Here is a 111,665-nt window from a genome sequence, read left to right as displayed (position 1 = left end):
CCACTGTGCGGATCCGGGCAGAGTCGTGCGAGCCGAGCAGCTGCCACGAGTGCACGTACGACCGCCAGGAGACAAGCGACCGATAGGCGTCCATGGTGGACAGCACCGCTGCGGCATCCCGCCGTTGGACCCCGCCCGGGGTGCCGAGGAAGTTCGGCACCTGGTCGTCGCCGTGCCGCAGCCAGGACCAGACCGGGTCGGTGAAGCCCACGTAGTTCATCGTGCCGTGCCAGCCGTCACGGTCGAGGTCGCCGGTGTGGTCGTGGCCGTGCTCGGCGAGCACCAGCCCGTCGGCCCGGGTTTCGGCCACGACCTCGCGCAGCAGCCGGGCCACCTCGTGGGTGTAGGCGTCCGCACCCCGACGGCCCGTCATGTTCGCCACGTCCACCCGCCAGCCGTCCAGCGCGTACGGGGGTCGCAGCCAGCGGCGCAGCGGCGCGTCGTCGGCGGTAGCGAAGCGGCGGCGCAGCTCGGCGCTGCCCCAGTTCAGCTTCGGCAGCGACTTCACGCCGTTCCACGACTCGTAGTCGCCGGTGATCTCGTCGAAGTAGTACAGCCCTCGCTCGGGCGCGTACACGTCGGAGGCGGCGGCGGTGAACCACTCGTGCGCGTCGCCGGTGTGGTTGCTTGTGACGTCGCCGAGCAGCCGCCAGCCCCGGGCGCGTACCGCCTCGGCGAGTCGGGCAAGCGCGGCGTCCCCGCCGAGCAGCGGGTCGACCCGGTCGAAGCTGGCCGCGTCGTAACGGTGGTTGGAGCGGGCCGGGAAGAACGGGGTGAGGTAGACGGTGTTCACCCCGAGCCGGTCCAGATGGTCCAGCCGCTCGGTGATGCCGTCCAGGTCGCCGCCGTAGAGCTGGCGCGGCGTCTCGGGGCCACGCCCGATCACCGGGGTGTCCCAGTCGCACGGGATCGCCCAGTCCGGCAGCGGGCGGGCGTCGGCCGCCGACGAGCGGGCGAACCTGTCGGGGAAGATCTGGTAGATCACCGCGTCACGCGTCCAGGCCGGCGGTGGAGCGTGGGTGACCAGCTTGAAGTCGGCATTGTCGGGCACGTCGTGGTCGACCTGGCCGGCGGCGTTGAGCCAGCGGTAGCCACGGGTGCCGGTGAGCATGAACCGGTAGTTGCTGACCGGGCTGCGCACCTCGACGTCGGCCCGCCACCAGATGTCCCCGCCGCTGCGGCGGTCGACGACGGCCTCGACGAAGCGTGGCTCGCCGTCCGGGGTGGTGCGGACGTGCACGGCCCGCACGTCCGCGCCGGCGGGGACCCGGACGAAGACCGGGACGCTGCGCCCGAGGGCGGGCTCCTGGTCGGGGACGTAGGTGGCGGAGCCGTCGTGGTGCGGTAGCGGGGCGGTCACGGGCCTCATCCCTTGACCGCCCCGGCGGTCAGACCGGAGACGATGTAGCGCTGGAGGAGCTGGAAGACAAGCACTGTGGGGATCGCGGTGAGCAGCGTGCCGGCCGCGAAGATGCCGAAGTTGTTGTTGCGCTCGTTGCCCTGCAACATGCCGTACATGCCGACCGCCAGGGTCTTCGAGTCGGTGCTGGTGAGGAACACGTTCGCCATCAGGAACTCGTTGATGGTGCCGATGAACGCCAGCAGCCCCGTCACCGCCAGGATCGGCGCCACCAGGGGAAACATGATCCGGAAGAACACCTGGGCGTGCGAGGCGCCGTCCACGGTGGCCGATTCGTCCAGCTCCCGGGGCAGGGTGTCGAAGAAGCCCTTCATGAGCCAGGTGTTCACGCCGAGTGCGCCACCCATGTAGAGCAGCAGCAGCCCCCACGGGGTGTTGAAGCCGATCGCCGGCCACAGGTCGGTGATCGTCCCGAAGATCAGATAGATCGCCACGATCGCCAGGAACTGCGGGAACATCTGGATCAGCAGCAGCGAGAGCAGCCCCACCCGCCGGCCGCGGAACCGCATCCGGGAGAAGGCGTACGCGGCGAGCGCCGAGAGGAACACCGACGCGAACGAGGCCACTCCGGCGATCAGCAGCGAGTTGAGGAACCACCGCTCGAAGGCGGTCCGCTCGAACAGCCCTGTGAAGTTGCCGAGCGACACCCCGTCGGTGGGCACCAGCTCGGTGGTGGAGAGCGTGCCCAGCGGGTTGAGCGCCGCCGAGAGCACGAACACGATCGGGAAGAGGCTGAACAGCACGCCGAGCACGGCGACCAGGTGCCGCCAGCCGACGTCGGCGAACCAGCGGTTGCGCCGCCGGCCCGCCACGTTCCGGTTGGTCACGGGTGGACGACCGGCCGTGTCGCCGGTACGCGCGGTGAGGGTGGTCACGAGTACACCTCCTCCTGCTTGCGGGTCCGCCGGAAGCTGACTGTCGAGACCACTGCGACGATGGCGAAGATGAACAGGGAGATCGCGGCGGCGAAGCCGAACTCCGCGCCCTGCCCGCCGAAGGCCAGCCGATAGGTGTACGTGATCAGCAGGTCGGTGGCGCCGTTCGTCGGGTTGTCGGCCGGGAAGGGCGCACCCTCGGTGGTCAGGTAGATCGCGTTGAAGTTGTTGAAGTTGTACGCGAACGACGAGATCAGCAGCGGGGAGAGCGCGACGAGCAGCAGCGGCAGGGTGACCGCACGGAACGACTGCCAGGGCGACGCCCCGTCGACCGAGGTGGCCTCGGTCAGCTCAGGAGGAATGGCCTGCAACGCCCCGGTGGCGACAAGGAACATGTACGGATATCCGAGCCAGAGCTGCACGAGGATGACCGCGAAGCGGGCCGTCCACGAGTGACCGAACCAGTCGACGTCCAGCCCGAAGAGGTTGTTGATCAGCCCGAAGTCGGCGTTGAACATGTCCCGCCAGGCCAGCAGCATCGCGAACGACGGCATGGCGTACGGCAGGACCAGCAGCACCCGGTAGAGGTTGGTTCCGCGCATCCGGGGCGAGTGCAGCACGAGCGCGATGAACATGCCGAGCAGGAACGTCCCGCCCGTGGAGCCGATGGCGAAGGCGAAGTTCCAGACCAGGGTGCTCAGGAACGGGCCGGAGATGTCCCTGTCGGTGAGCACCCGGGTGAAGTTGCTCAGCCCGACGTTCACTTTCCAGCCCTGTGCCAGTCGCTCGCCGTCGGCGGCGACGAAGGCGCCCACCTCTTCGTCGGAGGTGAAGCTCTGCCCGGTCACGGTGTCCCGGATGCAGTCGCACCCGGAGTCATACGCCCGCACCGCCTTGCCCTCGTAGGCGCGGGACAGGCCGCTGGAGCGCAGCGCGCCACCGGCCGTCGGCACGACCAGGTCGGTGATCTCCTCGCTGCGGGCGCTGGCCTGACCGACGTTGAGCACTGTGTAGCCGTCGGCTGCGGTGACCTTGCCGCCCGCGCTGACTGTGACGTCGGCGGCGTCGAGTCGGCGCAGCCCTCCGGCGTCGCCTGCGGAGACCTCGCCGGTGGTGGGGTCGGTGACCAGGAAGACCAGGGGGGCCGTCGCCGGGTCGCCGGTGGTGGCGATCGACAGGGCGTACTCGGTGGAGCCGGGAACCTGGGTGACCGAGGACGTCTGGATCGCGACGATCGCCTCGTCCTTGCTGCCCCGGTGCCCGTCACCGAAGTTGGTGAAGGCGGTGCTCGCCGTGTAGAGCACCGGGACGACCTGGAAGGCGATCAGGAACAGGGTGCCCGGGACCAGGTACTTGGCCGGGATGTGCCGGCGGGTGAGGTACAGGTAGAACAGCCCGGCGGTGCTCGCCGCCAGCAGGGCCAGGCCCGCCCACATCGCACCGTCGATGAGGGGGAATGCCGCCCAGACCGCGATACCGGCGGTCAGGCCGAGCAGGAGCACCTTGCCGACGAGGCCGGTCAGGGTGATCGGCGCGTGGTCACGCGCGGCGCGGGAGCGCGAGGGCCGGGGGCCGACGGGCTCCCGGCCCGGGGCCTGCGAGGCAGGCTCCGGGCCGGACAGCGGCGTACTCATTACTTGATCTGGCCGGAGATGGTCTTGCCGGCGGCGGTGATGGTGCTTGTCGGGTCGGCACCGCCGATGACAGCGGCCTGGGCCTTGCCGAACGGGTCCCAGATCGCGGCCATCGCCGGGATGGCGGGCAGCACCTGACCGTTCTTGCCGGCCTCCTGGAACTTGGCCAGGTCCGGGTCACTGCCCTTGACCTGGTCCAGGGCTGCGGTCAGCGCCGGCGGGCGGGCCTCGGCGTTGTAGAGCGCGACGGCCAGCTCCGGGGTGGTCGTGTAGTTGGCCACGAACTCCTGGGCCAGTGCCTTGTTCTTGCCCTTGGCGGCGACGTAGAACGCCTGCACACCCACGAACGGCTGGGCCTCCTTGGCACCGGCGAAGCCGGGGATGGCGGAGATGTCGTAGGAGATGTTCGCCTTCTTGACGTCGGCCACCGCCCACGGGCCGGAGACCAGGTACGCGCACTTCTTACCGGTGAAGGTGGCGATCGAGTTGGTGTCCGAGATGGAGCGCTTGAGCACACCCTCGCCCTTCTCGCCCAGCGCACCGATCTTCTTGAACGCCTCGATCGACTCGGGCTTGCCCACGCCCAGGTCCTTCGGGTCGTAGTCGCCGTTCGCGCCGGTGCCGAAGAGGTAGCCGCCGGCAGAGGTGTAGAGCGGGTAGATGTGGTACGCGTCGCCGTTCTGGCCGACCTGGAGGCAGAGGATCTCGGTGGCCTTCTTCGACGCCTTGAGCTTCTTGCCGGTGGCGACCAGATCCTCGATGGTCTTCGGCGCCTCGGGGGCCAACTCGGTGTTGCGGATCAGCGCCAGGTTCTCCTGCGCGTACGGCACGCCGTAGAGCTGACCGTTGAAGGTGACGGCCTTGATGGCGGTTTCGTTGAACGCGCTCTTCTGCTCGGCGGCGAGCTGCACGGGGTCGATGGCGCCGTTCTGCACCAGGTTGCCGATCCAGTCGTGCGCGCCGACGACCACGTCGGGGCCGCTGCCCTGCTGGGAGGCGGTGACGAAGTTGGTCTGCAGGTCCTTGCTGACGGCCTGGACCTCGACGCTCACGCCGTTCTCCTGGCCGAACTTCTCGGCGAACGGCTTGAGTACGGCGGTCCGCTTGTCGTCCGCCCAGATCACAAGCTTGCCGCCGGCGGCCTTGGGGGATTCCTTCGCGGCCGGCTCGTCGCTGTCGCCGCCGCACCCGGAGGCGGCGAGCGCCAGGGTGAAGAGGGCGACCACACCCGCGGTACGGATGCGCATCGGTACTCCTGTTCGTCATGGCGGTCCGCCGGGGGAAGGACGGCTCCACCGATGGGAATCTCTGGAAGTTCTTGCCACCGGCGCGTGAATACTGCGCCGCTGCTCTCGGATGTTGCGGGGACGTTAGCAAGAGGTTGCAGATTATGGAAGCACTTGCAGAGACCCCCGCAAGAACTTGCCGGTGGGCTAAAGTGCCGCCATGCGCGCTCGACTGTCCGACATCGCCCAGCAGGCCGAAGTCAGCGAGGCCACGGTGTCGCGGGTGCTCAACGACCGCCCCGGGGTTGCCCCGGAGACCCGGCAGGCCGTCCTCACCGCCCTCGACGTGCTCGGTTACGAGCGCCCGGCTCGGCTGCGCAAGCGCAGCGCCGGGCTCGTCGGCCTTGTGGTGCCGGAGCTGGACAACCCGATCTTCCCCGCGTTCGCCCAGGTCATCGAGTCGACCCTGGCGCAGAGCGGGTTCACACCCGTGCTCTGCACGCAGACCGCGGGCGGCGTCACCGAGGACGAGTACGTGGAGATGCTGCTGGACCGGCAGGTCTCCGGGATCGTGTTCGTCTCCGGCCTACACGCCGACACCGCCGCCAACCACGACCGCTACCGGGCGCTCATCGCCCGGCCGCTGCCCGTCGTGATGATCAACGGCTATGTGCCAGGCATCGGCGCGCCCTTTGTCTCCTGCGACGACAGGGAGGCCGCCGAACTGGCCGTGGCCCACCTCGTCGCGCTCGGGCACCGGCGGATCGGCCTGATCACCGGCCCGGACCGATTCGTGCCGGTGCAGCGCAAGGTGGCGAGCTGGCGGGCGGCGATGACCCGGCTGGCCGGCGTCGCCGAGACCGACCTGGGCCCGCTTGCCGAGCTGTCGCTGTTCGGTGTGGAGGGTGGCGAGGCAGCAGCCGGCCGCCTGCTGGACCGGGGCGTCACCGGCGTGGTCTGCGGCTCCGACCTGATGGCGCTCGGCGCGATCCGAGCGGCCCGGCAGCGCGGCATGACAGTCCCCGAGGACCTCTCGGTGGTCGGCTACGACGACTCACCGCTGATGGCCTTCACCGACCCGCCGCTGACCACTATGCGTCAGCCGGTCGCCGCGATGGCGGTGGCCGCGGTCCGGGCACTGGTCGACGAGATCAACGGGCACGGCGCCCCGCACTCGGAATACCTGTTCCGCCCCGAGCTTGTGGTGCGCGGCTCCACAGCTGTCGCGCCGGCTGCCGCACGACTCTCTTACGCAAGATCTGCTTGACTCTTGCAGCAGCGGCCCGGCATATTGCTCTGATGATCAGCACCGCCTCCCTGCCCCACACCGACGACGACTGGTGGCGCTCCGCGGTCGTCTACCAGGTCTACGTGCGCAGCTTCGCCGACAGCGACGGCGACGGAGTCGGTGACCTCCAGGGCATCCGGCAGCGCCTGCCGTACCTGCGCGACCTCGGCGTGGACGCGCTCTGGTTGACCCCCTTCTACACCTCGCCAATGGTCGACGGCGGGTACGACGTCGCCGACTACCGGGACGTCGACCCGATGTTCGGCACTCTCGCCGACTTCGACGCGATGATCACCGACGCGCACACCCTCGGCCTACGCATCATCGTCGACCTGGTGCCCAACCACACCTCAAGCGCACACCGCTGGTTCACCGCCGCCCTCGCCGCCGGCCCCGACTCGCCCGAACGGGCCCGCTACCTCTTCGCCGACGGCCGGGGCACGCACGGCGAGTTGCCACCGAACGACTGGGAGAGCATCTTCGGTGGCCCGGCCTGGACCCGAATCGGCGACGGCCAGTGGTACCTGCACCTGTTCGACCCGGCCCAGCCGGACCTGAACTGGCGCCACCCGGAGGTCCGCTCCGAATTCGAGGACGTGCTGCGGTTCTGGCTGGACCGGGGCGTGGACGGCTTCCGGATCGACGTGGCGCACGGAATGATCAAGGCCGAAGGGCTGCCGGACGTCGGCTTCAGCACGATGACGACCGGCCAACGCCAGGTCGAACTGCTCGGCAAGGGCCGGCTGCCCTACTTCGACCAGGACGGGGTCCACGAGATCTACCGCGCGTGGCGGCCCATCCTGGACAGCTATCCCGGTGGTCGGATGGCTGTTGCCGAAGCGTGGGCCGAAACCCCCGAGCGACTGGCCCGCTACATCGGCCCGGACGAGCTGCACCAGGCCTTCAGCTTCGACTTCCTCGACGCCACCTGGTCGGCCGACTCGTTCCGCAAGGTGATCGACACCGCGCTCGCCGAGGCGACGGTGGTCGGCGCGCCCACCACCTGGGTGCTGTCCAACCACGACAAGCAGCGCCACGTCACCCGCTACGGCGACGGTGTCGAAGGGCTGCGCCGGGCCCGCGCCGCAAGCCTGCTGATGCTCGCCCTACCCGGCTGCGCCTACCTCTACCAGGGCGAGGAGTTGGGCCTGCCCGAGGTCCTCGACCTCCCCGACGAGCTGCGCCAGGACCCTGCGTTCCTGCGCACCGGCGAGAGCCGCGACGGCTGCCGCGTCCCCATCCCGTGGAGCGGCGAGCTGACCGCGTACGGCTTCGGGCCGGCCGGCAGCGAGGCGAGCTGGCTGCCCGCACCGACGACCTGGCGTGCCCTGGCGGTCACCGCGCAGGCCGGCGTGGCCGGCTCGACGCTGGAGCTGTACCGGGCCGCGCTGCGGATCCGCCGTGAGCACCCGGCGCTTGCCGCCGACGCCGGCGGCGTCACCTGGCTGGAGAGTGGGCCGGGCGTGCTTGCCTTCTCCCGCACCGCCGGCGACACCGTGCTGACCTGCGTGGTCAACTTCAGTGGGGTGCCCGTGGCAGTCGACGGGTACGGCGAGCCCATCGTCGCGAGCGCGCCGCTCACCGATCACCTGCTGCCTGTCGACGCGTCCGCCTGGTTGGAACGGCGCTGAGCGGGTAACCGATCTGGACCTGGTCGTCCGCTGTGCCCCGCGCCGGCGGGCGACTGGGGTACCGGCCCCTTGTGGTGGGGGGTGAGGTGCACCGGCGCCACGCGGATTCGTCCGCGTGGCGCCGGTGTCCGTCTGTCGGCGGTGTGCCTTGTCCCCCGAGTGGGTACCGTTCGGGACACCGTCGCGACGGAGGTCACCCCATGGTTTTACGGATGGCGCAGTACACGATCGATGTCGAGGATCTGGACGTCATGGTCGCGTTCTGGTCGGCGGCACTCGGCTACGAGGTCTTACAGGGCGACGACGGCAGCGCCAAGCTCCGGCCGCCGGGGCAGCCGACCGCCGCGGCACCCACCATCTGGTTGCAGGGCTCGGGCACCGTCAAGCAGGGCAAGAACCGCGTCCACCTCGACCTGGCCGCGGACACCGACCCGCAGGCCGAGGTACGTCGGCTGGTGGCCCTCGGTGCCCGGCACGTCGACGTCGGCCAGACGGGGGACGAGGGGTTCACCGTGCTCGCCGACCCCGAGGGCAACGAGTTCTGCGTGCTGCACAGCGCACCGACTCGCTGACGGCGCGACATCGGCGCGACCCGCCGCAACGGCCAGCCCTGAGAAGGTCACTTCGCGGTGAGCAGCGCCGCGATCCGGGTGAAGCCGGCGCGCACCTCGGCCGCGTCCGGCGGCTCGGCGGGCTCGCCGTGGCCCGCCTCGTCGGCGTCGGCGTCCAACTCCTCGTCGATCACGTCCTCGAAGTCGCCGTACAGATCGGCTCCCTCGACCTGACTGGCCTCGTCCGCGGCGGCGACCTGCGCGGCGGCGATCTCGCTGCGGATCTCGTCGGGCGACAGCGCCGGCAGCAGCGGCTCCACCACCGCCATCAACTGCTCGTCGGCCACCACCGCCTCGGCCAGCGCCAACGCGTGCGGTCGCTCGTACGGCCCGCAGACCACCGGCTCCCACTCGTCGAGGTCACCGAGCGGACCGAAGGTGATGATCCACGGCAGGCCGAGCAGCGGCGAGTCGGACGGCAGGTCAAGTGTCATGAGTGCGCCCACTGGCTCATCATGGCCGCTCCCAGCCGGAAGATGGGCGTCATTCGCGTTAACGTACGCCGACGTGGCTCACCGGCGGCTCAGTTGGCCACGCCGGGCGATCACCGCAGGTGACGTACCCGTCGCCGGCGCGTCCCGTCCCGCTCAGTCGTGGCGGATGGCGTCGAGGGCGGCGCGGACCAGGGCGACGGCACGATCCGGGGAGACGCCCAGCCGCCGCGACTCGGCGGCGTACTCGGCGGCAGCCCGGTGCAGCCGGTCCACCGCGTCGTCCCGGCCCGGGGCGACGAAGGTGCCGTTGCGCCCCCGCGTCTCCAGCAGCCCGGCCGCCTCCAGTTCCCGGTACGCGCGGGCCACCGTGTTCGCCGCCAGCCGCAGGTCGGTGGCGAGCTGCCGGACGGTCGGCAGTCGGCTGCCCACCGGGAGCCGGCCGTCGCCGATCAGCTCGGCGAGTTGCCCGCGCACCTGCTCGTACGGGGGCACCGGGGAGTCCTGGTCGACCGAGATCAACACCTGCGCACCTTCCACGCCGTCAGCCCCCACCGCCCGGCGTACCGGGATCGGTGTCGTCTTCGAGATTCGTCACCCGCGGCCCCTCCGCCAGATCCACCACCCGCCCCTTCCCACTGGTCGCGAGGAGCGCCGCCCCGAACAGCACCAGTTGGTTGAGCAGGTAGAGGTAGAGCAGCAGCCCGACCGCGCCGGCCACCACCGTGTACGCCGGGTTCCGCTCGGTGCGTACGACGTAATAGCGCCCCACGGTGTTGAGCAGCGTGATGCCGATCGCGACAAGCACCACCACCGGGCGCAGTCGGGACCGGCTCATCCGCAGCCGGGGCACGGCGACAAGCAGAGCGGTGGCGAGCACCGCGTTGAAAAGCACGCTGAGGACCGCGCTGATCGTGGTCAGGCCGACCGAGCCGGTGCTGCGCAGCAGGAAGCGCAGCAGTGACTCCAGCGCGTCCACCGCCGCCACCGAGACACCGAGCAGCACGAAAACGCCGATCATCACGCCGAGGTCGACCAACCGCCTGACCACCAGATTGCCCGGCTGCTGGTTGAGCGCGTACATCAGCCGCTGCGAGGAGCGGATCGACTCCACCCAGCCGATCCCGGTGAACACCAGGATGATCAGGCCGACCACGCCGACAGTGCCGCTGGAGTTGGCGATCTGCTCCGAGTCCAGGAACGGCAGATTCTCCTTCAGGAACCCTGCCGCCGCCTCGCTGACCTCGTCGTTGTCCTCCAGGATCGCGCCGAAGATGGAGTACGCGACAAGCGCGAGAGCGAAGACCGCGAAGAAGCCGTAGTAGGCGATCGCCGCCGCCAGTCGCCCGGCCAGCACCTCGCCGTAGAGCGTCCCGGCACGCCACAGGTGGTCGAAGTGCCGCGACCGGCGGCGTGCGGCAGTCACCCCGCGGTCGATGCCCGCCTCGATCGCCCCGATCACGTTCACGCGGTCATCCTCGCCGATCTCCCACAGCCGTCACGGCAACGACTCCGAATGCTCGCCACTCGGCGCGTCGCCGACGGTCAGTTGCCGAGGCGGAAGTCCCGGCGGGGCTGCCACCGGGCCTGCCCGCTGTGCGAGAAGAGGGTGAACGCCTCGACCTGGAACATCGCGGAGAAGTCGGCCAGATCCTCGTACACCTTGTCCAGTGCCTCCGGCGACACGTCCTGCGCCACAGTGACGTGCGGATGGTAGGGGAAGCGCAACTCGCGATGCACCCCCGGCGCGGCGGCGATTTCCCCGGCCAGCAGTTCGCACTCGCTGATCCCGGCGGCGACCGCGACGAACACCACCTGGGTCACCGGCCGGAACGTGCCGGTGCCCCGCAGGTGCAGCGCGAACGGCGGATGCGCGGCGGCGACCGCGCCGAGGTGGCGCTCGACGGCCGGCAGGACGGCGGTCGGGATCTCGGTCGGACCGAGCAGCGTCACGTGCGCGGGCACCGCGAGGGCGTCACCCGCAGCTATCCGCCGCTGGGTGAGCTGGGCCCCCCAGGGCTCCGGGATGTCCACAGCGATGCCGATCTGGATGGTGTCGCCGGATGGCGTCACCCCGCCACTGCGATCCACGCTCCGTGCCGCTTCTTCGGCCACCGACCCGACCACCTGTCCCGCGGCGCTATTCGCCGCGCACCGGCGGGAAGAACCCGACCCGCTCGTACGCGGACCGCAGCGTCGCCCCGGCCACCGCCCGGGCCTTCTCCGCGCCGGCGGCGAGCAGCTTGTCCAGCTGCGCCGGGTCGTCGAGGTAGGTGCGGGTGCGTTCCTGGATCGGGCGGACGAAGTCCGCCACAACCTCGGCCAGGTCCTTCTTCAGGTCGCCGTAGCCACGGCCGGCGTACGCGGCGACCAACTCGTCGATGCTGCGTCCGCTGAGCGCCGAGTGGATGGTCAGCAGGTTGGACACGCCCGGCTTGGTCTCGGCGTCGAAGACGATCTCACGGCCGGTGTCGGTCACCGCCGAGCGGATCTTCTTGGCGGACCGGGCTGGGTCCTCCAGCAGGTCGATGATGCCGGCCGGCGAGGACGACGACTTGGACATCTTCGCGGTCGGGTCCTGTAGGTCGGTGATCTTCGCGGTGTCCTTCACGATGTGCGGGGCGGGGACTGTGAACGTCGCGCCGAACAACGAGTTGAACCGCTGGGCCAGGTCCCGGGAGAGCTCCAGGTGCTGCCGCTGGTCCTCACCGACCGGCACCGCGTTGGCCTGGTAGAGCAGGATGTCGGCGGCCTGCAGGACCGGATAGGTGAACAGCCCGACGCTTGCCCGCTCGTTTCCCTGCTTCTGGGACTTGTCCTTGAACTGGGTCATCCGGCTGGCCTCACCGAAGCCGGTGATGCAACCCAGCACCCAGGCCAACTGCGGGTGCTCGGGCACCTGCGACTGCACGAAAAGGGTGCTGCGTTCCGGGTCGAGACCGACCGCGAAGAGCTGCGCGGCCGCCACCCTTGTCCGCTGGCGCAGCACCGCCGGATCGTGGCCCGCGGTGATGGCGTGCAGGTCCACGACGCAGTAGAACGCGTCGTGTGTCTCCTGTAGGGCCACCCAGTGCCGCACGGCGCCGAGGTAGTTGCCGAGGTGGAACGAGTCGGCCGTCGGCTGGATGCCGGAGAAGACGCGCGGGCGGGCGGGAACGTCGGACATGGCGACAATTCTGTCAGCAAGCAACCGGGTCCGTCATGACGGGCCGGCGGGTCGGCCGCGGCCCGCCGGTGTCGGGGCGCTGACCTCGCCCGGCTCCCCCGCCCCGAAACGTCGTGTCGGTGCGGCTGCGGGTCCACCCGACCGCCCGCCGCCGCTCTCCCGGGGCTGCCCCGTTCCACCCTCACGTGCCGGACTGGCGGCGGCATCTCGGCGCTGTTCCGGCGTCCGTACGGCCGACACCGCGAGCCGGGCCACCCGACGTCCCTCCAGGGCCAGTACGCGCAGCAGCCAGCCGCCGGGCGGGTCCGCCGGATCGGGCAGGCCGTCGCCGGCCGGCTCGGCGGGCACCGGCACCTCGTCCCCGGTCAGCGGCAGGCGGCCCAGCGCTGCCATCACGTACCCGCCGACCGTCTCGTACGGCCCGACGGGCAGCGCCACTCCGGTCCGCTCGGCGAAGTCGGCGAGGTTGAGCCGGCCGTCCACCACCGCCGGAAGGCCTGCGTGCACCGGGTCCGGCGCGGCGTCGTACTCGTCGTGGATCTCCCCGACGAGTTCCTCGATCAGGTCCTCCAGGGTGACGATCCCGGCGGTGCCGCCGTACTCGTCGATCACCACCGCGAGGTGCTGGCCCTCCCGGCGCATCTCGGTGAGGGCGGCCAGGACGCGTTTGCTGCCGGGCAGCCGCTTGACCTCGCGGGTCAACTCGCCGACGGTGACGCAGGGGTCGATGTCCGGACGCAGCAGCACGTCGCGCAGGTGCACGAAACCGACCACGTCGTCGTGGGTGCCGTCGGTGACCGGGTAACGGGTGTGCGTCTCGGCGCGGACCAGCCGGGCCGCCTCGGCGATGGTCAGCCGGGCCGGCAGGAAGACCACCTCGGTGCGGGGCATCATCACCTTGCGGACCAGGCTGGCAGCGGCCACCAGGACCTCGTCGATGATCCGCCGCTCGTCCGGGTCGAGCACCGTGTTCGCCGCGACCAGGTCGCGAAACTCGGCCTCGGAGATGCGCTCCCGGCCGGCCGCCGGGCCGGCGCCGAGCAGGTCGGTGACAAGGCGGCTGGCACCGTCGGCGGCGCGGACCAGCACGCGGGCGACGGCCCGGGCGAGCGGGCCGGGGTCATGGCGGGGCCGCCCTCGTACGCGTCGCCGGAGCCCGGTACGGGCCGCTTCCCGCATGACAGAGATGGTAGACACCGTTGGCCCGCCGCACCGGGGATCGCGTGAAGCCGCCATGTTCGGTGCTGTTTGAACGTGAGAGATTATGATGGAATGGGCTGACGGTGAGGTCGGTGGAGGCACCGACCGCAGCCGTAGGGTGATCACCGAGGGCACGTCCCGGCGGGCCAGGCAGGAGGCAACGACGTGAAACTGCTCGTCACCGGGGGCGCCGGCTTCATCGGCAGCGTGGTGACCCGCATGCTGCTCGACGCCGGCCACCAGGTCGTCGTCCTGGACGACCTGCGCACCGGCCACCGCGAGGCACTCGCCCCGGACGCCACCCACGTCCAAGCGTCCATCCACGACGCCGCCCAGGTCGTCACCCCCGACGCCGGGTTCGACGGGGTGCTGCACTTCGCCGCCCTGATCGCCGCCGGCGAGTCGATGGTCAAGCCGGAGCTGTACTGGCAGAACAACACAGTCGGCACGTTGGCCCTGATCGACGCCGTCCGGGCCGCCCGCGTACCCCGGATGGTCTTCTCCTCCACCGCCGCCGTCTACGGCAACCCCACCGAGCTCCCCATCCCGGAGACCGCGGTCAAGGCGCCCACCAACACGTACGGGGCCACCAAGCTCGCCGTCGACATGGCGCTCACCTCCGAGGCCATCGCGCACGGGCTGGCCGCCGTCTCGCTGCGCTACTTCAACGTCGCCGGCGCACACCTCACCGAAGCTGTCGCGCTCGGCGAGCGGCACGACCCGGAGACGCACCTGATCCCCATCGCGCTGGAGGTCGCCGCCGGCCGGCGGGACAAGCTCCAACTCTTCGGCGACGACTACCCCACCGCGGACGGCACCTGCGTCCGCGACTACATCCACGTCGCCGACCTGGCCCGCGCCCACCTGCTCGCGCTTGACGCCGCAGTCAGCGGCCAGCACCGGATCTACAACCTGGGCAACGGCAACGGCTTCACCAACCGGCAGGTCGTCGACGTGGTCCGCGAGGTCACCGGCCACCATGTGCCGGTCGAGGTGGCGCCGCGCCGCGAGGGCGACCCCGCCGAGTTGGTCGCCTCCTCGGCGCTGGCCAGCGAGGAGCTGGGCTGGGTGCCGCAGAAGCCGACCCTGCACGACATGGTCGGCGACGCCTGGGCCTTCTACCGCACGCACATCCTGGAGCAGCAACAGTGACCCACCTCAACGGGGACGTCGCCGAGCGGGCGGCCGCAGGCTTCACCGACAAGTACGGCGGCCGGGCCACCGGCCGCTGGGCGGCACCTGGTCGGGTCAATCTGATCGGCGAGCACACCGACTACAACGACGGTTTCGTGCTGCCCTTCGCGCTGCCGCTGCGTACCGTCGTCGCCGCCGACCGGCAGGACGGCGACAACTGGACGGTCTGGTCCGAGCTCTCCGGCGAGACCATCACCTTCGGCGCTGACGACGTGGCCGAGCCGGGCCGGGTCACCGGCTGGGGCGCGTACGTCGCGGGGGTGGTGTGGGCGCTGCGCGAGGCCGGTCATCAGGTGCCGGGCGCCCGGCTGGCCATCGCCTCCGACGTGCCGCTGGGTTCGGGGCTCTCCTCCTCGGCCGCGCTGGAGTCGGCGGTGCTCGCGGCTCTGCTCGACCTCGGTGGGCTGGAGTTGCCCGCCGAACGGCGGCCCCGGCTGGCGCAGCGGGCGGAGAACGTCTACGTCGGCGCGCCGACCGGGATCATGGACCAGTCCGCGGTGATCCGCTGCCGGGCCGGGCACGCGCTCTTCCTCGACTGCCGTGACGAGTCCGTCGAGCACATCCCGTTCGACCTGGACGCCGCCGGGCTGGCCGTGCTGGTCATCGACAGCCGGGCGCCGCACCGGCACGCCGACGGCGAATACGCCGCCCGCCGCCAGTCCTGCGAGGCGGCGGCCGAGGCGCTCGGCGTCCCCGCGCTGCGCGACGTGGCCGTCGACCAACTCGACGCCGCGCTGACCCGCCTCGACGACGAGGTGACCCGCCGTCGGGTCCGACACGTAGTCACCGAGGATCAGCGTGTGCTGGACACTGTCGCGCTGCTACGCGCCGGGCGGGTCCGGGACATCGGCCCGCTGCTCACCGCCTCACACGTCTCGATGCGCGACGACTTCGAGATCACGGTGCCCGAGGTGGACACCGCCGTCGAGGCGGCGCTGGCGGCCGGCGCGTTGGGTGCCCGGATGACAGGCGGCGGCTTCGGCGGCTGCGTCCTAGCCCTGGTAAAGGCCGACCAGGCCGAAGCAGTAGCGACCGCCGTCAAGACGGCCTACGCCAAACAAGGCTTCACCACCCCAGGCACCCTGACAGTCCTCCCAGCCCCCGGAGCAACCCGCCTCAACTAACCCCCGCTCCCCCACCCCCACACCCCGCGCACCCCATTCCACCCCCGCGATCTTGCAGTTTCTGCCGCGACAATTCCCTCATAACGGGGCAGAACGGCGACCGAAAGTGCAAGATCGCGGGGCGAACGGGGCGGGGGCGAGGGCGCGGGGGCGGGGGGCGGGGGGGTTAGCTTGCTTCGACGATCATTGCCGCGCCTACTGTGCGGTTGGTGGATTCGTCGATGATGACGAAGCCTCCCGTGGTGCGGTTGCGGCGGTACTCGTCGGCGAGAAGGGGCACTGTGGTGCGCAGTCGCACCCGGCCGATCTCGTTGAGCCGCAGTTCGTCGGCCGACTCGTCGCGGTGCAGGGAGTTGATGTCCAGCCGGTAGTGCAGCCCGCGCACGATCGCCCGCGCCGAGCGGGTGGTGTGCTTGATCGCGTACCGGCCGCCGACCCGTAGCGGGGCCGTCTCGTCCATCCAGCAGACCATCGCCTCGATGTCCTGCGCGACCGCCGGTGCGTTGTTCGGCCGGCAGATCAGGTCGCCGCGGGAGATGTCGATCTCGTCGGCCAGTCGTACCGTCACCGACATCGGCGGGAACGCCTCAGCGACCGGCCCGTCGGCGGTCTCCACGGCGGCGATCCGGCTGGTGAAGCCGGACGGCAGCACCATCACCTCGTCACCGGGCTTGAGCACACCCGAGGCGACCTGACCGGCGTAGCCACGGTAGTCGGTGACAGTTGTGGACTGCGGCCGAATCACGTACTGCACGGGGAACCGGACGTCGACAAGGTTGCGGTCGCTCGCGATGTGCACCCGCTCCAGGTGGTGCAGCAGCGAGGGGCCCTCGTACCACTGCATGTTCTCCGACCGGGAGACGATGTTGTCGCCGCGCAGCGCGGAGACCGGCACCACCGTCAGGTCCGGTACGTCGAGCTTCGCGGCGAACGCCGTGAACTCGTCGGCGATCCGCTCGTAGACCTCCTGCGACCAGTCCACCAGGTCCATCTTGTTGACACAGAGCACAAGGTGCGGCACCCGCAGCAGCGAGCAGAGGAACGCGTGCCGGCGGGACTGCTCGACAAGGCCCTTGCGCGCGTCCACAAGGATCAGCGCCAGGTCGGCTGTGGACGCCCCGGTCACCATGTTCCGGGTGTACTGGATGTGGCCCGGGGTGTCGGCGATGATGAACTTGCGCCGGGGGGTGGCGAAGTATCGGTACGCCACGTCGATGGTGATGCCCTGCTCCCGCTCGGCTCGCAGACCGTCGGTGAGCAGCGCCAGGTTTGTGTATTCGTCACCGCGGGCCGCGCTTACCGCCTCCACGGCGGCGAGCTGGTCGGTGAAGAGCGACTTGGTGTCGTAGAGCAGTCGCCCGATAAGTGTCGACTTGCCGTCGTCCACGCTGCCGGCGGTCGCGAACCGCAGCAGGTCCATGGGCCGCGCCTCCGATGTGGCCTCGGCGGCGGCCGGGGCCACAATGTCGGTGCTCATCAGAAGTACCCCTCCCGCTTGCGGTCCTCCATGGCGGCCTCGCTGACCCGGTCGTCACCGCGGGTCGCGCCACGCTCGGTGATCCGGGTGGCCGCCACCTCCTCGATGACCTTCTCCACGGTGTCCGCGTCGGAGCGGACCGCGGCGGTGCAGGACGCGTCGCCGACGGTGCGGTAGCGCACCTGGGCTTTGAACCGCTCCTCGCCCGCGCGGGGGCGGAAGAACTCGTTCACCGCGTAGAACATGCCGTCGCGCTCGATCACCTCGCGCTCGTGCGCGTAGTAGATCGAGGGCAGCGGGATCCGCTCCCGGGCGATGTAGTGCCAGACATCCAACTCGGTCCAGTTGGACAGCGGGAAGATACGGATCGACTCGCCCGGGTGGTGCCGGCCGTTGTAGAGCGACCACAGCTCCGGCCGCTGGTTCTTCGGGTCCCACTGGCCGAACTCGTCGCGGAAGCTGAACATCCGCTCCTTCGCCCGGGCCTTCTCCTCGTCCCGGCGGGCGCCACCGAACAGGGCGTCGAAACGGTGCTTCTCGACCGCGTCCAGCAGCACCGGCGTCTGGATCCGGTTGCGCATCCCGTCGCCGGACTCCCGGACCATGCCGCTCGCCAGGGCCTCCGGCACGCTCGCCACCACGAGCTGCAACCCCAGCTCGGCGACCCGCTGGTCGCGGTATTCCAGGACCTCGGGGAAGTTGTGGCCGGTGTCGACGTGCATGACCGGGAAGGGGATGTTGGCGGGGGCGAACGCCTTCTGCGCCAGCCGCAGCATGACGATCGAGTCCTTCCCACCGGAGAAGAGCAGCACCGGGCGTTCCATCTCGGCGACCACCTCGCGCATCACGAAGATGCTCTCCGCCTCCAGGGCGTCCAGGTGGGAGACCCGGTAGGCCGCAGGGGTGGTCATGACCGCTGCTCGATTCGCTCACTCATCCGATTTCCAGACCTTTCCGGTCGGACATGTCAAGATCGTTCGCTCAGGCTACCCGGAATGTCTCTGCAACGCTGCAAGCAACCGGTGGGCGAGATCCTTGCGACAGACCAGCAGGTCCGGCAGGCGCGGATCCGCCTCGTTGTATCGAAGCGCAGAACCGTCGATCCGGGAAGCGTGCAATCCGGTGGCAGTCGCCACAGCCACCGGGGCTGCCGAATCCCACTCGTACTGCCCCCCGGCGTGGATGTACGCGTCCACCTCGCCGGTCACCACCGCGGCGATCTTCGCGCCGGCCGAGCCCATCGGCACCAGGTGCGCCCCGACGTCCTCGGCCAGATCGGTCAGGAAGACGGGCGGTCGACTCCGGCTCGCCGCCAGGCGGATCTTCCGTTCGCCGGCCGTCGCCGCCTCCACGGTCATCGGCGGGTACGCCGGCGGGTAGTCAGTGCCCAGCACCCGGTGCTGCGCCGGCAGCCCCACCGCCCCGGCCACCAACCCGTGCCCGCTCGGCGCGCTACGCGCCCAGAGGGCGATGTGCACCGCCCAGTCCGAGCGGCCCTCCTCGGAGAACTCCCGGGTGCCGTCCAACGGGTCGATGATCCACACGCGGTCCGCCGTCAGCCGGGACACCGCCCCGGCATTCACCTCGGCCGCCCAGGCCAGCCGCGAGCCCTCGTCCTCTTCGGAGAGCACCGCGTCGCCGGGCCGCCACTTCGCCAGCTCCGTGCGGATGAGGTCGTGCGACACCTTGTCACCCGCCGACTTCAGCGCACCGGCGTCCGCGAAACCCAACTCCGTGCGCAGGGCGAGCAGCGCCTGACCGGCCCGCGACGCCAACCACCTGGCGAACGCGCCGTCGATCATCGGAGGACTGCCCATCTGCCCGCTCCCGTCGCCTCGCCGCGTCCCGCGCCGCACGGACCGACTGGCCACGATCCGCGTCGCCTGTCGCGGCACGCCGAAAGGCGCAGACTACCGGCCCGCCAGTTCCGATCCGGTACGCCTCGCCCGGCTCAACCGCCGTGGTAGACGTTCTGGGTCGGCTCGACGCCCTTGACGATCACCGACTCCACCACGTCGGCAGCCCGGTCCACCAGGAAGTCCAACTCCTTGCGCTCCGCCGCGCCGAAATCCGACAGCACGTAGTCTGCCGGATCCTGGCGTCCCGGTGGGCGGCCGACGCCGAACCGCACCCGGACGTAGTCCTTCGTGCCCAACGACTTCGACATCGAGCGCAGGCCGTTGTGCCCGCCCTCGCCACCGCCGAACTTGATCCGTACCTGGCCGAAGTCGATGTCCAGCTCGTCGTGCACCGCGATCACCTGCGCCGGCGGCACCTTGTAGAACTGCGCCAACGCCGCGACGGGCCCACCGGAGAGGTTCATGTACGTCAGTGGCTTGGCCAGAACCAGCTTCGGCCCGCCGAACCCGAGCCGCCCCTCGGCCACGTCGGCGACAGCCCGCTTGTGCCGGCCGAACCGCGCACCCACGCGTCCGGCCAGCAGGTCGGCCACCATGAAGCCGACGTTGTGCCGGTTACCGGCGTACTCCCGACCGGGGTTTCCCAGGCCGACCACCAGCCACGGCCCCGCCTCGTCCGTCACGACCCGTCCCTTTCGCAGTCCCGTCCGACCGACTCCCGATACGCCGGCAGGCGCCCCCGAAGCCTCGGGGACGCCTGCCGCACGATACGAACCGATCAGGCCTCGGTGCGCGCCTCGGTGCTCTCCGCGCCCTCGGCGGCCGGAGCGGCGTCCGCGCCCTCGGAGCCCTCGGTGACCTCGCCGACCTCGGCCTCAGCCTCGTCGGTGGCCTCCTCGACCTCGGGCAGCGTCGCCTCGAGCTGCTCGGCGGTCGGCGCGGCGGTCACGGCGGCGACCGGCAGCGTCGCGTCGACGGCCAGTTCGACACCGGCCGGCAGCTGCACGTCGCCGGCGGTCACCTGGGAGCCCGCCTCCAGGCCCTCGATCGAGGCCTCGAGGTGGTCCGGCACCTTCGTGGCGTCGGCGGTCACCGAGAGGGTGTCGTGGTCGTGCACGATAAGGGTGTCGCGGGCGGCCTCGCCGGTCAGCTGGACCGGGACCTCGACGGTGACCTTCTCGCCCCGGCGGACCAGGATGAGGTCCACGTGCTCGAAGGTGTCCCGGATCGGGTCACGCTGGATCGCCTTCGGCAGCGCCAGCACCTGGGTGCCGTCGGTGATGTCGATCGCGAAGAGCTGGTTGGCACCGCCCTTGCGGATCGCCGCGGCGAACTCCCGCGACGGCAGCGCGATGTGCTTGGGCTTCTCGCCGTGGCCGTACAGCACGGCTGGCACCTTGCCGGCCCGGCGGGTACGACGGGCACCACCCTTGCCGAACTCGGTGCGGGGCTCGGCGCTGATCTTTACCTCGGACACGGGGAAACTCCTGATGCTTTTCGCTGCGGCGGCTTGTCGTCTTGCGGTGCTGGGGCGAGGGGCTCGCTGGGGCTCATGCGTCATGAACGACTGCCCGGAGCACCGCGTCGATGACGGTGCCTCCGTGCGGCGCTTTTCAGCGGCCCGCCGGGCACCCTCGCCGTGGCAACCGCACTAGTCTACCCGAGCTGATTCCAGGGCTCGCGGCAGTCCCCGGTCACGGCTCCGGGCTGGCACGCCGACGGTGGTCCCGCCCGCGTGCCAGCCCCGTTTCCCCCCAGCCTGCCAGCTCCGGAACCACAAACGTGCCGAATGGCGGAAACGGAGCTCACCGCACCGCGAGTGTCAGCTCAGGCCACCGAAGAGGGTGGTCACCGAGCCGTCGTCGAAGACCTCCCGGATCGCCCGCGCCAGCAACGGCGCGATCGACAGCACCGTCAGCTTGTCCAGTTGCTTCTCCGGTGGCAGCGGCAGCGTGTTGGTCACCACCACCTCGCTGATCGGGCTGTTCTTCAACCGCTCGGTAGCCGGGTCCGACAACAGGGCGTGGGTGGACGCCACCACGATCTCCGCCGCGCCCGACTCCTTGAGGATGTCGGCGGCCTTGGTGATCGTGCCGCCGGTGTCGATCATGTCGTCGACGATCAGGCAGACCCGGCCCTCCACCTCGCCGACCACCCGGTTCGCCACGACCTGGTTCGGCTTCATCGGGTCGCGGGTCTTGTGGATGAACGCCAGCGGGCAACCGCCCAGCCGGTCGGTCCACCGCTCGGCCACCCGAACTCGGCCGGAATCCGGTGCCACAACTGTCATCGGGCGGCCGGCGTACTTGCGTTCCACGTACTCGGCGAGGATGTCCATCGCGAAGAGGTGGTCCACCGGACCGTCGAAGAAGCCCTGGATCTGCGCGGTGTGCAGGTCGACGGTGAGGATCCGGTTCGCACCCGCGGTCTTCAGCAGGTCCGCCACCAGCCGAGCCGAGATCGGCTCCCGACCACGGTGCTTCTTGTCCTGCCGCGCGTACGGGTAGAACGGCAGCACGACGGTGATCCGCTTGGCCGACCCCCGCTTCAGCGCGTCCACCATGATCAGGGTCTCCATGACCCAGGTGTTCACCCCGTGCGTCACGGACTGCACCACGAAGGCGTCCGAGCCACGCACCGAGTCCTTGAATCGTACGAAGATCTCGCCGTTGGCGAACTCGTAGGCGTCGGCCGGCGTCGGCGCGACACCGAGCACCTCGCCGATCTCCTTGGCCAACTCCGGAAAACCTCGTCCGGTAAAGAGCATCAGGCTTTTGCGGTTTTCGGCGACGATGCTGCCCATGGGCCCGTCTGCTCCCGTTTGTCGGCGATACCCGGCCCTGTGGTGGTGGGTCGGAGACTATTCGGTTGCAGTATCTCCCGCGCCGGACGCACCGCCCACCGTCTCGGCCGGCCCGTGCATTGCCTCACTGTCGCTTGCGGCGCCGGCCCTCTTCGACGCACCCTGCACGTCGCGTGCCCGCTCGGCGGCCTCGGCCGCGGCCGTGCCGGCCCGCCGCTTCACCACCCAGCCCTCGATGTTGCGCTGGCGTGCCCGGGCGACACCCATCGCACCCGCCGGAACGTCGTCCACGATCACCGAGCCGGCCGCCGTGTACGCGCCGTCGCCCACCTCGACCGGCGCCACGAACATGTTGTCCGCGCCGGTCCGGGCATGGCTGCCGATCACCGTGCGGTGCTTGTTGACCCCGTCGTAGTTGACGAATACCGACGCCGCCCCGATGTTGCTCTGCTCGCCGATCGTCGCGTCACCCACGTACGTCAGGTGCGGCACCTTGGAGCCGGCGCCGATCTGCGAGTTCTTCACCTCGACGAACGTGCCGACCTTCGCCCTGTCGGCGAGCCGTGCGGCGGGCCGCAGGTAGGCGTACGGGCCCACGCTGGCGCCCGCGCCCACCTCGGCGCCCACGGCGTGGCTGCGCACCACCGAGGCGGCCGGGCCGACGATCGTGTCGACGAGCGTGACGTCCGGCCCGATCAGGGTGCCCGCGCCGACCACAGTGCTGCCGCGCAGCTGCGTGTTCTGGTCGACGATCGCGTCGCGGTCCAGCGCCACAGTCACGTCGATCCAGGTGGTAGCGGGGTCGAGCAGGCTGACCCCGGTGCGCATCCAGGCCTCGTTGACCCGGTCGCGCAGCAGCCGGCGCAGCGTCGCCAACTCCACCCGGTCGTTGCAGCCCAACGTTTCCACGTGGTCGTCGGCCACGTGCACGGCGACCGGTTCGCCGGCCGAGCGGAGCAGCCCGAAGACGTCGGTCAGGTATTCCTCGCCCTGGTCGTTGTCGGTGGAGAGCTTGCCCAGCGCCTCGCGCAGCCGCACCGCGTCGAACGCGTAGATGCCGGCGTTGATCTCCTGAATGGCGCGCTGCGTCGCGTCGGCGTCGCGCTCCTCGACGATCTGCTCCAGTCGCCCGTCCGCGTCCCGGACGATCCGGCCGAGCCCGGTCGGGTCGGGCACCTCGGCGGCCAGCACGGTGGCCGCGGCGCCTGCCTGCTCGTGCGCGGTGACCAACGCGCCGACCGTCTCCGGGCGCAGCAGGGGAACGTCCCCGTTGATCACCACGACGGTGCCGGCCCCGTCCGGTACGGCCTCCAGCGCGATGCGCACGGCGTGCCCGGTGCCGAGCTGCTCGGCCTGGAGCACGGGAGTGGCGTCCGGGGCGACCTCGGTCAGGTGGGCGCGCACCTGGTCGGCGCCGTGCCCGACCACCACGACGGTCCGGTCGGCGGCCAGCGGGGCGGCCGCGCTCAGCACGTGGCCCAGCAGCGTGCGGCCGAGCAGGGGGTGCAGCACCTTTGGCAGTGTCGACTTCATCCGCTTGCCCTCACCGGCGGCGAGCACGACGACGGTACGAAGGTGGGGCTGGGGCACGACGTGGCTCCCGTCGGGACGGCGGACACTCTCGCGGTCATGCTAACCGCGAGGCCCGGCTCGGTTCCCTCTTACCCCCAGTGGGGCCCAGAACGGACCAAAGGGTGCAGCTCGGCCGCCAGGGTTCGAACCTGAAATACGGGTACCAAAGACCCGGGTGTTGCCAATTACACCACGGCCGATCAGTGAAGCGAGGGCGTCACATCGGGATGGACATCCCGCGCTACACCTTAGCGCCCCGGCCGCCGGACGCCATCGCTCATTCCGCCCACGCCTGCCTCGGGCACCAGGGCGGACCGTCCGGTTCGACTCGGGCACCGGTGGCCGGCCGACCAGGTGACACCCACCGGCGGCCCGATCGAGGGCGGTTTTGGCGGCGAGGAGCGGAATCGTCCCAAGTGCTCTGACCTGCCTCTCCGTGCCTTTTTGGAAACTTCCTCGTGCGATCTACAGACCCGTAAGTTACGGTGACGTAGGCGTAAGTTAGTGATCGTTTTCCCACCCCCTGCGAGGTCCCGTGTCCACTGCCCTGCTCGAACCCAACACCGCCGGCCCCGGCCCGAAACCGCTCACCGATGGGAGCCAGTCCCCCGGGATCCTGGCCGCCCTCTATGCCTTCGTGGTGATCCCCTTCGTGGCTCTGCTCGTCGCCGTGCCGATGGCCTGGGGCGGCTGGCTGGGCTGGACCGACGTCATCATCGGCCTGGTCTTCTACGTGGTTTCCGGGCTGGGCATCACCGTCGGCTTCCACCGCTACTTCACGCACGGCTCGTTCAAGGCCAAGCGGTGGCTGCGCGTCTCGCTGGCGGTCGCGGGTTCCCTCGCGGTGCAGGGCGAGATCATCCAGTGGGTGGCCGACCACCGGCGGCACCACGCCTTCTCCGACATGGAGGGCGACCCGCACTCCCCGTGGCGCTTCGGCACCAGCTTCTGGGCGCTGACCCGGGGCCTGTTCCACGCCCACGTCGGCTGGCTGTTCCGCCGGGAGTTGTCCAACCGGGAGCGGTTCGCACCCGACCTGATCGCCGACCGCGACATCAGCCGGGTGGACCGGCTCTTCCCGGTCCTGGTGATGGTGTCGCTGCTCGGCCCGGCGCTGATCGGCGGCCTGGTGACCTGGTCGTGGCAGGGCGCGCTCACCGCGTTCTTCTGGGCCGGGCTGGTCCGCATCGGCCTGCTGCACCACGTCACCTGGGCGATCAACTCGGTCTGCCACGTCTACGGCGAGCGTCCGTTCGCCATGCGCCAGGGTGACCGGGCGTCGAACTTCTGGCCGCTGGCGATCCTGTCGTTCGGCGAGAGCTGGCACAACCTGCACCACGCCGACCCCACGAGCGCGCGGCACGGCGTCCTGCGCGGTCAGGTGGACATCTCCGCCCGGGTCATCTGGTTGTTCGAGAAGGCCGGCGCGGCGTCGCAGGTGCGCTGGCCGAAGCCGGAGCGCATCGCGGCGAAGCTCGTGAAGCCGGTCCCACCCAGCTAAACCGGGCGGTACTCCGAGCGGGCGCCTGGCAGGATGGCCGGATGGCCGAGCGGCGCGGGGGGACCGGATAGCTCGGCGGGCAGGGCCGAGCCCGATCCGGGCGCGGTCGCACGGCACGGCAGGGCGGCCAGGCCGCCCGCCAGTGAGGCGACGATGTGAACGGGCACAGCGGAGGCACCATCCCACGGCAGGGCGTCACCGAGCGCCAGCGAGGCGGCGACATGCCTGAGGTAAGTAACGATGCCGTCGGCCGGCGCGCGGCGCCGGCCGCGGCCTCCGCGCCAAAACCCAAGCCCGCCTCCCGCGTACGCATGTCGGCGGCGCAGCGGCGGGAGCAGTTGATCGCGACCGGCCGTCAACTGTTCGCGGAGCGCGGTTTCGACGCCACCTCGATAGAGGAGGTGGCGGCCCGCGCCAAGGTCTCGAAGCCTGTGGTCTACGAGCACTTCGGCGGCAAGGAGGGGCTCTACGCGGTGGTGGTGGACCGGGAGGTCCGGGCCCTGCTGGACCGGATCACCACGGCACTTACCGCAGGGCATCCGCGCGAGTTGCTGGAGCAGGCGGCGATGGCGCTGCTCGGCTACATCGAGGAGGAGACAAGCGGGTTCCGGGTGCTGGTCCGCGAGTCGCCGCTGATGTCCGGCACGGCCAACTTCAGCAGCGTGATGAACGACGTGGCCCACCAGGTCGAGCACATCCTGGGCGCCGAGTTCAAGAGCCGCGGGTACGACCCCAAGCTGGCCGAGCTGTACTCCCAGGCGCTCGTGGGCATGGTGGCCCTGACCGGCCGCTGGTGGATGGAGGTGCGCAAGCCCCGCAAGGAGGTGGTGGCGGCGCACCTGGTCAACCTGGCCTGGAACGGGTTGTCGCACCTGGAGGCGAAGCCGACCCTGATCACGGCGCGCCGTCGCTGACCCCGTCAGCGACGGCTGCGGCCGTTCCCCCCTCAGCGGCGGTACGCCTCGGCGACCGGGTGGCTGCGTCTCTGTCGTTCGATTTCGGCGTGCTCCTCGGGCCCGACCTTGTCGTAGAGGCCGGTGCCGAGCAGGATCAGGCCGAACACCATCGACACGACAACCGTCGACATCGAGAAGTTGAGGAAGTTCGCCTCGGTCTGCAGCACCGACATCATGAGGATGCTCGTCACCAGGAACACCACGCCGGCGGTCAGGTTCATGTAGTGGCCGAGGTTGGTGCGCCGGGACGCCCCGATGATCAGGACGACTCCGAAGATCACCGAGGCGAGCGAGAAGGCCAGGTTGGTTCGCAGGCCGAGCGCCCAGTGGTTGCCCCTGTCGAAGAGCGGGTCACCGATCGTCTCGGCGACACCCCAGACGCCGAAGACCAGGATGTAGAGGCCGACCAGACCGGCCAAAACCCGGTAGAGCGGCCGTGCCGGATGGTTCACCGGAAAGTGCGCCATGCCCCTGCCCCGTCCTCCTGATTCGACCGTTTCAGGAGGATTGTCACCCAAGGCGACAGAAGCTGTCCGCTGAACGGGCAAAGCCGAAGCGGTCCGCCGAAGGCTGGACCGGGTCAGGTTTTCGCCGGAGCCCGAGCTGCGCAGGGATCAAGCCTGACCGCCCGGAGCAGCTCGGGCTCCGGCGAAAACCAACAGCGACCGGGGAAGAAGATCAGAGCACGAGGCGAGCCTTCTGGAACGCCTCCGCCTCCTCCTCCGAGCCGACCTTGCCGTACATGCCGGCCATGAGCAGCACCATGGAGGCCGTCAGCAGGACGATCACGGTGAAGATGCTGACGTTGAAGATGTTGGCATCGGTCCGGATGAACGCGAGGCTGGCGATGCCGAGCACCATGAGGCCGTACGCCATCCACTGGTTGATCGCCACGTCGATGTTGCGGCCGAGCGCGGTGCCGACCAGCACGATGACCCCGAGAAGCACGCTGAGCAGCGAGAACCCGAAGTTGGTGCCCTGGCCGAGCACCTGGGTGTCGTCCTGGGCGAAGATCTCGTCGCCGGCGGTCGCGATGACGCCGAGCACACCGAAGACCACCAGGTACAGACCGGTCAGCCCGCCGATCGCCCGGTAGATCGGCCGCGCGGGGTGGTTGACGGGGGTGTGGGCCATGTCTGAGTCTCCAACGCCGTGGGTGAGGTGTCGCCGACGATTGTCCCGCATGTGGTGGTGTGACGCCGCACACGGCCCCGGCCGACGCGATCCACACCCGGTCAGCTCTCGGGCAGGTCCTCGGCGAGGGTCATCCAGGTCTCCTCGATCCGCTCCCGTTCGGCGCGCAGATCCTTGAGCTGGGTGTCCAGGTCGGCGACCTTCGCATAGTCGGTGGCGTCGGTGGCGAGCTGGTCGAGCAGGGTGACCTCGCGCTGGTCGAGCTTGCCGAGCTGCCGTTCCAGCCGGGTCAGCTCCTTGCGGGCCTGGCGCACCTCGGCCGCGGACATGCCGCCAGCGGAAGGAACGGCGGACGCGGTGGTGGGGCTGGCAGCGGCCCGGGGCGCGCCGCCCCGCTCGGCCGTTCGGGCAAGGTACTCGTCGACGCCACCGGGCAGGTGCACGAGCCGTCCGTCGCCGAACATCCCGTACGCCGTGTCGGTGACCCGCTCGATGAGGTAACGGTCGTGGCTGGCCACGATGATCGTGCCCGGCCACGAGTCGAGCAAATCTTCGAGCGCGGCCAGGGTGTCGGTGTCCAGGTCGTTTGTGGGCTCGTCGAAGAGCAGCACGTTTGGCTCACCCGCGAGCAGCCGCAGCATCTGCAACCGGCGGCGCTCACCGCCGGACAGGTCGCTGACAGGCGTCCAGAGGCGGCGGTCGTCGAAGCCGAAGACCTCGGCGAGTTGGGCAGCGGAGACCTCCCGGTCGCCGAGCTGGACGCGGCGGGCGACCTCCTCGACGGCTTCGAGGACCCGCAGGTGGCCGGGCAGCTCCGCCAGCTCCTGGGACAGGAACGCCGGCCGGACCGTGGAGCCCGTGTTGAAGCGGCCACCGTCGGGGCGGGTGATGCCGGCGAGCATCCGCAGCAGCGTGGTCTTGCCGGCGCCGTTGGCACCGAGAATGGCGATCCGGTCACCGGGGCCGACAAGCCACGTGGTGTCCCGCAGGATCTCCTTCGGCCCGGCGTGCAGCTCGACGTTCTCCAGGTCGTACACCTGCTTGCCGAGCCGGGAGGTGGCCATCCGCTGCAACGACATGGTGTCGCGGGCCGGCGGCACGTCGGCGATCAACGCGTTGGCGGCGTCGATGCGGAACTGGGGCTTCGAGGTGCGGGCCGGCGGGCCACGGCGCAGCCAGGCGATCTCCTTGCGGAGCAGGTTCTGCCGGCGGGCCTCGGTGGCGGCGGCGACGCGTTCACGCTCGGCTCGGGCGAGGATCCAGGCCGCGAACCCGCCCTCGTAGGCGCGGACGGCCTGGTCGGCGACCTCCCAGGTGTTGGTGCAGACCGCGTCCAGGAACCACCTGTCGTGGGTGACCACCACCAGGGCGCCCTTGCGGCCGACCAGGTGCCGGGCCAGCCAGTCGACACCGGCGACGTCGAGGTGGTTTGTGGGCTCGTCGAGGATCAACAGGTCGGAGTCGCGGACGAGCAGCGCGGCGAGCGCCACCCGGCGACGTTCGCCACCCGACATCGGGCCGACCGGCTGGTCGAGGCCGAGGTGTGGCATGCCGAGGCCGTCGAGGATGGCGCGCACACCGGCGTCACCGGCCCACTCGTGCTCGGCGCCCATGCCTTCGCCGAGCCAGGCGGTGCCGAGCACTACGTCCCGGACTGTGGCGTCGGGGGCGAGCGTGAGCTGCTGCGGCAGCCAGAGCACGCGCAGGTCACGGCGGTGGGTCACCCGGCCGTCGTCAGGGTCCTCCTGCTTGGTGAGCAGCCGCAACAGGGTGGACTTGCCGGCACCGTTGAGGCCGACCACGCCGATCCGGTCGGCGTCGTCCAGGCCGAGCGAGACGTCCGTGAGCAGCCGCCCGGCGGCGCCGTACCCCTTGGACACCCGGTCCAGATTGACGATGTTGGCCACGTTCCACCCTTCATGATCAAGGCGTCCGGGTGCCGGCGGGCACCTGGACGCCTGCCACAAGGGTACGCGGACGCCCCGGCCTACCGCGCCGCGCGCCCACCGGCGTCCAGCTCGGCCGCCGCGGCAGCCCCGGCAGACGACGGGCCGGACGCGACGTCAGCCGACGCGGGCTCCGGCGACCGGGCCGTGCGCGACCCGGGCCTGTCGGCACACGCCAGCGGCGGCCAGCTCGGCGGCGATCCGCTCCGCGTTCGCCGCGTCGGGGGCGAGGAAGACGCAGGTCGGGCCGGAGCCGGAGACGATGCCGGCGAGCGCGCCGGCCGCCTCGCCGGCCTTCAGCGTGTCCGCCAGCGCCGGGCGCATCGCCAGGGCCGCGTCCTGAAGGTCGTTGCCGAGCGTACGGGCGAGGACCCGGGGGTCACGTTGACGCAGCGCGCCCAGCAGGGCATCGGTGCTGCCCAGCGGGGTGCCGGCGGCACCGGAGTCGCGGAGCCGGTCCAGCTCGCGGTAGGCGGCAGGTGTGGACAGGCCGACGTCGGCGATCGCCACCACCCAGTGCCAGGACGTCGGCCGGACCAGCACGGGGCTGACCGCCTCGCCCCGGCCGGTGCCCAGCGCGGTGCCGCCGTAGATCAGGAACGGCACGTCGGAACCGAGGTCGGCGGCGATCCCGGCCAGCTCGTCGCGGGACAGCCCGGTGCCCCAGAGCGCGTCGCAGGCCACAAGCGCGGCGGCCGCGTCGGCGCTGCCGCCGGCCAGCCCACCGGCGAGCGGGATCTGCTTGCGCAGATGCAGTCGGGCGTGCGGCAGCACCCCCGCGTACCCGGCGAGGGCGTGCGCGGCGCGGATCACCAGGTTGGTGTCGTCCAACGCCAGCTCGCCGGTGCCCTCGCCCTCCATGGTCAGGGCGAGCGTGTCGCCCCGGCGGGCCGTCAACTCGTCGTAGATCGAGATGGCGTGGTAGACGGTGTTCAACTCGTGATAGCCGTCGCGGCGCAGCGGACCCACCCCGAGGTGCAGGTTGATCTTCGCGGGCACCCGGACCTTCACCGGCCCGATGGCACCGCGCCGCTCGTCCTCGTCGTCCGGTCGCCAGGCCTCGGTCACGGGGTGACGTCCCGCACGAGCAGGCGAGCGTCGAACGGCTTGATCAAGGTCAACTCCTTGGCGGGCACGGCGTCAGCCTACTTCGCGGCCGGCGTACCCACCGGGGCCGACGCGGCGATGGCGGCGAACTGCTCGACGGTAAGCGACTCCCCCCGGGCGCCGGGGTCGACGCCGGCCGCGGTGAGCGCGGCAGCGGCCCGGTCCGCGCCGCCGGCCCAGCCGGCCAGCGCGGCGCGCAGGGTCTTGCGACGCTGCGCGAACGCCGCGTCCACCACGGCGAAGACCCGTTCCCGGGGTACGTCGGCGCGGGGCGGCTCGTGGCAGGTGAAGGCCACCAGGCCGGAGTCGACATTGGGCACCGGCCAGAACACGTTCGGCGGCACCCGACCGGCGCTGCGGGCCTTCGCGTACCAGGCGAGCTTGACCGACGGGATGCCGTACACCTTCGAGCCGGGACCGGCGACAAGCCGGTCGGCTACCTCTTTCTGCACCATGACCAGGCCGTGGCGCAGGGTGGGCAGCTCGGCGAGCAGGTTCAGCACCACCGGCACGGCCACGTTGTAGGGCAGGTTCGCCACAAGCGCTGTCGGCGGCGGGTCGGCCAGCTCGGCGGCGCGGATGCGCAGCGCGTCGGCACGGTGCACGGTGAGCCGGCCGGCGTCCGGCCCGGCGTGCCGCGCGGCGGTCTCCGGCAGCGCCCCGGCGAGCACCGGGTCGATCTCGACGGCGTGCACGTGCCCGGCGACGGGCAGCAGCCCCAGGGTCAGCGAGCCGAGCCCGGGGCCGACCTCCAGGGCCACGTCGTCGGGGGTCAGGCCGGCGGCGGTGACGATCCGGCGCACGGTGTTCGGGTCGTGCACGAAGTTCTGGCCCAGCTTCTTGGTGGGCGCGACGCCCAGCCGGGCGGCGAGTTCCCGGATCTCCGCCGGGCCGAGGAGACCGGTCATGGCTGGCAGCGTAGCGGCGGCGTCGGTGCCGACCGGCGGGCCGGGCTCACCACGGGCCGAAGGCCCGGTCGCCGGTGGCCGAGATGGCCGCGCACAGCTCGTCCAGGTCGGTGCCCGTGGTCGCGGCGAGCGCGCGGACAGTGAGCGGGATCAGGTACGAGGCGTTCGGCCGGCCCCGGTACGGCATCGGGGTGAGGTACGGGGCGTCGGTCTCCACCAGGATCTGGTCCACAGGTGTCAGCGCGGCGGCCTCCCGCAGCGGGCCGGCGCTGCCGAAGGTGACAGTGCCGGCGAAGCTGAGCAGGAAGCCCCGGCGGACGCACTCGCGGGCGAAGTCGGCGTCACCGGAGAAGCAGTGCAGCACCACCGTGTCCGGGGCGCCCTCGTCGTCGAGGATCCGCAGGACGTCGGCGTGCGCGTCCCGGTCGTGGATGACGAGCGCCTTGTCGTGCCGCTTGGCGATGGCGATGTGCGCCCGGAAGCTCTCCTCCTGCGCGGCGCGCCCCTCGTCACCGGTCCGGAAGAAGTCCATCCCGGTCTCGCCGATCCCCCGGACCCGGTCGCGGGCGGCCAACGACTCGATCTCCCGCAGCGCCTCGTCGAGGTCGGCCAGTCGGGGCGCCTCGTTGGGGTGCAGCGCCACGGTGGCCAGCACGGCGGGATGACTGTCGGCGACGTCCGCGCCCCAGCGTGAGGACGCCACGTCGACGCCCACCTGGACCAGCCGGTCCACACCTACCGTGGCGGCCGCGCCGACCGCCGCGGCGATCGGGTCGTCGGCCGGCCCGCCGCCGGGCACGCCTGCCTCGCTGAGGGTGAGGTCCAGGTGGGTGTGGCTGTCCAGCACCGGCCGGGGCAGTGGCTCGGGGGCGGGCGGGAACTCTCCGGCCCGCCGGGCGGCACGTTCGCGGCGGGTTTCAGTCGGCTCGCTCATCAGCGACAGCATCACACATCGGGCCTGTCCATCCGCCCGCCACCCGGCGTTCACCCCGACTACGCCGCGCGACTCTAGCGTCGCCGCGTGAGCGGACTGAGTGCGCCACCGGGCCGTGACGGCCCACATCTCACCGAGCAGAGGGAGGTGGCGACATGAGCGTCACTCCCCAGGCCGGCGGCGCCGCCGGCGAACGGACCGGGCTGCGCGTGGCGTTCGGTGGCGGGCTGTACCCGGCCGAGGAGATCGCCCGGGGTGCCGCGTACGAGTTGTTCAGCGCCAGCGAGGTGGCCGGCTTCGAGTGGGCGCCCCGGCCCGGCAGTGCCCTGCCGTGGCGTCGGTTCGTGCACGTCACCGAGGTGACCGCTGTGCACGGGGCCACCTCGGCGGCCGAGGAGCCGGAGACGCCGCTGATGATGCCGGCGCACCGGGAGCAGGGCTGGAACCACCTGCACCAGCTCAGCCAGCAGCCGTCCGCGGCGGGCGACCCGACTCTCGTCGCGGTGCGCGCGTCGGCGGCCCTGCGGCGGGGCACCCGGATGGTGAAGATGCTCTCCGCCCGGCAACTCTCCGGCTACGTACGGGGCTGGCTGCCGCGCGGCTTCTGTTACCGGGAGCACGATGTGGCGCACCTGCGCACTCCGGCGGCGACGACTGTGTTGCGCACCGACGGGGACACCGGCCGGGACGGCCTGGACGTCGCGTACGCGCTGCGGTGGCGGGCCGCCGACCCGGGTGACTACGACGTACCGGCGGGCGCGGCCCACCGTGGGCTGACCGCCCTGGCATCCCGGGACCGGGTGGGTCCACCGGTGCTGGGCACCGGCTTCGTGCCGAGCAACGGCCAGCTCATCCCGGAGTTCATCACCCGGGACTTCGCCGACCTGCCGATGCCGGCGAACGCCACACTGCTCGCGTACCCCGCCGACGGGGTGGAGGTGGTGCTCTACACCTACCAGGCCGAGCAGCGCGGATGGCTGCGGATGGCGGGCCCGCAGTGGCGACACCTGCTGGCCGCGGTGCCGGATCTGTCCCCCGACCAGGAGTATGTGCCCACCGGGGACGCGCCGCGCTCCACCCAACTGGTCGGCATGTACGGCGACACCGAGTACGAGGCGGTGGCCGACCTGCCCGGCGGCTTCCGGGTCCTCGCCATGACCCGGGCGGCCCGGTACCCGGTGGAGTTGGTGGCCCGCCGGCTCCGGTTCGCGCAGTGGCGGGGCGTGCCGTGCCTCGTGCTGCGGGAGGAGGCCGGCTGGCTGCGTTTGCGGTTGCGCCACCCGGACCCGGATTCGGTGGTCACCACCGGCGCGCAGTGCCACGACCGGGGCGTCTACGAGACGTGGGCGCCGCGCGCCGACGTGACAGACGACCAGGTGATGGACACCCGGTACGCGATGTGACGACGCGCGGCGGCAGGACGCTCACCGCCGCGCGTCGTACGCTCAGTCGGCCAGGCGGGCCAGCTCCTCGTCGACGATCGACGGGTCGAGCTTGCGGAACACAGGCGTCGGCGCGGCCAGTGGCCGGCCGGCCTCCAGCGGCACCGACTCCCAGCGCGCACCTACCGTGTAGTCCCCGGTCAGCACCGGGTACGCCGGCCCGCCGTCCAGGTCGTCGACCTGCTCGATGACAGGCATCGGCGCGTGCACTCCGGTGCCGCCGAGCAGCTCGTGCACCTGCTGCGCGGAGTGCGGCAGGAACGGGGTGAGCAGCGTGTTCGCGTCGCTGACCACCTGGAGGGCGACGTGCAGGATCGTGCCCTGGCGGGGCTTGTCGGCCTCCGCCTTGAGCTTCCACGGCGCCTGCTCGGACAGATACTTGTTGGCCTCGGCGACCACCTTCATGGCCTCGCCGATGGCCTGCTTCTGCCGGTGCCGGCCGATCAGGTCGCCGACAGTGGTGAAGCCCGCCCGGGCCACCGCGAGCAGCGCCTCGTCGGCCTCGGTGAGGCCGGCCGGGTCGACCGGCGGGATCGCGCCGAAGTTCTTCGCCGCCATCGAGACGGACCTGTTGACCAGGTTGCCCCAGCCGGCGACCAGCTCGTCGTTGTTGCGGCGGAGGAACTCGGCCCAGGTGAAGTCCGTGTCGTTGCTCTCCGGGCCGGCGGCGGCGATGAAGTAGCGCAGCGCGTCGGCGTCGTAGCGCTCCAGGAAGTCGCGGACGTAGATGACGACCTTGCGGGACGACGAGAACTTGCGGCCTTCCATGGTCAGGTACTCGCTGGAGACCACCTCGGTGGGCAGGTTGAGGCGGCCCAGCTGGCCCGGCTCGCCGTCGCGGGAGCCCTCGCCCGAGTAACCGGAGAGCAACGCCGGCCAGATCACCGAGTGGAAGACGATGTTGTCCTTGCCCATGAAGTAGTACGACCGCGCGTCCTTGCCCTCGCCGTCGGTCGACCACCACCTGCGCCACGCCTCCGGGTCGCCGGAGCGGCGGGCCCACTCGATCGAGGCGGACAGGTAACCGATCACCGCGTCGAACCAGACGTAGATCCGCTTGTCGGGGCGGTCCCGCCAGTCGTCGAGCGGAATCGGTACGCCCCACTCCAGGTCCCGGGTGATCGCCCGCGGCTGGAGGTCGTCGAGCAGGTTGCGGGAGAACCGCAGCACGTTGGGCCGCCACCCGTCCCGGTTGTCCAGCCACTGCCGCAGCACGTCGGCGAGGGCGGGCAGGTCCAGGAAGAAGTGCTCGGTCTCGACGAACTTCGGGGTCTCTCCGTTGATCCGCGACTTCGGGTCGATCAGGTCGATCGGGTCGAGTTGGTTGCCGCAGTTGTCGCACTGGTCGCCGCGGGCGCTGTCGTACCCGCAGATCGGGCAGGTGCCCTCGATGTACCTGTCGGGCAGCGTGCGCCCGGTCGACGGCGAGATCGCCCCCATCGTGGTCTTGGGCACGATGTAGCCGTTGCGGTACATCCCCTCGAACAACTCCTGCACCACCGCGTAGTGGTTACGGGTGGTGGTGCGGGTGAACAGGTCGTAGGAGAGCCCGAGGCCGTGCAGGTCCTCGACGATCACCCTGTTGTACCTGTCGGCCAGCTCGCGCGGGGTGACCCCGTCGGCGTCGGCCTGCACCTGGATGGGGGTGCCATGCTCGTCGGTGCCAGAAACCATGAGCACGTCGTGGCCGGCCATCCGCATGTACCGGGCGAAGACGTCGGAGGGAACGCCGAAACCGGAGACGTGGCCGATGTGGCGGGGGCCGTTGGCGTACGGCCATGCCACTGCCGCGAGAACGTGACTCATGAGCAGCAAGCCTAGTGACCCGTCCGGGGAGCCCGCGAACCAATGGGGGGTGCCGGCCCGGCGGACCGGGCCGGCCACACCGGCCGTTGGTCCGATTTGTCGCCGACACGCTGTCCAGCTGCCCGTTCTGCCTCCCTGCCCGGTGTGCAATGAACGTCGTGACTGGCAGACGAGCGGCCCGGGATCACGACGACCCTCCCACCGGGCCGGTGGTCGACGACGAGCCCACCCCGGCACCCGCCGCGGCCCGGGCCGCTGGCGTGCCGCCCGCGCCCCGGGTGGTGCCCGACACCGGCAACGGCGGCACCAGACGTCCGCGTCCCACGCCCGGACCCGACTCCGTCCCTCGGCCCGGCTCCGCGCCACGAGCCGACACGCCTGCGGATCTGGCCGGGGCGCCTGTCGACGTGGAGCCGACAGTCGACGTGGAGCCGACCACCGGGGCACCCGTTGACGCGCTGCCACGTCGCGTGCCGGTCCGCCAGCAGAATCGCTGGCACCGGGGCGCCCGCCGGCTCGACGCGGACGCGCCGGAGGACGAGGGCGGTGCCTTCTGGGCGCCGATCGAGCAGGTGCACTGGGACGGCACCCCGGTGCGGCAGGACTCCGAGCCGCGGCGGGGTCGCCGGCCCGCCCGCCGCGCGCCGACCCGGACGACGGCGCTGCCGGACCCGCTGCCCGGGCTGGCCGCGCTTGTGCTGCTGAGCCTGGTCGCGGCCTTCTTCGCCTGGGTCAGCGCCGGGCCGTTCTGGCTCGCGGTAGGGCACGCCCGGGTCGGCACCGTGGTGATCGACGAGTGCACCGGTGGCGGGCTGTCCCAGCGGTGCCGGGGCGTCTTCACGGCGGCCGACGGTCGGTTCCTGGCCCACGGGGTACGCATCAGCGGCGTGCCCGCCGGACGCGACGCTCCCGGGACGGCCCTGCCGGCAAGGATGACCGGCCCGGGCAGCGGCACCGCGTACGCCGACGCCGGCGCGGGTCGGCACCTGCGCTGGCTGCCCGGCCTGCTGGTGGTGGCCGGCTGCGCCGCCGGCATCGCCAGGTGGACCGGCGCGACCCGGTTGCCCGGTCGGCGGCACCGCCGCTGGGCGGTGACCGCCGCGCTGGCCGGCCCTGCGCTGATCACCCTCGGATTCCTCGTCGCCGCGTGGTGAACCCGGCGCGGTCGGGGGCGCCGGTCAGCTGTGCACGATCGTGTAGACGTCGCGGCGACGCATGGCGTACTCGGTGGCGACCTCGGTGATGGCGTCCCGGCGGGACCGGCCGGCGGCCTCGCGCTCGGCGACCGCCGCGCGCAGGGTGTCGTCGTCGGGGCGCTCCGGGGCGGTCACCGGCGCTCCGGCGACCACCAGGGTGATCTCCCCGCGTGGATCGCCCTCGGCTGCCCAGCGGGCCAGTTCGCCGAGGGGCCGGCGGAGCACCTCCTCGTAGGTCTTGGTGAGCTCCCGGCAGAGCGCGGCCGGCCGGTCCGCGCCGAACGTGTCGGCCAGGTCGGTGAGCGCCGCGCCGATCCGGTGCGGGGCTTCGAAGAAGACGAGGGTGCGCTCCTCGGCGGCGAGCGCCCGCAGCCGAGACCGACGGGCGCCGGGCGTCCGGGGCAGGAACCCCTCGAAGCAGAACCTGTCGCAGGGCAACCCGGAGACGGCGAGGGCGGTGGTCACCGCGCTGGGCCCGGGGGCGACGGTGACCGGCGCCCCGACGTCCAGTGCGGCCCGGACCAGCCGGTAGCCCGGGTCGGAGACACTCGGCATGCCGCCGTCGGTGACAAGCGCCACCGTGTACCCGCCGAGGATGACCTCCACGAGTTCGGGGGTCCGCCGCTCCTCGTTGCCCTCGAAGTAGGAGACGATCCGGCCCCCGACTGTGATGTCGAGATCGCGGGCCAGCCGGGTGAGGCGACGCGTGTCCTCGGCGGCGACCACGTCGGCGCTTCCCAGCACCTCTCGGAGCCGGGCCGACGCGTCGGCGGGGTTTCCGAGCGGGGCACCGAGCAGAATGAGGCGCCCAGCCTCGGACATTTCACCCACGACATCGTCTCCTTCATCGACAATCCATACCGGTATCAGGGACGACGGGCGCCACCGGACACCCTGGCAGCCTACGATCGCCGGGTGACGAGTGCGTCGACAGCGCAGAGCCCGAGCGCCGACCCGGCTGACACGGTCGAGGTGACCGGCGAGCCCGGCCCCACGGCGGATCCGCCGCCGCCCCGCGTGGACGGCGGCGGCACAGCCGCTGTCATCCGCCGCCGGTTCGCCACCGTCGATGCCCGAGCGGACCGGTTCTCGTGGCTCGCCACCTGGGTGGTGGTGGCCATCGCGGCGATCCTACGTTTCGTGGGCCTGTCCACCCCCAGTGGCAAGATCTTCGACGAGACGTACTACGCCAAGGACGCCTACGGGCTGATCAGCCGCGGCGTCGAGTGGAACTACAAGGACAACGTCCCCTCGTACGTGGTGCACCCGCCATTGGGCAAGTGGTTGATCGGCCTCGGCGAGTGGGCCTTCGGCTATCAGGACGCCGACTCGAAGGTCTCCGTACCCGGCCACCTGATCACCACCGCGCCGGAGTTCGGCTGGCGGTTCTCGGCGGCTGTCATCGGCACCCTGTCCGTGCTGCTGCTGGTCCGCATCGGCAGGCGGATGTTCCGCTCGACGGTCCTGGGCTGCGCGGCAGGTCTGCTGCTCGCCCTGGACGGCTTCCACCTGGTGCTGTCGCGGGCGGCGCTGCTCGACATCTTCCTGCTGTTCTTCGTGCTGGCGGCCTTCGGCGCGCTGGTGCTCGACCGGGACGCCCGCCGGCGGCGCTGGGCACGCGCTCTCGACGATGGGCTCGACCCGAGCCTGCCGGGCCGCGCGGGCCGTCCGCCGACGGGCTGGCGCACGTGGCCCTGGTGGCGGCTGGCCGCCGGGGTGCTGATCGGCTGCGCCTGCGCGGTGAAGTGGAGCGCTGTCTACTTCGTGCCCGCCTTCGCGCTGTTGGTGATCCTCTGGGAGGTCGGGGTCCGCCGGTCCGCGGGCGTCCGCCGGCCCTGGCGGGACACCGCGCTCGACGAGCTGCCGTGGCTGGTGCTGGCCGGCGTGCTGATGCTGGTCACCTACATCGCCACCTGGTCGGGATGGCTGCTCACCGATGACGGCTACTACCGGCTGGCGTCGTCGCCGGCATACCCGACCGGTTCGCTCAGTGACACCCCGGTGATCGGCCCGCTGATCAACCTCTTCGAATACCACCGCGCGGCGTACGGCTTCCACGCCCAACTCGACGACGCGCACAAATACCAGTCGTGGCCGTGGCAGTGGCTGCTGCTCGGCCGGCCGGTGGCATTCCACTACGCGACCGACGGGCCCTGCGGCGCACCGACCTGCGCCTCGGAGATCCTGCTGCTGGGCACCCCGCTGCTGTGGTGGTCGTTCCTCCCCGCCCTCGTGGCGCTTGCGTGGCTGGGCGTGGCACGGCGCGACTGGCGGGCCGGCGCGATCCTGCTGAGCGTGGCGGCGGGGATCCTGCCCTGGTTCGCGCTCGCCCTCGAAGGCCGGACGATGTTCTCGTTCTACGCCGCGCCCGTGCTGCCGTTCCTGGTGCTGGCAGTCGTCTACGTGCTGGGTGCGCTTATCGCCCCAGCCGGGGGCGAGGTGGGCGAGATGACGCGGCTGACGCCCGGCGACCCGGCGTACGAGCGGCGGCTTGTGGGCAGTGTCGCGGCCGGCGCCTACGTGCTGCTGGTGGGGCTGTGCTTCGCGTACTTCTATCCGATCTTCGTGGGCTCGGTGATTCCGTACTCGGACTGGTTGTCGAGGATGTGGCTCGACGGCCGGTGGATATAAGCACCGACAGGCGACGCGCCGCGCAGCGCGACGGAGACGGGCCCGCACGCGTGAAGCGTGCGGGCCCGTTCGACAAAGACGCGCGCCCCGATCGCCTGCCACGGGGGAAGCGGGCGATTGGGGCGCGCATGGAGAGCTTAACCACCCCACACCACAGGCACAACGGGTCAACTTGGGTCAGATTTCCGACGATTCCAACCGCGTCCGGTCGTTTCCTTCGATAGTTGACCCAGGGTGACCCGCCGTGGACCCAGCGCCTTGTCGGGTCGCTCCGATGCCGCGCGCCACTGCGGGCCCTCTCCGACCCGGCTCGCCGTGCGGGGTCTGGCGATTGCGACGAGAGACAGGGTGCCGTGGAGTTGCTGAACCGGGTCCGCGAGATCTGCCTTGCCCTGCCCGAGGCGACCGAGCGGCCCAGCCACGGGTCACCTACCTGGTTCATCCGGGACAAGACCGTCTTCGTCACCCTGCACGCCGACGGGCATCACCAGAACGAATTCCCCCACCTCTGGTGCGCGGCCCCGCCCGGCGCCCAGGCGGAGTTGATCGCCGCCGACCCGGCCCGCTTCTTCCGTCCGCCCTACGTGGGCGGCCGGGGCTGGCTCGGCGTACGCCTCGACGGCACAGTCGACTGGACCGAGATCGACGAGTTGTGCCGGGACGCGTACCGGGAGGTCGCGCCGAAACGGCTCGTTGCCCTGCTCGACGCGCCCGCCTGACCGACCGCCCTGCGGGGGCGTGCCGCCGGTCCGCCGGACGGTCGCGAGAACCAACCACCCGGGTGATCATCCAAAGTGGATCTCACTACACTGCCGGCCGTGATCAACTTCAGACGATCGGCGGCCGTCCTCATCGGACTGCTGGCGACCACCGCGCTAACCGGGCCGGCCCCGGCGGCGGCCGACGAAGAACCGGTGGCGGAGCCGCCCCGGGTCGAACTCGTCCTCGACGTCAGCGGCTCGATGCGTGCCGCCGACATCGACGGACGCAGCCGGATCGCCGTCGCCCAGCAGGCGTTCAACGAGGTGGTGGACGCGCTGCCGGAGGAGACACAGCTCGGCATCCGGGTGCTCGGCGCGACCTACCGGGGCAAGGACAAGAAGGTCGGGTGCCAGGACACCCAACAGATCGTTCCGGTCGGGCCGGTGGACCGCGCCCAGGCCAAGGCGGCGGTGGCGACACTGCGGCCGACCGGGTTCACCCCGGTCGGGCTCGCGCTGCGCACCGCCGCGCAGGATCTGGGCACCGGCTCCACCACCCGACGGATCGTGCTGATCACCGACGGGGAGGACACCTGCGCCCCGCCGGACCCCTGTGAGGTGGCCCGGGAACTGGCTGCGCAGGGCACCAGCCTGGTCGTCGACACCCTCGGCCTGGCGCCCGACGAAAAGGTCCGCCGGCAGTTGCTCTGCATCGCCAGCGCGACAGGCGGCACCTACACCGCCGCGCAGAGCGCCGAGGAACTGACCGGCCGAATCAAGCAGCTCGTCGAGCGGGCCGCCGACACCCACACCCGGGCGCCGACAGTCGTCGGCGGCACCAACGCGTGTGACTCGGCCCCGCTGCTCGCCCCCGGGGTCTACGCGGACCGGGAGGCGTTCTCCGAACACCGCTACTACCGGGTGCCGGTCCGCCCCGGGCAGGAGCTGCGCGCCTCGGTGAGCATGGCGCTGGACCGGCCGGTGAACAGGGACTACGGGGTGCTGCTGCGGGCCACCGCCGCCGACGGGCGGGAACTCGTCCGTGGAGCGGACGCCGGCAGCGGACGCGCCGACGTGCTCTCCGCCGGGCTGCGCTGGTCGGCCACCGCCGACGACGAGGACGCGACCGAGGCCGAGCAGACCCCGGCACCCGTCATCGAGCCCACCACCGTCTGCCTGGTGGTGAGCAACTCGTTCGCCCCTCGCCCGGGAACAGCCGCGACCCCCGGCATGCCTGTGGAGCTGACCATCGACGTGGTCACCGCCGCACCCGGCCCGGACGGGCCCGACCTCGGCCGTGGCTGGGTGCTGCTCGCCCTGCTCACGGTCGCCGGCCTGCTCACCGGTCTGCTCGCCGGCCTGCTCACCCGCTGGTGGGTCGCCACCTGGAGGACGAACTGATGCGTACCGCTCTGTTCCGGTCGCTGGCCTCGCTGCTCGCCGCCGGCGCGGCCGCCCTGCTGCCCGCGGCGGCCGTCGCCGCCCCCACGCCGTCGCCGGGCGCCACACCTGTGACCCGGGCCGGCACCTCGTTCCTCACCGCCACCCCAATCACCGCCGGGCAGCCGGTACGGGTGGACGCCTCGGTCGGCGACCACCTGTACTGGTCGTTCCCCGCCACCGCCGGCCAGGTGCACGAGATCAGTGCCACCGTCACCTTCCCGAAGGCACGCGGTGGTGCCTCCACCTGGACCGTCGACGTCTTCGACGGGCTGCGGCGGCGGCAGGCCTGCACCGCAGGGGCACAGACCCCGACGGTGGATCAGCAGGCGACGAGTGTGGCGCTGGGCTGCACGCTGCGCGAGGTGCGGCCCTGGGCGGAGCCGTGGTCGGCCGACCCGCTGCCCGGCACGTACGTCATCCGGCTGTCCGTGGTGGACCTGCCGGAGCCGGACCTCGGCGCGCCCATCGACGTGGACCTGCTCGTCGGCGTCATCGCCGATCGGGGCTCCTCGGCCGACGACGGCGAGCTGGCCACGCCGCTGGTGCCGAACACCCAGGCGGGCACCGTGCTCACCGCCGTACCAACTGTGGACCCGGAAGCCGACGACGAGGGTGACTCGCTGACGGGCTGGCTGCCGGATCTCGGCTCGCGTTGGATCTGGACCGGCGTGGGCGGCGTGCTCGCCGCGGTGGCGGGCGTGTTCGGCTTCGCGCTGACCCGGCGGCCCCGACGCGCCTGAACGCCGCCCGACCCAGGCCGGTGGCCCCACCCCAGGGCGGGGCCACCGGCTGACCGGCGGCCAGGCGGACAGGCGGCCCGGCGGACAGGCGGCCCGGCGGTCAGCGGCGGCGCGGCAACCAGCCGATGAAGCGATCCTGGAGAGACATGACCGGGGCGGTGCGCAGGTCCTCCGTGGCGGCGGCGAGACACGATCCCAGATAGACACTGAGCATCGCCCGGTCACCTCCGTATTCCGCGAGCAGCCGGCCGCGCTTCGTCGCGCACGGCCACTCCTCACCGCAGGAGCCGCACGTCCAGCCCGGGGTCGCCGGGGCGTGGTCGTCGGCCCGCGCCCCCGGCCGTTCCGCACCATCGGTCATCGCACGTCCTCTCCAGATGTCCACGGGACTGGCGGCCGCCTATATCCGGCCAGCTTTGATGGTGGTCCCCCCGGAGCCATCAGGGAGGGAGCGACGCGTCCCTCCGGTGATACATCTTTGCGGTACGTTCTCCCCTCGTGGGAGTCAGAAAGTTGACCGTCGGCCGAATGTCGGCACTCCACGCCCGTTTCTACCGATCGGTAGGCGACACCGATGCGTGACCTGCTGCCGACCACGGTCGCCGTGGCCGTCGCCGGGCCCGACGACTGGGCCGGGGAACTGCTCGCCGCCGAGCAGGCGTGCCTCGGTGAGCGGGCGGTGCAGACCCGTCGCCGGGACTTCACGGCCGGCCGCGTGTGCGCCCGCCGGGCAATGACCAGCCTCGGTCTGCCGGAGACGGCAGTGCCGGCCGCCGCCGACCGGGCGCCGGTCTGGCCGGCCGGCGTCGTCGGCACCATCACCCACACAAGCGGCTACTGCGCCGCCGCCGCCGCGCACGCCACCGACATCCGGTCCGTCGGCATGGACGCCGAGCGGCACCGCGAGATCAATGAGGGAGTACGCCGACTCGTGCTGCTGCCCGAGGAGGAGGAGAACTGCTCCCGGCTGCCCGCCGACATCTCCTGGCCGGTCGTGTACTTCAGCGCCAAGGAGACCGTCTACAAGGTGTGGTACCCGATCGTCGGCAGCTGGTTGGATTTCCACGACGCCCACCTGACCCTCGACCCGGACGCCGGCACGTTCACCGCCCGGATCGCACCGGCCCGGGTGGACGCAGCCGACGTCGTCGATCCGCCGGCCACGATCACCGGGCGGTTCGTGGTCGCCGACGGCTTGGTCCGAACCGCAGCCGTCCTCACGCTCAGCTGAGTCGCCGCCCGAGGGTCGTCCACACTGTCCAGCCGGACGCGTCGATGGGACAGGGCGCGACGCATCGACAGGACTCTCGACAGGCACGGTAACGTCGGCGGGTTCCCGAATCGCACGTGCCGAAGCGCCAAGGAGTACGTTGACCCACCCCCAGCCCTCCAACGGGCCGCAGGACCCTCAACAGCCGAACCCCGAGCCGCCGGCTCAGCAGTTCCCGGCGACACCTCCGCAGAACGCCGACTCCACGGCCCCGAAGGCGCCCGAATCGTGGTTGCCACCCCCACCGCTGGAGTTCGGTGCGCAGCAGCCTGCCGAACCGCACCCCTCCGACAGCGACGAGCAGCAGCCGCCGATCGCAGGCGCTCCACAGCAGCCGTTCGCAGGCGCGCCGCAGCCGTTTGACAACGCGCCCCAGCCGCCGTTCGCGGGCGCTCCACAGCCGACCCCGCCGTACCCCACCCCGCCGTACCCCACCCCGCCGGGTCCGACCCCGCCGGGTGCGCACTGGCAGCAGGCGCCGCTCGCAGCAGGTGCGTACCCGCCCGCCGGCGGCGGCGCGTACCCGCCGCCGGCCGGGCCGGGCTATCCGCCGGCCGGGCCGGGCTATCCGCCGGCCGGGCCGGGCTATCCGCCGGCCGGGCCGCCGCCCGCGACGGGGTCGAACTCCACGAAGACCGTGTTGATCATCGCGGTCATCGCAGCCGTGCTCGCCCTGCTGTGCTGCGTGGGCGGCATCGTGACGTTGGTCGTCAGTGCGAACCGCGCCACGAACCAGGCGATCGATTCCATACCCGATATCGGAAGGCCGCCGACGCCCGCCCCGTCGTCCAGCGGCGGCCCGTCGATGAACATGCCGGCCGGGAACTCCGCTCAGATCGACGACGACCGGGGCGTCATGAAGGTCACCGTGACCAAGTTCAGCACCTCCACCGAACCGTGCAGGACGGGCGGCCGCAAGCCCGACAAGGGCATGTACGTGATCGCCGACGTGACCGTGTCGATCACCGAGGGAACCGGCTCGATCAACCCGCTGTATTTCTGGTGGGTTGCCGCCGACGGCACCAAGACCAGCTCGATCGTAGGGGTCCTGTCCGGCTGCGGCACGTCGCTGCGTTCCGGCACCAACCTGCCCGCCGGCACCACGCACGCCGGTAGCGTCGTGTTCAACGTGCCCGACACCAACGGCACGCTGGAATACCAGCACAGGCTCAAGACCGCCGCCAGCTGGAAGCCCTGACGCGGTGACGTGGGGCCGACCCATCGGGGTCGGCCCCACGCAGGCGCTACCTCGCCCGGTCAGACCTTCAGCTACCGCACCCAGGCGTCCGGCCCTCCCCGGCTGGGCACTACGCCTGCCAAGATCGAATCATGCTGCGATCCCTCGAAGTGTCGGCCGTCCTCACCCTCGGCGAATCGCCATTCCACAACCTGCACTGGAAGAGCGGCATCGAACTCAGCCTGGACTGCTTCATCTGCCAACGGGCCGGCCGCACCACCGAGTTGGAACACGGCGCCGAACAGGGAACGTGCTCGGGTGACAGCAGAAAGGGCCGGCATCCCGCGGCCGCGCGGATCGCCGCGTTCGACAGCACCGACGAGCGGAAACGAACGATCCTGCGCGCAGTCGTGGACTACTGGTGGGCACCTTTCCAAGACGCCAAACAGGACCAACCGTCGCTCGCGTCGACCCACGTCCCGTGGGTCCGGCTCCACCTTGCCTACCTCTGCCCGGAGCCGGTCCAGCCGGGCACCCTCTCAACCCAGTCCAACCTCATCCGCCCGGTGACCTACACCTGCGAGCACTGCGCGGCGCCCATCGCCCACAGCCACGACGCACCTCGTATCCAACTCCTGACCTAGCGCCTTGGTCATCGCCCGGCCGCTGCACGGCGGGCCTGCTCCCGGCGGACCTCGGCCTGGCGGGCGGACAAGCAGGCCGCCTCGCGCTCAGGAGCGTGACCCTCGGCCTGCCGTTCCTGCTGAGGTTTGAGCAGGCTGCGGGAAGGACCTGTTCGACGCGGTTACATCGCATCGGTCAGTGTCGAGACGGTCCGACGGATCCTGCCCGAACGCGGGGGGTGTCGCGGCAGGCCGGGCGTGCGGCAAGTGATCGCGAAAAAGGCCGTCCCCCACTACGGGAAACGGCCTTTGACCTGGGGTGGAGCTGAGGGGATTTGAACCCCTGACCCCCTCGATGCGAACGAGGTGCGCTACCAGTCTGCGCCACAGCCCCCCACCGGCGAACCGGCTTCGGTCCCACCCGGCTTACACCGGGCGGGCCGGCAGCAAGGCTAACAGGTCGCCGGCCCTCACCGCGAATCCGCCCCCGGCGCGGCGCTGCCCCCTGCCGGAAGATCCACTCGACTTCCTTGAAACCGGGGCATTCGGGACGCCACGACACCCCGACTTCATGGAAACCGAGTCGATCAACGCAGGCCACCCGACCTGACCGCTGATCGACTCCATATCGCCGACCTGGCGGTGTCCCGCGCCAGCGATACCGCCAGGTCGGCGACATGGAGTCGATCACCCCCGCGCCGACAGGGCCCCTGAAACCGAAAACACCGCCCGTCGAGGCCGAGAGCGCCCACCAACCGCCGGACCGCCCGTCGAGGCCGAGAGCGCCCACCAACCGCCGGACCGCCCGTCGAGGCCGGGACGCCCACCAACCGCCGGAACGCCCGTCGAGGCCGAGGGCGCCCCACTTGCGCCGCGCGCGGCTACGCGCCTCGGCCGGCCTCGTAGGGGCGGCCGCGGAGCCCGCCCGAGCGCCGGTACGACACCGAGCCACCGTTGACTGCCGCCGGCAGGTCTCCGGGGCGGTCGAGGCCCATGGCGGCTCGGCGTACCCCCTCGCGTTGGGCGGCAAGGCGGCGCTGCGCCTCCCGGCGGGCTGCGGCACGGCGGGCCTGTTCCCGGCGGACCTCGGCCTGGCGGGCGGCCAGCCAGGCCGCCTCGCGGGCTCGGGCGCGGCGTCGGCGGCGGCCGGCGAGGGCCTGACCGCGCAGGTGGACGACGTACGTGGCGAGCAGCAGGAAGGTGACCGAGAAGCTGATCCAGAAGCCGGGGCTGACGAACAGGACGCCGATCAGCTCGACGACGTTGAGCAGCAGCAGGGCGGCGAGCACGCGGCGGCGACGGTACACGGCGGGGGTGTGCTGTCGGCTCGGCGGCGGGCGGCGGCGGGACCGCTTCGGGGCTGGCGGTACGGCGCGCAGCCGGCCGGAGCGGCGTGCCGCCGGGGGCGCGGAGACCGGCGCCGCCAACTTCCCTGTAGTCGCGTCTTCACTGAGAGTGATGGTGAGCGAGCGTGGCGGGTGGACGGGCTGGCGTCCGGGCACAGTGCGGCGCCGTCGGCGGCGCTGGAGCACCCGCGCCGTCGACTGCGCCCGCTCCGCCACCAGCCGCTCGGTGGCGTCGTACCGGCGAACCAACGCCGGGGCCAGGGCGAGCAGGCCGGCGGCGGCGAGGACGGCGAGGAGCACCGAGGTCGGCACCCTCACCCCTCCCGTCACCGAATTCGGAGCAACCGCCTCCGGACCGCAGGATCTTCCACCAATCGTGCCTCGGTGCGTAGATCGTCCGGACGAGGAGCGCTTGCCGCAGCTTGCAGTTACTTGAGGTTACGGCGCGCCGACCGGGATGCCACCGCGCCGCGCCGATCCCGTGCGTGGGACGGCTCACCGCGCATTGGCGCGTACCCGATGCCAGCGGGCCAACAGACCGCCCTCGGCGGCAATCTCCTCGCTCGTCATCGCGTATCCGATGTGGTCTCGCCAGGCACCGTCAATGTGCATGTAGCGCACGTGGTACGCCTCCTCGCGGAAGCCGAGTTTCTCCACCACCCGCCGGGACGGTCGGTTTTCCGGCCGGATGTTGACCTCGACCCGGTGCAGCCCGCCCGGCCCGAAGGCGTGGTCCACGGCGAGTGCGAGGGCCGTCGGGATCACGCCCTGCCCGGCGACCCGGGCGTCCACCCAGTAGCCGACGTACCCGGAGCAGAAGGCGCGCCGAACGATGCTGCCGACGTTTATGTGCCCGACCAGTCGCTCCCGGTCGGCCTCCCGCAGACAGACCGCGAACGGCATGCCCTCGCCCTCGCGGGCCGACCGCCGTTGGTCGCGGTGCACCCAGCGGAACGCGGCAGGCGAGTTCAGCTCGTCCCAGCCGCCGGGCAGCGACGACTCCCAGGGCGCCAGCCAGGCACGGTTGGCCCGTCGCACCTCTGACCAGGCAACCGCGTCGGAGCGCCGGTAGGGGCGCAGCAGCACCGGGCCGTCGGTCAGCACCGCCGGCCAGCCGGGTGCCCGCGCGGGTCCGAAGAGACTCACCCGCACAGTCTCCCGCGCGGGACCCTGTCGCGCGCAAGTGGACCCGCGAGGAACCGGTGACGGGCCCGGTCGGGTGGCGTCACCGACGGCGGTCGAGCAGCAGTACGTCCACGGTGGAGCCTGCTGCGGCGGACGTGACCCGTTCGCCGAGCACCAGCAGCCCGTTCGCCTCGGCCAGCCCGGAGAGCGTGAACGGGCCGCCGCTGAGCGGTTGCACCGTGTACCCGCCGCCGCGCCGCTCGGCGACGTGCGCGGGTCGGAACTCGCGCAGCCCACCCGGTGACGACACGGTCTCCAGCAGGTGCGCGCGGACGCTGGGCCGGAACACCGGCTCGGCGCCGGCGAGCAGTTGGATCGCGGGGCGGGCGAGCACCTCGAAGCCGATAAGCGCGGCACCGGGGTCGCCGGGCAGGCAGACCACAGGCACCTCCTCGGCGCCGACGGTGCCGAAGCCGAGCGCGGTGCCCGGATAGAGCGCCACGTCGGTGAAGGTGACCGGGCCGGCCCGCCCGCCCTCACGGCGGGACAGGATCCGGCGCACCATGTCGCCGGGGCCGGTGCCGGTCCCCCCGGTGGTGATGATCAGGTCGGCGCGCAGGGTCTGGTCCTCCAGAAGCCCGCGCAGCCCTTCCGGGTCGTCGTCGCAGATGCCCACCCGGTACGCCAGGGCGCCCACCTCGGCCGCGGCGGCGGTCAACGCGTGCGAGTTGGCGTCCACCACCTGACCGGGCTGGCTGCCCCGGCCCACGTCGACCAACTCGTCGCCGGTGGCCACGATGACCACACGTGGGCTGGGCCGCACCACCACGTGCCCGATGCCGGTGGCGGCGAAGACCGCGACAAGCGCCGGGGAGACGTACGTGCCGGCCCGGGCGAGCAGGGTGCCGGCCGGCAACTCCTCACCGGCGCGGCGGACCCCGTACCCCCGCTTGGGGGTGCGGAAGATCTCCACGGCGGCCATGCCCTGGTCGGTCCATTCCACCGGGACCACGACGTCGGCGGCGATCGGCAGCGGCGCACCGGCGGCCACCGAGAAGCACGAGCCCGGGGTGAGCCGCACGGGTCGCCAGCTCGCCGCGCCCAGGTCGCCGACGACGTTGAGCCGGATCGTCCGACCGCCGGGCGTGCCGGAGGGAGCCGGGACGTAGCTCGGCCCCCGGCCCCCTCCGGAGATGTCCTCCCAGCGGGCCGCGTAACCGTCGACGGCCGCCTGGTCGAAGGCCGGGAAGGCGTGCGGCGCGACGACGTCCTCGGCGAGGACGTTGCCGTGCGCCTGGGTGAGGTCGAGGTCGAGTGGCGGCAGCGCTCGTAACCTGCGCAGCACGCTGCCCAGGTAGTCGGCGAGCGGCGTCAACTCGTTCGCGGCCGCCTCGGCGTCGGCCGTAGCTGTCATGTACCAGATCCGCCTGCCGCGTCGGCCTTCACGAACTCGGCAAGCCAGGAGCGGAACTCGGCGCCGAGGTCCTCGCGCTCGGCGGCGATCTGCACGACAGTCTGCAGGTAGCCCAGCGGCATGCCCGTGTCGTAGCGGGTGCCCCGGTAGACGATCGCGTGCACCGGCGTGCCCTCGGTGCGCAGCAACTCCATGGCGTCGGTCAGCTGGATCTCGCCGCCGCTGCCCGGCTTTGTCCGCCGGATCGCGTCGAAGATCTTGCCCGGCAGCACGTACCGGCCGAGCACGGCGAGGTTGCTCGGCGCGTCCTCCGGCTGCGGCTTCTCCACCATGCCTGTCACCTTGACGACCTCGCCGATGTCCGTCAGCTCCGACTCGGCGGGCTCGACGGAGGCGATGCCGTACCGCTTGGTCTCGGCCGGGTCGACCTCGAAGAAGGCGAGCACCACGCCGCCGGTGCGGGCCTGCAACTCAAGCATTGCCGGCAGCAGCGGCTCGGACGGCTTGACGAACTCGTCGCCAAGCAGCACCGCGAAGGGCTGGTCGCCGACGTGGGACTCGGCGTACCCGACGGCGTGACCGAGCCCGAGCTGCTCCGGCTGCCGGACGGTGTAGATCTCGGCCAGCTCACTGGGCCGACGCACGGCGGCCAGCCGCTCGGCGTCGCCCTTCTCCTCCAGCCTGGTCTCCAGGTCGGGGCGACGGTCGAAGTGGTCCACCATCGACGTCTTACCCCGACCGGTGATCAGCAACACGTCGCCGATGCCGGCCTGGGTGGCCTCCTCGACGATGTACTGCAACACCGGCCGGTCCACCACCGGCAGCAGTTCCTTGGGCACCGCCTTGGTGGCCGGCAGGAAGCGGGTGGCCAGTCCGGCGGCCGGGATGACGGCCTTGACCGCCAGGGGACGGCCGGTTGCGGCGACCGTCGGTGAAGGGTTCGCTGAGTGCTCCGACATGCCGCGAGACTATCGGCCACGGCTCTGTCGCGGCGGGTGTGGCCCAGAAGACGCGCCGCCGCCCGGCCCTGGCCGGCCGACGTCCGGGCCGGCCCGCGCGCCTTCCCCGGCCGTGGCCGCCGGGTCGTCCGCCGACTCCGGCCGGGCGTGCGCCGGCCCCGGCGGGTTCGATTCGGGTACGCCCACAGCCGACTCCGACCGGGCGTGGCCGCCCGGCTCCCGTTGGACCTGCACGGGTCGACCGGCGCGCGGCAGCCCGTCGGGTGGGCTGACGGGCCCCGCCGGCACCGGGATCTCACACATCGGCACGTCGGGGCGAACCTCGGCCACGCGACAGGTGTCCCGACCGGCGGCCTTGGCGGCGTAGAGGGCGTCGTCGGCGGCCTCCAGCACCTCCCGGCCGGTGCTGCCGTGGTGCGGGTAGACGGCGATGCCCACCGACACGGTCACCACGATCGGCCCGGCGTACGCCTCGACGACGACAGGTGTCTCCCGTACCGCCGCGCCCAGCCGTTCCGCGACGATCGCCGCGCCCCGGGCGTCGGTCTCGGGCAGGAGCACCACGAACTCCTCGCCGCCCTGCCGGAAGGCGAGGTCCACCTCGCGGATCTCGCCTCGTACGCGCTGGGCGAACTCGGCGAGCACGGTGTCCCCCGCGGCGTGCCCGTACGTGTCGTTGACGTCCTTGAAGCGGTCCAGGTCGAGGGCGAGCACGCTGAGCATCCGACCGAACCGACTGGCCCGTTCCACCTCCCGTCGGATCGACTCGCTCAGATAGCGGTAGTTCCACAGCCCGGTGAGCGGGTCGGTGAGGGAGAGCCGCTGCGCCTCCTCGTGCACCCGGACGTTGTCCACAGCCACTGCCGCGTGGCCGGCGAAGGTGCGCAGGGTGACGAGGTCGTCGTCGTCGAACTCGTCGGCACCGACCCGGTCGTAGAGGGCCAGCACCCCGAGCGCCGCCGCCGGTGCGCCCTCGTCGGCGTCCGCCGTCGGCCCACTCGGGACGGTCGTGGCCCCGAAGGTCGCGGCCCCGCCGCCGGGGGTGGCTGCGGCCCCGCCGCCCAGGGTTGTCGCGGCCCCGCCGCCCAGGGTTGTCGTCGTCCCGCCGCCCGGGTTTGTCGTGGCCCCGCCGCCCGGGGTGGCGAACGGCACCGCGACGTAGGTGCGGCAGAGCGGCTCCCCCGTCGGAGTCTCGGTCGCCTCCACGCGACCCCGCTGCGGCACGCCGGTGGCCGCCACCGCGCCGACCACACCGACGCCCACCGGCACCCGCAGGGTCTCCGGGCCGCCCGGATCCCCCGCCGGCCAGCGCCCGTCGAGCCCTTCGCTGCACTGTGCGACGAGCACCCCGCCGGCCTCCACCAGCAGCACCGCGCCGGCCCGCGCCCCGGTGGCCGCGATGGCGCTGTGCAGGATCACCCGCAGGATGCGTTGCAGGTCATGGGTGCTGGCCAGGGTGTCGCCGAGCACCGTCAGGTGCCCGCGTAGCTGGTCGCGGCTGCTGGTGAGCGCCGCGACGTACGACCCGGTCTCCCGGGTCATCCGGTTGAACGCGGCGGCCAGGCGGCCCAGCTCGTCGCGGCTGCGCACCGGCACCCGGGCGGTCAGGTCGCCCTGCGCCACCAGGTCCACGGCACTGGCCAACTCCACAAGCGGTCGGGTGGTCACCCGGGCCAGTCGCCAGGCGGCCAGCACGGCGAGCAGCCCGGCCAGCACGACAACGCCGGCCAGCGTGGCAGGCAGACCGGGTGGGCGCTCGCTGGGCACGGAGAGCACCAACGGCAGGGGCTGCCCCCTCGACGGTCCGATGCGCCGCACGTACCGGCCGTCGCTTGTCTCGGTGACCCGTTCGCCGTCGGTGGCGTTGGCCGCGGCCAGCACCGCGTCGCGTACCTCGCGGGCCTCGGTGGTGTGGGTGAACCGGGCGGCGCTCGCGCCGCCGTCGAGCAGGGTGACCGCCACCCCGGTCACCGCCGCCAGCCGGGCCACGAAGGCCGGGTCGACGAGCTGCGCAGCGGCCACCGTGCCCAGCATGGTGCCGGCCCGGTCGTGCAGTTCGACCCGTGCGGCCAAGGCGTGGACCGGGCCGGGCGACGCGACGGTCGACGCCGAGCAGTCCCGCCAGGGGGTCGACGGCGCGCCGGGCGAGGCGTACGTGACCCGCCCCGTCACGTCGGTGATCAGAACGGCGGCTGCCAGCCCTCGCCCGATGAGCTGGCTGGCGGCGGCGGCCCGGTCACCGGTGAGGGCGACCGCGTCGGCAGTCGCGCGCAACTGCTGGCAGAGGGCGTCGACGGAGGTCCGCACGGTCGACGCGGCGACCGCGAGACGCTCGATGGACCGGCTGCGGTCGACGGCCGCGACGGTGGAGGCGACGAAGAAGGCGCCGAGCAGGACCGGCCCGAGCACCACCACGAGGAAGGCTGCCGTCAACCGTCCGCGTAGCGTCACTCGGTCCCCCCGGAAGCCGAAGCCGTTGCTTGCGATGCTGACACAGAGCGACCGCGGTAGTGGTGTTGCGTCAGGAGTGTTGCGTGCCGGAATTTTCTGATGAAGCGGAAGTGGCCCGAGCGGCCAAGCGGGAAGCCCGCGTCGAACTGCTCGCCCGCCGCCGAGCGCTGCCGGGTCCGACGCGGGCCGCCGCTGCCGGGCGCGTCCAGGCCGAGCTGGTCACGCTGGTACGCCGGCTGCGGCCCCGCCGGATGACGGCGTACGTGCCGGTCGGCTCCGAGCCGGGCGGTGCCGACCTGCCGGAGGTGCTGCGGAACGCGCTGCCTGCCGACGCCGAGCTGCTGCTGCCGGTGCTCCGCGCCGATCTGGATCTGGACTGGGCGGCGTACACCGGACCGGATGCTCTCGTGGCGGGCGGTCGGGGCCTCCGCGAGCCGGTCGGGCCGCGGCTCGGGCTGGCCGCGGTGACCGAGGCGGAGCTGGTGGTCGTACCGGCGCTGGCCGTCGACAGGCGCGGCCGGCGACTGGGCCGGGGCGGCGGCTCGTACGACCGGGTGCTGGCACGGGTGCCGGCGGCCACGCTTACCGTGGTGCCGCTGCACGACGGTGAGCTGGTCGAGGCGCTGCCCGCAGAGGCGCACGACCGTCCGGTCCGCGCGGTCGTCACCCCCGCCGACGGGGTGCGTACGCTTGATGACGGCCCGGGTACGGCGCAGGGTGTCGCGCCCCACACGTCCGCTGGACGAACCCGGGGCGCATGACGCACCATTGGCACTCGAATACGTCGAGTGCCAACTGGCCGAGCCAGATACCGGAGGAGAACGTGCCTACGTACCAGTACGCCTGCACCGCGTGCGGTAACCAGCTCGAGGCGGTGCAGTCCTTCTCTGACGACCCGCTGACCGAGTGCCCGACGTGTCAGGGGCGGCTGCGCAAGGTTTTCAACTCGGTCGGCATCGTCTTCAAGGGCTCGGGCTTCTACCGCACCGACTCCCGCGCGTCCGGTTCCGAGGTTTCGGCCGGCGCAACGGCTGCCAAGTCCGAGTCGTCCTCGTCGTCCTCCTCGCCCTCGGGTGGGGATTCCGGGTCTACCTCGTCCGGTTCGTCCGCTGGCTCGTCGTCGTCCGGGTCGTCCTCGTCCGGGTCTTCCGGGTCGTCGTCTTCCGGGTCGTCCGGGTCGTCTTCCGGCGGGTCGAGCGGTGGGAAGGCCCCGGCGGGCAGCTCCGCCCCCTGACCCACCCGACGCCTGACGCGTGACGCCGGGGGCCCACCTCGCGGCGGGCGGGATCTCGCGCTGGCGCCTGGCCGCACCGATCCACGACAGCGGCCGGGGCCGGGGCCGGGGCCGGGGCCACCTTGATCCACTCGGCTTCCTGGAAGTCGGCCTGTCCGTACTGGCCTGATCACCCGGTTTCCAGGAACCCGAGTCGATCAGCGCCGCGCCGGCCTCTCGTGCCATAGCAGGCCCGACCGGTCGGTGGGTGGTTGTCCACAGGCCGGCCGGTTGTCCACAGGCACCCGCGCACGGTCGGATCTGCCGGCCACGATCGGCCTAATCTGCCGCCCACGGGTGCCACTGCGGCGCCCGGGACGGGAGGCGGCAGATGACGACAGGCGATCCGGGCTCGGCACGGGCGCTGCGCCCACTGCGTCGGCTGGCCCTGCCCGGCGGGCGCACCCTGCTCCGGGCCGGGCTGGTAGCCGTGCTGCTCGGCCTGGCCGCCGCCATCCTGCACACCCCGACCGGCTGCCCGCCGACCGATGCCGCCGAATCGTCCCCGACGCGCTCCGGCGGGGCCGGCACTGAGCCGCTACCGGCGAGCGGGCCGACAGACGGGGTTAAGGGCCGGACCGGCGCAGGCCAGGGCCAGACCGGCGCCGGCCACGGACAGACCGGCACGGCCCAGAGCGGCGCGGGACAGACCGGCACGGCCCAGACCGGCGCAGGGCAGGCCGACGCGGGCGCGGGCGACGGCGGCGCGCAGGCGTCCTCAGGGCCGCTACCGCTGCCCAGCGGCGCGGTCGGGGTGCCGATCCGGCTGGCCGAGCCGGCCGCTCTGGCTGTCGTCCGGCCCGGCGCGCGGGTCGACCTGCTGGCTGCGCCGCCGGGCGGGGCGGACGCCGCCGAGGCGATCCTGCTGGCACCCAGGGCGCTGGTCCTGGACGTCTTGGGTGCCGGCGCGACCGACGGTACCGCCGCGCTGTATCTGGCGCTCCGCCCTGACCAGGCGCAACGCGCAGTCGGGCTGCCTGAGGGGAGCCGATTCGCGATAGTCGTACGCGCCTGACCATCCGCACCGTGATCGCGTCGTTCTTCGCCCGCCCTCGCACGGCGGAAACGATGCCCGGGAAGCGAAAGCGCTCAGCCCTTGGCACCGAGCCGCACCCCGTCGACCGGGCGTTGTCTCAGCGGCTGGTGGAAGGGCTCAAGGTCAGTCCCAGTGTGGGGGGCGCTGGGCGAGGAGCCAGTCGTCGTTGCCGCTGGTCCGCTCGCCCCAGCCCTCGTCGGTGTCGTCCGAGGTCTGCTCGGGCAGCACCACGAAGTCGTCGCTCAGGTCGACGGTGCGGTCATCGTCGCCGCGCGCGACAGACGTGCCGGGGTCCTCGATGCTCACGAGCGGCAAGACTAGCGCAGCCGACGGCAGCGAACCGTCCGCAAGCGGAGGCACACCGGCCGGATCCACCCTGGCAGAGCGGTGTGCGCCCTGCCCAGAAGCAACCGGGCCGGCCGGTAGGCGCCCGCCCCGTCAGAAGCGATCAGGCAGGGCGCGCCGGTCAGAAGCGACCGGGCCGCCGGCCGCGTTGGTAGCGTCGGACGGCGTGACGACCCCCAGCGGTGGAAGCACCCCGGACGACTACTGGCGGCGGCCCGGGGCCGGTGACGGCGAAAAGGCAGAGCAACCCCCCGCCGCGCCCCCGCGCGCGTACCCAGGCCCGCCCCCGAGCGTGCCGCCCCCGGCTGGCTGGCGTCCCCCGGTCCATCTGCAGCCGGCGCCGCCCCGCCGGCTGCCTCCGCAGGACATGGCCGACCTGGACATAGCCGAGCAGCGTTCGCAGCGGGTCACCTACGGCTTCGGTGCGGCCGCGGCCGTGGTGCTGGTGTTCCTGGTCTGCCTGCTCTGCTCGCGGATCATCTTCTGATCCCCCGGCGGCTGCCGTGGCGGACCGTCAGAGGGTGGTGCCCCAGACGGCCTCGGCACCCGAGTGGCCGGTCAGGTAGACGTAGACCAGAGCCGCGATGGACAGCGCGACGATCGCCACCGCGAGCACCGGTGTCACCAGGGCCGGCAGCCGTGGCACCCGGGGGTGCCCGCTGGTCACCACGAGCAGCAGGATGGCCACGATCCCGAGCGGCACCACGATCCGGAACAGGATGTCGCCGTACCGGGAGTGCTCGAAGATCTGGTTGAGAATCTGGCCCTGGTAGCCCTTGGCGACCAGCGCATCGGTGAAGGCCTCCCCCGACTCGACGGCCACGAAGGCGGTCACCGGTGCGATCACCGCGAGGATGCCAAGCGCCCAGTCCAACCGGTGCCGCCAGCGCGGCAACCCCACGTACCCGATGGCCAGCACCGCCAGCAGCGGCACGAAGATCACCACCGCGTGGACCACGAGAACGTGAGCCGGCAGACCCAGGATCTCCTCGAACATCGACTCCTCCAGGGGTCATGATCACGGGACCGCCAGCGTACGGATCGCCGGTCGTCTCCCGGGCTCTCCCCCGGTGACACGCGCGCCGCCGTCATAGGGTTCAGCGCAGCCCAGCCTCGGGTCTGGTTGTCCGGGCTGTGTTCGTGGCCACGGCCACAGGAGGACGGTTGTCGATGCCGGCCACGCGTGCTGTCATTGGCGCATGTCCGGTGCTGAGGAGTTGCTGCGATCGAAGGGCCTACGGGTCACCCGACCGCGCCTCGCGGTGCTCGACGTGCTCGCGGGTGGCGGCCACCTGGAGGTCGACGAGATCACCCGGCGGGTCCGCGCACGCCTCGACTCGGTCTCCACCCAGGCGGTCTACGACGTGCTGGGGGCGCTGTCCCGGGCCGGCCTGTCCCGCCGGATCGAGCCGGCCGGCAGTCCCGCCCGATACGAGGCACGCGCCGGCGACAACCACCACCACGTGGTCTGCCGGGGTTGTGGCGAGATCGCCGACATCGACTGCGCGGTGGGCAGCGCCCCATGCCTGGAGCCGGGCGTCGCGCACGCCTTCGAGGTCGACGAGGCGGAAGTCACCTTCTGGGGTCTCTGCCCGGCCTGCCAGTCCCGCCGCTCCGCCGACAGCTGACCCTGCCGCCCCACCGGCGCGGTCGGGCGGGCCGTGGCACTCTTGGTCGGTGGACTCCGATGACCTCGGCCTCTTCGGTCCGGGTTCGGTCACGTGGAAGGTGCACGAGGAGCCGATCCTGATCGTCGCCGGCCTGCGCTCGCTCTACCTCCAGGCGTTGCACCCCCGAGCCATGGCCGGGGTCGCGCAGAACAGCAACTACCGCACCGACGCATGGGGGCGCCTCGTCCGCACCGCCACCTACGTGGCGACCACCGTCTACGGGACCACCGCCGAGGCGGAGGCGGCCGGGGCGCGGCTACGCCGGCTGCACGCGCGAATGCGGGCCACCGACCAGCTCACCGGCGAGGAGTTCCGCGTCGACGAACCGGACCTGCTGCGCTGGGTGCACGTCACCGAGGTCGAGTCGTTCCTCAGCACCGCCCGGCGGGCGGGCCTGCCGCTCACCGACGACGAGGTGGACGGCTACTACACCGAGCAGCGCCGCTCGGCCGCTCTCGTCGGCCTGGATCCGGCCACCGTCCCGGGGACGGCCGCCGAGGTGGAGGCGTACTACCGAGCGGTGCGGCCGGAGCTGCGGATGACCCGGGAGGCCGCCGAGACAGCGCTCTTCCTCACCGCCCCGCCGCTGCCGTGGAAGCTCAGCCTGCCGGCCCGGCTGGGGCTCACCCTTGGCCCACCGCGCTGGGCATACCTGGGCATCGCCGGCACCGCGCTGGCCCTGCTGCCGGCGTGGGCTCACCGGATGTACGGCGGGCTGGGCCTGCCCACCACCGCGCTGTCGGCGGATCTTTCCGTGCGCGCCCTGCGGCTGGCGCTCGGCGCGGTGCCCCGCCGCTATCTGGAGGGGCCGTTGTCGCAGGCCGCCAAGGAGCGGGCGGCGCGCCACGCCGCCGCGCAGCTCGCCGGCTGACCCACCCCACACCCTCGGTCCCGAGCCGTCGGCGAACCGGGCTTGCGGCCGCCGCCCGACAGGCCGACCGCCGCCCGACTGGTCAGCCACCGCCCGGCAACCAGCCGCCGCCCGACCGGTCAGCCACCGCCCGGCAATCAGCCGCCGCCCGCACTGGTCAGCCGTCGGTGGGTCGGTCCACGGCCGCCCACGGCTCCTTGCCCGGCGTCTGTGCCCCGGTCGGGCAGTGCCTGCGGAAGTCGCACCAGCCGCAGCGCGGGCCGGGCGCCACCGGAAACGCCTCGTCGGCGTCGCCGCCGGCCGCGACCGCCCGCTCGGCGGCCATGATGTCGCGGGCCGTCTCCTCCGCGCGGGTCAGCTGCCGGGCCAGCGACTCGACGGTGTGGTCGTGGCCGGCGACGGTGCCGGTCGGCAGGTGGTGCAGCTCCACCCGTCGGCACGGCCGACGGAAGACCCGCTCGGCCGCGTACGCGTAGAGCGCCAGCGCCTGCGAGCCCCGCGCGTCGTCCGAGTCGAGCCCGGTGCGACCGGTCTTGTAGTCGACGATGACCAACTCCGGGCCGTCGGGCCCGGGGCGGGAGTCGATGCGGTCGGCCCGGCCGTTGAACGCGAGAACTGCGGTCTTGACGGCCACCACCCGCTCGACGCCGAGCGGGTCGGCGTCCGGCTCCAGCGTCTCGACGTACGCCTCCAGCCAGCCCAACGCCCGCCGGTAGGCAGCTCGCTCCTGCTCGTCGTCGCGGTAGCCCTCGCGCACCCAGGTGCCCTTGAGCAGGGCGGCCAGGGCCTCGGGGCGGCGCCGGTCGGTGGGCAGCGCGTACCAGTTTTTCAGGGCGGTGTGCACGCTGGCGCCCAGGGAGTTGTGCGCCCAGGGCGGGCCCTTCGGCGGCGCGGGCCGGTCGACGTAGGAGTAGCGGTAGCGGCGGGGGCAGTCCGCGTACGCGCCGAGTTTGCTCGGGGTGCAGACGAACAGGCGCTCCGGCATGCCCTCGAAGCCGAGCTGCTCAGCGCCGCCGGGGCGCTGCTGAGGGGTTCGGCCGCCTGCGGCGGGTCGTCCGGCTGAAGAGGCTCGTCGCACGCCTGCGATCCTGCCATCCACCTCCGACATTGGGGTGGCCCGGTCAGGCCATGTTCATGTACTGCCTGACGAAGGCGGCCACCGCGTCGGCGATGAGCTGCACGGCGATCGCGGCCAGCAGGAGGCCGGCGATCCGGGTCAGCACCTCGATGCCGCCGGGGCGCAGGATCTTCACGATGCCGCCGGAGAAGCGCAGCACGACCCAGACCGCTGCCATCACGGCGAGGATCGCCGCGGCGATGGCGCTGAAGTCGCCAAGCCCGTCGGCCTGCTGGACGAAGAGCATTGTCGCCACGATGGCGCCCGGACCGGCCAGCAGTGGGGTGCCAAGCGGCACCAGCGCGATGTTCGAGGTGACCTGTTGGCTGGGGTCGTCGGCTTTGCCGGTGAGCAGTTCGAGTGCGACAAGCACGAGTAGCAGGCCGCCCGCGGCCTGCAGGGCGGGTAGGTCCACGTGCAGGTAGTCGAGCAGCGTCTGCCCGGCCACCGCGAAGATCACGATCACGCCGAGCGCCAGGGTGACGGCCTGCCACGCCGCCCGGTTGCGGTCCCGGGCGGGCAGCGGGCCGGTGAGCGCCAGGAAGATCGGCATCATGCCCGGCGGGTCGGTGATGACCAGCAGGGTCACGAAAACCTCGCCGAACAGCTTCAGGTCCACGTGATCAACCTAGCCGCGCGACGGCCGACCGAAATCGCGATCAGCCGGAAGCGACCTCGGTCACCCCGGCGGCCACGATCCGCTCGTACGCCTCGACGCCTGTGGTGAACGCGCCGAGTTGGACGGTCTTGTGGGTGCCGTGGAAGTCCGAGGAGCCGGTGACGAACAGGTCCAGGTCGGCGGCGAGCGCGGTCACATGGGCCCGCTCGGCCGGGCTGTGGTCCTCGTGGTCGGCCTCCAGACCGGCCAGCCCGGCGGCGGCCAGCTCGGCGATCAGCTCGTCGGGCACGACTCGGCCGCGTCGGGTGGCGCGCGGATGGGCGAAGACCGGTACGCCGCCGGCCGCCCGGACCAGCCGGATCGCCCGGAAGACGTCGATGTCCTCCTTCGGCAGCCGGTACCGCTCGCCCAGCCACTCCGGGCCGAACGCCTCCTGGGTGCTGCCGACCAGGCCGGCTCGGATCAGCGCCTGCGCGATGTGCGGACGCCCCACAGTGCCCCCTGCCGCGCCGGAGAGGATCTCGGGCCAGCTCACGTCGATGCCGTCGGCGCGTAGCAGCGCCACGATCCGTTCGCCGCGCTCCTCGCGGGCAGCCCGCACCCGGGTCAGCTCGCCGACAAGCTCCGGGTAGTCCGGGTCGAACAGGTAGGCCAGCAGGTGCAGCGGCACCTCCGGACGCGCGCCGGACCAGCGACAGGAAAGTTCCGCGCCCCGGACCAGGCGTAGCCCCGGGGGCAGTGCGGCCACCGCCGGTGCCCAGCCGGCGGTGGTGTCGTGGTCGGTGATGGCCAGGACGTCCAGCCCCGCGTCGGCGGCGGCGCGCACCAGTTCGGCGGGGCTCAACGTGCCGTCGCTGGCCGTCGAGTGGGTGTGCAGGTCGATCCGCGGCGCGGGGCCGGTACGCGAGGTCACCCGCCCGACGCTACCGAGGACCAGCGAGCGCGACAGCTGCGGTGCCGGTCAGGGCCCGGTGACCAGGACGGGCCGGTCGCCGGGTTGCAGGCCGGGCACGGGCTTCACGTCGGCCGGCTCCCCGGCCTGCGCCCGTTTGACGTCGACCCGGACGAGGTTCCCGGCGCTGTCGACGTACGAGGCCGCCGATGCGGTCGTCCAGGCGATCGCACCTGTCGCCGGCGGCCCGGCCGGCGCGGCGGTCAGCGTCGTCCCGGCCCGGTGCAGGTCGACAAGGAGCACGTGGTCGGCCTTGCCGGCCTTGCCGTTCACCAGCAGCCACCGCCCGTCGGTGGAGATCTCACCGGTGCCGTCCTGGCTCAGTTGCGGGCCGCAGAGGGTACGGACCCGGCTCAGGTCACGCTTCGGGTCGAGCAGCGCCAGGCAGGCCCCGGAGGGCTCGGTCGTGGCGACCTGGGCGACGAGCCGGCCGTCGGGCAGCGTGCCGTAGACGTTGAGGGTGTTGCGCTCGGAGACGGTGGTCATCCGGTCGGCGCCAGGCCGCCACAGGACGTGGCCTGGGCTGGTCGGGTCGAGCCGGACCAGGACGCTGCCGCCGACGAACCGGACGGGTTCCGCGCCGGCCGGCACCGGCACGCGCACCGTCCCGATGAGCTGGGTGCCGACTACGCCCGCCGTCAGCAGGTCGGTGCCGTCGCGCCAGGCGACCTGGCGGCCGTCGGGTGCCAGGACGATCTCGCCGGCACCGGCCAGCAGGACCTGCACCAGCCCGTCGTTCTGGATGACCCAGAGGGAGCGGCCGGCGTTTGTCTCCGCGCCGACCACAAGCATGCCCTCACCGCTCGGCAGTGGGCGGGCACGTTCGGCTGGTCCGGCGGTGGGCAGCGCGAGCCGCGTCCCGTCGGCGTTGATCAGGACACCGGCGAGGAGCCGGCCGGCGGACGTTCCGGGCGAGGGCGCGGGGGCCTCGACGGTGGCCGTGGGGATGGACCGGTCCGAGAGGTCCGGGTCGCCGATCACGACGATGGGTGTGCCCTGACGGCCGGTGTCGCTGGCGAGCTGCGCCATGCCTGCGCCGATCAGCACTGTGGTGGCCATTCCGAGGGCGAGACCGACCCCGGCATGCCGCCGCCGGATCCGGTTCGCCCGACGGATGGCCTGGCCGGCCGGGTCGGCGCTCAGTGGGCGGGCGACGGCGACCTGGTGCGAGAGGGTCTCCCGCACCGCATCTTCCAGCTCGTCACGTCGCACCTGGTAAGGACGCGCCGGCCCGTCTTTCAGGTTGTCGGACGAGGGCGGGAATGCGCTCACTGCCGGTCTCCGGGGCCGGTGCCGACGGGCACGGCCGCCGGGGCGGTGGGCAGTTCGACAGGCAGGGCGGTCGTGTGGGGCACGGACGGGCGGGGCACGGCACGCTCGGCAGCGTGCCGGGGACGGGCCGTCGCCCCGGTCGGGACCCGCCTGCTCGGGGTGCCCGCGCCGGGCCGGGCGGTGCCGGCGAGGGGTGCCCGGCCCGTGGCGGCGGGCTTGGCGGCCTGGTCCGGCCGGGCGGCGTCACCGAACAGGTCCGGCATGGCGGCGCCCATCCGCCGGCGCAGCGTGCCCAGCGCCCGGGATGCCTGGCTTTTCACGGTGCCGGGCGAGATGTCGAGTATCGCGGCGGTCTGGGCCTCCGACATGTCTTCGTAGTACCGCAGCACGAGCACCGCCCGCTGCCGGTTGGGCAGCTCCTTGAGGTGCCGCCAGAGCAGGTCGCGGTCGAGTTGCTGCTCGATCTCGTCGACGCCGGCACGCTCGGGCAGCACCTCGGTGGGGCGTTCACCGTGCCAGCGGCGCCGCCACCAACTCGTCGACGTGTTGACCATCACACGTCTGGCGTACGGCTCGACAGCCTCGATCCCGCCGAGCCGCTTCCACGCGAGGTAGGTCTTGGTAAGTGCCGTCTGGAGCAGATCCTCGGCCGTGGCCCAGTCGCCGGTGAGCAGGTAGGCGGTGCGGAGCAGGGCGGCGGAGCGAGCCGCGACGAACTCGCGAAACTCCTCCTCCAACGGGTCCCTGCTCGCCACCACACACCTCCGCACCAAAGCCGTCCTGGCAGAGTGCCACGTCAGAGACGTTCCGGTCCATGACGAAAGGTGCGCACTTGCTCCGATGTTCGGACGAAAACTTTCACGCCCCGTCGTCGGCCTTGGCCTCGTCGGCCTCCTTGCCGAGCCGCGCCTCGACCGCCTGCGGCTCGTACATCTCTTCGACGACACGCAGGTAGAGCTCGTTCGGGTTGGGCAGATTCTTGATCTCGCGGAGCGCCTGCTCCTGGCCGGCGGACTCCAGCACGAAGGTGCCGTAGTTGAGCGCGCGGCCGGTCGGACTCTGCTCGTACTTCATGTCGGTGACCCGGACCAGCGGCATCATGGCGACCCGGCGGGTGATGATGCCGTTGACCACCATGACCCGCTTGTTGGTCAGGATGAAACGGTCATACCACCAGTCGGCGACCTTCCAGGCCACCCAGCCCATCACCGCGAACCAGAGCAGCACGGCGATCGTGGTCAGCGCGCCCACGTTCTGCCCGGCGAGGAACCCGGACAGGTAGCCGAGCACGAAGGTCGCCGCGATGCCGATCAGCAGGGGGTTGGTGAGGTGGATCCAGTGCCGCTTCCACTCACCCCGGTAGCGCTCGGTGGGGAAGAGGTAACGGGCGACAAGCGAGCTGGGCTCGTCCTCCAGCGGGAGCACCCGCCGGGGGGTCGAGCCGGCCGCGTCGGCGCGCAGGCCGGCCAGCTCGTCCTCGGAGATCTGCGGCGGCTGGTAGGCAGCCTCCGGATCACGAATCCAGCCCCGACCGGACCGACCCTCGCCGGCATAGCCGGGCCCGTCGCCGTAGCCGACGTCGTCCGAAAGGGACGGCCCGCCGGACAGGCCGGGGCCAGCCCCGTAGCCCGGGCCGTCATCGGGGTCGATCCGCGGGATCGGCTCGGTGTCGCGCTCGCGACGTTCCCGGTCGGGGTCGTCCGGGTCGAAGGGTGGACCGGAGGGGCTGCCCATCGGCGGCTAGGCGACGAGGCTTGTGAAGAAATCGCCGAAGCCCTGGGCGATATCCATGATCCCGCCGCCCAAAGACTTGAACACATCAGCCGCAGAGTTTGGCCGATAGGCGACGAAGAAGATCAAGAATGCGATTCCGGCCCAGGTGAGGACCTTCTTGACCATGGCGGGCCATCCTCTCGCGCGGCGCCGGGTCCCATTACCGCAGCGGCACCCAGAGTATCAGTGTGGTGTCGTACAGTGAATATCTGCGTCCGTTCTCCGTCAGTCCGGAGGGGTTGTCAAGCCCTCCCGGGCAGGTACGGGGACGGTGCGCCGTACACGAGCTCGGGGGGAGTCCACTCGGTAAGGTCGTGTAGCACGACGTCTTCCGCGAGCAGGTGACCCGCACTCGCCGGCCAGGCTATCGCATGCAGCCACATTCCCCGAGCTTCGCCGGCGTACGCGCTTCGATCCGTCGACGAATTCACCAACCACAGTGGAGTCGGGTGCCCACCGACGCGGATCCTGGCCTGCCCGACGTGCTCCGGGTGCCCCGGCCCGGGGTCGGTGAGCGCGTCGACCAACTCCAGCCCAGGGTCCGGGCCGGACAGACCGGCAAGTCTGGTGCCGAGGCCCACGCCGGGCTCCTCGGCCACGAAGACCAGGTCCGCCGGCCCACCACCGAGCGGTTCCGGGCCTGCGCAGGCCACCGCCGTCGCCCGCACTCCGGTGCGGTCGTCCCCGGCGTACGCCACACCGGTGAGGGTCCAGCCGGGCGGCAGCGGCCACGGGCACCACAGCGGCGTCCCCGGTGGACCCGCGGTCGCGGTCGCGGTGATCCGTTCGACAACGCTCGCCACGATCTCCGCCCCGATGTTCTCGGGTACGTGCAGCGGCGGCACCGGGCCACAGCGCAGGCACCTCGACTCGGTGTGCATCAGATCCGGCGCCCGTACCGGGCCCCCGCATCTCGGACAACTCACCGCGACACTCACATCCCTACCGTCACCCCGCAACACCGGCACGTCAAGCCGGAACGTCCGATTGCACCGGCGGGGCGCGGGATCAGTCCGGCGGCGGGCCGGCGTGGGTACGGATCCACGCGTGCATGGCGATGCCGCTGGCCACACCCGCGTTGATCGAGCGTGTCGAGCCGTACTGGGCGATGGAGTAGAGCTGGCCGCACGCGTCTCGTGCGGGTTCGGAGAGGCCGGGCCCCTCCTGGCCGAACAGGAGCACGCAGTCCCGCGGCAGGGTGCCGGTCTCCAGCGGCCGGGAACCCGGCAGGTTGTCGATGCCGACCACCGGCAGCCGCCGCCCGGCGGCCCAGTCGACGAACGCCTCGATCGTCTCGTGGTGCCGCACGTGCTGGTAGCGGTCGGTCACCATCGCGCCGCGCCGGTTCCACCGTCGCCGTCCGACGATGTGCACCTCGGCGGCGTTGAAGGCGTTGGCGTTGCGGACCACAGTGCCGATGTTGAAGTCGTGCTGCCAGTTCTCGATGGCGACGTGGAAGCCGTGCCGGTGCCGGTCCAGGTCGGCGACGATCGCCTCGTGCCGCCAGTAGCGGTAGCGGTCGACCACGTTGCGCCGGTCCCCCTCGGCCAGCAACTGCGGGTCGTAGCGCGGGTCCTGGGGCGGGTCACCCGGCCAGGGGCCCACACCCACTTCAAGCTGGTCGTCGGTCACGGTCATCAGAGGGTACGGCCCTCGCCCGGCGGCCACCGCGAGGGCCCGCCGGGTCAGCCCAACCCGAGCGCGCCACCGAGCCGGTCCAGGAAGCGCCTGTCGGCCGGGCTGGCCGCGAGTCCGCCGGGGCCGGGCACGACCCGGCAGACGCGGCCCGCGACGGACTGCACCCATTGGCGGTACGCGGCCGAGTCGGCCGGGTCGGCGCGCCGTTGCAGGACCCGGACCGCGGCCCGGCAGGCGGCCAGCAGGTCCACCACGTCGGTGAGGCGTGCGGCGGGTGCCGGTGCGCCGTCGTGGCGGGCGAAGATGGCGGCGACCACTGCCCGGACCAGATCGCTGTCGAAGCCACGGCCTGCGGCCACCGCGTCGAGGCCAGCCAGGCCCGCCAGCACACCGCGTTCCGGGCGGCCGGGACCGGATGCGGCGGCGGCCACGAGAACCCGACCGGGCAGGCTGGTGAGCAGGTCCCACTCAGCCGCGGAGTAGGCGGCGGTGGTCAAGGGTGCGGCGCGGCGCCCGGCTGAGGGCGGCTCTCCGGCGACGGAGTGGCTCATCGGACCTCCGGCGTCAGCATAAGCCCCGAAATAGGAACAAGGCCCCTTCCCCAGCAGAACCCGCTGCCGGGGAAAGGGCCGGTTACCGGCGGAGACCACTCCGCCTCGATGCTCAGCGCGGGTCGGGGAAGCTGGGCCGCTCCGGGTCCACTCCGTCGGCGACGGCGCTTGCCGCGTACTCCCGCTTCGGGACCATGACCTTGCGGCGGAAGACGCAGACCATGGTGCCGTCCTGGTTGTAGCCGCGGGTCTCCACCGACACCACGCCCCGGTCGGGCTTGGAGCCGGACTCCCGCTTGTCCAGCACTGTGGTCTCGCCGTAGATGGTGTCGCCGTGGAAGGTGGGCGCCACGTGCCGCAGCGACTCGACCTCCAGGTTGGCGATGGCCTTGCCGCTGACGTCCGGCACCGACATGCCGAGCAGCAACGAGTAGATGTAGTTGCCGACCACGACGTTGCGCTTGAACTGACTGGACGTCTCGGCGTAGTGCGCGTCCATGTGCAGCGGGTGGTGGTTCATGGTGAGCAGACAGAAGAGGTGGTCGTCGTACTCGGTGACGGTCTTGCCCGGCCAGTGCCGGTAGACCGCGCCGACCTCGAACTCCTCGTAGTAGCGACCGAACTGCATCCTGGGTCCCCTTCGACGGGCGGCGATGGAGTTCGGGACAGCATGCCTTACCGGTGAGTAGGGCGGCCGGCGGGGCGTGACCCCGGCGGAAATGTCACACCGGTCACTCGCACGGAGGGGGAGACGCAATGAGCGGCGGGGCCCTCCCCGGCACCCGCCGCCCACGCTCTGATGCGGTGAATTCTGCCCTACGGTCGCGTAGGTCCAACAGAGATCGAGGTCACATTTATCTTTTTGTAACAATACTGTGAGTGACGAAACGCGGGTTGATAAGCGATCTCTGCAGGCCGGATACCTCCTTGTCAAGGCTCAAGTTACCGATTCGTAGAGCTCGATCGAGTGGATCTCTCTGGAAACGCTCCCATCACGGCAGGTCACGCAAGTGCGTCGTGCACTTGCGATCAGCAGGACCGAGATGAACAGATCTGTGTCGATGACGCAGGCGGCCCCTCGGGCAGCCCCGGAGCACGTTTCGTGTACCACCGCCCGGGAATTCGATACGGTCAGCCCTGGTTCTACGGGACGTAGATAAACCGCGGTGATCGGAGAGTGCAATGGCAACCGTTGAGCTGACCTCGGCGAACTTCGACGAGGTGACCGGCAGCGACGGCATCGTCCTGGTCGACTTCTGGGCCGACTGGTGTGGTCCGTGCAAGCGGTTCGCCCCGGTGTACGAGCGCTCCTCGGAGAAGCACCAGAACATCGTCTTCGGCAAGGTCGACACCGAGGCTCAGCAGGAGCTGGGCGCGAAGTTCGACATTCGCTCGATCCCGACGATCATGGCGATCCGGGACGGCGTCATCGTCTTCGCCCAGCCGGGCGCCCTCCCCGAGTCGGCGCTGGAGAACCTGATCGAGCAGGTCGAGGCGCTGGACATGGACGACGTCCGCAAGCAACTGGCCGAGCACAACCACTGAGCCGTCCGCCTGCGACGGCACGAAAGGGCCGGGTCCGATTCGGACCCGGCCTTCGTCGTACCCGGACACCCCTCCCATGGTCACCACCTGGCGCGTCGGCTGAAGGGCCTCAACTTTCCCGCGTCAGCGACAGACGCACCGGCACCGCACCCCGAGTGCCGGTGCCGGCGGCGTTATGCGTGCCTGGTCCCGGGCCTCGGCCCCGAAGCGGTCGCTCGTCGATCAGACGCCGGTGGCGCGGCGACCGGCCGGGCCGTAGAGCCGCTCCCGGGCCTCCTGCGGCAGCGAGCAGGCCGCCGTGCCGCCGGGGAGCCGGTGCCTGTTGCGCGCCACCAAGCGGTACACGGGCCAGGCCACAGCGCGCACCGGAGGGAGCCGCAGCCCGGCGCCTGCCACCCGCCAGAGCGGGCCGCTGGCGCCGAACAGCTTCGCGATGGCGTCCGGGCCGGCCGCGCGGGAGCCGTCCGCGCCCACCCACTGCACGGCCTCCTCGCACTCGGCGGCCGTGAGGCCGAGCGCGTCCAGATCGGCGAACTGCCAGGGCACCACCCGCGCGCCGGTGGGGATGCGGCGCTCGATGAACTCCGCGCACCTGGTGCAGAACGCGCAGTCCCCGTCGTAGACGAAGGTCGACCTCTCCATGGGGTCCATCCTCCCCTTCCAGCGGCAGATCAAGCACGGGTGTTCGGCGGGTCACTTGCGCCATGCTCGTACACGTGTTCGAATGGTGGCCATGCGCTGGGACAACCTCACCGCTCCCCCGGTTGAGGGAGACCCCGAGCGGGCAGCGCCAGCGACGCCACCCCTGCCGCTGGCGCTGCCCGGCGCCGTCACCCGCACCTTCGACACCCCCGAGTTCGCCGGGATGACGTTCTACGAGGTGCAGGCCAAGTCCATTCTCAACCGGGTGCCCGGGCAGTCCCGCGTCCCGTTCGAGTGGACCATCAACCCATACCGGGGCTGCTCCCATGCGTGTGTGTACTGCGTCTCGGGCGATACCCCCATTCTGATGGCGGACGGACGCACGAAACCGATCAGCGAGCTGGAGCCGGGCGACCGCATCTACGGGACCGAGCGACGCGGTGCCTACCGCCGATACGTCGTCACCACAGTCCTCGACAAGTGGTCCACCGTGAAACCGGCCTACCGGGTCACCCTGGAGGACGGCACGACACTCGTCGCCAGCGGGGACCACCGGTTTCTGTCGGACCGTGGCTGGAAGCACGTCACGGGCGGCATGCATGGCGACGCCCGACGCCCCTACCTCACCACCAACAACCGCCTGATCGGCACCGGCCGTTTCGCCACCGGCCCCAAGGAGTCGTACGACTACCGCCGGGGTTACCTCTGCGGCATGATCCGCGGAGGCGCACACGCCGGCACCTTCACGCACTCGAACGGGGCGGCGCACTGCTTCCGGCTGGCTCTCGGCGACGACGAGGCGTTGAGCCGCAGTGAGCGCTACCTTGCCCAGGCTGGCATCCCGACACGGCGTTTCACGTTCACGCCGGGCAGCCCGACGAGCCAGGCGATGACCGCCATCCGTAGCTCCAGGCAGCGGGACATCGAAACGATCACCGAGCTGATCAGTTGGCCGGTGACCCCTGGCGACGACTGGCAGCTCGGCTTCCTGGCCGGCATCTTCGACGCCAAGGGCAGTTGCGACAGAGGCGTCCTACGCATCACGAACAGCGACGACGCGGTCCTCGACCAGACGGCGGAGGCACTGCAACGGTTCGGGCTCTCCTTCGTACGAGAGGCTCGCGGCCGTGTGCGGAGCGTCAGATTGACCGGCGGCCTGGCCGCCCGGCTCCGGTTTTTCCATTTGACCGACCCGGCCAACACTCGCAAGCGGTCGATCGAGGGTGCGGCGCTGAAGCATCAGACTGCGCTCAGGGTGGCGAGCATCCAGTCGCTCGGGCTGGAGCTGCCGCTGTGGGACATCACCACCGGCACCGGGGACTTCATCGCCAACGGCGTGGTGAGCCACAACTGCTTCGCGAGAAACACCCACACCTATCTCGACCTTGATGCTGGCGCGGATTTCGACCGCAAGGTGATCGTCAAGGTCAACGCCGGTGAGGTGGTCGGGCGGGAGCTCGCCGCGCGCACGTGGCGGGGTGCGCACGTGGCGATGGGCACCAACGTCGACTGCTACCAGCGGGCCGAGGGTCGCTACCGGCTGATGCCGCAGATCATCGCGGCGCTTCGGGATTTCGCCAACCCGTTCTCGATCCTGACCAAGGGCACGCTGATCCTGCGCGACCTGCCGCTGCTGCGCGAGGCCGCCGAGGTGACCAGGGTCGGCATCTCCTTTTCGGTGGGCTTCGTCGACGAGCAGTTGTGGCGCACCGTCGAGCCGGGCACGCCACATCCACGTCGCCGGCTGGATGCTGTCCGGGCGCTCACCGACGCAGGCCTCCCCGTCGGGGTGCTGATGGCCCCGATCCTGCCCGGCCTGAGCGACAGCGACGAGTCGATCGACGCCACCGTGTCGGCCATCGCCGCCGCCGGCGCGACAAGCGTGACTCCCCTGGCCCTGCACCTGCGCCCCGGCGCCCGGGAGTGGTACGCGCACTGGCTCGCCCGGGAATACCCGCACCTCGTGCCCCGCTACCGCGAGCTGTATCGGGCCGGTTCCTACGCGCCCCAGGCGTACCAGCGGGAGCTGACGGCGCGGGTGCGGATCGCGGCACGCCGGCACGGGCTGCACCGCGCAGAGCCGGGCGACAACCGCAACCTGCCCGAGCCGCCTGCACCGCCGGCCGCCGAGCAGCTGACACTGCTCTAGCCCCTGCCCAGAGCTACAGTCGGCGGGTGCGTACCGCTCAGCAGATCCTCGCCGACTCCGCCGTGATCGCCGTCGTGGGCGCGTCCCGCGACCCCAATAAGGCCGCGCATGCCGTGCCGTTGCAGATGCAGCGACACGGCTGGCGAATCATCCCGGTCAACCCGACAGTCGACGAACTCTTCGGGGAGCGGGCGTACAAGACGCTCGCCGACATCCCGCACCCCGTCGACATGGTGAACGTGTTCCGGCCGGCCGCCGACGCCGTGCAGGTGGTCCGGGATGCGGCAGCGATCGGCGCCCCCGCGGTCTGGCTGCAGCAGGGGATCGTCTCGGCCGAAGCGCGGCAAATCGCCGAGGAGGCCGGCATGGACTACGTCGAAGACCGATGCCTAGCCGTAGAACGCGCCGTAAACGCGCTAACCCGCCGCGCCTAACCCCCACCCCCACCTTCCGCGATCTTGCACTTTCGGTCGCCGCTTTACCCCTTATGCCGGGTACGCCCCGGCAGAAAGTGCAAGATCGCGGGGGTGGTGGGGGCGGGGCCGCGGGGGGGGTGGGGTTAGAGCTTGTACTCCTTTAGGAGGCCTCGGCTGATGATGGTTTTTTGGATCTCTGAGGTGCCTTCGCCGATGAGCAGGAACGGGGCCTCGCGCATCAGCCGCTCGATCTCGTACTCCTTGGAGTAGCCGTAGCCGCCGTGTATGCGGAACGCCTCCTGGACGACCTCGGCGCAGTATTCCGAGGCGAGCAGCTTGGCCATTCCGGCCTCGACGTCGTTGCGCTGGCCGGCGTCCTTGAGTCGGGCGGCGTTGACCATGAGGGCGTGCGAGGCCTCGATCTTGGTGCCCATCTCGGCGAGCTTGAAGGCGATCGCCTGGTGCTTGGCGAGCGGCTGGCCGAAGGTCTTGCGCTGCTGGGCGTAGGCGACGGCCAACTCGAAGGCGCGGATGGAGATGCCGCAGGCGCGAGCGGCGACGTTGACGCGGCCCACCTCGATGCCGTCCATCATCTGGTAGAAGCCCCGGCCCGCCTTGTCGGCGCCACCCAGGATGGCCGAGTCGGGCACCGTCACGCCGTCGAGCACCATCTCCGTGGTCTCGACGCCCTTGTAGCCCATCTTGTCGATCTTGCCGGGGATGGTGAGGCCGGGAGCGGTCTCGCCGAAGCCCGGCTCCTTCTCCAGCAGGAAGGTGCTCATGTTGCCGTACACCGACTCGGCGCCGGTGTCGGTCTTGACCAGGGTGGCCACCACCGAGGAGTACGCCCCGTTGGTCAGCCACATCTTCTGTCCGTTGAGCACGTAGCTGTCGCCGTCGCGGACCGCGCGGGACTTGATCGCCGACACGTCGGAGCCGGTCTCGGGCTCGGACATCGAGAAGGCGCCGCGCACCTCGCCGGTGGCCATCTTCGGCAGCAGCCGGGCCTTCTGCTCGGCCGAGCCGTGCTGCGAGATCAGGTACGCCACGATGAAGTGGGTGTTGACGATGCCGGAGATCGACATCCAGCCCCGGGACAACTGCTCCACAACGAGCGCGTAGGTGAGCAGCGACTCGCCGAGCCCGCCGTACTCCTCGTCGATGGTGAGGCCGAACAGCCCCATCTCGCGCATCCCGTCGAGGATGTCGGTGGGGTACTCGTCGGCGTGCTCCAGCCGCTGCGCGTGCGGGATGATCTCCTTGTCGGCGAACTCGCGGACGGTTTCCAGGATCGACAGCTGCACATCGGTGAGGCCGGGCGTCTGGGCGAGTCTGGCCATCTCAGCCTCCGGGGATCAGCGCACTACTCGTGGGTAACTGAACGCTCGGTCAGTATCGGCCTCCGGGCCGGCGAGGCCAAGGTGACCAGTCCACACAACCGCTGTGAAAAGGTTCACCGCTGCGGGTACCGTCCGGCAAGAGGGACTTTTCCGGCACCGGCAGGAGGAGGACAGCTGTGAGCTACCCGCCACCGTCGGGACCACCCGGAGACGAACCGCCGCCGTCACCCTACGAGCCACCCCGGGACCAGTCGCCGTACGCGCCGCCGCCTGCCGGCCAGACGCCGTACCCGCCGCCACCGGACCAGTCGTCCTTCGGACCGCCGGAACACCCGCAGTACGGGCCGCCCGGGAACGAGCCGTCACCGTACGAGCAGCAGTGGCCGCATCAGCCGCCCGGGCACTGGGGGCAGCAACCGCCGTACCCGCCGCAGGGCCCCTACGGCCAGTACGGTCCGCCGACGCTCGGACCGGGCCGGCCCACGAACGTGCTGGCGATCCTGTCGCTGGTGTTCGCCTTCGTGTTCCCCCCGGCCGGCGCCGTCCTCGGCCATGTCGCCAAGCGCCAGATCCGCACCAGCGGCGAGGAGGGAGACCAGCTCGCAACCTGGGGGCTGATCCTCGGGTACGTCTTCACCGGACTCACCCTGCTGGCCTGCTGCGGCTGGCTGGCCCTGGCCGTCATCGGCAGCAACGGCAACAGCGGCACTTACTGAGCGACGGTGGACCGGTCAGCGGAACCGGGCCTCCCGGACACTGTTGCCGCCGTCCACCACAAGCATCTGCCCGGTGATGTACGAGGCGGCCGGTGAACAGAGGAAGCTGATGGCCGCGGCGACCTCGTCCGGGGTGCCCGGCCGACCGACAGGCGTCCCCAGACCCTGCTTGATCTCGGCCATCGTGGACGCCGCCGTGTAGATGGTGCCGGGCGCCACCGCGTTCACTGTCACCCCGTCGGCGATCATCTCCATAGCCAGCGCCCGGGTCAGCCCGACCACCCCGGCCTTCGCCGCCGCGTACGCGGCCTCGGTGGGCAGGGCGTTGACCGGCCCGGCGGTGGCCGCCAGGTTGACGATCCGCCCCCAGCCCCGCTCGGCCATCCCGCCGATGAACGCCCTGCTGCACAGGAACGCGGTCGACAGGTTGCGGTCGATCTCGCCGCGCCACTCGTCGTAGGTGAGCTGCGCGACCGGCCGCAGCACCCCCTGGCTGGCCCGGCTCGCCAAGCCGGCGTTGTTGACAAGCACCTCGACGTCGCCCAACTGCTCGGCGATCGCGTCGGCAAGCGCGCCGACCTCCGACTCGTCGGTGAGGTCCGCGACGAAGCCGGTCACACCCAGCTCGCCGGCCCGCTCGTGGATGCGCCGGGTGGTGGAGACGATTGCCACCCGCGCACCCAGGTCGGCGAGCCGCCGGGCCGTCGCGTACCCGATGCCGTCCGGACTGCCCGCGCCCGTCACCAGGGCGACCCGCCCGTCGAGCCGCATGGTCACCGGGTCGGGTAGCGCGACCGGCTCGTCGGGGCCGGGAGCGCCGGCCGGCGTTGCCGCACGGCCGCGCCGGGCCACACCCGGCCGGCTCACGTCCCGTCTCGGTCGGCTGCCGGAACGGTCCGCGGCGCGCGAGTCTATTGCCATGCCAGGGATCCTGCCCGTTGCGACCGGCCCGGGCAACGCGGCACCCGGGAGCGGGCGCGTCGGGTTTGGTCACCTCTGGCTACCCTGACGGCGCACCCGAGCCGACGGAGAGTACGCATGACCAATCCCCCACCCCCCGGCGACTGGAACGACCCCACGTGGTCGGCTCAGCCGTCGAGTGCACCACCTGACCCGACCCTGGTGGCCGCCGGTCAGCCAGTGCCTACCCAACCCGGCCCCGCGGACCCCTACGCGCCGGCCGACCCGTACGCCGGTGGGCAGGCGCCGCCGCCCGGGCAGCCGATGGCGTACGCCCCGCCCGGCTATCCGCCGCCGTACCCCGGTTACGGCTACCCGCCGCCGCCGAAGACCAACGGACTGGCAATCGCCTCGCTGGTGCTGGCTCTGGTCGGTATCACGTCCTGTGGCATCACCGCGCCGATCGGGGCGATCCTCGGCCACGTGGCGCAGAAGCAGATCCGCGTCAGCGGCGAGGGCGGTGAGGGCATGGCGAAGGCCGGCATCATCGTCGGCTGGATCGTCACGGCGCTGATGGTGCTCGGGATCGCCGCCTACGTCGCCATCGTCATCTTCGCGATCACGACCAGCTCCGCCAGCAACAGCGGCTACTGAGACGGCGGGCGGGTCGACGTACAAAGCGAATGTCGGACCGGGTCGACAGCCGGCGGCGGTCGACCCGGCCCGACCACTCACTCCGCCGGCGGGGTGAACGACGAGGTACGGCTCATCCCGGCGGCCCGGCCCTTGGCGGCGATCACAAGCGCCATCTTGCGGGACGCCTCGTCGATCATCTCGTCGCCGAGCATCACCGCGCCGAGCTTGCCGCCGGCCTCCGAGGTGTAGTGCTCGTAGGCGTCGAGGATCAGCTCGGCGTGGTCGTAGTCGGCCTGCGCCGGCTGGTAGACCTCGTTTGCGGCGTCGATCTGACCCGGGTGCAGCACCCACTTGCCGTCGAAGCCCAGCGCCGCCGAACGCTTGGCCACCTCACGGAAACCGTCCACGTCCCGGATCTGCAGGAACGGGCCGTCGATGGCCTGCTTGTCATGCATCCGGGCGGCCATCAGGATGCGCATCAGGATGTAGTGGTACGGGTCGCCCGGGTAGTCCGGAATCAGCGCGCCGACCACGAGCGACTTCATGTTGATCGACGCCATGAAGTCGGCCGGGCCGAAGATGATGGTCTCCACCCGGGGCGAGGCGCCCGCGATGGCGTCGACGTTGACAAGCCCGGCGGCGTTCTCGATCTGTGCCTCGATGCCGATCCGCCCGACCTCCAGGCCGAGCGTCTTCTCGATCTGGGTGAGCAGCAGGTCCAGCCAGTGCACCTGCTCGGCGTTCTGCACCTTGGGCAGCATGATGCAGTCGAGGTTCGCGCCGGCACCCTCGACGACCTCGATGACGTCCCGGTAGGTCCACGGGGTGGTCAGGTCGTTGACCCGCACCACACGGGTCTTGCCGGCCCAGTCGCCCTCGTTGAGCGCGGCCACGATGTTCTTGCGCGCATCCGGCTTCGCCAGCGGGGCGACGGCGTCCTCCAGGTCGAGGAAGACCTGGTCGGCAGGCAGGCCCTGCGCCTTGCCGAGCATCTTGACGCTGGACCCCGGTACGGCGAGACAGGACCGGCGAGGACGACCGACTACGGCCATGGATGCACTCCTTCCAGCGTTCGGCGGGCACGCCGACGCCACCTGACGACAGATCCGAGAAACTTAACGATCCCAAAGGGCGTGGTGACGCCACGGTAACCTCGCGCCATGACCGGGGTGAATGGACCTGTGGAAGATCTCACTGGGCGTCGGCTGGTGGTGGTGACCGGCGCGAGCTCCGGCATCGGGCTGGCCGCCGCCGTCGACCTCGCGTGCCGTGGCGACCAGGTGGTGCTCGTCGGGCGGGACCCGGCCCGCCTACAGGCGGCGGCGGAACGGGTACGGGAAAACTCGGGTGAGCGCCCGGAACTGTTCCGGGCCGACTTCGCGGTGCTCGACGACGTCCGCCGGCTCGCCGAAGGGCTGCGCGACGCGTACGACGGGATCGACGTGCTCGTCAACAACGCCGGTGCGATCGCCCTCCAACCGCTCACCACCGTCGACGGCTTCGAACTGTCGATCCAGGCAAACCATCTCGCCCCGTTCCTGCTGACAAACCTGCTCGCCGACCGGGTCGGCCGGATCGTGGTCACCGCCTCCGGCGCCCACCGCTTCGGCGCACTCGACCCGGACGACCTCAACAAGCCGCTGCGGGGCTACCGGCCGATGGGCGCGTACGGCACCAGCAAGCAGGCGAACATCCTGTTCACCGCCGAGGCGGCACGCCGCTGGCCGGACATCCCGGCGCACAGCTTCCACCCGGGAGTGGTGCGCACCCGGTTCGCCAACGACAGCAGAATTGTCGCGTTCGGCATGCGGGTGCTGCCGTTCCGCAGCCCGGAGAACGCCGCCGAAACCCTTGTGTGGCTGGCCAACCAGGACCCGGCCCGGCTCGTCGCCGGTGGCTACTACTACAACCGTCGGCTGCGCCGGCCGTACCGCAAAGCCGCCGACCCGCAGCTCGCCGCCCGGCTCTGGGCAGCAAGCGCCGCCGCCGTCGGCATCGACGGGTAGCGTGGCCGCCGTGCTCACCGCGGCGGCGCGGCACCGACCGACCCCGCGACGTGCACCCGGGCTGACCGCTGGGCGTCAGTCGGTCAGCGGCGCCGGGTCGGCCGGCAACGCCGTGGGCGCGGCGCGACGGCCGGCACGGGCGCCGCCGAGCACCACCACTGCCACCCCGACAAGCAGCAACGACATGCCCAGCAGCGCGTACGCACGAGGCACCTGGCCCAGCCAGACCCAGGCCAGCAGGGCGGCGCCGGGCACCTCCAGCAGGATCAGCACGCTCACAGTGGTCGCCGGGATCCGGTGCAGGGCGTAGTTGAACATCGAGTGCCCGAGCAGTTGCGCACCGGCCACCAGCGCCAGGATGGCCAGCCAGGTGCGCCCGTCGAAGCCGGTCAGCCGGACCCCGCCGAGCAGGCAGATCACCAGCAGGATCAGCGCGCAGATCCCGTAGCAGATGGTCGTGTAGGTGGTGGTGCTGATGCTGGCCCGGGCGCGCTCGCCGAACGCGGTGTAGACGGCGCCGAACACGCCACCGGCCACCGCCAACAGGTCGCCGACGACAGCGCTGGCGGAGATGCCCACGTCCGCGCCGGTGGCGATCACCGCGCCGCCGACCGTCACCGCGATGCCGACCCAGACCACAGGTGGGAGCCGACGGCCCTGCGCGCGGGCGATCAGCCCCTGCCAGACCGGCTGGGTGGCGACCAGAGCGGTGGCCGCGGCCACCGAGGTGAGCTGGACGCTCGGCATCCAGGCGGCGAAGTGCGCGGCAAGCGCGACCCCCGAGAGGACGCAGAACAGGCCCTCCCGCCGACCTGCCAGCCCGACCAGTGCGCGGAACTCGGCGCGACGTCGGGCCAGCGAGAACGGGCTCAGCACGGCCACCGCAAGCAGGTTGCGCCAGAACGCGATGGCCAGCGCCGGTGCGGCCGCGTACGCGATCAGCGGCGCGGACGACGACACCGCGACCACGGCGAGGCCCACCGCTCCGGTGGTCAGCGGATCCAGAGGCGGGCGGTGCGAAGCAGGGGGCACGGGAAGCAATCTTCACACGATCATCATGGGTACGGAACGTCATCATTCCGTTACGATCGGGCAGCGTTGCGCCAGCGACCGTCGACCGCCCGGAGGCGCGCCACATGCCCAGCTACCAGGCGGTGCTGTTCGACTTCTTCGGCACGCTCACCCACTCGGTGCAGCGCGGCGCCGCGCACCTCGACACCGCCGAACTGCTCGGCTGCTCCGTCGACACGCTCAACGAGGTGCTCAACCGCACCTTCTACGAGCGGGCCACCGGTCGGCTCGGCAACGCGGAGGCGACCCTGCGTTGGGTCTGCGCCCTGGCCGGCGTACACCCAAACGACCATGCGGTCCGGGCGGCCGTGGCGTCCCGGCACCGGGCGGTCCGCGCGGACACCCGGCTGCGGGCCGACGCGGTGCCGGTGCTCGCGGCGCTGCGCCACCGCGGCCTGCGCACCGGCGTGATCAGCGACTGTACGCACGAACTGCCGTCCTTCCTGCCGCGACTCGCGGTCGCCCCACTGCTCGACGTGCGGGTCTTCTCCGTGCAGGTCGGCCGGTGCAAGCCCGACCCGGCGCTCTACCTGACCGCGTGCCAGCGGCTCGGGCTGGCGCCGGCCGACTGCCTGTACGTCGGCGACGGCGGCAGCCAGGAACTGACCGGCGCCGAGCGGGCCGGGATGACAGCGGTCCGGCTGGTCGCGCCCGACCTGGCCGAGCACATGGCGTTCAACGTCGAACGGGATTGGCGCGGCCCGACACTGGGCAGCCTGCGCGAGGTGCTCGACGTCGTGGGCACAACCGACCTCGCGGGGGCCGCCACCGAAGCCGTGGGTGTGGGCGTCGAAGCCGTCGGTGCCGCCACCGGGATGGGCGGGCCGGCAGGCTGACCGGGCCGGCAGACCAGCGCAACGGGCCGGCAGGTCAGCGGCGGCGGACCCGGTGCAGGCGGAACGGTTTGCGGGTGGCACGGACCGCCGGCGTCTCTCGGGGCGGCTCGGCCTGCGCGTCGGACGGCAGGTCGGCGCCCGACACCGGCACACCGGCCGGGTCGAGGCGGTTCACCGCGCAGCCGTCGGCGGCCCACCGGGCCACCAGGTCGGCCGCCGGGCCGTGAGCGTTCAGGCGCTTGGCGGCCACCAGCGGCGCCGCGGTGTCCCACGCCTCGGTGGCCGGCGACAGCCTGGTGACACGGGCCGGCCAGGTGACGATCCGACCTCCGTGGTCGCCGCGCAGGGTGACCTGCGCCTCGGCTGCGTCGGCCAACCCCGGGGCGGCCTGCTCGCCCGGCCCGCTCACCACGAAGAGCGCGCCCTCCAGCGGAGCGCACCACAGCGCGAGCGCCGGCCCGCCGGACACGCTGACCCAGGCCACAGCGGCCTTCTTCATCGCCTCGTCGACCAGCGGCGTGCCACCGGCGGCATCCTCGTCCGTCACACCCGCATTCTCCCGCATCAGCGCCGCTCAGCCCACGAACGGCGGTACGGCGATCTCGCCCCGGGCCACAGGCATCACGTGGCCGGCGACGGTCGCGCCGACCGCCACGCCGTTCGCCGCCGTCACCGTGCAGGTCAGCGCCGAGGGGCGGTTCATCTCCACACCCTGGCGCACCGCGTAGTGGGACAACCCGTCCCCCGGCAGCAGACCTGTCGCCACCAGCCAGACACCGAGGCCGAGCGCCGCCGAACCGGTCGCCGGGTCCTCCGGCACACCGAGCCCCGGCACGAAAACCCGGGCGTGCGCGGTTTGCGTTGCGGCATCCCAGGAGAAGACGCTCACGTGATCCACCCCGTACCGCTGCGCCGCCGCAGGGTTGACCCGGGCCCGGGCCACCGCATCGGGAAACACCGGCAGGTACGGGAACTCCAGCCCGCAGCCGGCCACCCGGGGCGCCGGCCCGCCGTGGTCGTGGTCGCCGGCGACCAGACCGGCGATCTCCAGCAGCGGCTCCGGCTCCAACTCGGGGCCGAGGGTTGGAGTGCCCCCGGTGAGCGTCGCGCCGGAGGCGGTCACCTCGATCGGCAGCACCCCGGCACGGCACTCCTGGAGAACCTGCCCCACGCCGAACATGCCGCGCCGGCTCGCGGTGACCGCCGCACCGACGCTGGGGTGCCCGGCGAACGGCAACTCCTCGGTCGGCGTGAAGATGCGCGCCCGGTAGGTCGCGCCCACCTGGGTCGGTGGCAGCACGAACACCGTCTCGGAGAGGTTGAACTCCTGTGCGAGCGCCTGCATCTGCTCGGTGGCCAGCGCCTCCGCACCGAACACCACGGCCAGCGGGTTGCCGGCGAACGGGCGGTCGGTGAAGACGTCCACGATCTCGTAGGCCAAGGTCGACATGTTGCTAAACACTAGGCGCTTAGGCTGGTGCCCGTGAGCACGCCGACTCGGATCTACATCGCCCGACTCGCCGGAGTCGCCGTTTTCGATCCGAACGGCGACCAGGTGGGCCGCGTCCGTGACGCGGTGGCCCGGCTGCGGTCGACCGCCCGTCCCCCGGAGGTCGTCGGACTGGTCGCCGAGATGCCGATGCGCCGGCGGATCTTCCTGTCCATCAACCGGATCACCTCGATCGACGCGGACGCAGTGGTGCTCGGCTCCGGCACCCTCAATCTGCGGCGCTTCGAGAAGCGCCTGAACGAGCTGCTGGTGCTCCAGGAACTGCTGGACCGGCGGGTGCAACTCGAACCAGGCGGCCAGCCCGGCGCGGTGGTGGACGTCGCGATGGAGTGCGCCCGCGGCGGCGAGTGGTCACTCACCCGGGTCGCGGTCCGCGAGCAGACCGGCCGGCTCAGCCGCCGTGGCCACCTCCACCAGGTCGAGTGGGACCGGGTGCGCGGGCTCAGCGGCATCGCCGACAACAGGGGTACGGCGAATCTGCTCGCCGTCCTAGAGGACATGCGCCCAGCCGACCTGGCCAACGCCCTGCAGGACCTGCCCGACGCTCGACGCAACGAGGTAGCGGCCGCGCTGAACGACGAGCGGCTGGCCGACGTCCTCAGTGAGCTGCCGGAGCACGACCAGGTGGAGATCCTCGCCGCGCTGGACCGGGAGCGGGCCGCGGACGTACTGGAGGAGATGGACCCCGACGACGCGGCGGACCTGCTCAACGAGCTGCCACCGCCGGAGCAGGACGTGTTGCTGGACCTGATGGAGCCGGACGAGGCTGACCCGGTGCGGCAACTGCTCAAATACATGCCGGGTACGGCGGGCAGCGTGATGACCTCCGAGCCGGTCATCCTGCCGCCGGACGCCACCGTCGCCGAGGCACTGGCCCGGATCCGGGAGCCGCAGCTCTCCCCCGCCGTCGCCGCGCAGGTCTTCGTGACCCGAGCGCCGCAGAACACCCCGACCGGCCGCTACCTGGGCATGGTGCACTTCCAGGCGTTGCTGCGCGAGCCACCCGCCGACCTGCTGGGCAAGGTGGTGGTCAACGACATCGACCCGCTGCGCCCGACCACCCCGCTGCCGGAGATCACCCGCCGGATGGCCACGTACGACCTGGTGGCCATGCCCGTGATCGACAGGAACAGCCGGCTGGTCGGCGCCGTGACCGTCGACGACGTGCTGGACCACTCGCTGCCCCGGGACTGGCGGGACCGGGACGCCCTCGGTGGCCCGGGCGCCACCGATGTGGTGCTGGACGGCACCGATGGCTGACCAGCGGCGGACGGAGCGGCTCGACCAGCCGCGCGAGCCCCGGGCGATCAAGCTGCCCCGGTTCGACGCGGAGGCGTTCGGCAGGTGGTCGGAGGGCATCGCCCGCGGCATGGGCACCGCGAACTTCATTGTCGTCATGACTGTGGTGATCGCCATCTGGTTCGGCTGGAACACCCTCGCCCCGGCCGACATGCGCTTCGACCCGTACACCTTCACGTTCCTCACGCTCGTGTTGTCGTTGCAGGCCAGCTACGCGGCACCGCTGATCCTGCTGGCGCAGAACCGGCAGGCCGACCGGGACCGGGTGGCGCTGGAGGAGGACCGGCGACGGGCCACCGCGCAGAAGGCGGACACCGAGTACCTGGCACGGGAGATCGCCGCCCTGCGGATCGCGATGGGCGAGGTGGCGACCCGCGACTTCCTCCGCTCCGAGCTGACCCGGCTGGCCGAGGAGCTGGACGAGGCGGGGCAGCGCCGCCAGCGGTTGGAGCGCCGCCAGCAGGAGAAGGACAGCCGGCAGGAGCGACGCGCCCAGCGGGCGACCGACGGCGCGGGGCTCGACGAGCCGCGCGACGACCTGGACGGCGACCTCCCCCGGGGCGCCCAGTCCGACGGCACCGGCCCGCGTCCCCAGGACGGTTGACCAGTCAGTCGAGGCGGGTCATCGATTGGCTCACACCGTTCCGGCCAGCGGTCGGAGCGGATGCCCCGCGACGTAGCATTGCGGGCATGTCAGCACCCGTCAGCACCGTCGAGGACGCGATCCAGGCCGCCCTGGCCACCGTCAACGACCCGGAGATCCGCCGGCCCATCACCGAGCTGGGCATGGTCCGCTCCGCCACGATCGGCACCGACGGCGTCGTGCGGGTCGAGCTGCTGCTCACCGTCGCCGGCTGCCCGCTCAAGGACAAGCTGCGTACGGACATCACCGCCGCGGTCGCCGCGGTGCCCGGTGTCACAGGCGTGGAAATCGACTTCGGTGTGATGAGCCCCGAGCAGCGGCAGTCGTTGCAGTCGCAGCTGCGCGGCGGCGGTGCCAGCGAGGAGCCGGTCATCCCGTTCGCCCAGCCGGGCTCTCGCACCCGGGTGTACGCGGTGGCCAGCGGCAAGGGTGGCGTCGGCAAGTCCAGCGTGACGGTCAACCTGGCGGCGGCGCTCGCCGCGCGTGGGCTCTCCGTCGGCGTGGTCGACGCTGACATCTACGGCCACTCGGTGCCCCGGATGCTCGGCGCGGACGGCCGGCCGACCCGCGTCGAAGACATGATCATGCCGCCGCAGGCGCATGGCGTGAAGGTGATCTCGATCGGCATGTTCACCTCGGGTAACGCCGCCGTGGTGTGGCGTGGCCCGATGCTGCACCGGGCGCTGCAGCAGTTCCTGGCCGACGTGTACTGGGGCGATCTGGACGTGCTCCTGCTCGACCTGCCCCCGGGCACCGGCGACGTGGCCATCTCGCTGGCCCAACTGCTGCCCAACTCGGAGATCCTGCTGGTCACCACACCGCAGACCGCAGCCGCCGAGGTCGCGGAGCGGGCCGGTGCGATCGCCCTGCAGACCCACCAGCGGGTGGTCGGCGTCATCGAGAACATGTCCTGGCTGGAACTGCCGGACGGCTCCCGCATGGAGGTCTTCGGTGCCGGCGGCGGTGCTGCCGTCGCCGAGTCGCTGAGCCGGACGATCGGCGCTCCGGTGCCGCTGCTCGGGCAGATCCCGCTGGACACCCGCGTCCGCGAGGGCGGTGACGCCGGCAACCCGATCGTGCTGGCCGAGCCGACGTCCCCGGCCGCGCAGGCGCTCAACACGATCGCCGACCGGCTCGCACTGCGCCGTGAGTCGCTGCTCGGCAAGCCGCTCGGTCTCAAGCCCGCCGGTCGCTGAGCCGGCACGACGGGCCGGATCCGGCTGGGGCCTGCCCGGGTTCCACACGGACCGGGCTTCCCCCGGACCCGGTCCCGCACGGACCGGGTCCGCACAGACCCGGTCCCACCTTGGCGCTCACACGGACCGGGTCCGGACGGATCGGGTCCGCACGGCCTGATCCGGCCTGGATTCCGCACGGGCAGAGTCCTGCACGGCCTGGGTCGGCGCCCTCTCGTGGCGTCCTTTGGAGCTGATGCCGTAAATGGATCGCCTCCGGCGGAGTCGTTCGGTCGGAGATGAGGACCCGTGCAGACCGCGCCGCTCGAGAGCCGGCCCCGACAGTGACGGTGCGCAAGAAGCCATCAGCGTCGCCGGCTCGGGCTCGGGCTGCCCCTCCGGTTCCGGCTCCGGCTCCGGCCGTGATGACGCGAACGATTCAGCTCCAAAGGACACGACCGGAGTGGGGCGGCCCGAGGCGCCCTCTTGGCCCGTGAGACGGGTCAGGCGGCGATGTCGCACCTGGCCTGAGGGCCGTGGGGGTCAGGCCGCGTCGTCGCAGCTGGGCTGAGGGCCGGCCGCAGAACCGGATCAGGCGGCGTTTACAACGACGCTGAGGGCCAAGGCCGCAGGACCGTGCCACAGGGCTGAGGGTCGGGGCCGCAGGAACGTGCCAAGCGCCGTTTCGCAGATCAGGTGGCGTCGTCGTAGCTGACCCGGGGGGCCGGCGCCGACGGGGTGCTGGCGACCGTGCTGGGCCGGGAGCCGTTCGACCGGATATCTGCGGCCTTGGCCACGTCCTTCAGATCGTTGTGCACACCTGTGACGTCGGCGCGCAGGTCGTCGTAGACGCCCTGCAACGGCTTGCGGATCGCCGCCTCGTCCTCCTCGCTGAGGAGGTGCTTCCGGATGAAGGCCTTCGGGTGCAGATCCTCGAGCTGGATGTCGGTGCCCAACTCCCGGCTGAGGTCACCTGTGGCGTTGCGGGCCATGTTGCGCAGATTACGGACCATCCGCAGGCCGTCGTTGATCACGGCGGGCAACCGGTCACCAAAGATCAACAGCGCCAGGAGCAGCAGCGCACCGATCTCCCACCAGTTCAGGTTGTCGAACATTCCGCGGGCCTCCTATCGGCGTCAGCAGCAAGACTACGCACGTGAGCCGGCTTTCGGGTAAGGGGTGGCCCGCTGATCACTTGGCATCGGCGGCCAGGGTGACCGAGGTGTTCTGCCGGGCAGCGCCGCGCCGGTACTCGACAGTCACCACCGAGCCGGGAGCGAACTTGCGGACCAGGGCGATCAGGTCCGTCGGCTCGGTCATCGGCCGGCCGTTGAGCTTCGTGATCACGTCGCCGACCTTCAACCCGGCGTCGGCCGCCGGCCCGGACGGTTCCACGGCCGCCAGGCGTACGCCGCCACCAGCACCCGCACCCGGGCCCCCGACCTGGGCGCCGATAACCGTACGCCGGGCCTTGCCGGTGCCGATGATGTCCTGGGTCACCCGCTTGGCCTGGTTGATCGGGATGGCGAAGGCGAGCCCGATGTTGCCGGCCTCCTGCCCCTCGGCCACCAACGACTTGATCGTGGAGTTGACCCCGACCACCCGTCCAGCACCGTCGACAAGTGGGCCGCCCGAGTTTCCGTGGTTGACCGCTGCGTCGGTCTGGATGGCCGCGTAGTAGCGCACCGGGCCACCTGGCTCACCGGCCTGCATCGTCCGGTCCAGGGCGCTCACGATGCCGGCGGTGACCGTGTTGGCGAGCGAGAGCGGTGAGCCGATGGCAAGCACCGGGTCACCGACGGCAAGCGCGTCTGAGTCGCCGAACTCCACCGGCCGCAGCCCGGTCCGGTCGACCTTGATCACCGCGACGTCCGACTCCGGGTCCTGACCGACGACGGTCGCCGGCGCGGTGGTGCCGTCGTTGAAGACCACCGAGGCCTTGCCGCTGCCACCGGCCACCACGTGGTCGTTGGTGATCACATGACCGTCGGCGCTGGCGATGAAGCCCGAGCCCTCGCTGGTGCCGCCGAGGCTGCTCACCCGGATGGTGACCACGCTGGGCAGGACCCGTGCGGCGACCCCGGCCAGCGACTCCGGCTTGCGCTGGGCCAACGCCGGCGGCTCTGCCGGCTCGGCGCCGAGCACCGTCTGACCGACGCCGCCGCGCACCGCGAACGCGTAGCCCAACGCACCGCCGAGCGTCCCGGCCAGCAGCGCGGTGATCAACGGGATGAGCAGCAGGTGGCGTAGCGTCGGTCGGCCCGGAGCGTCCGGGTCGGTGACCGGCTCGGGCTCGGTGCCGGGGACCACCACCCCGGGTACCACCACCGCTGTCGGTGCCGCCGGGTCGCGCCACGGATCGCCGAGCGCGTCGGACCACCACGGCGAGGCGCCGGCCGCACCGGGTCCGCTGGCGGTCGGCGCCTGCCAGGTCGGTGTCGATCCGGCGTACGGCACACCCGCTCCGGGCGATGACCCCGCTGGCGGCGACCCGGCCATGGGCATGGTGCCGTGCCCCGGCATGGCCGGCGACCCCGCCGGAGGGGCCCCTGCCCCGGGCGGTCGCGCCGGAGCCGGAGTCTCACCGCCCCGGCGCCAATCCCAGCCGTCGGTCACGTCGGTGCCTCCCAGTCCCGTCCCCGGATCCCGCGCGGCGTCGCCGGCCACGGTTCGGCGCGGTCGAGGCCCACGGGATACCGCTTCCAGGATTGCACGGATGCGCGCGGTGGAGTCAGCGGTTGCCATCGGTGATCGCTTGGGACGGAGGCGCGGCTGCGCCTCTCGGCGGTCGCCTCTACGCTCACAGTGCCCACCCGCCCCCGCACCACGCACCGCCCCCGGAGGTGCCCCATCGCCACGGTCGCCGGTTCCGGCAGTTCGACGACCCAGGCTCTGCAGTTCGCCGAGTCGTACGTGACCGAGGATCTCGTGCTGCGCACCGCCCGCAGCCTGGCCCACGAGGTGGGTCTGGATGCGGTGACCCCCGGCGCGGGAGCGGCGCTGCGGCTGCTGGCCGCCGCCGGCAACGCCCGCGCGGTGGTGGAGATCGGCACGGGCACCGGGGTGAGTGGTGTCTGGCTGCTGCGCGGCATGCGCGCCGATGGCGTGCTCACCACCATCGACCTGGAGGTGGAGCACCAGCGGATCGCCCGCCGGATCTTCACCGAGGCGGGCTTCGCCGCTGGCCGCACCCGGATCATCACCGGTCGGGCGCTTGACGTCCTGCCACGCCTCGCCGACGGGGCGTACGACCTCATCTTCGTCGACGCCGAGGCGACCGCGTTCCATGCCTGCGTCGAGGCGGCTCTGCGGCTGCTGCGCCCCGGCGGCGTACTCGCGCTCAACGGGATGCTGGCCGGCGGCCGGATCGCTGACCCGGCCGCCCGGGACGCGGAGACGGTGACGGTCCGCGAGACGATCAAGGCGGTCCGGGAGTCGGAGCACTGGATCCCCGCGCTGCTCCCGGTCGGGCACGGGGTGCTCGCCGCCGTGAAGTGCTGACCTGCGGTCAGTCGATGCTGGCCAGCCAGCGCAGCAGCGAACGTACGCCCCAGCCGGTCGCGCCTCGGGTGAGTTCGGCGTGATCGCCGTCCGCCCAGGATGGGGCCGACATGTCCAGGTGTAGCCAGCGGTCCCGCAGCTCGCCTGTGAACTCGCGCAGGTAGAGCGCGGCGAGCACCGATCCGGCGCCCTGGGTGGGCGCGCTGTAGAGGTCGGCGATCTCGCTGCCCAGGTACTCGACGTAGTCGGTGTGCAGCGGCATCCGCCAGGCCGCCTCGCCTGCCGCGTCGATCGCGGCCAGCACGTCGACGGCCAGCTCGTCGTTCTCGCTGTACAGGGCGGCGGTGCGCTTGCCCAGCGCGACGGCGTTGGCTCCGGTGAGGGTGGCCAGGTCGATAAGCAGGTCGGGTTTGAGCTGCTGCGCGGCGTACGTCAGCGCGTCGGCGAGGACCAGGCGGCCCTCGGCGTCGGAGTTGGTCGTCTCGCTGGTCATGCCGCCGTAGTGCCGGATGACGTCGCCCGGGCGGAACGCCGAGCCGCTGACCATGTTCTCGGCGAGCGGGGCCAGGGTGGTGACCCGGACCGGCAGGCGCAGCGCAGCGGCGCCGAGGGTGGCAGCGATGACCGCTGCCGCGCCGGCCATGTCCTTGCGCATGAGCTTCATCGCCGGCACCGGCTTGATCGAGATACCGCCGGTGTCGAAGGTGATGCCCTTGCCGACAAGCACCACGTGGGTACGGGCGTCGGCAGGGTGCCAGTCCAGCTCGACGAGTCGCGGGGTGCTGGCCGAGCCGCCGCCCACCGCGAGGATCCCGCCGAAGCCTTCGGCAGCGAGTTCGGCCGGGCCACGGACCCGCAGCCGGAGGTCGGGCAGGTCGGCTGTGGCGGAGATCACCTGATCGACGAACCACTGCGGGTTCTTCTGCGACGAGGGGGTGTTGGTGAGGTCGCGGGCGAGGCGGGTCATCGCGGCGGTGGTCTGAGCCGTGGCCACTGTGCTCTCGTGCGCGGCCGGGTCGCCGAGCAGCAGATCGACGCCGCTCAGCGCGGGCGGGTCGCCGGCGTCGGTCAGCCGGAACCGGTACGAGGCGAGCAGCAGCCCTTCGGTCAACCCGCGAATCGCGCCGGGCGTCATGTCGGCCGGCAGTGCGATTGTGATGTGCGTCTCATCTGCCGCAGAGCGGGCCAGGGCCGCGCCTGCGGACCGCCAAGCCGACTCGCTGCCGTCACCGATGCCGAGCAGGAGCAGCCGGCCAGGGCTGCGACCGGGGCGCAACTGCGTACGAATCTCGCCAGCCCGGCCACTCAGCCGGGCGACCGGCACCAGTGCGGCGGCCTCCTCGGCGGTGCCGTCCGGCGGCGACACGGCGGTGGGCACCGGCACCGCTGTGGCATCGCCTCCCGGTGCCGCATCGGAGGGACGGACGGGCAGGACCAGGACGTCGAGCCCCACGGGCTCGGCGATCGGACGGATGACGAGCACGCGGAACCGTACCTCCAGGAAATGTCGCGGAGCGGGAGCCGGACCCGCCTGTCCGCGCGGATGAAGACCCTGAGCCACCGGCGATGCCGGTGGCTCAGGGTCCGGGAGCGTTCCGTGCGGCATACGCCGCCCGGGGCGCTCCTCACTCAGCCGGCGGCTGCCTTCAGCGCATCGCCGAGCGCGTTGGCCTCGTCGGGAGTCATCTCGACGACGAGCCGGCCACCGCCCTCCAGCGGGACTCGCATGACGATGCCCCGGCCCTCCTTGGTGACTTCCAGCGGACCGTCGCCCGTCCGCGGCTTCATCGCCGCCATGTTGTCTCCCCTCAGACCTACACCAGGGTCGGTGGGTTGCCCCACAGCCACTTCGTCACGCCACCCGCAACGGTCGCGGGGGTGTCGACCAACGATTTTCCCTGATGAACACCGCCGGACCCAAACCGGAGCAGCATTGATGTAACAGCATCTAGCTTATCTTGAGAAGGCCTGTCACAATGTGCGGTCATGCAGGCACGGTCGGCACTCTTCGACCTCTACGGCGACCACCTCCGACCGAGAGGTGGCCGCGCACCGGTCGCCGCCCTGGTCAAGCTACTGGCACCGTTGGGAATCGCGCCGCCCGCCGTTCGCACCGCCGTGTCCCGGATGGTGCGTCAAGGCTGGCTCGACCCGCTCCGACTGGCCTCCGGACCGGGGTATTCGATCACACCAAAAGCTGCCCGGCGACTCGACGAGGCGGCGGCCCGGATCTACCGGACGGGCCGGGTCACCTGGGACGGCCGGTTCGATCTGCTCGTCCTGGAGGCGCCGGGCTCCCGCCGGGACCGGCAGCGCCTCGCCTCGAACCTCAGCTTCCTCGGCTACGGCACCCTCGACGAGCAGACCTGGGTGGCCACCCGGCCCGCCGAGGACGTCGACCTGCTGCTCGCCGAGGCCGGCATCCGGTTCGAGCGGTTCACCGCCGCGCACTTCTCCGGCACCCCGGGCGCGATGGGTGTGGTCCGCCGCGCCTGGAACCTGACCGAGATCGGCCACGCCTACGAGCAGTTCGTCGCCGACCAGCGCCCCCTGCTCGCCACGGTCACCGTGCGCAGCAGCGACGAGGAGGCGTACGCGGCCCGGTTCCGGCTCGTGCACGCGTGGCGTACCTTCCTGTTCCGGGACCCGCAGTTGCCGCCGGCGCTGCTGCCCGAGCGCTGGCCCGGCACCGCCGCGGCCAGCTTCTTCGACCGGCACGCGGCCCGCCTGCGTCCGGCCGCCGACCGGTACGTCGAGCAGTGCCTCGACGCCGGCAGCCGCATCGTTCGACAGAAGGGTCGTTAGACAGTGACCGAACCGTTGCTCGTCGACCGGACCGACGCCGTCGTCACCCTCACGCTGAACCGGCCGCACGCGATGAACGCGCTCGACCTGGCGCTCAAGGAGGCGCTGCGGGACACGCTTGCCGAGCTGGAGGCCGACCGGTCCTGCCGAGCGGTCGTGCTGGCCGGGGCGGGTGCGGCGTTCAGCGCCGGTCAGGATCTGCGCGAGCACGTGTCGACCCTGGAGAACTCCGCAGGCCCGCCGCTGGACACCGTGCGGGCGCACTACAACCCGATCGCCGCGCGGCTGGCCAACCTGCCCAAGCCGGTGGTGGCAGCGGTCCGGGGGATGGCCGCCGGGGCGGGCGCGTCGCTGGCCTTCCTCGCCGACATCAGGGTCGGCGGCCCGAGCACCAGCTTCCTGATGGCCTTCGCCAAGGTCGGCCTCGCCGCCGACACCGGCGCGTCCTGGACGCTGCCCCGGCTGGTCGGCCACGCGAAGGCGGTGGAGCTGCTGATGCTTGCCGAGCCGGTCCGCGCCGAGGAGGCCTGCCGACTGGGGCTGATCACGCGCCTGACGGACGACGACGAGCAGGTGCTGCCTGCGGCACAGGAGCTGGCCGCACGCCTCGCCGCGGGCCCCACAATCGCGTACGGGGCCATCAAGCGGCAGCTCTCCATCGCCGATGCCGGCACCCTCGCCGACGCCCTGGCGGCGGAGGCGCAGGCGCAGGCGATCTGCGGCGCCACTGCGGACCACCGGGCGGCCACCCTGGCGTTCGTCGCCAAGCAGAAGCCGGTCTTCGAGGGACGCTGAGCTAGTCGTCCTCCTCCGGGTCCTGGTTGGCCTCCGCGCCCAGCACGAACGCCTGCATGGCCAGCTCGTCGCCGGACGGTGACACGAACGCGGGCAGCTCACGCGGCCCCAGATCCTGCACGTAGGACCAGAACAGCCGGACCGCCTCGGCCGGCGTGTCGGCCTCGATCGGCAGGTCGAGGCTGACCAGCCAGGTGCGCCGCGCCGGGGGCGGGCCGAGCTGGTCGACGAGCGCCCGGAAGGCCGCCGGGGCCAGCGCGGTGAGCGGCCCGTCGAACGCCAGCAGGTCGGCCGGCACCGGCTCGTCGAAGGTCCGCCGGGTGTACGCCACGACGAGCGTCCCGGGCTCGACCGGGGACTGCGGGTCGTCCGGGTCCTCCCGGTGCCGCTGCGTGGGCGCGGTGACCCGGCCGAGGGCCACCAGCCGGGGCGGCTCGTCGGCCAGCACCGCCACCCGGTCACCCGGGCGTGGCCGGACGACGTCGGTCAGCCCGGTCAGCTCCAACGTGTCGTGGTGGACGAGTCGCTCGGCCTCGTAACGCTCGGCGGGCAGAACAACGGCCCAGGTGCCAGCCCCGTCTGCGTGGCCGGTCCCGTCGGCCCGGTGCGCGGTCTCGGTCGTCATGCCTGCCATCCCATCACGACGCCGACGCGAGCGGGACGTGACAGCCGGCGATGTGATCGTCGACCATCCCGGTGGCCTGCATGAGCGCGTACGCAGTGGTCGGGCCGACGAACCGGAAGCCGCGCTTCTTGAGCGCCTTGGCCATCGCCGTCGACTCGGGGGTGATCGGCGCGACCTCGGCGAAGGAGCCGGGTCGGGTGGCCCGGGGCGCCGGGGCGAACGACCAGAGCAGCGCGGACAGCCCGTCGGGCAGCTCCAGCGCGGCGCGTGCGTTGGCGATCGCCGCCTCGATCTTGGCCCGGTTGCGGACGATGCCCGCGTCGGCGAGCAGCCGGGTCACGTCGCCGTCGTCGTAGCTGGCGACGGTGGGGATCCGGAACTCGTCGAAGGCGAGCCGGAACGCCGGGCGCTTGCGCAGGATGGTCAGCCAGGACAGGCCGGACTGGAACGCCTCAAGCGTCATCCGCTCGTAGAGCGCGTCGTCACCGCGCACCGGCCGCCCCCACTCGGTGTCGTGGTAGATGGCGTAGTCGGGGGCGTTCGACCCCCAGGCGCAGCGGGGCAGCCCGTCGGCACCGATCACCAGGTCAGTCACCTCGTACACGCTAGGGCATCACACCGACACCCCAGCGCCACCGGACGGCGCCGGGGTGGTCAGGGCAGCCGGCCCTGCTCGACCAGACGGGCGAACCTCTTCAGCGCCTGGGTGAGGCCGAGCTTGGAGCCGGGCCAGAGCACCGGCCAGGCCAGTCGACCGGCCCGGCCACCGGGCAGGTGGAACCACTCGTGCCAGACGACCTGGGTGCGGGACCGGTCCAGTTGGGTGCAGCGCAGCACGCCCGGGCCGCGCAGCAGTTGGCCGTAGTGCACCACGCCGATCTCGTACGGCTCGTCAACTCGGACGACCCGCATCTCGTCGCGCAGCACGGCCGGGCCGACAGCGGTCACCGCCTCGATCCGGCTGCCCTCCCGCCCGTCGCCCTCGACCACCCGCACCTGGGTGAACGGGATCCAGTCGGACTGCCGTTCCCAGGCGAGCAACGCGGCGAAGACCCGGGCCGCCGGGGCGTCGACGATCACCGTGGCGGTCACCTCACCGGCACCGGGTTGGGCAACCTCACCAAGATCGCCAGCGCCATGCGGGCCGGTCACGCCGACTCCGACCGCACCACCGCGTCGCGCTGGCCGGTGCCGTCGGCCGGCACTTCGCCAGCCGGGGTCCCGTCGCCAGCCGGGGTCCCGTCGCCAGCCGGGGCCACGCCGTCGGCGTCCGCCAGGGACGACGTGGCGGCAGCGCCCGCGTCGGTCGAGCCGGCCGCTGTCGCGTCGTCGGCAGGGGTCAGGTCAGCGCTCGGCTCGGCTGTGCTCGCCACCGCCGCAGTGGATTGCTCCCGGGCCTGGCGCAGCACGTCCGCGTCCTCGATGCGCCCCTCCCGCAACGCGACGACCTCCGACTCCAACACGCCGATCAACTCCGACTTGTAGCCGATGTCGTAGGCGGCACGGCGCAGCGCCTGATCGACCTGGGCCATCCGATATCCGCGCAGCGCGGTGTCGAAGCGGACCGCGCCCACATCGGATTCGCGCAGCGGCCGGGTGCCTGGCAGCGGCACGGCCTGCGAATCCGGCTCGGTCGGCACCAGGCCGGGATCGCGGCCGCTGATCAGCACCGTCACGCCGAACACCACCGCCGCGACGGTCAACGCGACAACCAGGAAGAGCAGAAGCTGACCCATGTACTGATCGTGGCACGACCGTCGGCCCGGAGCGACCCCACACCCCGATCACGATCGACGTCCATGCCCGCCCCGTGTGGCGGTCGATCGACCGGCTAGCGTCGGGAGCGGCCGACGCGGCGGCGGCGGTGTGGAACCTCAGGAGGCGGCATGGCCGGGGCACTTCGGCTGGGCGGGCGGACGTTCGCCCCCGGTGAACTGGTCGTGATGGCCATCGTCAACCGCACGCCGGACTCGTTCTACGACCGTGGCGCCACATTCGCCCTCGACAGCGCGCTTCGCGCGGTCGAGCGGGCGGTGCACGAAGGCGCGGAGATCATCGACATCGGCGGGGTGAAGGCAGGCCCCGGCGCCGAGGTGGACGTCGCCGAGGAGATCCGACGCACGGTGGACACCATCGCCGCCGTGCGGGCCGCGTTCCCGGATGTGGTGATCTCCATCGACACCTGGCGGGCCGAGGTGGCGACGGAGGCGGTGGCGGCCGGTGCGGACCTGCTCAACGACACCTGGTCGGGCGCCGACCCGGCGCTGGCCCGGGTTGCGGCGAGCACAGGCGCCGGGCTGGTCTGCTCACACGCCGGAGGGCTGGTCCCGCGGACCCGGCCGCACCGGGCCGCCTTCGACGACGTGGTCGCCGACGTGGTCGCGACGGTGACCGGGCTCGCCGAGCGTGCGGTGGCGGCAGGGGTACGCCCCGACGGCATCCTCATCGACCCGGCCCACGACTTCGGCAAGAACACCCGGCACTCCCTGGAGATCACCCGCCGGCTGGGCGAGCTGACCGCTACCGGTTGGCCGGTGCTTGTGGCGCTCTCCAACAAGGATTTCATCGGCGAGACGCTTGACCTGCCGGTGGCCGAGCGGTTGGAGGGCACGCTCGCCGCGACGGCGGTCTCCGCCTGGCTGGGTGCCCGGGTGTTCCGGGCGCACCAGGTCGGGCCCACCCGCCGGGTGTTGGACATGGTCGCGTCGATTCGCGGTGACCGGCCACCCGCGGCGACCCGCCGTGGCCTGGCCTGACCGGTCGTCGGGGCGACCGACCGTGAACGGCTGGCGGATCGGCACGATCGCCGGAGGTCGGGGCGGTCAGGTCCAGCGCAGGATGTTCCTACGCCAGGCATAGAGGATGCCGAGCGCGAGCACCGCCACGAACACCGCCATCTCCACCACCGTCACCAGGCCGAAGCCCGGTCGGTCGAAGACCACAGCCCACGGGAAGAGGAACACCGCCTCGACCGCGAACAGCACGTACAGGTAGGCGTAGACGTAGTAGCGGATCTGCATCTGCGCCCAGTCAGCGCCGACCGGGTCGAGCCCGCACTCGTAGCTGGTCCGCTTGCCGATCGGTTCGGCGGGACGGGCCGGACGTAACACGCGGTTGGCCGCGAACGCTGTCACGAAGAACACGACGCTGACGAGCAGCAAGAGACCGAGCGTCGCGTACGAGCCCAGGTAACCGGTCACGCCGGGAGCCTACCGCCCGGCCGGAAGGCCCGTCCCAAACACGTTACGGATTTGTTTCCGGTTGGGACTAGTGCACATGGGCAACTGTTACCGAATATTGGACTTCCATCCAGGGCACCGGAGGTCAGATGGCCCGCCTGAAGGTTTCGTCCGGGCACCGGGCGGCAGGGCGGCTTCCCACGCGCCTGCTGGCGACATCCCTCGCGGCCGGCCTGCTCGCGGCACTCGCTGTGGCTCCGGCGTGGGCGGGCGCGGCGACGCCGGCCGGCATACCGCTCCTGGCCCTGACCGACCCGTCCGCCGAGCCCGGACCGGACCCGGAGACCACCGCACCCCCGCAGGAACCCACCCCGACCCAGGAGCCGAGTGACGGTCCCCCGCCCACCATCCCCGCCCCGGAGACCACAGCGCCGCCGCCGGTGACGACGCCGCCTGCGCCGCAGACCACCGCACCTGACGTACCACCGCCGCCGCCCACCACCGCTCCCGCGCCGGGCGGCGCCACGCGGTCGCCGACGCTCGGCCCACCGGCGCCCCCGGTCCGGCCGGCACCACCGGGCGGTACGCAGGCGCCGCCGAGCCCGCTCGGCGTGCAGGTCACCACCGAGGATGTCGCCCTGCCCGGGGCGTACTGGAACGCGGCGAGCACTGCCGCCACGCTTCGGGTGACGGTGGCCAACACCGGCACCACCGCACAACAGATCCGACTCTCGTACACGCTGCCGGCCGGGCTGACCGACGCCGGCACGAAGGGGTGTGTCACCGCAGGCGGTGGCGCGTACCGCTGTGGAGCCTGGACGGTCGGGGAAGGCACCCGGTTCAGCAGCCTGATCCGGTTGCGGGTCGCCGGCACCGCGTGGAAGCAGATGCCACTCAGCGGCTCCGTCCAGGTCATCGCCGAGGCGCCGGGCGTGCCCGGCCAGGCGACCGACGACCACGGCTTCGCGGTGCTGTTTCCGCCCGGCCCGCCGGCACCCGGAATCTCGCTGGCGGCCGACGAGGTGGAGTTCGACATCAGCGGCGCGGCGAGCAGCCTCGCGGTCCGGCTGGCCAACACCGGCACGGTGGACGCGGCCGGCCTGATCGAGGTGGTCCTGCCGGCCGGGGTGAGCGTGCCGACCCCACCGGACGGCTGCACGGCTGTCGACCCGACGCGTACCCGGTGCGACGCGGGTCTGTTGCCGGCGGGCCAGACCGGTGAGCTACGGCTGCCGGTGGAGGCAACTCCGCACGCCCAGAGAAACGCGCCGCTGTCCGGCGCGGTGATCGGTCAACTCGACCCGCGCAGCGGCCCGACCCGTCGGGTGCAGATGAGCTTCCGCATCACCGCGGCGGCCGCGCTTGCCACACCTGTGGTGTCGCCGCCCGCGCCGACCGGCTCCCAGGGCGTCCTCCCCGCGGGTGCCGCTGGCGACGGCCAGGCGATGACCTCGGTGCAGCGTACGGCGGCCATCCTGGTCACGGTCTCCGCGCTACTTGTGGTGCTCGCCCTCGTGCTGGCCACCACCGCACTGCGTCGCCGGTTCAACGAACCGGTGCCCGGGCCCGCCCCCGAGCCCGCTGACTGATTGATCACCCGCGACACTTGATCGACGCCCGGCCAGAGTCACCGGCCGGCCTGTGCTGGTGATCTGAATTACGGCGGGCGGTGCGAAAGCCCGTGATTTGGGGCATTTCTCGCCCCTATCTGGCCCCAGTTGGCCTACCTACAGGAAGGCTCAGGGGTCCGTTGGACGTAGGCTCTCGGTGAGGAAACAACAGCGGACCGGGCCTGCCTGGGCGGTGCGGCCCAGCGTTGCGTCAAGGAGGTCCCGTGACCGGGCAAGGCATGGTCACCATCATGTTCAGCCGCCCGCGCGACCGCGCGCAGCGAAGCGAGGTGCAGGCATGAGTGCGAGGAGTGAGCCGGTTTTGCGAGCCCCGCAGTCGCGATCGAAGGTGGCACAGTGACCAAGCAGATCCGTCAACTCGACCGGGTGGTCATCCGGTTCGCCGGTGACTCCGGCGACGGCATGCAACTGACCGGCGACCGGTTCACCTCCGAAACGGCGCAGTTGGGCAACGACATCTCCACGCTGCCCAACTTCCCCGCCGAGATCCGGGCACCCGCCGGCACCCTGCCCGGCGTGTCGAGCTTCCAGGTGCACTTCGCCGACTACGACATCCTCACCCCCGGCGACGCGCCGAACGTGCTGGTGGCGATGAACCCGGCGGCGCTCAAGGCCAACCTGGCCGACCTGCCGCGCGGCGCGGACATCATCGTCAACACCGACGAGTTCACCAAGCGCAACCTGGCCAAGGTCGGCTACCAGACGAGCCCGCTCGACGACGACTCGTTGGCCGGCTACGTCGTACACCCGGTGGCGCTGACCTCGATGACCGTCGGCGCGCTCGCCTCCTTCGAGGTGTCCAAGAAGGACGCCGAGCGGTCGAAGAACATGTTCGCCCTCGGTCTGCTCTCCTGGATGTACTCGCGTCCCTACGAGTCGACGCTGCGCTTCCTGGAGCGCAAGTTCGCGTCCCGCCCCGAGCTGGTCGCCGCGAACGTGGCCGCGTTCCGGGCCGGCTGGAACTTCGGTGAGACCACCGAGGACTTCGCGGTCCGCTACGAGGTCAAGCCGGCGAAGATGCAGCCCGGCACCTACCGCAACATCACCGGCAACGCCGCCCTCTCGCTGGGCCTTGTCGCCGCCGGTGTCCGCTCCGGGCTGCCCGTCTTCCTCGGCGCGTACCCGATCACGCCGGCGTCGGACATCCTGCACGAGCTGAGCAAGCACAAGCGCTTCGGCGTGCTCACCATGCAGGCCGAGGACGAGATCGCCGCTGTCGGCGCGGCGCTGGGCGCCTCGTACGGCGGGTCGCTCGGCGTGACCACCACAAGCGGCCCGGGCGTGGCGCTCAAGAGCGAGACGATCTCCCTGGCGGTGGCGCTGGAGCTGCCGCTGGTGATCGTCGACGTACAGCGCGCCGGCCCGTCGACAGGCATGCCGACCAAGACCGAGCAGGCCGACCTCAACATGGCCCTGTACGGCCGGCACGGCGAGGCGCCGGTCGCGGTGATCGCACCACGCTCACCCTCGGACTGCTTCTTCGCCGCGCTGGAGGCGGCCCGGATCGCGCTCACCTACCGCACCCCGGTGATCCTGCTGTCCGACAACTACGTCGCCAACGGCTCGGAGCCGTGGCTGCTGCCCGACGTGGAGTCGCTGCCCGACCTGCGTGTCGATTTCGCCACCGAGCCCAACGGCGAGGACGGCACCACCTTCCTGCCCTACCTGCGCGACCCGGAGACGCTGGCCCGGCCGTGGGCGATCCCCGGCACGGCGGGGCTGGAGCACCGGATCGGCGGCCTGGAGAAGGCCGACAAGACCGGCGACATCTCGTACGACCCGGCGAACCACGACTTCATGGTGCGTACCCGGGCGGCCCGGATCGAGACCATCCCGGTGCCGGACATCGAGGTGGAGGACCCGGACGGTGACGCCCGGGTGCTGGTGCTCGGCTGGGGTTCCACGTACGGGCCGATCGGTGCGGCGTGCCGCGGGGTTCGCCAGCGCGGCCTGTCCATCGCCCAGGCGCACCTGCGGCACCTGGCCCCGATGCCGGCCAACCTCGGTGAGGTGCTGCGCTCCTACGACCGGGTGGTCATCCCCGAGATGAACCTGGGCCAGCTCGCCCACGTCATCCGGGCCCGCTACCTGGTCGACGCGATCAGCTACAACCAGGTCCGCGGCCTTCCGTTCACGTCCGCCGAGCTGGAGACGACGCTGGAAGAGGTCCTGAAGAATGTCTGAGCCCGTCGCCCTCAAGCTCACCGCGAAGGACTTCAAGTCCGACCAGGAGGTGCGCTGGTGCCCCGGCTGCGGTGACTACGCGATCCTGGCCGCCATCCAGCAGTTCATGCCGGAGCTGAACATCCCCCGCGAGCGGACCGTCTTCGTCTCCGGGATCGGCTGCTCGTCCCGCTTCCCGTACTACATGAACACGTACGGGATGCACTCGATCCACGGCCGCGCGCCGGCGATCGCGACGGGCCTGTCGGTGTCCCGCCCGGACCTGTCGGTTTGGGTGGTCACCGGCGACGGTGACGCGCTCTCCATCGGCGGCAACCACCTGATCCACGCGCTGCGGCGCAACGTCAACCTCAAGATCCTGCTGTTCAACAACCGGATCTACGGTCTGACAAAGGGTCAGTACTCGCCCACCTCCGAGGTCGGCAAGGTCACCAAGTCGACGCCTGCCGGTTCGGCGGACGCCCCGTTCAACCCGCTCTCGCTCGCGCTCGGCGCGGAGGCCAGCTTCGTCGGCCGGACCATCGACTCGGACCGCAAGCACCTCCAGTCGGTGCTGCGGGCCGCCGCCGAGCACGAGGGCTCGGCCTTCGTGGAGATCTACCAGAACTGCAACATCTTCAACGATGGGGCGTTCGAGCAGCTCAAGGACCCGTCCACCCGGGACGACTACCTGATCCGCCTGGAGCACGGGCAGCCGATCACGTTCGGCGCCGACGGGCGGTTCTGCGTGGTGCACCCGCCTGGCGGGTTCGGCCTGGAGGTCCGGGAAACGAGCTCGGTGCGCCCGGAGGAGATCGTCGTGCACGACGCGACAGTCACCGACCCGGCGTACGCCTTCGCGCTGTCCCGGCTGCCCGGCCTGGACCTGCGCAACACCCCGATCGGCGTGTTCCGCTCGGTGGACCGGCCGTCCTACGACAGCGTGGTGCAGAGCCAGTTGGCCGCCGCGAAGGCGACCGTCACCGAAACCCCCGAGCAGCAGCTCGCCGGCCTGCTCGGCAGTGGCGACACCTGGACGATCATCTGACGCGTACGGCATGACGAAGCGGCCGTCCCCGGACAACGGGGGCGGCCGTTTCGTCGTGCGAGGTGCTGCTCAGTGCCCGGCGGAGACCGGCAGCCAGAGGTTGTCGATCTCCTTCTCGGCCGCTGCGAGGCTCGCCTCGTGCAGCGGGATCAGCTCGGCCATCGCGGGGACGACCGGGGCGAGGGTCAGCTCGGCGGTGATGAAGCGCGGCTGCATGCCGGTCAGGGACAGACCGTGCGGGAGCCAGGGCTCGGCGTGGTCCCAACCGTTGCGCGGGGTGCCCTCGCCGTAGCCGCCGCCCCGGCTGGCCAGCACGACGAAATCGTGGTCGCCGAGCAGGCTCTGCCCGGTCGCCGGGTCGTAGGCCAGGCCGGCCACGGTCAGGTGGTCGACCCACGCCTTGACGCTGCTGGGTGCGCCGTAGTTGTAGAGCGGCAGCCCGAGCAGCACGACGTCGGCCTGCTGCACCTCGTCGACAAGTCGCTGGCTGAGCTCCCAGCATTCGCGCTGCGCTGGGGTGTGCTGGTCCGGCGGCGTCATCCGGGCCTGGGCGGCCACCGTGTCCAGGTGCGGCAGCGGCTCGGCGCCAAGATCCCGGTAGGTGACCGTTCCGCCTGGATGAGCCGCATGCCAGGCGGCGGCGGCACGGGCGGTGAGCCGCCGGCTGACCGACATCTCACCCTGAATGCTCGAGTCGATGTGTAGCAGGTGCATTGTTACCCCTCCGAGGATCGTCTGTGTGGCGTCAACCATTTATAGCAGGCCAATGTTCCGTTCGGTCGGTAGACTGGCTCACATGTCCGCCCCGACCCTGGATCCCGCAGAGCACCGCTCAGGCGCTCTGCTGGACCATCTGGCCCGGCGGATGCGGCTGCGGTCGGAGTCGGTGCTGGCGCCGCTGGGCCTGCGCCCCCGGCATCTGGTCGCGCTCACCGTGCTGCGCGACGGCGGCGGCACCAGCCAGCAGTCGCTGGCCACCACACTGGAAATGGACAGCACCAACATCGTCGGGTTGCTCAACGACCTCGAAGCGATGCGGCTGGTCGAGCGGCGCCGCTCACCCGAGGACCGTCGACGGCACGTCGTCGACCTCACCAAGGAGGGGGCGAAACGCCTCAGCCAGGCGGAATGCGCCCTCGCCGGCGCCGAGGACGAGGTGCTGGGCGCGCTGGATCCCGCCGAGCGGGAAACGCTCTACGAGTTGCTTCGACGGGCCGTCGCCACCACGCAGGCCATCTGCACCGAGTCGCTGCGCAGCGACCTCGACGCCTGCTGACGGCGGCGGAGGATCAGGCCGTCGTGGCCGACTGAGGGCGGTCGTCGCGGACGTGCACAAGCATGTCGCCGGTTTCGATAACCGCGCCGGCGCGGTCGGCCAGACTTACCACCTTGCCCCGCCGCACCAGGGCGATCACCAACGATTCCAGCTCACGCGGCGAGCGACCCACCTCGTCCCGCTCCGCCGAACGCATCGCCAACGCCATGCCCTGACCCGGCGTGAGCAGGTCCTCCACCACGTCGATAAGCGGCGGCGCCGAGGTGGACAGGCCGAGCAGACGACCGGCGGTCGCCGAGGAGACGATCACGTGGTGGGCGCCGCTCTGCTTGAGCAGCGGGGCGTTCTCCGCCTCCCGGGCCGCCGCGATGATCCGAACCTGCCCGGCGGTGAGCTGCCGTACGGTAAGCGCCACCAACACCGAGGCGTCGTCACTGTCGGTCGCGATGATCACGGCTTTCGCGTTGCGGACGTGCGCCTCGTTGAGGACCGACGACCGGGTGGCCGACCCTTCGATGGCCACCAGTCCGGCCGACGTGGCCTGCCGCAGGGCGGCGCCGTTGCGCTCCACCACCACGATCCTCGACCGGTCCAGCCCGTTCTCCATCAACGCATTTACCGCGCTACGGCCCTTGGTGCCGTAGCCGCAGATGATGACGTGGTCCTTCACGGTTCTCCTCCACCGCGACAGGCGACGGCCGGTCCGGTACTGCTCGGTCAGGACTTCCAAAGTGGTGCCGACCAGGATGATCAGGAAGATCACGCGGGCCGGGGTGATGAAGAGGACGTTTACCAGCCGGGCCGACGGTGAGGCCGGCGTGATGTCGCCATAGCCGGTGGTCGACAGCGACACGACCGCGTAGTAGAAGCAGTCGAGCAGGGTGAGGCCGTCCCCGTTGACATCGCGGTAGCCGTCCCGGCCCAGGTAGACCGCGGCGACCACGGCGAAGACCAGGCCCAGGGCGGCTGCGAGCCGTAGGCTCAGCGCGCTCAGCGGACCCCGCCGCTGAGCTGGAAAATGAATCACCGTGGAACCTGCTCCACCACCGTCGCCTGCACGCCCACAACATAGCGGTTACGCCGCACACCGCACGTCCGGGCCGCGCGGCGGACAACCGGGCCGCCCCCGACGGGACGGCCGACGAGTCCGGCAGCGGGCATGATGGGGATGTTCCCCGACGACGACCGCGAGAGTGAGGCCGGCATGTCGTTGCTGCGACGAGTGATTGGCGGGGTGCTCCGCCGACTGCGTCAGAGCCAGGGCCGCACGCTGCGCGAGGTGGCCGCATCCGCCGGGGTCTCCGTGCCCTACCTGTCCGAGGTCGAGCGGGGTCGCAAGGAGGCCTCCTCCGAGGTGCTCGCGGCGATCTGCCGAGCGCTTGGCATCCGCCTCTCCGATCTGCTGGAGGCGGCCCGCGACGACCTGCGCCGCGACGAGCCGCGCATCCCGACCGCACCACGGGCCTCGTTGAGCCGCCTGGAACGCGCCACTGCCGCGCGGCAGGACGCCGGCCAGCACACCCTGCGGACCAACGGCCCGATCCTGCACCGGGCAGCCAGGGCAGCCGGGCCGACGTCGCGCATCCGGCCGATGGCCTCCGCCGGGGGCTCGCGCCCCGGTCCGCGTACCACCGCTCGGTGGAATTGCGCGGCGTCCCGGGCGGGCGCGCGGCGGCTGACCGCCGCGTAGGCCGCGCGGTTCTGCCGTCGGCGGATCTGCCGGCGGCAGAATTCCTGGGCCACCACCGCACGCCGCCGCACGCTGGAGGGGCCGGTCCACCGGGCGGTCCCGCCGCCCACCGGCACGGCGGAAGGCGGCGACGAATGATCGGGTACGGCGTGCAAATGCTTGACGGTGGGCAGCCGTCCTTCGGTGACCACGTGTTCGAGCGGCTGCTGCGGGAGCGGATCGTCTTCCTCGGCAGCGAGGTGACCGAGGAGTTGGCAAACCAGATCTGCGCGCAGATCCTGCTGCTCGCCGCCGAGGACGCGGACCGGGACATCTTCCTCTACATCAACTCGCCGGGCGGGTCGGTGAGCGCGGGGATGGCGGTCTACGACACGATGCGCTACGTCCGCAACGATGTGGCCACGCTGGCGCTCGGGCTCGCCGGTTCGATGGGGCAGTTCCTGCTCTGCGCGGGCGCGGCCGGCAAGCGGTACGCGCTGCCGCATTCGCGGATCATGATGCACCAGCCATCCGGCGGGATGGGCGGCACCGCCTCGGACATCACCATCCAGGCAGAGAACATGCTGCACGCAAAGCGGACCATGCAGGAACTGACCGCCGAGCACAGTGGACGATCTCTGGACGAGATCCAGCGCGACGCGGACCGGGACCGCTGGTTCACGGCCGTTCAGGCCCGCGAGTACGGCCTCATCGACCAGGTGCTCACCCGGGCCGATCAGTTGTCGGCGCGCTGACCCGCGGTGGCGGCCGGCGATGGTCCCGCCGGTCGCCACCGCGACCGCCAACCCGCGCAGGTCAACACGGGGTTGGCGCCCCGTGCCGCCACCTGACGGTGACCCGCGCCGATGCCGGACGCGACCCCCTCGATCCGCGTCCAACAGATACCGACGACCCTATTCCCACGAGTGGGAATAGGGCCGTCGTCGCGCCGCAGCGCGTTTCTCCACATTCTCGTTACACGGACAGGCACGAATGCGATAGACGCCGCCTGTCCAGCTGCTCTCCCCCGGATCACGACGCCTCCAACTCCCCACCCGGGAAAATCGGCTGGCACCGGCCCGTTAGGGTCACGTCTATGCGTCGACTGATCCCAGCCCTTTCGATTGCCCTCACCGCCGTCCTCGTGGCCGGCTGCGGCACGACCTCCAGCGACACCGGAGGAGCAGCGCCCTCCGCCGCTCCCGAGACGACAAAGGTCGAGCCCGTCGCCGCCATCCGGCAGGCCATGGACCGCAGCCTCAACGGCACGGTCACCATGGACGCCTCCGTCAAGGCCGGCCCGCAGGCGATCACCCTCAGCGGAAAGATGGACCCCGTCGCCAAGGCGATCCAGGTCACCGGAAACGCGCCGGAGCCGATCGAGGCCCGCCTGATCGGCGACGTCGCCTACATCAAGTCGGACTCACTCGACGGCAACAAGCCGTGGATGAAGATCGACCTCAACAAGCTCAAGCCGACCAGCTCGATGCGCCAGTCGTTCGACCTCAAGGCGCAGACCGGCATCATCGGCGGCGTCGTGACCGCCCAGGAGGTGAGCCCCGGCCGTTACGCGGGCGTGGCCGACCTGGGCAAGGCGGCGGAGGCCGCCGGCGCCGACGGCGGAATGCGCGAGGGTCTTGAGTCGACCGCCAAGCTGGCCAAGGACCCGACGGCGATCCCGTTCGAGGCGTCCATCGACGCCGACGGCCGACTCACCGCGCTGTCGTACACCATCGCCACGAAGAGCGTCGGTGACCTCGTCACCGAGATGAAGATGAGCGGCTTCGGCGAGCCGGTCACGGTGAAGGCCCCGCCGGCCGGTGACACCGAGGCGGCCTCCGAGGAGATGTACAAGTTCCTCTGACCAGATCCGTTCACGGTGCCCTCCGGATTTCCTCCGGAGGGCACCGTCGCGTCGCTGGGTCAGGCGTCTCTCACGCGTTCCGTCGCCCAGGTTTCGGCGCGAGGCGGCCGTTGGGCATGTGCACGACCCGGAGGAACGCGGGCAGCCGCCACGGCCGCGGCCCACCGATGACGACGTCGCGGCGCAACACCGCGTGCGCGATGCTGATCCGGCCGAACATCATCAGGTTGAACCGGGCGGGACGGAACGTCACGCGCGCGTCGAACGGGCCGTCGGGCGGCGCGATCCACACCTTGCGGTCGCCGAGGGTCAGCGTCGTGGTCGTCGTGTACGGCGACCGGAACTGCACCGACACGGGATGGCGGGGCATCGGCAGTTCGGTGTTGAGCAGCACCCCGTACGTGTCGCGCATCATGTCGAACATGAACAGGTCCCAGTAGAGCGCAGCGTGGTCGTCCGGCATCGGCCACGGCCGGCGCAGCGCCCGTGCGATGTCCCAACCGTGCACGAGCAACTCGTTGGTCAGATGGGCGAACAGACCGCCGACGGTCACCCGCGCGTTGCCCAGCCAACTCACAGTCGACCGCGGATCCGCGGTCGTGGCCAGCAGGCTGTCGACCGCGGCGTTCAACTGCGACAGCAGGACACCCCGGTCCCGCTCGGTGAAGTGGGCGAGCACATGGGTGTTGACGTCGGCCACCGTGTCGACGTTCGTGACGGCAAGCATGTCCTCCAGGCCCGGCACGGGGATGGCGACTTCGCTGCCTTCAAGCCTCGACACGTACAGCATCGCGATCGACACCACGTGCGCGACGGTGTCGGCCACATTCCAGTCGGCTGTCACCATGACTCGGGGCGACTGCGCGGCGGCCACCAGGTCGGTGAACCGATCGGCAGCCGCCCGCAGTGCCGTGTTGGCCAAACTCCAACGATCTGGATCCACCACGTCAGTCACATCGAACAGCATCGTGCATTCGCCGTGCGACGGCTTCTTCGCACGTGCACTCTTTCGCGCGGACGTCAGTTGTAGAACATGGTCGGGAACCAGCCGAAGCCGAAGATGGCGGGCACCCGGACATCCCAGTAAACGACTGTGAACACGCCCAACGCGATGAGCAGCGCGCCGCTGAGCACCATGCTGCGCCGCACGTCGGCGGTGAGCCAGCCGATGAAACGGCCCCGGGTGAGCACGATCAGCAACGCGAAAAGTGCCGTGACCACGACGATGTTGCCGAGCGACTGCAACACGAACGCGGCCGAGCCGTACAGCGGGTTGCCGCTGTCGACCGCCCAGTGGAAGAGCTTGTTGAACAACGGATAGGGCCGCCCGATGAGGAACCCGCCGATGAGCGCGCCGAGGGTCACCACCCGTGCGACCGGTCGGTCAGCGAACACGTCCGGCACCGCCCGGATCGCGGCCAGCCCCAGATAGATGAGGGCCAGCCCGATGAGCCCGAACACCACCGACGACTGGATGATGCGTACCGGCACCCCGCCGGCGGTGTCGGTCGACAACTGCGGGAGCCGGTCACCCAGCAGGACGCCGACGAACCCGTACACCGCGGCGACAACGATCATGCCCAGAGCGAGATAACCGACAGGCCGCAGCAACAACCGGAGCCGGTCACCGCTGCCGCTGCCGGCCGCGCCGAGCGGCCCGATGGACGCGAGCATCGCAATGTTGCACGCGGTGAACGTGCCGGCGAGGCCCGACACGAACGCGAACACCAGGCCCGCAGCGGTACCGGAGATCGCGGTCGCCTTCGCGTCGTGACCAAGGAGCCCGCTGGCGACGCTGTCGCCGATGACCGAGTCGACGAACTCGTACGACCACAGCACCGCCAGCAGAACCCCGGCCGCCGCGCTGGCCGCGATGATGACACCGTTGCGGTGTGGTCGCTCTTCGGCGGAGACGCTAACGAGGTTTTGGGTGGCTGTGGTTGGCGTTTGCGTCATCAATCTCTCCCCAGACCGATTGGCGTCGATGACTGTGCGCGGCGAGGATGTCACTCAGTGCACCGGGTCTGCATCTCCGAACGTGCGCAATCGGTTGCGGCCAGTGACGGCTCCGGTCTGGTCACGCGGGCCCGGGCAGGGACGTCCGCTTCCGCACACCCCACCGCCACCCGGGCCCCGCTCGGGCCCTCGTGATCTGGCAGGATAACGGCGTGCTGAGCCCTGTCACTCTTCGACAAGTCCTGCCCGACGACCTGTCCCTTGTGAATCGGCTCTGGCAGCTGTACCGGCACGACCTGTCCGAGTTCCGGGGCACCCTGCCGGACGGCTCGGGCTTGTTCACCTCTGGCCGATTGCCGACCTACCTCCAGGACCCAGACAGCTCGGGCTACCTCATCTGCCAGGACAGGCAGCCCGTGGGCTTCGCATTTGTCTCCGGCCTGGAGATCCAGCCGCTGCGCGTCTCCGAGTTCTTTGTCGTGCGGGCCGTGCGCCGATTGGGCGTCGGACGTCTCGCCGCCCAGCAACTCTTCGCCAAACACACAGGGCATTGGGAGGTGCCCTTCCAGGAGGAGAACCCGGGTGCCGCCCGTTTCTGGCGCCGGCTCGCCGCCGAGATGTGCCCGACGGGCTACCGCGAGGAACGGCGTGCTGTTCCTGGAAAGCCGCACATCCCTCCGGATACGTGGCTACTGCTGACCGAGCCAGTACGCGCGGTGGCGGGTCCTTCGATGTGAGCGAACTGCCCGGCGTAGCCACGGATGCGCGATCGGCGCGCCTCTCCCCGCTCCGCAGGCCGGAGCGGGGAGAGCGGCGCGGCGAGTTACCCGGGCACCGCCGGCGCGCATCCGATGACCTGCCGGACGCACTGCGTGGCCTCGCCTAGAAAGCGTTGTCAAGCGTCAGGACGAGCTCGGCGATCCGCCACCCACCGCCGGACCGTCGCAGGCTGAACGTGTAGACCCCTGTCGAGATCATCTGGATGCTGTCACCAGTGTTTCTCGTCTGCAGCAAATAGGCCCGTACCTCAGCGGTGGCGGCGTCCGTCGTCGTGACCACCACATTGCTCAGGTGGTGCCGCACCCTTCCGGTCTGGGCCGTGTGCCCGTCACGGACGAAATCGAGCACCGCCGTGCGTCCGGTGACCGGGCCGAGCACTCCTTGGCCGGGCATCATGAAAGTCCAGGTGGTGTCCTCGGTCAGGACCGCTTCCAGCTGGGGCATATTCAGCTCGTCCAAGGCATGGGCGTAGTTCGCCACCGCCTGCTGGAGCTCGGCGATCACGAGACCACCGTCAGCACGATCTTGCCTTGGATGTGGCCCTGCGCGGCTCGCGTGTGTGCGCTGGCCGCTTCGGCCAGCGGGTAGGTGCTGTCCACCCCGACCTGGAGCTTGCCCTCCGTGAACAGGCGCCCGATCTCGGCGAGCTGGGGGCCGTTGGAACGCACCTGAATGTTCGAGACTGAGATGCCCAGACGCGCTGTCTCTTCCGGGTCGTACTCGGCGAAGAACACCGGAAGCATTGTGCCTCCGCGCTTGAGCACCGTCAGGAAGCGAGAGCTGTCCGGGCCACCGACGGTGTCGATCACCAGGTCGATGCCGCTGACCACGTCCGCGACCTGCGTCGTGGTGTAGTCGATGAACTCATCGGCACCGATCTTGTACAGGAACTGCTCGTGTCGGCCCGAGGCCACCGCGATGACGTGTGCCCCCTTCCACTTCGCCAGCTGCACCGCGAAGTGGCCCACTCCACCGGCGGCTCCGTTGACCAGCACGGTCATCCCTGGCGTGATCGGCGCCGGCTTGTGCACCTGGCCGGTGAAAGGAGACGGCACGTCGTGGCCGAGATCAATCAGGTACTGCCAGGCCGTGAGCACGGCCATCGGCGCACCAGCCGCCTGCACGTGGTTGATACCGGCCGGCTTGTGTGCCAGGTCCGAAGCCGGCGCGGCCACGTACTCGGCGTACGTCCGGCCGTCGAATCCGGGGAACCGCAGCATGCCGAAGACCTCGTCGCCGACGGCGAACCCTGACACGTCCGGAGCCACCGCCTGGACCACACCCGACATGTCCGTTCCAGGGATCAGGGGGAACTCCAGCGCTGGCCTCATCTCGGCCGGCATGACCTTCATCCCCTCACGCAGGTACCAGTCCGGCGGGTTGATGCCCGCCGCGTGCACCCGCACGAGCACCTCGCCCGGGCCGATCTCGGGAACCGGCACCTCGTCATACCGCAGAACTTCCGGCCCGCCGGCTTCGTGGAACTGAATCGCCTTCATTGCGCCTGTCGCTTTCTCGGGGAAACGTTGCTCCCTCAGTTAAGGCCCAGGGCCGCGCGGCCGTCCAAGACCGGTTCGGCAACCTGATCATTCCGAATCAGCATGATGCGTACGCTGGAAGGGTGAATGATCTCGGACAGGACCTGGAACTGCGGCTGGTGCGCTACTTCACCGTGGTGGCAGCGCACCAGCACTTCGGCCGGGCCGCCGCCGACTTGCACGTGGCCCAGCCGGCGCTGAGCCGCCAGATCCAACGGCTCGAGAAGCATCTCGGCGCACGATTGCTGGACCGCACACCCCAGGGCACCCGGCTCACCCCGGCCGGCCAGACGTTCCTCCCCCGGGGCCAAGCCCTGCTGCAGGCCGCCCGCCAGGCCGAACTGGCCGTGCGTGAACAAGCCGAGACCGAACGAATCGCCATCGGTTACGTTGAAGACCTGGTAATCACTGCCGCCGTACGGGAACTGCGCCGCCGTTACCCGGACGCCGAAATCGCCACCCGGCATCTGAGCTGCCGCGACGTCGGGGCGCTGTCCGACAAGCGTGTCGACGCCCTAATCGCGCGGGCCCCGCTGCCGCTCGCCGACGACGACGTGAGCACCACCCCGCTGTACGAGGAGCCCCGGATGCTTGTGGTCCCGCGCGGCCATCCCTTGGCTGACCGAGCGTCGGTGACCGCGGAAGAACTGGCCGGCGAAGAGGCAGCGCCGTGCGCGTTCGAGACCGCAGACTGGACTTCCTACCGGATCCTCGGGGCTGGCGTGCCGCCGATCGCGAGCTACGAGGACAAGCTCGAACTCGTCGCGAGCGGCGAGGCGATCGCCGTGCTACCGGTCGGCGATCGGCGTAGCTCACTGCGCCCCGGCCTCGTCACCGTCCCGATCAAGGGCGCTCCCTCCAGCCAGGTCGTCCTGGTCAGCCGCAAGGGCAACCCGAATCCGATGATCAGGAATCTCCGGCTGGCCGCCAAGGCCGTCCTGACCGGCCCGAAAGCCTGACCGGGCCCAACCGACCCTGCACGTCAGGTCTCACCTCGGGCAAGCTCGCCTAGCTTCGCCCGTCCGCCCTCGGCCTGAGCGGAATACCCTTGTTGGAGCGCGGCCCGGAGTGCGACTCATGGGCGCCGGCAAGGCATAGGCGGAACGCAGGTTTCCGCCGTTCAGACGAGGCATCGTCTGAGTACCGGGATTACATCCCTCCGGGCCGTGCTCATGCCGCAGCAACCCCGGCCGTCACCCAGTTCGTCACTCGGACGAGCGATTCACGCGTCGTCACAGGTCTTCATCGTCTTCGTCTGGCGGCAGGTCGATCTGCCACCAGATTCGCATCAGGTACTGCTCGATGCCGGAGTGCTGTCGTTGCAGGACGGCGATGCGTTCGTCATCGCCGCCGGTGCCCATCACCTTCAGAATCTCGTGAAATGCCCCCTCTGCCTGCTCACGCCCGCGATGAAACAGCGCGACCGCATACCGGCCGGGCCCTCTTGGCGGGTCAATGCCAGTAATGACCGTGCCGAAAATGTCGCCTACCTGCAAATTGCCGGTGGGACAGTCCAGGTCGAACGTCAGGGGGCCCGTCCACCCGTGCGCGCTCAGGTCATCATTAGGGGCCTCGTCCCAGATCTCCACGTCGGCTCGTACCTTTATGAGGCCCTGGCTCACGACGATGTAGATCTCGTATCCGGTGCTCGCTGCCACACCCTTGTAGGCTTCGATGATAGCGGCCGTTGAGCCCACGGCGGCGTCGCAGTAGACATCGCGTAGGACGACCATCCGGTATTCCGGACTTAACGTCAGGCCATGGCAGCTGTGCCGGGTCGGCATGTTTGCTCTCCTACGAATTTGCTCTCCAGCTCGATACCCTCACACAGAAAACAGCGACACCTTCCCGGACATCTTGCCGTCCGGTCTAGAAACGCACCGCACGGCGAACCACCCCTGATTGACGGCCTCGTCGGCGTCCTGCGCGTCGCTCACCTGGGACGCATCCGTCAAGCATCAGGTGGGACTAGACACGCCGGCGGCCGGCTGTCCGGTCTCGGGACCTGCGTGACAGATCGGTATCAGGACCTACATGACACTGCCCCGCCATCTGTCAGAGCGATCGTGGACACTCTTGGCCGTGGACGTGGATGGGTTCTGGAAAGTTGTAGAGCGCGCACGAGCGGCAGCCGGTCCAGCGGCAGACCAAGCCCGGCGGGACGGTCAGCCGAGTGCGGTCACTGAGGCGCTGGTGGCAGAGCTGACATCGCTTCCGCTGCCACAAATCGCCGCGTTCGACCGAGTGCTCAGCGACGTGCTCGCTCAAACCGATACCTGGGATACCTGCGCAGCATGCTGGATCATCGAGTACGGGTTCCTCTCCGACGACGGATTCTCCGATTTCCGGGCAGGGCTCGTCGGTTTGGGCAGAAGGGCCTTCGAGTCAGTTGTCAATGACCCGGACTCGCTCGCCGAACATCCTGCGGTGCAAGAGATCAGCTCATCGGAAGGCTGCGGCCTCTGGATTGGCGACGAGCGGCTCCTGTACGCCGCGCAAAAGGCGTACGAGCGGCTGACGGGCGACCCTGACGCGTTCTGGGACGGTGTCGATGCAGCGGAGCCCGCTACGGCTCCACCGAGCCGCAGCCCCGTGCCTACCGAGGAGCGCTGGGACCTTCGAAGCGAAGACGAGTGGCTGAGGCGACTGCCCAGGCTCGCCGAGCTGTTCCTTGCCCGCCGGTTCCCGTTGGAGTAACTGGCCTCAGCCGGATGCGGATGGCTAGAGCGTCACGGAGGTCCTGATACCGATTTGTCACGGAGGTCCTGAGACCCGACATTGCCGGCAGCCCGGCCGGTCCCTACCTCGCCGCTACCTGTCCGCGTCGGACCGCCTGGTCAACCAGGCCAGCGGCAGCGTCGGGCGAACACTGGGACGCGTCGATGGTCAGCTCGGCGGCAACGCTGTTTCTGTCTCATCCCATGCCCTAGGCGTTCGATCGCGTCGCCGGTCTGCCGGTCTGCGATGCGTCGTGCCGCTTCGGGCCTGGGGCAGGTCAGAGCGACGATGGTCCACCGGGTGTCGGGGAGCGCCCTACGGACGGCGTCGATCGCCTCGACCTGGCCGAGGTGCACTACGGGGATCTGCTGGTCGATCTGGACTGCGACCTACCCAAGAGCGGATGGGGTCGGCTGACGTTGGCCAAGAGTCGACCCCAGGCGGGCAAGCGGTGGACAGACAGCGGCGAGGTTCACGACGACCGAGGGCTGAAGCACCGAGCCGAGGATGAGCCCGTAGTGTGCCAATCCCGCCCGCGCTCGTGACGATCCTGCGCGCGCACATCGAACGGTTCGGCGTCGCCAAGGATGGCCGGCTATTCCAAAGCGAGCGGGGCAACGTCGTTGCGGCCTCGACCTACTCACGCGTCTGGGAAGAGGCACGTCGACTCGCTCTGACGCCGCGCCAGGTTGACTCTCCGCTCGCTGGTCGGCCGTACGACCTGCGGCACGCCGCCGTGTCGCTTTGGCTCAACGCTGGTGTGCCGGCAACTGAGGTAGCCGACCGGGCCGGACACTCCGTGGACGTGCTGCTGAAGGTCTACGCCAAGTGCATCGACGGAGCGGAGGCCACCGTCAACGACCGGGATCGCTGAGGCTCTGACTGGTGTGGCGTGGCCCGTATGATGGTCGCCGTTCCGGATCTTGCTCCGGCCTTGCCGGCTGACCTGGGCAGACGCCTTCAAGGTCATTCCGCGCCTGTTCCGCGACCTGCGACAAACGGCGGCTTCCGGTGGCTTAGGGCTGCACACCTGTTCGAATCGAGCGGCGTGCGTATTGCCAGCTCAGATAGCGTTTCGGCTGTGTATCGAGGTGCCCCCGGCAGGATTCGAACCTGCGACACACGGTTTAGGAAACCGATGCTCTATCCCCTGAGCTACGAGGGCGCGAGGGCCTAGTCTAGCGACCCGGGGTTCACCTGGGGTGGCAGGGAGTGGCCCGCGTTCACCCACGTCACCCGTACCTCTGTTCTCCCAGCCCAGGACCACACCTGGAGCACACGAACCCCGGGTTTGCGACCGGCGGTCGGCCGTGGTGACCCTCGTTGGCACCGGTTCACCCGGGTTGGCATCCGCTGGAGAGCACACACCGCGCACATCATCAAAGGTCAACAACGTTCCGTCCGCTGCCGACCGTCGGCACCGCCACCGGAGAACCACGGAGCGTTCACCCCGGGCTCGCTCGGACCGGCCGCGATTCTGACCATGGCGGTCCCCAAGCGTCCGCACATGCCGAAAAGGGCGTCGACGCAAAGACCATGCAGGCGGACTCCGGCCTTCCTGGCTGGCGCCTTTCGTAAGCCGCCACTCGCAAGGTCCGTTGCCCTTGTGGGCCGCTGAATCGTAGCCCGAAATTCGTCACGCGCCGCCGCCGGCTTGCCGCCGACGCGACCGGTCATCGGTTGTCAGGCGGCGGTGGCCTTAAGGGACGTCTCGTAACTGGTTGAAGGCGTTGCCCGGAGCCGGCTCGGTGGTCAGCCGGCGAGGATGATGTTGTGGAGGTTGGCGATGCCGGAA

113 protein-coding genes, 3 tRNA genes and 2 pseudogenes (1 of these 118 running past the window's edge) are annotated in these 111,665 nt (G+C 71.2%); 47 read left to right on the top strand and 71 right to left on the bottom strand.

The genetic code is table 11. From position 1 onward, the window contains the following. The 4 genes in view from ACFY2Q_RS05065 to ACFY2Q_RS05050 are tightly spaced (at most 5 nt apart) and all read right to left on the bottom strand, a layout consistent with a single transcriptional unit that may run on beyond the window. Positions 1–1,360: the 5' portion of a glycoside hydrolase family 13 protein gene (locus tag ACFY2Q_RS05065; RefSeq protein WP_387127834.1), read on the bottom strand. The gene continues 455 nt to the left of window position 1, outside the view; only the first 1,360 of its 1,815 coding nucleotides appear in the window; the start codon lies at positions 1,358–1,360; its stop codon lies beyond the left edge, outside the window. Positions 1,361–1,365: 5 nt separating this feature from the next. Further along, the gene (locus ACFY2Q_RS05060; RefSeq protein ID WP_387127832.1) at positions 1,366–2,295 is read right to left on the bottom strand and encodes a sugar ABC transporter permease; all 930 of its coding nucleotides are present in this window, start codon (positions 2,293–2,295) and stop codon (positions 1,366–1,368) included. Continuing rightward, positions 2,292–3,929 (bottom strand): ABC transporter permease subunit, encoded by a 1,638-nt coding sequence (locus tag ACFY2Q_RS05055; protein WP_387127831.1) that lies wholly within the window; start codon positions 3,927–3,929, stop codon positions 2,292–2,294. The genes ACFY2Q_RS05060 and ACFY2Q_RS05055 overlap by 4 nt, the downstream gene beginning before the upstream one ends. Further along, entirely contained in the window at positions 3,929–5,176 is a 1,248-nt protein-coding gene (locus tag ACFY2Q_RS05050; protein WP_387127829.1) for an extracellular solute-binding protein, read from the bottom strand. Before ACFY2Q_RS05050 ends, ACFY2Q_RS05055 begins: the two co-directional genes overlap by 1 nt. 199 nt (positions 5,177–5,375) lie before the next feature. Between ACFY2Q_RS05050 and ACFY2Q_RS05045 the strand changes: the two genes are divergently transcribed. The 3 genes from ACFY2Q_RS05045 to ACFY2Q_RS05035 all read left to right on the top strand — a co-directional run bounded on the left by ACFY2Q_RS05045 (position 5,376) and on the right by ACFY2Q_RS05035 (position 8,646). Further along, a complete protein-coding gene (locus tag ACFY2Q_RS05045) occupies positions 5,376–6,422 on the top strand; it encodes a LacI family DNA-binding transcriptional regulator (RefSeq protein WP_387127827.1) in 1,047 nt (348 codons plus the stop codon). A gap of 32 nt (positions 6,423–6,454) precedes the next feature. Further along, a complete protein-coding gene (locus tag ACFY2Q_RS05040; protein WP_387127825.1) occupies positions 6,455–8,074 on the top strand; it encodes a glycoside hydrolase family 13 protein in 1,620 nt (539 codons plus the stop codon). A gap of 212 nt (positions 8,075–8,286) precedes the next feature. Further along, positions 8,287–8,646, top strand: coding sequence for a VOC family protein (locus ACFY2Q_RS05035; RefSeq protein ID WP_387127823.1), 360 nt, complete (start codon positions 8,287–8,289; stop codon positions 8,644–8,646). A 47-nt stretch (positions 8,647–8,693) separates the two neighbouring features. Here ACFY2Q_RS05035 and ACFY2Q_RS05030 read toward each other — a convergent pair whose 3' ends face one another. The 6 genes and pseudogenes from ACFY2Q_RS05030 to ACFY2Q_RS05005 form a co-directional block, all read right to left on the bottom strand. Next, complete coding sequence (locus tag ACFY2Q_RS05030; RefSeq protein WP_387127821.1) at positions 8,694–9,131, bottom strand: hypothetical protein; 438 nt, start codon at positions 9,129–9,131, stop codon at positions 8,694–8,696. A gap of 141 nt (positions 9,132–9,272) precedes the next feature. Then, complete coding sequence (locus ACFY2Q_RS05025; protein WP_387127819.1) at positions 9,273–9,641, bottom strand: GntR family transcriptional regulator; 369 nt, start codon at positions 9,639–9,641, stop codon at positions 9,273–9,275. 19 nt (positions 9,642–9,660) lie between these two features. Next, complete coding sequence (locus ACFY2Q_RS05020; RefSeq protein WP_387127817.1) at positions 9,661–10,584, bottom strand: YihY/virulence factor BrkB family protein; 924 nt, start codon at positions 10,582–10,584, stop codon at positions 9,661–9,663. 77 nt (positions 10,585–10,661) lie between these two features. Further along, positions 10,662–11,231 (bottom strand): 2'-5' RNA ligase family protein, encoded by a 570-nt coding sequence (locus ACFY2Q_RS05015; protein WP_387127815.1) that lies wholly within the window; start codon positions 11,229–11,231, stop codon positions 10,662–10,664. A 25-nt stretch (positions 11,232–11,256) separates the two neighbouring features. Then, positions 11,257–12,282, bottom strand: coding sequence for a tryptophan--tRNA ligase (trpS, locus tag ACFY2Q_RS05010; RefSeq protein ID WP_387127813.1), 1,026 nt, complete (start codon positions 12,280–12,282; stop codon positions 11,257–11,259). A 126-nt stretch (positions 12,283–12,408) separates the two neighbouring features. Next, positions 12,409–13,461: pseudogene (locus tag ACFY2Q_RS05005) on the bottom strand (hemolysin family protein); the annotation flags it as partial. A gap of 240 nt (positions 13,462–13,701) precedes the next feature. Between ACFY2Q_RS05005 and galE the strand changes: the two are divergent. Together galE and galK are read left to right on the top strand one after the other, a co-directional pair. After that, complete coding sequence (gene galE / locus ACFY2Q_RS05000; RefSeq protein ID WP_387128458.1) at positions 13,702–14,634, top strand: UDP-glucose 4-epimerase GalE; 933 nt, start codon at positions 13,702–13,704, stop codon at positions 14,632–14,634. Next, positions 14,631–15,800, top strand: a complete 1,170-nt coding sequence (gene galK / locus ACFY2Q_RS04995) for a galactokinase (RefSeq protein WP_387127811.1) — start codon at positions 14,631–14,633, stop codon at positions 15,798–15,800. Before galE ends, galK begins: the two co-directional genes overlap by 4 nt. A gap of 166 nt (positions 15,801–15,966) precedes the next feature. On the opposite strand, the gene ACFY2Q_RS04990 is transcribed toward galK, so the two are convergent. The 8 genes from ACFY2Q_RS04990 to ACFY2Q_RS04955 form a co-directional block, all read right to left on the bottom strand. Beyond that, a complete protein-coding gene (locus ACFY2Q_RS04990; protein WP_387127809.1) occupies positions 15,967–17,277 on the bottom strand; it encodes a sulfate adenylyltransferase subunit 1 in 1,311 nt (436 codons plus the stop codon). Beyond that, entirely contained in the window at positions 17,277–18,188 is a 912-nt protein-coding gene (gene cysD, locus ACFY2Q_RS04985; RefSeq protein ID WP_387127807.1) for a sulfate adenylyltransferase subunit CysD, read from the bottom strand. The genes ACFY2Q_RS04990 and cysD overlap by 1 nt, the downstream gene beginning before the upstream one ends. 75 nt (positions 18,189–18,263) lie before the next feature. Beyond that, positions 18,264–19,094: an inositol monophosphatase family protein gene (locus ACFY2Q_RS04980; protein WP_387127805.1), complete on the bottom strand. Its 831-nt coding sequence runs from the start codon at positions 19,092–19,094 to the stop codon at positions 18,264–18,266. 134 nt (positions 19,095–19,228) lie between these two features. Beyond that, entirely contained in the window at positions 19,229–19,819 is a 591-nt protein-coding gene (gene pth / locus ACFY2Q_RS04975) for an aminoacyl-tRNA hydrolase (RefSeq protein ID WP_387127803.1), read from the bottom strand. 95 nt (positions 19,820–19,914) lie between these two features. Beyond that, positions 19,915–20,613, bottom strand: coding sequence for a 50S ribosomal protein L25/general stress protein Ctc (locus tag ACFY2Q_RS04970; protein ID WP_387127802.1), 699 nt, complete (start codon positions 20,611–20,613; stop codon positions 19,915–19,917). A 345-nt stretch (positions 20,614–20,958) separates the two neighbouring features. After that, positions 20,959–21,939: a ribose-phosphate diphosphokinase gene (locus ACFY2Q_RS04965; protein WP_387127800.1), complete on the bottom strand. Its 981-nt coding sequence runs from the start codon at positions 21,937–21,939 to the stop codon at positions 20,959–20,961. 57 nt (positions 21,940–21,996) lie between these two features. Then, entirely contained in the window at positions 21,997–23,529 is a 1,533-nt protein-coding gene (glmU, locus tag ACFY2Q_RS04960) for a bifunctional UDP-N-acetylglucosamine diphosphorylase/glucosamine-1-phosphate N-acetyltransferase GlmU (protein WP_387127798.1), read from the bottom strand. Positions 23,530–23,639: 110 nt separating this feature from the next. Further along, a tRNA-Gln gene (locus ACFY2Q_RS04955) sits at positions 23,640–23,711 on the bottom strand. Between the two features lie 335 nt (positions 23,712–24,046). Here ACFY2Q_RS04955 and ACFY2Q_RS04950 point away from each other — a divergent pair. Both ACFY2Q_RS04950 and ACFY2Q_RS04945 read left to right on the top strand, forming a co-directional pair. Further along, a complete protein-coding gene (locus ACFY2Q_RS04950) occupies positions 24,047–25,012 on the top strand; it encodes an acyl-CoA desaturase (RefSeq protein WP_387127796.1) in 966 nt (321 codons plus the stop codon). A gap of 221 nt (positions 25,013–25,233) precedes the next feature. Then, a complete protein-coding gene (locus tag ACFY2Q_RS04945; RefSeq protein WP_387127794.1) occupies positions 25,234–25,926 on the top strand; it encodes a TetR family transcriptional regulator in 693 nt (230 codons plus the stop codon). A 32-nt stretch (positions 25,927–25,958) separates the two neighbouring features. Here the strand turns inward: ACFY2Q_RS04945 and ACFY2Q_RS04940 are convergent, their stop codons facing one another. The 6 genes from ACFY2Q_RS04940 to ACFY2Q_RS04915 all read right to left on the bottom strand — a co-directional run bounded on the left by ACFY2Q_RS04940 (position 25,959) and on the right by ACFY2Q_RS04915 (position 32,009). Then, positions 25,959–26,435 (bottom strand): DUF4383 domain-containing protein, encoded by a 477-nt coding sequence (locus tag ACFY2Q_RS04940; RefSeq protein WP_387127792.1) that lies wholly within the window; start codon positions 26,433–26,435, stop codon positions 25,959–25,961. A 211-nt stretch (positions 26,436–26,646) separates the two neighbouring features. Continuing rightward, positions 26,647–27,102, bottom strand: coding sequence for a DUF4383 domain-containing protein (locus tag ACFY2Q_RS04935; RefSeq protein ID WP_387127790.1), 456 nt, complete (start codon positions 27,100–27,102; stop codon positions 26,647–26,649). 101 nt (positions 27,103–27,203) lie between these two features. Beyond that, complete coding sequence (locus ACFY2Q_RS04930; protein WP_387127788.1) at positions 27,204–29,009, bottom strand: ABC-F family ATP-binding cassette domain-containing protein; 1,806 nt, start codon at positions 29,007–29,009, stop codon at positions 27,204–27,206. Positions 29,010–29,165: 156 nt separating this feature from the next. Then, entirely contained in the window at positions 29,166–30,116 is a 951-nt protein-coding gene (locus tag ACFY2Q_RS04925) for a 4-(cytidine 5'-diphospho)-2-C-methyl-D-erythritol kinase (protein ID WP_387127787.1), read from the bottom strand. Between the two features lie 77 nt (positions 30,117–30,193). Further along, entirely contained in the window at positions 30,194–31,063 is an 870-nt protein-coding gene (gene rsmA / locus ACFY2Q_RS04920) for a 16S rRNA (adenine(1518)-N(6)/adenine(1519)-N(6))-dimethyltransferase RsmA (RefSeq protein WP_387127785.1), read from the bottom strand. Positions 31,064–31,109: 46 nt separating this feature from the next. Continuing rightward, complete coding sequence (locus ACFY2Q_RS04915) at positions 31,110–32,009, bottom strand: TatD family hydrolase (RefSeq protein ID WP_387128457.1); 900 nt, start codon at positions 32,007–32,009, stop codon at positions 31,110–31,112. A gap of 143 nt (positions 32,010–32,152) precedes the next feature. Between ACFY2Q_RS04915 and ACFY2Q_RS04910 the strand changes: the two genes are divergently transcribed. After that, positions 32,153–33,400, top strand: a complete 1,248-nt coding sequence (locus tag ACFY2Q_RS04910) for a hypothetical protein (protein ID WP_387127784.1) — start codon at positions 32,153–32,155, stop codon at positions 33,398–33,400. Between the two features lie 42 nt (positions 33,401–33,442). Here the strand turns inward: ACFY2Q_RS04910 and metG are convergent, their stop codons facing one another. Then, entirely contained in the window at positions 33,443–35,245 is a 1,803-nt protein-coding gene (gene metG, locus ACFY2Q_RS04905) for a methionine--tRNA ligase (RefSeq protein ID WP_387127782.1), read from the bottom strand. Between the two features lie 149 nt (positions 35,246–35,394). Here metG and ACFY2Q_RS04900 point away from each other — a divergent pair, with 149 nt between their 5' ends. Then, positions 35,395–36,399 (top strand): hypothetical protein, encoded by a 1,005-nt coding sequence (locus ACFY2Q_RS04900; RefSeq protein WP_387127781.1) that lies wholly within the window; start codon positions 35,395–35,397, stop codon positions 36,397–36,399. Positions 36,400–36,423: 24 nt separating this feature from the next. Here ACFY2Q_RS04900 and rsmI read toward each other — a convergent pair whose 3' ends face one another. Continuing rightward, positions 36,424–37,263, bottom strand: coding sequence for a 16S rRNA (cytidine(1402)-2'-O)-methyltransferase (gene rsmI, locus ACFY2Q_RS04895; protein WP_387128456.1), 840 nt, complete (start codon positions 37,261–37,263; stop codon positions 36,424–36,426). Between the two features lie 93 nt (positions 37,264–37,356). Here rsmI and ACFY2Q_RS04890 point away from each other — a divergent pair, with 93 nt between their 5' ends. The 4 genes from ACFY2Q_RS04890 to ACFY2Q_RS04875 all read left to right on the top strand — a co-directional run bounded on the left by ACFY2Q_RS04890 (position 37,357) and on the right by ACFY2Q_RS04875 (position 41,956). Beyond that, on the top strand, positions 37,357–39,072 hold the full coding sequence (locus tag ACFY2Q_RS04890) for a dolichyl-phosphate-mannose--protein mannosyltransferase (protein WP_387127779.1): 1,716 nt from the start codon (positions 37,357–37,359) through the stop codon (positions 39,070–39,072). A gap of 353 nt (positions 39,073–39,425) precedes the next feature. Beyond that, positions 39,426–39,791 (top strand): MmcQ/YjbR family DNA-binding protein, encoded by a 366-nt coding sequence (locus ACFY2Q_RS04885; RefSeq protein WP_387127777.1) that lies wholly within the window; start codon positions 39,426–39,428, stop codon positions 39,789–39,791. A 99-nt stretch (positions 39,792–39,890) separates the two neighbouring features. Then, the gene (locus ACFY2Q_RS04880) at positions 39,891–41,174 is read left to right on the top strand and encodes a VWA domain-containing protein (RefSeq protein ID WP_387127775.1); all 1,284 of its coding nucleotides are present in this window, start codon (positions 39,891–39,893) and stop codon (positions 41,172–41,174) included. After that, a complete protein-coding gene (locus ACFY2Q_RS04875; RefSeq protein WP_387127773.1) occupies positions 41,174–41,956 on the top strand; it encodes a peptidase in 783 nt (260 codons plus the stop codon). The genes ACFY2Q_RS04880 and ACFY2Q_RS04875 overlap by 1 nt, the downstream gene beginning before the upstream one ends. Before the next feature lie 100 nt (positions 41,957–42,056). Here the strand turns inward: ACFY2Q_RS04875 and ACFY2Q_RS04870 are convergent, their stop codons facing one another. Continuing rightward, complete coding sequence (locus tag ACFY2Q_RS04870) at positions 42,057–42,317, bottom strand: hypothetical protein (RefSeq protein WP_387127771.1); 261 nt, start codon at positions 42,315–42,317, stop codon at positions 42,057–42,059. Between the two features lie 213 nt (positions 42,318–42,530). On the opposite strand from ACFY2Q_RS04870, the gene ACFY2Q_RS04865 reads away from it, so the two are divergent. The 3 genes from ACFY2Q_RS04865 (at position 42,531) to ACFY2Q_RS04855 (ending at position 45,047) form a co-directional block, all read left to right on the top strand. Further along, entirely contained in the window at positions 42,531–43,187 is a 657-nt protein-coding gene (locus tag ACFY2Q_RS04865; RefSeq protein ID WP_387127769.1) for a 4'-phosphopantetheinyl transferase, read from the top strand. A 679-nt stretch (positions 43,188–43,866) separates the two neighbouring features. After that, complete coding sequence (locus tag ACFY2Q_RS04860) at positions 43,867–44,424, top strand: DUF4352 domain-containing protein (protein WP_387127767.1); 558 nt, start codon at positions 43,867–43,869, stop codon at positions 44,422–44,424. A gap of 131 nt (positions 44,425–44,555) precedes the next feature. Beyond that, the gene (locus tag ACFY2Q_RS04855; protein ID WP_387127766.1) at positions 44,556–45,047 is read left to right on the top strand and encodes a hypothetical protein; all 492 of its coding nucleotides are present in this window, start codon (positions 44,556–44,558) and stop codon (positions 45,045–45,047) included. A 299-nt stretch (positions 45,048–45,346) separates the two neighbouring features. On the opposite strand, the gene ACFY2Q_RS04850 is transcribed toward ACFY2Q_RS04855, so the two are convergent. The 6 genes from ACFY2Q_RS04850 to ACFY2Q_RS04825 all read right to left on the bottom strand — a co-directional run bounded on the left by ACFY2Q_RS04850 (position 45,347) and on the right by ACFY2Q_RS04825 (position 52,321). Beyond that, positions 45,347–45,420: transfer RNA gene (locus ACFY2Q_RS04850), tRNA-Ala, on the bottom strand. 487 nt (positions 45,421–45,907) lie between these two features. Continuing rightward, positions 45,908–46,690: a hypothetical protein gene (locus tag ACFY2Q_RS04845; RefSeq protein WP_387127764.1), complete on the bottom strand. Its 783-nt coding sequence runs from the start codon at positions 46,688–46,690 to the stop codon at positions 45,908–45,910. Positions 46,691–46,867: 177 nt separating this feature from the next. Next, positions 46,868–47,518, bottom strand: a complete 651-nt coding sequence (locus ACFY2Q_RS04840; RefSeq protein ID WP_387127762.1) for a GNAT family N-acetyltransferase — start codon at positions 47,516–47,518, stop codon at positions 46,868–46,870. A gap of 79 nt (positions 47,519–47,597) precedes the next feature. Beyond that, the gene (gene glp / locus ACFY2Q_RS04835) at positions 47,598–48,911 is read right to left on the bottom strand and encodes a gephyrin-like molybdotransferase Glp (RefSeq protein ID WP_357009374.1); all 1,314 of its coding nucleotides are present in this window, start codon (positions 48,909–48,911) and stop codon (positions 47,598–47,600) included. Further along, complete coding sequence (locus ACFY2Q_RS04830) at positions 48,908–49,870, bottom strand: UTP--glucose-1-phosphate uridylyltransferase (RefSeq protein ID WP_387127759.1); 963 nt, start codon at positions 49,868–49,870, stop codon at positions 48,908–48,910. Before ACFY2Q_RS04830 ends, glp begins: the two co-directional genes overlap by 4 nt. A gap of 9 nt (positions 49,871–49,879) precedes the next feature. Then, complete coding sequence (locus tag ACFY2Q_RS04825) at positions 49,880–52,321, bottom strand: diguanylate cyclase (RefSeq protein WP_387127756.1); 2,442 nt, start codon at positions 52,319–52,321, stop codon at positions 49,880–49,882. Positions 52,322–52,404: 83 nt separating this feature from the next. On the opposite strand from ACFY2Q_RS04825, the gene ACFY2Q_RS04820 reads away from it, so the two are divergent. Both ACFY2Q_RS04820 and ACFY2Q_RS04815 read left to right on the top strand, forming a co-directional pair. Further along, positions 52,405–53,082, top strand: coding sequence for a 5-formyltetrahydrofolate cyclo-ligase (locus ACFY2Q_RS04820; protein WP_387127754.1), 678 nt, complete (start codon positions 52,405–52,407; stop codon positions 53,080–53,082). Next, positions 53,079–53,237 (top strand): annotated as a pseudogene (locus ACFY2Q_RS04815) (FmdB family zinc ribbon protein); the annotation flags it as partial. The gene ACFY2Q_RS04820 and the pseudogene ACFY2Q_RS04815, both read left to right, overlap by 4 nt. A 62-nt stretch (positions 53,238–53,299) precedes the next feature. Here ACFY2Q_RS04815 and ACFY2Q_RS04810 read toward each other — a convergent pair. Then, positions 53,300–53,560 (bottom strand): hypothetical protein, encoded by a 261-nt coding sequence (locus ACFY2Q_RS04810; RefSeq protein WP_387128489.1) that lies wholly within the window; start codon positions 53,558–53,560, stop codon positions 53,300–53,302. A gap of 365 nt (positions 53,561–53,925) precedes the next feature. Between ACFY2Q_RS04810 and ACFY2Q_RS04805 the strand changes: the two genes are divergently transcribed. Next, complete coding sequence (locus ACFY2Q_RS04805; RefSeq protein WP_387127752.1) at positions 53,926–54,609, top strand: flagellar biosynthesis protein FlgA; 684 nt, start codon at positions 53,926–53,928, stop codon at positions 54,607–54,609. A gap of 144 nt (positions 54,610–54,753) precedes the next feature. Here the strand turns inward: ACFY2Q_RS04805 and ACFY2Q_RS04800 are convergent, their stop codons facing one another. Continuing rightward, a complete protein-coding gene (locus ACFY2Q_RS04800) occupies positions 54,754–54,936 on the bottom strand; it encodes a hypothetical protein (protein WP_387127750.1) in 183 nt (60 codons plus the stop codon). 205 nt (positions 54,937–55,141) lie between these two features. Between ACFY2Q_RS04800 and ACFY2Q_RS04795 the strand changes: the two genes are divergently transcribed. After that, the gene (locus ACFY2Q_RS04795; RefSeq protein ID WP_387127748.1) at positions 55,142–55,462 is read left to right on the top strand and encodes a hypothetical protein; all 321 of its coding nucleotides are present in this window, start codon (positions 55,142–55,144) and stop codon (positions 55,460–55,462) included. A 27-nt stretch (positions 55,463–55,489) separates the two neighbouring features. Here ACFY2Q_RS04795 and ACFY2Q_RS04790 read toward each other — a convergent pair whose 3' ends face one another. Then, a complete protein-coding gene (locus ACFY2Q_RS04790) occupies positions 55,490–55,972 on the bottom strand; it encodes a DUF2231 domain-containing protein (RefSeq protein ID WP_387127746.1) in 483 nt (160 codons plus the stop codon). Between the two features lie 202 nt (positions 55,973–56,174). Here ACFY2Q_RS04790 and ACFY2Q_RS04785 point away from each other — a divergent pair, with 202 nt between their 5' ends. Continuing rightward, complete coding sequence (locus ACFY2Q_RS04785; protein ID WP_387127744.1) at positions 56,175–56,603, top strand: Fur family transcriptional regulator; 429 nt, start codon at positions 56,175–56,177, stop codon at positions 56,601–56,603. Positions 56,604–56,652: 49 nt separating this feature from the next. After that, on the top strand, positions 56,653–57,516 hold the full coding sequence (locus ACFY2Q_RS04780) for an oxygenase MpaB family protein (protein ID WP_387127741.1): 864 nt from the start codon (positions 56,653–56,655) through the stop codon (positions 57,514–57,516). 157 nt (positions 57,517–57,673) lie between these two features. Here the strand turns inward: ACFY2Q_RS04780 and ACFY2Q_RS04775 are convergent, their stop codons facing one another. The 11 genes from ACFY2Q_RS04775 to ACFY2Q_RS04725 all read right to left on the bottom strand — a co-directional run bounded on the left by ACFY2Q_RS04775 (position 57,674) and on the right by ACFY2Q_RS04725 (position 66,066). Beyond that, the gene (locus tag ACFY2Q_RS04775) at positions 57,674–58,624 is read right to left on the bottom strand and encodes a RecB family exonuclease (protein ID WP_387127738.1); all 951 of its coding nucleotides are present in this window, start codon (positions 58,622–58,624) and stop codon (positions 57,674–57,676) included. A gap of 13 nt (positions 58,625–58,637) precedes the next feature. Next, positions 58,638–59,252 (bottom strand): MarC family protein, encoded by a 615-nt coding sequence (locus ACFY2Q_RS04770; protein WP_387127736.1) that lies wholly within the window; start codon positions 59,250–59,252, stop codon positions 58,638–58,640. A 40-nt stretch (positions 59,253–59,292) separates the two neighbouring features. After that, complete coding sequence (locus ACFY2Q_RS04765; protein ID WP_387127734.1) at positions 59,293–60,165, bottom strand: PHP domain-containing protein; 873 nt, start codon at positions 60,163–60,165, stop codon at positions 59,293–59,295. 48 nt (positions 60,166–60,213) lie between these two features. Next, a complete protein-coding gene (locus ACFY2Q_RS04760; RefSeq protein WP_387127732.1) occupies positions 60,214–61,416 on the bottom strand; it encodes a hypothetical protein in 1,203 nt (400 codons plus the stop codon). A 56-nt stretch (positions 61,417–61,472) separates the two neighbouring features. Next, positions 61,473–62,231, bottom strand: coding sequence for a SigE family RNA polymerase sigma factor (locus ACFY2Q_RS04755; RefSeq protein WP_387127729.1), 759 nt, complete (start codon positions 62,229–62,231; stop codon positions 61,473–61,475). A 103-nt stretch (positions 62,232–62,334) separates the two neighbouring features. After that, positions 62,335–63,210, bottom strand: a complete 876-nt coding sequence (locus tag ACFY2Q_RS04750) for a PH domain-containing protein (RefSeq protein WP_387127727.1) — start codon at positions 63,208–63,210, stop codon at positions 62,335–62,337. A 6-nt stretch (positions 63,211–63,216) separates the two neighbouring features. Continuing rightward, positions 63,217–63,375: a hypothetical protein gene (locus ACFY2Q_RS04745; protein WP_007455302.1), complete on the bottom strand. Its 159-nt coding sequence runs from the start codon at positions 63,373–63,375 to the stop codon at positions 63,217–63,219. Between the two features lie 116 nt (positions 63,376–63,491). Further along, positions 63,492–64,175: a DUF6758 family protein gene (locus ACFY2Q_RS04740; RefSeq protein ID WP_387127724.1), complete on the bottom strand. Its 684-nt coding sequence runs from the start codon at positions 64,173–64,175 to the stop codon at positions 63,492–63,494. An 82-nt stretch (positions 64,176–64,257) separates the two neighbouring features. Continuing rightward, positions 64,258–64,881 carry a TrmH family RNA methyltransferase gene (locus ACFY2Q_RS04735; protein WP_387127722.1) on the bottom strand — a complete coding sequence of 208 codons (624 nt, stop codon included), beginning with the start codon at positions 64,879–64,881 and terminating at the stop codon, positions 64,258–64,260. 53 nt (positions 64,882–64,934) lie between these two features. Further along, positions 64,935–65,438: a hypothetical protein gene (locus tag ACFY2Q_RS04730; RefSeq protein ID WP_387127719.1), complete on the bottom strand. Its 504-nt coding sequence runs from the start codon at positions 65,436–65,438 to the stop codon at positions 64,935–64,937. A 112-nt stretch (positions 65,439–65,550) separates the two neighbouring features. Next, positions 65,551–66,066, bottom strand: coding sequence for a MaoC family dehydratase (locus ACFY2Q_RS04725; RefSeq protein ID WP_387127716.1), 516 nt, complete (start codon positions 66,064–66,066; stop codon positions 65,551–65,553). 554 nt (positions 66,067–66,620) lie between these two features. Here ACFY2Q_RS04725 and trxA point away from each other — a divergent pair. Then, a complete protein-coding gene (gene trxA, locus ACFY2Q_RS04720) occupies positions 66,621–66,983 on the top strand; it encodes a thioredoxin (RefSeq protein ID WP_387127714.1) in 363 nt (120 codons plus the stop codon). A gap of 222 nt (positions 66,984–67,205) precedes the next feature. Here trxA and ACFY2Q_RS04715 read toward each other — a convergent pair whose 3' ends face one another. Then, on the bottom strand, positions 67,206–67,625 hold the full coding sequence (locus ACFY2Q_RS04715) for a thiol-disulfide oxidoreductase DCC family protein (protein ID WP_387127712.1): 420 nt from the start codon (positions 67,623–67,625) through the stop codon (positions 67,206–67,208). On the opposite strand from ACFY2Q_RS04715, the gene ACFY2Q_RS04710 reads away from it, so the two are divergent. Next, positions 67,624–69,774, top strand: coding sequence for an intein-containing Rv2578c family radical SAM protein (locus tag ACFY2Q_RS04710; protein ID WP_387127709.1), 2,151 nt, complete (start codon positions 67,624–67,626; stop codon positions 69,772–69,774). The two genes, ACFY2Q_RS04715 and ACFY2Q_RS04710, sit on opposite strands and share 2 nt — an antisense overlap. A 26-nt stretch (positions 69,775–69,800) precedes the next feature. After that, on the top strand, positions 69,801–70,208 hold the full coding sequence (locus ACFY2Q_RS04705; RefSeq protein WP_387127706.1) for a CoA-binding protein: 408 nt from the start codon (positions 69,801–69,803) through the stop codon (positions 70,206–70,208). A gap of 125 nt (positions 70,209–70,333) precedes the next feature. On the opposite strand, the gene ACFY2Q_RS04700 is transcribed toward ACFY2Q_RS04705, so the two are convergent. Beyond that, entirely contained in the window at positions 70,334–71,530 is a 1,197-nt protein-coding gene (locus ACFY2Q_RS04700; RefSeq protein ID WP_387127704.1) for an acyl-CoA dehydrogenase family protein, read from the bottom strand. Between the two features lie 176 nt (positions 71,531–71,706). On the opposite strand from ACFY2Q_RS04700, the gene ACFY2Q_RS04695 reads away from it, so the two are divergent. Further along, positions 71,707–72,246: a DUF4190 domain-containing protein gene (locus ACFY2Q_RS04695; protein WP_387127702.1), complete on the top strand. Its 540-nt coding sequence runs from the start codon at positions 71,707–71,709 to the stop codon at positions 72,244–72,246. Positions 72,247–72,261: 15 nt separating this feature from the next. Here ACFY2Q_RS04695 and ACFY2Q_RS04690 read toward each other — a convergent pair whose 3' ends face one another. After that, positions 72,262–73,098 carry an SDR family NAD(P)-dependent oxidoreductase gene (locus ACFY2Q_RS04690; protein WP_387128455.1) on the bottom strand — a complete coding sequence of 279 codons (837 nt, stop codon included), beginning with the start codon at positions 73,096–73,098 and terminating at the stop codon, positions 72,262–72,264. 186 nt (positions 73,099–73,284) lie between these two features. On the opposite strand from ACFY2Q_RS04690, the gene ACFY2Q_RS04685 reads away from it, so the two are divergent. Beyond that, a complete protein-coding gene (locus tag ACFY2Q_RS04685; protein WP_387127700.1) occupies positions 73,285–73,800 on the top strand; it encodes a DUF4190 domain-containing protein in 516 nt (171 codons plus the stop codon). Between the two features lie 77 nt (positions 73,801–73,877). Here ACFY2Q_RS04685 and ACFY2Q_RS04680 read toward each other — a convergent pair whose 3' ends face one another. Further along, positions 73,878–74,834, bottom strand: coding sequence for an HpcH/HpaI aldolase/citrate lyase family protein (locus ACFY2Q_RS04680; protein ID WP_387127698.1), 957 nt, complete (start codon positions 74,832–74,834; stop codon positions 73,878–73,880). A gap of 129 nt (positions 74,835–74,963) precedes the next feature. Between ACFY2Q_RS04680 and ACFY2Q_RS04675 the strand changes: the two genes are divergently transcribed. Further along, a complete protein-coding gene (locus ACFY2Q_RS04675; protein WP_387128454.1) occupies positions 74,964–75,788 on the top strand; it encodes an SDR family NAD(P)-dependent oxidoreductase in 825 nt (274 codons plus the stop codon). Positions 75,789–75,863: 75 nt separating this feature from the next. Here the strand turns inward: ACFY2Q_RS04675 and ACFY2Q_RS04670 are convergent, their stop codons facing one another. Further along, entirely contained in the window at positions 75,864–76,820 is a 957-nt protein-coding gene (locus ACFY2Q_RS04670) for a DMT family transporter (protein WP_387127696.1), read from the bottom strand. 104 nt (positions 76,821–76,924) lie between these two features. On the opposite strand from ACFY2Q_RS04670, the gene ACFY2Q_RS04665 reads away from it, so the two are divergent. After that, positions 76,925–77,695, top strand: coding sequence for an HAD family hydrolase (locus ACFY2Q_RS04665; RefSeq protein WP_387127694.1), 771 nt, complete (start codon positions 76,925–76,927; stop codon positions 77,693–77,695). Positions 77,696–77,729: 34 nt separating this feature from the next. Here the strand turns inward: ACFY2Q_RS04665 and ACFY2Q_RS04660 are convergent, their stop codons facing one another. Then, positions 77,730–78,260, bottom strand: coding sequence for a hypothetical protein (locus ACFY2Q_RS04660; protein WP_387127692.1), 531 nt, complete (start codon positions 78,258–78,260; stop codon positions 77,730–77,732). A 9-nt stretch (positions 78,261–78,269) separates the two neighbouring features. Then, positions 78,270–79,145: a PhzF family phenazine biosynthesis protein gene (locus ACFY2Q_RS04655; protein ID WP_387127691.1), complete on the bottom strand. Its 876-nt coding sequence runs from the start codon at positions 79,143–79,145 to the stop codon at positions 78,270–78,272. A gap of 33 nt (positions 79,146–79,178) precedes the next feature. Between ACFY2Q_RS04655 and ACFY2Q_RS04650 the strand changes: the two genes are divergently transcribed. From ACFY2Q_RS04650 to ACFY2Q_RS04640, 3 genes are all read left to right on the top strand, one after another. Continuing rightward, entirely contained in the window at positions 79,179–80,465 is a 1,287-nt protein-coding gene (locus ACFY2Q_RS04650) for a magnesium transporter MgtE N-terminal domain-containing protein (protein ID WP_387127689.1), read from the top strand. Beyond that, positions 80,458–81,108 (top strand): DUF1003 domain-containing protein, encoded by a 651-nt coding sequence (locus ACFY2Q_RS04645; RefSeq protein WP_387127687.1) that lies wholly within the window; start codon positions 80,458–80,460, stop codon positions 81,106–81,108. The genes ACFY2Q_RS04650 and ACFY2Q_RS04645 overlap by 8 nt, the downstream gene beginning before the upstream one ends. 86 nt (positions 81,109–81,194) lie before the next feature. After that, a complete protein-coding gene (locus ACFY2Q_RS04640; RefSeq protein WP_387127684.1) occupies positions 81,195–82,343 on the top strand; it encodes an Mrp/NBP35 family ATP-binding protein in 1,149 nt (382 codons plus the stop codon). Positions 82,344–83,014: 671 nt separating this feature from the next. On the opposite strand, the gene ACFY2Q_RS04635 is transcribed toward ACFY2Q_RS04640, so the two are convergent. Both ACFY2Q_RS04635 and ACFY2Q_RS04630 read right to left on the bottom strand, forming a co-directional pair. Beyond that, positions 83,015–83,437: a preprotein translocase subunit TatB gene (locus ACFY2Q_RS04635; protein ID WP_387127681.1), complete on the bottom strand. Its 423-nt coding sequence runs from the start codon at positions 83,435–83,437 to the stop codon at positions 83,015–83,017. Positions 83,438–83,513: 76 nt separating this feature from the next. Next, complete coding sequence (locus tag ACFY2Q_RS04630) at positions 83,514–84,953, bottom strand: S1C family serine protease (RefSeq protein ID WP_387128453.1); 1,440 nt, start codon at positions 84,951–84,953, stop codon at positions 83,514–83,516. 282 nt (positions 84,954–85,235) lie between these two features. On the opposite strand from ACFY2Q_RS04630, the gene ACFY2Q_RS04625 reads away from it, so the two are divergent. Continuing rightward, positions 85,236–85,823 carry an O-methyltransferase gene (locus ACFY2Q_RS04625; protein WP_387128452.1) on the top strand — a complete coding sequence of 196 codons (588 nt, stop codon included), beginning with the start codon at positions 85,236–85,238 and terminating at the stop codon, positions 85,821–85,823. A 7-nt stretch (positions 85,824–85,830) separates the two neighbouring features. On the opposite strand, the gene ACFY2Q_RS04620 is transcribed toward ACFY2Q_RS04625, so the two are convergent. Next, a complete protein-coding gene (locus ACFY2Q_RS04620; protein ID WP_387127678.1) occupies positions 85,831–87,306 on the bottom strand; it encodes a leucyl aminopeptidase family protein in 1,476 nt (491 codons plus the stop codon). A gap of 146 nt (positions 87,307–87,452) precedes the next feature. Continuing rightward, positions 87,453–87,620 carry a DUF3117 domain-containing protein gene (locus tag ACFY2Q_RS04615; RefSeq protein ID WP_007455245.1) on the bottom strand — a complete coding sequence of 56 codons (168 nt, stop codon included), beginning with the start codon at positions 87,618–87,620 and terminating at the stop codon, positions 87,453–87,455. A 189-nt stretch (positions 87,621–87,809) separates the two neighbouring features. Between ACFY2Q_RS04615 and ACFY2Q_RS04610 the strand changes: the two genes are divergently transcribed. Next, positions 87,810–88,628 (top strand): PaaX family transcriptional regulator C-terminal domain-containing protein, encoded by an 819-nt coding sequence (locus tag ACFY2Q_RS04610; protein WP_387127675.1) that lies wholly within the window; start codon positions 87,810–87,812, stop codon positions 88,626–88,628. A gap of 3 nt (positions 88,629–88,631) precedes the next feature. Further along, positions 88,632–89,423 (top strand): enoyl-CoA hydratase-related protein, encoded by a 792-nt coding sequence (locus ACFY2Q_RS04605; RefSeq protein ID WP_387127672.1) that lies wholly within the window; start codon positions 88,632–88,634, stop codon positions 89,421–89,423. A gap of 1 nt (position 89,424) precedes the next feature. On the opposite strand, the gene ACFY2Q_RS04600 is transcribed toward ACFY2Q_RS04605, so the two are convergent. The 4 genes from ACFY2Q_RS04600 to ACFY2Q_RS04585 are packed head-to-tail and all read right to left on the bottom strand — an operon-like array spanning position 89,425 to position 91,784. Continuing rightward, positions 89,425–90,048: a hypothetical protein gene (locus tag ACFY2Q_RS04600; protein WP_387127670.1), complete on the bottom strand. Its 624-nt coding sequence runs from the start codon at positions 90,046–90,048 to the stop codon at positions 89,425–89,427. 13 nt (positions 90,049–90,061) lie between these two features. Further along, entirely contained in the window at positions 90,062–90,643 is a 582-nt protein-coding gene (locus ACFY2Q_RS04595; protein WP_387127668.1) for a DNA-3-methyladenine glycosylase I, read from the bottom strand. A gap of 59 nt (positions 90,644–90,702) precedes the next feature. Then, complete coding sequence (locus tag ACFY2Q_RS04590) at positions 90,703–91,200, bottom strand: SRPBCC family protein (protein ID WP_387127666.1); 498 nt, start codon at positions 91,198–91,200, stop codon at positions 90,703–90,705. Beyond that, a complete protein-coding gene (locus tag ACFY2Q_RS04585) occupies positions 91,197–91,784 on the bottom strand; it encodes a DivIVA domain-containing protein (RefSeq protein ID WP_387127663.1) in 588 nt (195 codons plus the stop codon). The genes ACFY2Q_RS04590 and ACFY2Q_RS04585 overlap by 4 nt, the downstream gene beginning before the upstream one ends. Before the next feature lie 150 nt (positions 91,785–91,934). Here ACFY2Q_RS04585 and folP point away from each other — a divergent pair, with 150 nt between their 5' ends. Further along, positions 91,935–92,804 carry a dihydropteroate synthase gene (gene folP / locus ACFY2Q_RS04580; RefSeq protein ID WP_387127661.1) on the top strand — a complete coding sequence of 290 codons (870 nt, stop codon included), beginning with the start codon at positions 91,935–91,937 and terminating at the stop codon, positions 92,802–92,804. A gap of 66 nt (positions 92,805–92,870) precedes the next feature. On the opposite strand, the gene ndhC is transcribed toward folP, so the two are convergent. Further along, positions 92,871–93,248, bottom strand: coding sequence for an NADH-quinone oxidoreductase subunit A (gene ndhC / locus ACFY2Q_RS04575; protein WP_387127659.1), 378 nt, complete (start codon positions 93,246–93,248; stop codon positions 92,871–92,873). A gap of 128 nt (positions 93,249–93,376) precedes the next feature. On the opposite strand from ndhC, the gene ACFY2Q_RS04570 reads away from it, so the two are divergent. From ACFY2Q_RS04570 to ACFY2Q_RS04560, 3 genes are all read left to right on the top strand, one after another. After that, positions 93,377–94,816, top strand: a complete 1,440-nt coding sequence (locus ACFY2Q_RS04570) for a hypothetical protein (RefSeq protein WP_387127657.1) — start codon at positions 93,377–93,379, stop codon at positions 94,814–94,816. Positions 94,817–95,194: 378 nt separating this feature from the next. Further along, positions 95,195–97,042, top strand: coding sequence for a 2-oxoacid:acceptor oxidoreductase subunit alpha (locus tag ACFY2Q_RS04565; RefSeq protein ID WP_387127656.1), 1,848 nt, complete (start codon positions 95,195–95,197; stop codon positions 97,040–97,042). Continuing rightward, the gene (locus ACFY2Q_RS04560) at positions 97,035–98,069 is read left to right on the top strand and encodes a 2-oxoacid:ferredoxin oxidoreductase subunit beta (RefSeq protein WP_387127654.1); all 1,035 of its coding nucleotides are present in this window, start codon (positions 97,035–97,037) and stop codon (positions 98,067–98,069) included. The genes ACFY2Q_RS04565 and ACFY2Q_RS04560 overlap by 8 nt, the downstream gene beginning before the upstream one ends. Positions 98,070–98,138: 69 nt before the next feature. Here the strand turns inward: ACFY2Q_RS04560 and ACFY2Q_RS04555 are convergent, their stop codons facing one another. After that, positions 98,139–98,783: an FMN-dependent NADH-azoreductase gene (locus tag ACFY2Q_RS04555; RefSeq protein WP_387127651.1), complete on the bottom strand. Its 645-nt coding sequence runs from the start codon at positions 98,781–98,783 to the stop codon at positions 98,139–98,141. Between the two features lie 82 nt (positions 98,784–98,865). On the opposite strand from ACFY2Q_RS04555, the gene ACFY2Q_RS04550 reads away from it, so the two are divergent. Further along, positions 98,866–99,345, top strand: a complete 480-nt coding sequence (locus ACFY2Q_RS04550) for a MarR family winged helix-turn-helix transcriptional regulator (protein WP_387127649.1) — start codon at positions 98,866–98,868, stop codon at positions 99,343–99,345. 13 nt (positions 99,346–99,358) lie between these two features. Here the strand turns inward: ACFY2Q_RS04550 and ACFY2Q_RS04545 are convergent, their stop codons facing one another. Beyond that, positions 99,359–100,372: a potassium channel family protein gene (locus tag ACFY2Q_RS04545; RefSeq protein ID WP_387127647.1), complete on the bottom strand. Its 1,014-nt coding sequence runs from the start codon at positions 100,370–100,372 to the stop codon at positions 99,359–99,361. Positions 100,373–100,549: 177 nt separating this feature from the next. Between ACFY2Q_RS04545 and ACFY2Q_RS04540 the strand changes: the two genes are divergently transcribed. From ACFY2Q_RS04540 to ACFY2Q_RS04530, 3 genes are all read left to right on the top strand, one after another. Continuing rightward, positions 100,550–101,035: a helix-turn-helix domain-containing protein gene (locus tag ACFY2Q_RS04540; RefSeq protein ID WP_387128451.1), complete on the top strand. Its 486-nt coding sequence runs from the start codon at positions 100,550–100,552 to the stop codon at positions 101,033–101,035. Positions 101,036–101,169: 134 nt separating this feature from the next. Then, positions 101,170–101,769 (top strand): ATP-dependent Clp protease proteolytic subunit, encoded by a 600-nt coding sequence (locus ACFY2Q_RS04535; RefSeq protein ID WP_387127645.1) that lies wholly within the window; start codon positions 101,170–101,172, stop codon positions 101,767–101,769. 341 nt (positions 101,770–102,110) lie between these two features. Next, a complete protein-coding gene (locus tag ACFY2Q_RS04530; protein WP_387127643.1) occupies positions 102,111–102,878 on the top strand; it encodes a hypothetical protein in 768 nt (255 codons plus the stop codon). A gap of 70 nt (positions 102,879–102,948) precedes the next feature. On the opposite strand, the gene ACFY2Q_RS04525 is transcribed toward ACFY2Q_RS04530, so the two are convergent. Then, positions 102,949–103,824, bottom strand: a complete 876-nt coding sequence (locus ACFY2Q_RS04525) for a maleylpyruvate isomerase N-terminal domain-containing protein (RefSeq protein ID WP_387127641.1) — start codon at positions 103,822–103,824, stop codon at positions 102,949–102,951. A gap of 74 nt (positions 103,825–103,898) precedes the next feature. Then, the gene (locus tag ACFY2Q_RS04520) at positions 103,899–104,834 is read right to left on the bottom strand and encodes a hypothetical protein (protein WP_387127639.1); all 936 of its coding nucleotides are present in this window, start codon (positions 104,832–104,834) and stop codon (positions 103,899–103,901) included. Positions 104,835–105,046: 212 nt separating this feature from the next. Here ACFY2Q_RS04520 and ACFY2Q_RS04515 point away from each other — a divergent pair, with 212 nt between their 5' ends. Further along, positions 105,047–105,571 (top strand): GNAT family N-acetyltransferase, encoded by a 525-nt coding sequence (locus ACFY2Q_RS04515; RefSeq protein WP_387127637.1) that lies wholly within the window; start codon positions 105,047–105,049, stop codon positions 105,569–105,571. Between the two features lie 145 nt (positions 105,572–105,716). Here the strand turns inward: ACFY2Q_RS04515 and ACFY2Q_RS04510 are convergent, their stop codons facing one another. Further along, positions 105,717–106,118 carry a nuclear transport factor 2 family protein gene (locus ACFY2Q_RS04510; protein WP_387127635.1) on the bottom strand — a complete coding sequence of 134 codons (402 nt, stop codon included), beginning with the start codon at positions 106,116–106,118 and terminating at the stop codon, positions 105,717–105,719. Further along, positions 106,115–107,113 carry an NADP-dependent oxidoreductase gene (locus ACFY2Q_RS04505; protein WP_387127633.1) on the bottom strand — a complete coding sequence of 333 codons (999 nt, stop codon included), beginning with the start codon at positions 107,111–107,113 and terminating at the stop codon, positions 106,115–106,117. Before ACFY2Q_RS04505 ends, ACFY2Q_RS04510 begins: the two co-directional genes overlap by 4 nt. Between ACFY2Q_RS04505 and ACFY2Q_RS04500 the strand changes: the two genes are divergently transcribed. Beyond that, positions 107,113–108,111 (top strand): LysR family transcriptional regulator, encoded by a 999-nt coding sequence (locus tag ACFY2Q_RS04500; protein ID WP_387127631.1) that lies wholly within the window; start codon positions 107,113–107,115, stop codon positions 108,109–108,111. The genes ACFY2Q_RS04505 and ACFY2Q_RS04500 overlap by 1 nt on opposite strands. A 273-nt stretch (positions 108,112–108,384) precedes the next feature. Here ACFY2Q_RS04500 and ACFY2Q_RS04495 read toward each other — a convergent pair whose 3' ends face one another. Beyond that, a complete protein-coding gene (locus ACFY2Q_RS04495) occupies positions 108,385–108,936 on the bottom strand; it encodes a hypothetical protein (protein WP_387127629.1) in 552 nt (183 codons plus the stop codon). 250 nt (positions 108,937–109,186) lie between these two features. Here ACFY2Q_RS04495 and ACFY2Q_RS04490 point away from each other — a divergent pair, with 250 nt between their 5' ends. Both ACFY2Q_RS04490 and ACFY2Q_RS04485 read left to right on the top strand, forming a co-directional pair. Then, on the top strand, positions 109,187–109,849 hold the full coding sequence (locus ACFY2Q_RS04490; protein WP_387127627.1) for a DUF4240 domain-containing protein: 663 nt from the start codon (positions 109,187–109,189) through the stop codon (positions 109,847–109,849). Positions 109,850–110,390: 541 nt separating this feature from the next. Next, positions 110,391–110,744, top strand: coding sequence for a hypothetical protein (locus tag ACFY2Q_RS04485; protein WP_387127625.1), 354 nt, complete (start codon positions 110,391–110,393; stop codon positions 110,742–110,744). A gap of 218 nt (positions 110,745–110,962) precedes the next feature. Here ACFY2Q_RS04485 and ACFY2Q_RS04480 read toward each other — a convergent pair. Beyond that, positions 110,963–111,035: transfer RNA gene (locus tag ACFY2Q_RS04480), tRNA-Arg, on the bottom strand. Positions 111,036–111,665 lie beyond the last annotated feature (630 nt).

The organism is Micromonospora sp. NPDC000316 (assembly GCF_042898885.1).
In the GTDB taxonomy this organism is placed as follows: Bacteria; Actinomycetota; Actinomycetes; order Mycobacteriales; family Micromonosporaceae; genus Micromonospora.
This window is presented reverse-complemented; position numbering and strand designations above follow the sequence as displayed.

Excerpts from the sequence above, each read along its gene's own strand:
- ACFY2Q_RS05055 (WP_387127831.1), bottom strand. The coding sequence starts at position 3,929 with ATGAGTACGCCGCTGTCCGGCCCGGAGCCTGCCTCGCAGGCCCCGGGC.
- ACFY2Q_RS05050 (WP_387127829.1), bottom strand. The coding sequence starts at position 5,176 with ATGCGCATCCGTACCGCGGGTGTGGTCGCCCTCTTCACCCTGGCGCTC.
- ACFY2Q_RS05045 (WP_387127827.1), top strand. The coding sequence starts at position 5,376 with ATGCGCGCTCGACTGTCCGACATCGCCCAGCAGGCCGAAGTCAGCGAG.
- ACFY2Q_RS05040 (WP_387127825.1), top strand. The coding sequence starts at position 6,455 with ATGATCAGCACCGCCTCCCTGCCCCACACCGACGACGACTGGTGGCGC.
- ACFY2Q_RS05035 (WP_387127823.1), top strand. The coding sequence starts at position 8,287 with ATGGCGCAGTACACGATCGATGTCGAGGATCTGGACGTCATGGTCGCG.
- trpS (WP_387127813.1), bottom strand. The coding sequence starts at position 12,282 with ATGTCCGACGTTCCCGCCCGCCCGCGCGTCTTCTCCGGCATCCAGCCG.
- galE (WP_387128458.1), top strand. The coding sequence starts at position 13,702 with ATGCTGCTCGACGCCGGCCACCAGGTCGTCGTCCTGGACGACCTGCGC.
- ACFY2Q_RS04990 (WP_387127809.1), bottom strand. The coding sequence starts at position 17,277 with ATGAGCACCGACATTGTGGCCCCGGCCGCCGCCGAGGCCACATCGGAG.
- cysD (WP_387127807.1), bottom strand. The coding sequence starts at position 18,188 with ATGACCACCCCTGCGGCCTACCGGGTCTCCCACCTGGACGCCCTGGAG.
- ACFY2Q_RS04980 (WP_387127805.1), bottom strand. The coding sequence starts at position 19,094 with ATGGGCAGTCCTCCGATGATCGACGGCGCGTTCGCCAGGTGGTTGGCG.
- ACFY2Q_RS04965 (WP_387127800.1), bottom strand. The coding sequence starts at position 21,939 with ATGGGCAGCATCGTCGCCGAAAACCGCAAAAGCCTGATGCTCTTTACC.
- ACFY2Q_RS04945 (WP_387127794.1), top strand. The coding sequence starts at position 25,234 with ATGCCTGAGGTAAGTAACGATGCCGTCGGCCGGCGCGCGGCGCCGGCC.
- ACFY2Q_RS04940 (WP_387127792.1), bottom strand. The coding sequence starts at position 26,435 with ATGGCGCACTTTCCGGTGAACCATCCGGCACGGCCGCTCTACCGGGTT.
- ACFY2Q_RS04935 (WP_387127790.1), bottom strand. The coding sequence starts at position 27,102 with ATGGCCCACACCCCCGTCAACCACCCCGCGCGGCCGATCTACCGGGCG.
- rsmA (WP_387127785.1), bottom strand. The coding sequence starts at position 31,063 with ATGACCGGTCTCCTCGGCCCGGCGGAGATCCGGGAACTCGCCGCCCGG.
- ACFY2Q_RS04915 (WP_387128457.1), bottom strand. The coding sequence starts at position 32,009 with ATGCTGTCGCTGATGAGCGAGCCGACTGAAACCCGCCGCGAACGTGCC.
- ACFY2Q_RS04910 (WP_387127784.1), top strand. The coding sequence starts at position 32,153 with ATGAGCGTCACTCCCCAGGCCGGCGGCGCCGCCGGCGAACGGACCGGG.
- metG (WP_387127782.1), bottom strand. The coding sequence starts at position 35,245 with ATGAGTCACGTTCTCGCGGCAGTGGCATGGCCGTACGCCAACGGCCCC.
- ACFY2Q_RS04900 (WP_387127781.1), top strand. The coding sequence starts at position 35,395 with ATGAACGTCGTGACTGGCAGACGAGCGGCCCGGGATCACGACGACCCT.
- rsmI (WP_387128456.1), bottom strand. The coding sequence starts at position 37,263 with ATGTCCGAGGCTGGGCGCCTCATTCTGCTCGGTGCCCCGCTCGGAAAC.
- ACFY2Q_RS04875 (WP_387127773.1), top strand. The coding sequence starts at position 41,174 with ATGCGTACCGCTCTGTTCCGGTCGCTGGCCTCGCTGCTCGCCGCCGGC.
- ACFY2Q_RS04870 (WP_387127771.1), bottom strand. The coding sequence starts at position 42,317 with ATGACCGATGGTGCGGAACGGCCGGGGGCGCGGGCCGACGACCACGCC.
- ACFY2Q_RS04865 (WP_387127769.1), top strand. The coding sequence starts at position 42,531 with ATGCGTGACCTGCTGCCGACCACGGTCGCCGTGGCCGTCGCCGGGCCC.
- ACFY2Q_RS04855 (WP_387127766.1), top strand. The coding sequence starts at position 44,556 with ATGCTGCGATCCCTCGAAGTGTCGGCCGTCCTCACCCTCGGCGAATCG.
- glp (WP_357009374.1), bottom strand. The coding sequence starts at position 48,911 with ATGACAGCTACGGCCGACGCCGAGGCGGCCGCGAACGAGTTGACGCCG.
- ACFY2Q_RS04830 (WP_387127759.1), bottom strand. The coding sequence starts at position 49,870 with ATGTCGGAGCACTCAGCGAACCCTTCACCGACGGTCGCCGCAACCGGC.
- ACFY2Q_RS04805 (WP_387127752.1), top strand. The coding sequence starts at position 53,926 with ATGACGACAGGCGATCCGGGCTCGGCACGGGCGCTGCGCCCACTGCGT.
- ACFY2Q_RS04790 (WP_387127746.1), bottom strand. The coding sequence starts at position 55,972 with ATGTTCGAGGAGATCCTGGGTCTGCCGGCTCACGTTCTCGTGGTCCAC.
- ACFY2Q_RS04785 (WP_387127744.1), top strand. The coding sequence starts at position 56,175 with ATGTCCGGTGCTGAGGAGTTGCTGCGATCGAAGGGCCTACGGGTCACC.
- ACFY2Q_RS04775 (WP_387127738.1), bottom strand. The coding sequence starts at position 58,624 with ATGTCGGAGGTGGATGGCAGGATCGCAGGCGTGCGACGAGCCTCTTCA.
- ACFY2Q_RS04750 (WP_387127727.1), bottom strand. The coding sequence starts at position 63,210 with ATGGGCAGCCCCTCCGGTCCACCCTTCGACCCGGACGACCCCGACCGG.
- ACFY2Q_RS04745 (WP_007455302.1), bottom strand. The coding sequence starts at position 63,375 with ATGGTCAAGAAGGTCCTCACCTGGGCCGGAATCGCATTCTTGATCTTC.
- ACFY2Q_RS04730 (WP_387127719.1), bottom strand. The coding sequence starts at position 65,438 with ATGAGCCACTCCGTCGCCGGAGAGCCGCCCTCAGCCGGGCGCCGCGCC.
- ACFY2Q_RS04725 (WP_387127716.1), bottom strand. The coding sequence starts at position 66,066 with ATGCAGTTCGGTCGCTACTACGAGGAGTTCGAGGTCGGCGCGGTCTAC.
- trxA (WP_387127714.1), top strand. The coding sequence starts at position 66,621 with ATGGCAACCGTTGAGCTGACCTCGGCGAACTTCGACGAGGTGACCGGC.
- ACFY2Q_RS04710 (WP_387127709.1), top strand. The coding sequence starts at position 67,624 with ATGGGGTCCATCCTCCCCTTCCAGCGGCAGATCAAGCACGGGTGTTCG.
- ACFY2Q_RS04715 (WP_387127712.1), bottom strand. The coding sequence starts at position 67,625 with ATGGAGAGGTCGACCTTCGTCTACGACGGGGACTGCGCGTTCTGCACC.
- ACFY2Q_RS04700 (WP_387127704.1), bottom strand. The coding sequence starts at position 71,530 with ATGGCCAGACTCGCCCAGACGCCCGGCCTCACCGATGTGCAGCTGTCG.
- ACFY2Q_RS04685 (WP_387127700.1), top strand. The coding sequence starts at position 73,285 with ATGACCAATCCCCCACCCCCCGGCGACTGGAACGACCCCACGTGGTCG.
- ACFY2Q_RS04680 (WP_387127698.1), bottom strand. The coding sequence starts at position 74,834 with ATGGCCGTAGTCGGTCGTCCTCGCCGGTCCTGTCTCGCCGTACCGGGG.
- ACFY2Q_RS04665 (WP_387127694.1), top strand. The coding sequence starts at position 76,925 with ATGCCCAGCTACCAGGCGGTGCTGTTCGACTTCTTCGGCACGCTCACC.
- ACFY2Q_RS04660 (WP_387127692.1), bottom strand. The coding sequence starts at position 78,260 with ATGCGGGAGAATGCGGGTGTGACGGACGAGGATGCCGCCGGTGGCACG.
- ACFY2Q_RS04655 (WP_387127691.1), bottom strand. The coding sequence starts at position 79,145 with ATGTCGACCTTGGCCTACGAGATCGTGGACGTCTTCACCGACCGCCCG.
- ACFY2Q_RS04645 (WP_387127687.1), top strand. The coding sequence starts at position 80,458 with ATGGCTGACCAGCGGCGGACGGAGCGGCTCGACCAGCCGCGCGAGCCC.
- ACFY2Q_RS04640 (WP_387127684.1), top strand. The coding sequence starts at position 81,195 with ATGTCAGCACCCGTCAGCACCGTCGAGGACGCGATCCAGGCCGCCCTG.
- ACFY2Q_RS04635 (WP_387127681.1), bottom strand. The coding sequence starts at position 83,437 with ATGTTCGACAACCTGAACTGGTGGGAGATCGGTGCGCTGCTGCTCCTG.
- ACFY2Q_RS04615 (WP_007455245.1), bottom strand. The coding sequence starts at position 87,620 with ATGGCGGCGATGAAGCCGCGGACGGGCGACGGTCCGCTGGAAGTCACC.
- ACFY2Q_RS04610 (WP_387127675.1), top strand. The coding sequence starts at position 87,810 with ATGCAGGCACGGTCGGCACTCTTCGACCTCTACGGCGACCACCTCCGA.
- ACFY2Q_RS04600 (WP_387127670.1), bottom strand. The coding sequence starts at position 90,048 with ATGACGACCGAGACCGCGCACCGGGCCGACGGGACCGGCCACGCAGAC.
- ACFY2Q_RS04585 (WP_387127663.1), bottom strand. The coding sequence starts at position 91,784 with ATGGGTCAGCTTCTGCTCTTCCTGGTTGTCGCGTTGACCGTCGCGGCG.
- folP (WP_387127661.1), top strand. The coding sequence starts at position 91,935 with ATGGCCGGGGCACTTCGGCTGGGCGGGCGGACGTTCGCCCCCGGTGAA.
- ACFY2Q_RS04570 (WP_387127657.1), top strand. The coding sequence starts at position 93,377 with ATGGCCCGCCTGAAGGTTTCGTCCGGGCACCGGGCGGCAGGGCGGCTT.
- ACFY2Q_RS04560 (WP_387127654.1), top strand. The coding sequence starts at position 97,035 with ATGTCTGAGCCCGTCGCCCTCAAGCTCACCGCGAAGGACTTCAAGTCC.
- ACFY2Q_RS04555 (WP_387127651.1), bottom strand. The coding sequence starts at position 98,783 with ATGCACCTGCTACACATCGACTCGAGCATTCAGGGTGAGATGTCGGTC.
- ACFY2Q_RS04550 (WP_387127649.1), top strand. The coding sequence starts at position 98,866 with ATGTCCGCCCCGACCCTGGATCCCGCAGAGCACCGCTCAGGCGCTCTG.
- ACFY2Q_RS04540 (WP_387128451.1), top strand. The coding sequence starts at position 100,550 with ATGTCGTTGCTGCGACGAGTGATTGGCGGGGTGCTCCGCCGACTGCGT.
- ACFY2Q_RS04535 (WP_387127645.1), top strand. The coding sequence starts at position 101,170 with ATGATCGGGTACGGCGTGCAAATGCTTGACGGTGGGCAGCCGTCCTTC.
- ACFY2Q_RS04530 (WP_387127643.1), top strand. The coding sequence starts at position 102,111 with ATGCGTCGACTGATCCCAGCCCTTTCGATTGCCCTCACCGCCGTCCTC.
- ACFY2Q_RS04520 (WP_387127639.1), bottom strand. The coding sequence starts at position 104,834 with ATGACGCAAACGCCAACCACAGCCACCCAAAACCTCGTTAGCGTCTCC.
- ACFY2Q_RS04505 (WP_387127633.1), bottom strand. The coding sequence starts at position 107,113 with ATGAAGGCGATTCAGTTCCACGAAGCCGGCGGGCCGGAAGTTCTGCGG.
- ACFY2Q_RS04495 (WP_387127629.1), bottom strand. The coding sequence starts at position 108,936 with ATGCCGACCCGGCACAGCTGCCATGGCCTGACGTTAAGTCCGGAATAC.
- ACFY2Q_RS04490 (WP_387127627.1), top strand. The coding sequence starts at position 109,187 with ATGACACTGCCCCGCCATCTGTCAGAGCGATCGTGGACACTCTTGGCC.